At 61.7% G+C, this 111384-nt stretch carries 116 protein-coding genes (2 of these 116 only partly in view); 48 read left to right on the top strand and 68 right to left on the bottom strand.

Annotated features, from left to right (window positions below):
• The 3 genes in view from GKN89_RS08520 to prpB are tightly spaced (at most 50 nt apart) and all read right to left on the bottom strand, a layout consistent with a single transcriptional unit that may run on beyond the window.
• On the bottom strand, window positions 1–1271 hold the 5' portion of the coding sequence (locus GKN89_RS08520) for a bifunctional 2-methylcitrate dehydratase/aconitate hydratase (RefSeq protein ID WP_154747048.1). Its footprint begins 181 nt before the window's first position; 1271 of the gene's 1452 nt are visible here — the first part of the coding sequence; it begins with the start codon at window positions 1269–1271; its stop codon lies beyond the left edge, outside the window.
• Window positions 1272–1321: 50 nt separating this feature from the next.
• The gene (prpC, locus tag GKN89_RS08515; protein WP_019454634.1) at window positions 1322–2485 is read right to left on the bottom strand and encodes a 2-methylcitrate synthase; all 1164 of its coding nucleotides are present in this window, start codon (window positions 2483–2485) and stop codon (window positions 1322–1324) included.
• Between the two features lie 33 nt (window positions 2486–2518).
• The gene (gene prpB / locus GKN89_RS08510) at window positions 2519–3409 is read right to left on the bottom strand and encodes a methylisocitrate lyase (protein WP_063919012.1); all 891 of its coding nucleotides are present in this window, start codon (window positions 3407–3409) and stop codon (window positions 2519–2521) included.
• A 245-nt stretch (window positions 3410–3654) separates the two neighbouring features.
• On the opposite strand from prpB, the gene prpR reads away from it, so the two are divergent.
• On the top strand, window positions 3655–5253 hold the full coding sequence (prpR, locus tag GKN89_RS08505) for a propionate catabolism operon regulatory protein PrpR (RefSeq protein ID WP_154746777.1): 1599 nt from the start codon (window positions 3655–3657) through the stop codon (window positions 5251–5253).
• A gap of 3 nt (window positions 5254–5256) precedes the next feature.
• Here prpR and GKN89_RS08500 read toward each other — a convergent pair whose 3' ends face one another.
• Entirely contained in the window at window positions 5257–6165 is a 909-nt protein-coding gene (locus tag GKN89_RS08500) for a DMT family transporter (RefSeq protein ID WP_154746776.1), read from the bottom strand.
• Window positions 6166–6301: 136 nt separating this feature from the next.
• Here GKN89_RS08500 and GKN89_RS08495 point away from each other — a divergent pair, with 136 nt between their 5' ends.
• Window positions 6302–6736, top strand: a complete 435-nt coding sequence (locus GKN89_RS08495; protein ID WP_038880548.1) for an Lrp/AsnC family transcriptional regulator — start codon at window positions 6302–6304, stop codon at window positions 6734–6736.
• On the opposite strand, the gene dinG is transcribed toward GKN89_RS08495, so the two are convergent.
• The 4 genes from dinG to GKN89_RS08475 form a co-directional block, all read right to left on the bottom strand.
• Complete coding sequence (dinG, locus tag GKN89_RS08490) at window positions 6737–8935, bottom strand: ATP-dependent DNA helicase DinG (protein ID WP_154746775.1); 2199 nt, start codon at window positions 8933–8935, stop codon at window positions 6737–6739.
• Window positions 8936–9001: 66 nt separating this feature from the next.
• Window positions 9002–9394, bottom strand: a complete 393-nt coding sequence (locus GKN89_RS08485; protein ID WP_019454640.1) for a tautomerase family protein — start codon at window positions 9392–9394, stop codon at window positions 9002–9004.
• Window positions 9384–9716 (bottom strand): carboxymuconolactone decarboxylase family protein, encoded by a 333-nt coding sequence (locus GKN89_RS08480; RefSeq protein ID WP_019454641.1) that lies wholly within the window; start codon window positions 9714–9716, stop codon window positions 9384–9386. Before GKN89_RS08480 ends, GKN89_RS08485 begins: the two co-directional genes overlap by 11 nt.
• 124 nt (window positions 9717–9840) lie before the next feature.
• Complete coding sequence (locus tag GKN89_RS08475) at window positions 9841–10497, bottom strand: glutathione S-transferase family protein (RefSeq protein WP_154746774.1); 657 nt, start codon at window positions 10495–10497, stop codon at window positions 9841–9843.
• 241 nt (window positions 10498–10738) lie between these two features.
• Here GKN89_RS08475 and ompC point away from each other — a divergent pair, with 241 nt between their 5' ends.
• From ompC to GKN89_RS08460, 3 genes are all read left to right on the top strand, one after another.
• Window positions 10739–11836, top strand: coding sequence for a porin OmpC (ompC, locus tag GKN89_RS08470; protein WP_019454643.1), 1098 nt, complete (start codon window positions 10739–10741; stop codon window positions 11834–11836).
• A 179-nt stretch (window positions 11837–12015) separates the two neighbouring features.
• Complete coding sequence (locus GKN89_RS08465) at window positions 12016–12864, top strand: GNAT family N-acetyltransferase (RefSeq protein WP_154746773.1); 849 nt, start codon at window positions 12016–12018, stop codon at window positions 12862–12864.
• 16 nt (window positions 12865–12880) lie between these two features.
• The gene (locus tag GKN89_RS08460; protein ID WP_154746772.1) at window positions 12881–13711 is read left to right on the top strand and encodes a 5'-nucleotidase, lipoprotein e(P4) family; all 831 of its coding nucleotides are present in this window, start codon (window positions 12881–12883) and stop codon (window positions 13709–13711) included.
• A gap of 3 nt (window positions 13712–13714) precedes the next feature.
• On the opposite strand, the gene GKN89_RS08455 is transcribed toward GKN89_RS08460, so the two are convergent.
• The 6 genes from GKN89_RS08455 to GKN89_RS08430 all read right to left on the bottom strand — a co-directional run bounded on the left by GKN89_RS08455 (window position 13715) and on the right by GKN89_RS08430 (window position 18298).
• Complete coding sequence (locus GKN89_RS08455; protein ID WP_154746771.1) at window positions 13715–14233, bottom strand: GNAT family N-acetyltransferase; 519 nt, start codon at window positions 14231–14233, stop codon at window positions 13715–13717.
• A 2-nt stretch (window positions 14234–14235) separates the two neighbouring features.
• Entirely contained in the window at window positions 14236–14805 is a 570-nt protein-coding gene (locus tag GKN89_RS08450; protein ID WP_019454647.1) for a helix-turn-helix domain-containing protein, read from the bottom strand.
• A 69-nt stretch (window positions 14806–14874) separates the two neighbouring features.
• Window positions 14875–15186, bottom strand: coding sequence for an AzlD domain-containing protein (locus tag GKN89_RS08445; RefSeq protein WP_154746770.1), 312 nt, complete (start codon window positions 15184–15186; stop codon window positions 14875–14877).
• Entirely contained in the window at window positions 15183–15893 is a 711-nt protein-coding gene (locus tag GKN89_RS08440) for an AzlC family ABC transporter permease (protein ID WP_019454649.1), read from the bottom strand. Before GKN89_RS08440 ends, GKN89_RS08445 begins: the two co-directional genes overlap by 4 nt.
• Window positions 15894–15964: 71 nt before the next feature.
• Entirely contained in the window at window positions 15965–16813 is an 849-nt protein-coding gene (locus GKN89_RS08435; RefSeq protein WP_019454650.1) for an AraC family transcriptional regulator, read from the bottom strand.
• A 30-nt stretch (window positions 16814–16843) separates the two neighbouring features.
• Complete coding sequence (locus GKN89_RS08430; RefSeq protein ID WP_370520180.1) at window positions 16844–18298, bottom strand: MFS transporter; 1455 nt, start codon at window positions 18296–18298, stop codon at window positions 16844–16846.
• Window positions 18299–18401: 103 nt separating this feature from the next.
• Between GKN89_RS08430 and GKN89_RS08425 the strand changes: the two genes are divergently transcribed.
• The 4 genes from GKN89_RS08425 (at window position 18402) to GKN89_RS24295 (ending at window position 21041) form a co-directional block, all read left to right on the top strand.
• On the top strand, window positions 18402–19055 hold the full coding sequence (locus GKN89_RS08425; protein ID WP_025159993.1) for a metalloregulator ArsR/SmtB family transcription factor: 654 nt from the start codon (window positions 18402–18404) through the stop codon (window positions 19053–19055).
• Window positions 19056–19234: 179 nt separating this feature from the next.
• Window positions 19235–19729, top strand: coding sequence for a DUF2878 domain-containing protein (locus tag GKN89_RS08420; RefSeq protein WP_063919001.1), 495 nt, complete (start codon window positions 19235–19237; stop codon window positions 19727–19729).
• Between the two features lie 108 nt (window positions 19730–19837).
• Window positions 19838–20758, top strand: coding sequence for a drug/metabolite exporter YedA (gene yedA, locus GKN89_RS08415; RefSeq protein WP_154746769.1), 921 nt, complete (start codon window positions 19838–19840; stop codon window positions 20756–20758).
• Window positions 20759–20864: 106 nt separating this feature from the next.
• Window positions 20865–21041 (top strand): hypothetical protein, encoded by a 177-nt coding sequence (locus GKN89_RS24295; RefSeq protein WP_016928550.1) that lies wholly within the window; start codon window positions 20865–20867, stop codon window positions 21039–21041.
• Here GKN89_RS24295 and GKN89_RS08410 read toward each other — a convergent pair.
• Window positions 21029–21940: a LysR family transcriptional regulator gene (locus GKN89_RS08410; RefSeq protein ID WP_019454655.1), complete on the bottom strand. Its 912-nt coding sequence runs from the start codon at window positions 21938–21940 to the stop codon at window positions 21029–21031. The genes GKN89_RS24295 and GKN89_RS08410 overlap by 13 nt on opposite strands.
• A 98-nt stretch (window positions 21941–22038) precedes the next feature.
• Here GKN89_RS08410 and GKN89_RS08405 point away from each other — a divergent pair, with 98 nt between their 5' ends.
• From GKN89_RS08405 to GKN89_RS08395, 3 genes are all read left to right on the top strand, one after another.
• Window positions 22039–22404: a DUF6516 family protein gene (locus GKN89_RS08405; protein ID WP_019454656.1), complete on the top strand. Its 366-nt coding sequence runs from the start codon at window positions 22039–22041 to the stop codon at window positions 22402–22404.
• Between the two features lie 2 nt (window positions 22405–22406).
• Window positions 22407–22784 (top strand): MarR family transcriptional regulator, encoded by a 378-nt coding sequence (locus GKN89_RS08400; RefSeq protein WP_043128674.1) that lies wholly within the window; start codon window positions 22407–22409, stop codon window positions 22782–22784.
• Window positions 22785–22890: 106 nt separating this feature from the next.
• Window positions 22891–23610: an SDR family oxidoreductase gene (locus GKN89_RS08395; protein ID WP_154746768.1), complete on the top strand. Its 720-nt coding sequence runs from the start codon at window positions 22891–22893 to the stop codon at window positions 23608–23610.
• 6 nt (window positions 23611–23616) lie between these two features.
• On the opposite strand, the gene GKN89_RS08390 is transcribed toward GKN89_RS08395, so the two are convergent.
• The 9 genes from GKN89_RS08390 to GKN89_RS08350 all read right to left on the bottom strand — a co-directional run bounded on the left by GKN89_RS08390 (window position 23617) and on the right by GKN89_RS08350 (window position 31369).
• Window positions 23617–24378 (bottom strand): phosphate/phosphite/phosphonate ABC transporter substrate-binding protein, encoded by a 762-nt coding sequence (locus GKN89_RS08390; protein WP_019454659.1) that lies wholly within the window; start codon window positions 24376–24378, stop codon window positions 23617–23619.
• Window positions 24379–24406: 28 nt separating this feature from the next.
• Window positions 24407–25180 carry an ABC transporter permease gene (locus tag GKN89_RS08385; RefSeq protein WP_019454660.1) on the bottom strand — a complete coding sequence of 258 codons (774 nt, stop codon included), beginning with the start codon at window positions 25178–25180 and terminating at the stop codon, window positions 24407–24409.
• Window positions 25177–26112: an ABC transporter ATP-binding protein gene (locus tag GKN89_RS08380; RefSeq protein WP_154746767.1), complete on the bottom strand. Its 936-nt coding sequence runs from the start codon at window positions 26110–26112 to the stop codon at window positions 25177–25179. The genes GKN89_RS08385 and GKN89_RS08380 overlap by 4 nt, the downstream gene beginning before the upstream one ends.
• Window positions 26109–27269, bottom strand: a complete 1161-nt coding sequence (locus GKN89_RS08375; RefSeq protein ID WP_019454662.1) for an ABC transporter permease — start codon at window positions 27267–27269, stop codon at window positions 26109–26111. The genes GKN89_RS08380 and GKN89_RS08375 overlap by 4 nt, the downstream gene beginning before the upstream one ends.
• Window positions 27270–27330: 61 nt before the next feature.
• Window positions 27331–28260 carry an ABC transporter substrate-binding protein gene (locus GKN89_RS08370; protein ID WP_063918999.1) on the bottom strand — a complete coding sequence of 310 codons (930 nt, stop codon included), beginning with the start codon at window positions 28258–28260 and terminating at the stop codon, window positions 27331–27333.
• A gap of 13 nt (window positions 28261–28273) precedes the next feature.
• Window positions 28274–29332, bottom strand: a complete 1059-nt coding sequence (locus tag GKN89_RS08365) for a fatty acid desaturase (RefSeq protein WP_154746766.1) — start codon at window positions 29330–29332, stop codon at window positions 28274–28276.
• Between the two features lie 90 nt (window positions 29333–29422).
• Entirely contained in the window at window positions 29423–29899 is a 477-nt protein-coding gene (locus GKN89_RS08360) for an OsmC family protein (protein ID WP_019454665.1), read from the bottom strand.
• A gap of 140 nt (window positions 29900–30039) precedes the next feature.
• On the bottom strand, window positions 30040–30414 hold the full coding sequence (locus GKN89_RS08355; RefSeq protein WP_025159996.1) for a cell envelope integrity protein TolA: 375 nt from the start codon (window positions 30412–30414) through the stop codon (window positions 30040–30042).
• Between the two features lie 43 nt (window positions 30415–30457).
• Window positions 30458–31369, bottom strand: coding sequence for a LysR substrate-binding domain-containing protein (locus tag GKN89_RS08350; RefSeq protein WP_019454667.1), 912 nt, complete (start codon window positions 31367–31369; stop codon window positions 30458–30460).
• Window positions 31370–31509: 140 nt separating this feature from the next.
• On the opposite strand from GKN89_RS08350, the gene GKN89_RS08345 reads away from it, so the two are divergent.
• The 3 genes from GKN89_RS08345 to GKN89_RS08335 are packed head-to-tail and all read left to right on the top strand — an operon-like array spanning window position 31510 to window position 34642.
• Window positions 31510–32154 carry a hydrolase gene (locus GKN89_RS08345; protein ID WP_004939390.1) on the top strand — a complete coding sequence of 215 codons (645 nt, stop codon included), beginning with the start codon at window positions 31510–31512 and terminating at the stop codon, window positions 32152–32154.
• 49 nt (window positions 32155–32203) lie between these two features.
• Complete coding sequence (locus tag GKN89_RS08340; RefSeq protein WP_019454668.1) at window positions 32204–32749, top strand: antibiotic biosynthesis monooxygenase; 546 nt, start codon at window positions 32204–32206, stop codon at window positions 32747–32749.
• Window positions 32750–32770: 21 nt separating this feature from the next.
• Window positions 32771–34642, top strand: a complete 1872-nt coding sequence (locus GKN89_RS08335; RefSeq protein WP_154746765.1) for an amidohydrolase — start codon at window positions 32771–32773, stop codon at window positions 34640–34642.
• Window positions 34643–34744: 102 nt separating this feature from the next.
• Here the strand turns inward: GKN89_RS08335 and GKN89_RS08330 are convergent, their stop codons facing one another.
• The 3 genes from GKN89_RS08330 to GKN89_RS08320 form a co-directional block, all read right to left on the bottom strand.
• Complete coding sequence (locus GKN89_RS08330) at window positions 34745–35875, bottom strand: Gfo/Idh/MocA family protein (protein ID WP_154746764.1); 1131 nt, start codon at window positions 35873–35875, stop codon at window positions 34745–34747.
• A 229-nt stretch (window positions 35876–36104) separates the two neighbouring features.
• Complete coding sequence (locus GKN89_RS08325; RefSeq protein WP_154746763.1) at window positions 36105–36728, bottom strand: glutathione S-transferase family protein; 624 nt, start codon at window positions 36726–36728, stop codon at window positions 36105–36107.
• A gap of 9 nt (window positions 36729–36737) precedes the next feature.
• Window positions 36738–36926 carry a DUF1127 domain-containing protein gene (locus tag GKN89_RS08320; RefSeq protein ID WP_019454672.1) on the bottom strand — a complete coding sequence of 63 codons (189 nt, stop codon included), beginning with the start codon at window positions 36924–36926 and terminating at the stop codon, window positions 36738–36740.
• Window positions 36927–37102: 176 nt separating this feature from the next.
• On the opposite strand from GKN89_RS08320, the gene GKN89_RS08315 reads away from it, so the two are divergent.
• From GKN89_RS08315 to GKN89_RS08300, 4 genes are all read left to right on the top strand, one after another.
• Window positions 37103–38539, top strand: a complete 1437-nt coding sequence (locus GKN89_RS08315; protein WP_019454673.1) for a PLP-dependent aminotransferase family protein — start codon at window positions 37103–37105, stop codon at window positions 38537–38539.
• A gap of 81 nt (window positions 38540–38620) precedes the next feature.
• A complete protein-coding gene (locus tag GKN89_RS08310) occupies window positions 38621–39505 on the top strand; it encodes an oxidoreductase (protein WP_154746762.1) in 885 nt (294 codons plus the stop codon).
• Window positions 39506–39515: 10 nt separating this feature from the next.
• Window positions 39516–40541 carry an AraC family transcriptional regulator gene (locus GKN89_RS08305; RefSeq protein WP_019454675.1) on the top strand — a complete coding sequence of 342 codons (1026 nt, stop codon included), beginning with the start codon at window positions 39516–39518 and terminating at the stop codon, window positions 40539–40541.
• Window positions 40538–41203, top strand: a complete 666-nt coding sequence (locus GKN89_RS08300; protein WP_154746761.1) for an epimerase — start codon at window positions 40538–40540, stop codon at window positions 41201–41203. Before GKN89_RS08305 ends, GKN89_RS08300 begins: the two co-directional genes overlap by 4 nt.
• 10 nt (window positions 41204–41213) lie before the next feature.
• On the opposite strand, the gene GKN89_RS08295 is transcribed toward GKN89_RS08300, so the two are convergent.
• Window positions 41214–41636: an NUDIX hydrolase gene (locus GKN89_RS08295; protein WP_154746760.1), complete on the bottom strand. Its 423-nt coding sequence runs from the start codon at window positions 41634–41636 to the stop codon at window positions 41214–41216.
• A gap of 106 nt (window positions 41637–41742) precedes the next feature.
• Here GKN89_RS08295 and sseA point away from each other — a divergent pair, with 106 nt between their 5' ends.
• Window positions 41743–42588, top strand: a complete 846-nt coding sequence (sseA, locus tag GKN89_RS08290) for a 3-mercaptopyruvate sulfurtransferase (protein ID WP_074054759.1) — start codon at window positions 41743–41745, stop codon at window positions 42586–42588.
• On the opposite strand, the gene GKN89_RS08285 is transcribed toward sseA, so the two are convergent.
• On the bottom strand, window positions 42585–43454 hold the full coding sequence (locus GKN89_RS08285) for a LysR substrate-binding domain-containing protein (protein WP_154746759.1): 870 nt from the start codon (window positions 43452–43454) through the stop codon (window positions 42585–42587). The two genes, sseA and GKN89_RS08285, sit on opposite strands and share 4 nt — an antisense overlap.
• Window positions 43455–43559: 105 nt before the next feature.
• Between GKN89_RS08285 and GKN89_RS08280 the strand changes: the two genes are divergently transcribed.
• The 5 genes from GKN89_RS08280 to GKN89_RS08260 all read left to right on the top strand — a co-directional run bounded on the left by GKN89_RS08280 (window position 43560) and on the right by GKN89_RS08260 (window position 46614).
• Complete coding sequence (locus tag GKN89_RS08280; protein ID WP_154746758.1) at window positions 43560–44123, top strand: DUF4865 family protein; 564 nt, start codon at window positions 43560–43562, stop codon at window positions 44121–44123.
• Window positions 44124–44205: 82 nt separating this feature from the next.
• A complete protein-coding gene (locus GKN89_RS08275; protein ID WP_154746757.1) occupies window positions 44206–45441 on the top strand; it encodes an FAD-dependent oxidoreductase in 1236 nt (411 codons plus the stop codon).
• 68 nt (window positions 45442–45509) lie between these two features.
• Window positions 45510–45770, top strand: a complete 261-nt coding sequence (locus tag GKN89_RS08270) for a type II toxin-antitoxin system Phd/YefM family antitoxin (protein WP_074054762.1) — start codon at window positions 45510–45512, stop codon at window positions 45768–45770.
• A 1-nt stretch (window position 45771) separates the two neighbouring features.
• The gene (locus tag GKN89_RS08265) at window positions 45772–46077 is read left to right on the top strand and encodes a type II toxin-antitoxin system RelE/ParE family toxin (protein ID WP_072270879.1); all 306 of its coding nucleotides are present in this window, start codon (window positions 45772–45774) and stop codon (window positions 46075–46077) included.
• A 24-nt stretch (window positions 46078–46101) separates the two neighbouring features.
• Complete coding sequence (locus GKN89_RS08260) at window positions 46102–46614, top strand: GNAT family N-acetyltransferase (protein WP_019454682.1); 513 nt, start codon at window positions 46102–46104, stop codon at window positions 46612–46614.
• 22 nt (window positions 46615–46636) lie between these two features.
• Here the strand turns inward: GKN89_RS08260 and GKN89_RS08255 are convergent, their stop codons facing one another.
• From GKN89_RS08255 to trpS, 16 genes are all read right to left on the bottom strand, one after another.
• Complete coding sequence (locus GKN89_RS08255) at window positions 46637–47149, bottom strand: DUF2165 family protein (RefSeq protein ID WP_019454683.1); 513 nt, start codon at window positions 47147–47149, stop codon at window positions 46637–46639.
• A gap of 118 nt (window positions 47150–47267) precedes the next feature.
• On the bottom strand, window positions 47268–47966 hold the full coding sequence (gene urtE, locus GKN89_RS08250; RefSeq protein WP_063918990.1) for an urea ABC transporter ATP-binding subunit UrtE: 699 nt from the start codon (window positions 47964–47966) through the stop codon (window positions 47268–47270).
• Window positions 47967–47978: 12 nt separating this feature from the next.
• Window positions 47979–48785: an urea ABC transporter ATP-binding protein UrtD gene (urtD, locus tag GKN89_RS08245; RefSeq protein ID WP_019454685.1), complete on the bottom strand. Its 807-nt coding sequence runs from the start codon at window positions 48783–48785 to the stop codon at window positions 47979–47981.
• Window positions 48782–49858 (bottom strand): urea ABC transporter permease subunit UrtC, encoded by a 1077-nt coding sequence (gene urtC, locus GKN89_RS08240; protein WP_063918989.1) that lies wholly within the window; start codon window positions 49856–49858, stop codon window positions 48782–48784. Before urtC ends, urtD begins: the two co-directional genes overlap by 4 nt.
• Entirely contained in the window at window positions 49858–51438 is a 1581-nt protein-coding gene (gene urtB, locus GKN89_RS08235) for an urea ABC transporter permease subunit UrtB (protein ID WP_063918988.1), read from the bottom strand. Before urtB ends, urtC begins: the two co-directional genes overlap by 1 nt.
• Window positions 51439–51494: 56 nt before the next feature.
• The gene (gene urtA / locus GKN89_RS08230; RefSeq protein ID WP_019454688.1) at window positions 51495–52763 is read right to left on the bottom strand and encodes an urea ABC transporter substrate-binding protein; all 1269 of its coding nucleotides are present in this window, start codon (window positions 52761–52763) and stop codon (window positions 51495–51497) included.
• 35 nt (window positions 52764–52798) lie between these two features.
• The gene (locus GKN89_RS08225; protein ID WP_154746755.1) at window positions 52799–53509 is read right to left on the bottom strand and encodes a GntR family transcriptional regulator; all 711 of its coding nucleotides are present in this window, start codon (window positions 53507–53509) and stop codon (window positions 52799–52801) included.
• Window positions 53510–53523: 14 nt separating this feature from the next.
• Complete coding sequence (gene uca / locus GKN89_RS08220; RefSeq protein ID WP_154746754.1) at window positions 53524–57144, bottom strand: urea carboxylase; 3621 nt, start codon at window positions 57142–57144, stop codon at window positions 53524–53526.
• Between the two features lie 2 nt (window positions 57145–57146).
• A complete protein-coding gene (gene atzF / locus GKN89_RS08215; protein ID WP_154746753.1) occupies window positions 57147–58976 on the bottom strand; it encodes an allophanate hydrolase in 1830 nt (609 codons plus the stop codon).
• A gap of 224 nt (window positions 58977–59200) precedes the next feature.
• The gene (locus GKN89_RS08210; RefSeq protein WP_154746752.1) at window positions 59201–61765 is read right to left on the bottom strand and encodes a putative mucin/carbohydrate-binding domain-containing protein; all 2565 of its coding nucleotides are present in this window, start codon (window positions 61763–61765) and stop codon (window positions 59201–59203) included.
• Between the two features lie 176 nt (window positions 61766–61941).
• Entirely contained in the window at window positions 61942–62406 is a 465-nt protein-coding gene (locus GKN89_RS08205) for a DUF1456 family protein (protein ID WP_154746751.1), read from the bottom strand.
• A 109-nt stretch (window positions 62407–62515) separates the two neighbouring features.
• Entirely contained in the window at window positions 62516–63415 is a 900-nt protein-coding gene (phnE, locus tag GKN89_RS08200) for a phosphonate ABC transporter, permease protein PhnE (RefSeq protein ID WP_019454694.1), read from the bottom strand.
• The gene (phnE, locus tag GKN89_RS08195; protein WP_019454695.1) at window positions 63412–64275 is read right to left on the bottom strand and encodes a phosphonate ABC transporter, permease protein PhnE; all 864 of its coding nucleotides are present in this window, start codon (window positions 64273–64275) and stop codon (window positions 63412–63414) included. The genes phnE (GKN89_RS08200) and phnE (GKN89_RS08195) overlap by 4 nt, the downstream gene beginning before the upstream one ends.
• A gap of 78 nt (window positions 64276–64353) precedes the next feature.
• Entirely contained in the window at window positions 64354–65286 is a 933-nt protein-coding gene (gene phnD, locus GKN89_RS08190; RefSeq protein ID WP_019454696.1) for a phosphonate ABC transporter substrate-binding protein, read from the bottom strand.
• Window positions 65287–65327: 41 nt separating this feature from the next.
• A complete protein-coding gene (gene phnC, locus GKN89_RS08185; RefSeq protein ID WP_019454697.1) occupies window positions 65328–66161 on the bottom strand; it encodes a phosphonate ABC transporter ATP-binding protein in 834 nt (277 codons plus the stop codon).
• 117 nt (window positions 66162–66278) lie between these two features.
• The gene (gene trpS / locus GKN89_RS08180; RefSeq protein WP_019454698.1) at window positions 66279–67286 is read right to left on the bottom strand and encodes a tryptophan--tRNA ligase; all 1008 of its coding nucleotides are present in this window, start codon (window positions 67284–67286) and stop codon (window positions 66279–66281) included.
• A 290-nt stretch (window positions 67287–67576) separates the two neighbouring features.
• Here trpS and GKN89_RS08175 point away from each other — a divergent pair, with 290 nt between their 5' ends.
• The gene (locus GKN89_RS08175; protein ID WP_019454699.1) at window positions 67577–68452 is read left to right on the top strand and encodes an NAD(P)-dependent oxidoreductase; all 876 of its coding nucleotides are present in this window, start codon (window positions 67577–67579) and stop codon (window positions 68450–68452) included.
• 33 nt (window positions 68453–68485) lie between these two features.
• Here GKN89_RS08175 and GKN89_RS08170 read toward each other — a convergent pair whose 3' ends face one another.
• The 3 genes from GKN89_RS08170 to GKN89_RS08160 all read right to left on the bottom strand — a co-directional run bounded on the left by GKN89_RS08170 (window position 68486) and on the right by GKN89_RS08160 (window position 71178).
• A complete protein-coding gene (locus tag GKN89_RS08170; RefSeq protein WP_019454700.1) occupies window positions 68486–69013 on the bottom strand; it encodes a cysteine hydrolase family protein in 528 nt (175 codons plus the stop codon).
• Between the two features lie 25 nt (window positions 69014–69038).
• Window positions 69039–70142, bottom strand: coding sequence for a suppressor of fused domain protein (locus GKN89_RS08165; RefSeq protein WP_074054776.1), 1104 nt, complete (start codon window positions 70140–70142; stop codon window positions 69039–69041).
• A 163-nt stretch (window positions 70143–70305) separates the two neighbouring features.
• The gene (locus GKN89_RS08160) at window positions 70306–71178 is read right to left on the bottom strand and encodes an oxygenase MpaB family protein (protein WP_154747045.1); all 873 of its coding nucleotides are present in this window, start codon (window positions 71176–71178) and stop codon (window positions 70306–70308) included.
• A gap of 241 nt (window positions 71179–71419) precedes the next feature.
• On the opposite strand from GKN89_RS08160, the gene GKN89_RS08155 reads away from it, so the two are divergent.
• The 4 genes from GKN89_RS08155 to GKN89_RS08140 all read left to right on the top strand — a co-directional run bounded on the left by GKN89_RS08155 (window position 71420) and on the right by GKN89_RS08140 (window position 74655).
• Complete coding sequence (locus tag GKN89_RS08155) at window positions 71420–71863, top strand: acetyltransferase (RefSeq protein ID WP_004939500.1); 444 nt, start codon at window positions 71420–71422, stop codon at window positions 71861–71863.
• 267 nt (window positions 71864–72130) lie between these two features.
• On the top strand, window positions 72131–73156 hold the full coding sequence (locus GKN89_RS08150; RefSeq protein ID WP_019454704.1) for a methionine ABC transporter ATP-binding protein: 1026 nt from the start codon (window positions 72131–72133) through the stop codon (window positions 73154–73156).
• On the top strand, window positions 73149–73817 hold the full coding sequence (locus tag GKN89_RS08145) for a methionine ABC transporter permease (protein WP_019454705.1): 669 nt from the start codon (window positions 73149–73151) through the stop codon (window positions 73815–73817). The genes GKN89_RS08150 and GKN89_RS08145 overlap by 8 nt, the downstream gene beginning before the upstream one ends.
• A 19-nt stretch (window positions 73818–73836) precedes the next feature.
• Window positions 73837–74655, top strand: a complete 819-nt coding sequence (locus tag GKN89_RS08140; RefSeq protein WP_019454706.1) for a MetQ/NlpA family ABC transporter substrate-binding protein — start codon at window positions 73837–73839, stop codon at window positions 74653–74655.
• A gap of 35 nt (window positions 74656–74690) precedes the next feature.
• Here GKN89_RS08140 and GKN89_RS08135 read toward each other — a convergent pair whose 3' ends face one another.
• Window positions 74691–75335: a TetR/AcrR family transcriptional regulator gene (locus GKN89_RS08135; RefSeq protein ID WP_019454707.1), complete on the bottom strand. Its 645-nt coding sequence runs from the start codon at window positions 75333–75335 to the stop codon at window positions 74691–74693.
• Between the two features lie 176 nt (window positions 75336–75511).
• Between GKN89_RS08135 and GKN89_RS08130 the strand changes: the two genes are divergently transcribed.
• The 3 genes from GKN89_RS08130 to dapF all read left to right on the top strand — a co-directional run bounded on the left by GKN89_RS08130 (window position 75512) and on the right by dapF (window position 77209).
• On the top strand, window positions 75512–75769 hold the full coding sequence (locus tag GKN89_RS08130) for a DUF1471 domain-containing protein (protein ID WP_019454708.1): 258 nt from the start codon (window positions 75512–75514) through the stop codon (window positions 75767–75769).
• Window positions 75770–75962: 193 nt separating this feature from the next.
• Window positions 75963–76220 (top strand): YdgH/BhsA/McbA-like domain containing protein, encoded by a 258-nt coding sequence (locus GKN89_RS08125; RefSeq protein WP_004939517.1) that lies wholly within the window; start codon window positions 75963–75965, stop codon window positions 76218–76220.
• A gap of 113 nt (window positions 76221–76333) precedes the next feature.
• On the top strand, window positions 76334–77209 hold the full coding sequence (gene dapF, locus GKN89_RS08120) for a diaminopimelate epimerase (protein ID WP_063918980.1): 876 nt from the start codon (window positions 76334–76336) through the stop codon (window positions 77207–77209).
• On the opposite strand, the gene GKN89_RS08115 is transcribed toward dapF, so the two are convergent.
• Together GKN89_RS08115 and GKN89_RS08110 are read right to left on the bottom strand one after the other, a co-directional pair.
• On the bottom strand, window positions 77184–78482 hold the full coding sequence (locus GKN89_RS08115; RefSeq protein ID WP_063918979.1) for an SLC13 family permease: 1299 nt from the start codon (window positions 78480–78482) through the stop codon (window positions 77184–77186). The two genes, dapF and GKN89_RS08115, sit on opposite strands and share 26 nt — an antisense overlap.
• A gap of 85 nt (window positions 78483–78567) precedes the next feature.
• The gene (locus GKN89_RS08110) at window positions 78568–79473 is read right to left on the bottom strand and encodes a helix-turn-helix domain-containing GNAT family N-acetyltransferase (RefSeq protein WP_154747044.1); all 906 of its coding nucleotides are present in this window, start codon (window positions 79471–79473) and stop codon (window positions 78568–78570) included.
• 481 nt (window positions 79474–79954) lie between these two features.
• Here GKN89_RS08110 and GKN89_RS08105 point away from each other — a divergent pair, with 481 nt between their 5' ends.
• The 5 genes from GKN89_RS08105 to GKN89_RS08085 all read left to right on the top strand — a co-directional run bounded on the left by GKN89_RS08105 (window position 79955) and on the right by GKN89_RS08085 (window position 84226).
• The gene (locus GKN89_RS08105; RefSeq protein WP_004939528.1) at window positions 79955–80626 is read left to right on the top strand and encodes a CsgG/HfaB family protein; all 672 of its coding nucleotides are present in this window, start codon (window positions 79955–79957) and stop codon (window positions 80624–80626) included.
• Between the two features lie 18 nt (window positions 80627–80644).
• Window positions 80645–81001 carry a DUF4810 domain-containing protein gene (locus GKN89_RS08100; protein ID WP_060421091.1) on the top strand — a complete coding sequence of 119 codons (357 nt, stop codon included), beginning with the start codon at window positions 80645–80647 and terminating at the stop codon, window positions 80999–81001.
• Window positions 80998–81654: a DUF799 domain-containing protein gene (locus tag GKN89_RS08095; protein WP_060421088.1), complete on the top strand. Its 657-nt coding sequence runs from the start codon at window positions 80998–81000 to the stop codon at window positions 81652–81654. Before GKN89_RS08100 ends, GKN89_RS08095 begins: the two co-directional genes overlap by 4 nt.
• 112 nt (window positions 81655–81766) lie before the next feature.
• Window positions 81767–83257, top strand: a complete 1491-nt coding sequence (gene amyA, locus GKN89_RS08090) for an alpha-amylase (RefSeq protein WP_154746750.1) — start codon at window positions 81767–81769, stop codon at window positions 83255–83257.
• A gap of 120 nt (window positions 83258–83377) precedes the next feature.
• Complete coding sequence (locus tag GKN89_RS08085; protein ID WP_019453901.1) at window positions 83378–84226, top strand: PA4780 family RIO1-like protein kinase; 849 nt, start codon at window positions 83378–83380, stop codon at window positions 84224–84226.
• Between the two features lie 9 nt (window positions 84227–84235).
• Here GKN89_RS08085 and GKN89_RS08080 read toward each other — a convergent pair whose 3' ends face one another.
• Window positions 84236–84454, bottom strand: coding sequence for a hypothetical protein (locus GKN89_RS08080; RefSeq protein WP_019453902.1), 219 nt, complete (start codon window positions 84452–84454; stop codon window positions 84236–84238).
• A 69-nt stretch (window positions 84455–84523) separates the two neighbouring features.
• Here GKN89_RS08080 and GKN89_RS08075 point away from each other — a divergent pair, with 69 nt between their 5' ends.
• Entirely contained in the window at window positions 84524–85351 is an 828-nt protein-coding gene (locus tag GKN89_RS08075) for an AraC family transcriptional regulator (RefSeq protein ID WP_154746749.1), read from the top strand.
• Here the strand turns inward: GKN89_RS08075 and GKN89_RS08070 are convergent.
• The 3 genes from GKN89_RS08070 to lsrG all read right to left on the bottom strand — a co-directional run bounded on the left by GKN89_RS08070 (window position 85327) and on the right by lsrG (window position 87287).
• Window positions 85327–85917 carry a LysE family translocator gene (locus tag GKN89_RS08070; RefSeq protein ID WP_154746748.1) on the bottom strand — a complete coding sequence of 197 codons (591 nt, stop codon included), beginning with the start codon at window positions 85915–85917 and terminating at the stop codon, window positions 85327–85329. The two genes, GKN89_RS08075 and GKN89_RS08070, sit on opposite strands and share 25 nt — an antisense overlap.
• An 83-nt stretch (window positions 85918–86000) precedes the next feature.
• Window positions 86001–86906 (bottom strand): EamA family transporter, encoded by a 906-nt coding sequence (locus GKN89_RS08065; RefSeq protein WP_025160008.1) that lies wholly within the window; start codon window positions 86904–86906, stop codon window positions 86001–86003.
• A gap of 87 nt (window positions 86907–86993) precedes the next feature.
• Window positions 86994–87287 (bottom strand): (4S)-4-hydroxy-5-phosphonooxypentane-2,3-dione isomerase, encoded by a 294-nt coding sequence (gene lsrG / locus GKN89_RS08060; protein WP_063918973.1) that lies wholly within the window; start codon window positions 87285–87287, stop codon window positions 86994–86996.
• Window positions 87288–87480: 193 nt separating this feature from the next.
• Here lsrG and lsrK point away from each other — a divergent pair, with 193 nt between their 5' ends.
• Window positions 87481–89046, top strand: a complete 1566-nt coding sequence (gene lsrK, locus GKN89_RS08055) for an autoinducer-2 kinase (RefSeq protein ID WP_195934002.1) — start codon at window positions 87481–87483, stop codon at window positions 89044–89046.
• Window positions 89047–89092: 46 nt separating this feature from the next.
• On the opposite strand, the gene fabG is transcribed toward lsrK, so the two are convergent.
• The 4 genes from fabG to cqsA all read right to left on the bottom strand — a co-directional run bounded on the left by fabG (window position 89093) and on the right by cqsA (window position 93788).
• Entirely contained in the window at window positions 89093–89845 is a 753-nt protein-coding gene (gene fabG / locus GKN89_RS08050; RefSeq protein ID WP_019453908.1) for a 3-oxoacyl-ACP reductase FabG, read from the bottom strand.
• Between the two features lie 186 nt (window positions 89846–90031).
• Window positions 90032–91990: an acetate--CoA ligase gene (gene acs, locus GKN89_RS08045; RefSeq protein ID WP_154746747.1), complete on the bottom strand. Its 1959-nt coding sequence runs from the start codon at window positions 91988–91990 to the stop codon at window positions 90032–90034.
• Window positions 91987–92496 (bottom strand): pyridoxamine 5'-phosphate oxidase family protein, encoded by a 510-nt coding sequence (locus tag GKN89_RS08040; protein WP_230328959.1) that lies wholly within the window; start codon window positions 92494–92496, stop codon window positions 91987–91989. The genes acs and GKN89_RS08040 overlap by 4 nt, the downstream gene beginning before the upstream one ends.
• Window positions 92497–92627: 131 nt before the next feature.
• Window positions 92628–93788, bottom strand: a complete 1161-nt coding sequence (cqsA, locus tag GKN89_RS08035; RefSeq protein ID WP_074054790.1) for an alpha-hydroxyketone-type quorum-sensing autoinducer synthase — start codon at window positions 93786–93788, stop codon at window positions 92628–92630.
• Between the two features lie 329 nt (window positions 93789–94117).
• Here cqsA and GKN89_RS08030 point away from each other — a divergent pair, with 329 nt between their 5' ends.
• From GKN89_RS08030 to GKN89_RS08000, 7 genes are all read left to right on the top strand, one after another.
• Window positions 94118–97117, top strand: coding sequence for an amino acid adenylation domain-containing protein (locus GKN89_RS08030; protein ID WP_154746746.1), 3000 nt, complete (start codon window positions 94118–94120; stop codon window positions 97115–97117).
• A gap of 212 nt (window positions 97118–97329) precedes the next feature.
• Complete coding sequence (locus GKN89_RS08025) at window positions 97330–98514, top strand: MFS transporter (protein WP_154746745.1); 1185 nt, start codon at window positions 97330–97332, stop codon at window positions 98512–98514.
• A 59-nt stretch (window positions 98515–98573) separates the two neighbouring features.
• A complete protein-coding gene (locus tag GKN89_RS08020; protein ID WP_063918970.1) occupies window positions 98574–99467 on the top strand; it encodes a LysR family transcriptional regulator in 894 nt (297 codons plus the stop codon).
• Window positions 99468–99521: 54 nt separating this feature from the next.
• Window positions 99522–99986, top strand: coding sequence for a GNAT family N-acetyltransferase (locus GKN89_RS08015; RefSeq protein ID WP_154746744.1), 465 nt, complete (start codon window positions 99522–99524; stop codon window positions 99984–99986).
• A 54-nt stretch (window positions 99987–100040) separates the two neighbouring features.
• Window positions 100041–100382 carry an HNH nuclease YajD gene (gene yajD, locus GKN89_RS08010; RefSeq protein WP_154746743.1) on the top strand — a complete coding sequence of 114 codons (342 nt, stop codon included), beginning with the start codon at window positions 100041–100043 and terminating at the stop codon, window positions 100380–100382.
• A gap of 270 nt (window positions 100383–100652) precedes the next feature.
• On the top strand, window positions 100653–101288 hold the full coding sequence (locus GKN89_RS08005) for an AAA family ATPase (RefSeq protein WP_019453916.1): 636 nt from the start codon (window positions 100653–100655) through the stop codon (window positions 101286–101288).
• Complete coding sequence (locus tag GKN89_RS08000; RefSeq protein WP_063918969.1) at window positions 101285–101587, top strand: hypothetical protein; 303 nt, start codon at window positions 101285–101287, stop codon at window positions 101585–101587. The genes GKN89_RS08005 and GKN89_RS08000 overlap by 4 nt, the downstream gene beginning before the upstream one ends.
• A 38-nt stretch (window positions 101588–101625) precedes the next feature.
• Here the strand turns inward: GKN89_RS08000 and GKN89_RS07995 are convergent, their stop codons facing one another.
• From GKN89_RS07995 to GKN89_RS07975, 5 genes are all read right to left on the bottom strand, one after another.
• Entirely contained in the window at window positions 101626–103869 is a 2244-nt protein-coding gene (locus GKN89_RS07995) for a molybdopterin cofactor-binding domain-containing protein (RefSeq protein WP_154746741.1), read from the bottom strand.
• A 2-nt stretch (window positions 103870–103871) separates the two neighbouring features.
• Entirely contained in the window at window positions 103872–104324 is a 453-nt protein-coding gene (locus GKN89_RS07990) for a (2Fe-2S)-binding protein (protein ID WP_019453919.1), read from the bottom strand.
• 16 nt (window positions 104325–104340) lie between these two features.
• On the bottom strand, window positions 104341–105672 hold the full coding sequence (locus GKN89_RS07985) for a cytochrome c (RefSeq protein ID WP_154746740.1): 1332 nt from the start codon (window positions 105670–105672) through the stop codon (window positions 104341–104343).
• Complete coding sequence (locus GKN89_RS07980) at window positions 105669–106193, bottom strand: MarR family winged helix-turn-helix transcriptional regulator (protein ID WP_025160011.1); 525 nt, start codon at window positions 106191–106193, stop codon at window positions 105669–105671. Before GKN89_RS07980 ends, GKN89_RS07985 begins: the two co-directional genes overlap by 4 nt.
• 168 nt (window positions 106194–106361) lie before the next feature.
• Window positions 106362–107117 carry a CDP-diacylglycerol diphosphatase gene (locus GKN89_RS07975; RefSeq protein WP_025160012.1) on the bottom strand — a complete coding sequence of 252 codons (756 nt, stop codon included), beginning with the start codon at window positions 107115–107117 and terminating at the stop codon, window positions 106362–106364.
• A gap of 236 nt (window positions 107118–107353) precedes the next feature.
• On the opposite strand from GKN89_RS07975, the gene GKN89_RS07970 reads away from it, so the two are divergent.
• On the top strand, window positions 107354–108154 hold the full coding sequence (locus GKN89_RS07970) for an alpha/beta fold hydrolase (protein WP_019453923.1): 801 nt from the start codon (window positions 107354–107356) through the stop codon (window positions 108152–108154).
• Between the two features lie 28 nt (window positions 108155–108182).
• Here the strand turns inward: GKN89_RS07970 and GKN89_RS07965 are convergent, their stop codons facing one another.
• The 4 genes in view from GKN89_RS07965 to GKN89_RS07950 are tightly spaced (each overlapping or abutting the next) and all read right to left on the bottom strand, a layout consistent with a single transcriptional unit that may run on beyond the window.
• Entirely contained in the window at window positions 108183–108908 is a 726-nt protein-coding gene (locus GKN89_RS07965; protein ID WP_154746739.1) for a substrate-binding domain-containing protein, read from the bottom strand.
• Window positions 108901–109680: an ABC transporter ATP-binding protein gene (locus GKN89_RS07960; RefSeq protein ID WP_063918967.1), complete on the bottom strand. Its 780-nt coding sequence runs from the start codon at window positions 109678–109680 to the stop codon at window positions 108901–108903. Before GKN89_RS07960 ends, GKN89_RS07965 begins: the two co-directional genes overlap by 8 nt.
• Window positions 109673–110674, bottom strand: coding sequence for an iron ABC transporter permease (locus tag GKN89_RS07955; protein WP_019453927.1), 1002 nt, complete (start codon window positions 110672–110674; stop codon window positions 109673–109675). Before GKN89_RS07955 ends, GKN89_RS07960 begins: the two co-directional genes overlap by 8 nt.
• A protein-coding gene (locus GKN89_RS07950; protein ID WP_154746738.1) for an ABC transporter substrate-binding protein crosses the window boundary here: on the bottom strand, window positions 110671–111384 show its 3' portion. The gene runs 336 nt beyond the window's last position; the window shows 714 of its 1050 coding nt (coding positions 337–1050); its start codon lies beyond the right edge, outside the window; its stop codon occupies window positions 110671–110673. Before GKN89_RS07950 ends, GKN89_RS07955 begins: the two co-directional genes overlap by 4 nt.

The following is a 111384-nucleotide window of genomic DNA, read 5'->3' as shown; positions in this document are numbered from 1 at the left end:
TACTCCACCGCCACTTCATCCAGACGGCTGCCGTCGGTGAACTCTATCGTCAGCGCATTGGCGATCGAGCGTTTTTCCGGATCGTGATAATCGCGGGTGAAGGCGGGATCTTCATGACAGTGGATCTTGCCGCGCAACGCGTCGATGCGCGGATCCTCGGCCACCCGATCCTCGTAATCGGCCGCCGTCAGCCGCCCGAACAGCAGCGGGATCGCCACCATATACTGAATGCAGTGATCGCGATCCGCCGGATTATCCAGCGGCCCTTGCTTGTCGATAATGCGCAGGCAGGCCTCGTGGGTGCGGATGCTCACTCTGGCGATGTCGGCGGCGGTTTTGCCGGCGGCCTGCATCTGGCGATGCAGCGTCATCGCCGCCTCCACGGCGGTCTGGGCATGGAACTCCGCCGGGAACGAAATTTTAAACAGCACGTTCTCCATCACGTACGCGCCGTACGGCCGCTGGAAGCGGAAGGGTTTGCCGTTGAAAGAAACGTCGTAGAACCCCCAGGTCGGCGCCGTCAGCGCCGAGGGATAACCCATCTCGCCGGTGGCGGCCATCAGCGCCAACCGCACCGCGCGGGAGGTCGCATCCCCCGCCGCCCAGGATTTGCGGGTGCCGGCGTTCGGCGCGTGGCGATAGGTGCGCAGCGACTGTCCGTCCACCCACGCCAGCGACACCGCGTTCAGGATCTCCGCGCGGCTCAGGCCGAGCATCTGCGCCACCACCGCGGTGGACGCCACTTTCACCAGCAGCACGTGATCCAGCCCCACCCGGTTGAAGGCGTTTTCCAACGCCAGGCAGCCCTGGATCTCGTGCGCCTTGATCATGGCGATCAGTACCTGCCGCATGGTCAGCGGCGCTTTGCCCGCCGCCACCGCCTGGCGAGAGAGCCAGTCGGCCACCGCCAGGATCCCGCCCAGGTTATCCGACGGGTGGCCCCATTCCGCCGCCAGCCAGGTATCGTTGAAGTCGAGCCAGCGGATCATGGCGCCGATATTGAACGCCGCCTGCACCGGATCCAGCTGGAAGCGGGTGCCCGGCACCCGACTGCCGTTCAGCACCTCGGCGCCCGGCACCACCGGCCCCATCAGTTTCTTGCAGGCCGGGTAGCTCAGCGCCTCCAGCCCGCAGCCGAGGGTATCGAGCAGGCAATAGTGGGCGGTGCGATACGCCGCCGGGGTATCGACGGCCTCTTTCATCACATAATCGACGATATCGACCATTTCGCGATCGAACGACGGGCGGCGGGTATTGGCAGACTCAAGCATCATGATTCCCAAAGGCTCCATAGTGAAAATGACACGATAACGAACGGCGCTCAGCGCTGATCCAGCGGTACGAACGCCCGCGCTTCCGGCCCGGTATAGTTGGCGGATGGACGAATGATTTTGTTGTCCTGCCGTTGCTCGATGATGTGCGCCGACCAGCCGCTGACGCGCGCCATGACAAACAGCGGCGTGAACATTTCGGTGGGCACGCCCAGCTGGTAATAAGACACCGCCGAGAACCAGTCGAGGTTGGGGAACATCTTTTTGGTGTCGCGCATCACGCTCTCCAGCCGGTCGGCGATGTCATACAGCTTCATCGCGCCCGCTTCCTGCGACAGGCGCAGCGCGATCTCTTTGATCACCTGATGGCGCGGATCGGAGACGGTGTACACCGGATGCCCGAAACCGATCACCACCTCTTTGTTATCGATGCGACGGCGAATGTCGGTTTCCGCTTCGTCCGGCGTTTCATAGCGCTGCTGGATCTCCAGCGACACCTCGTTGGCGCCGCCGTGCTTCGGCCCGCGCAGCGCGCCAATGGCGCCGACGATCGCCGAATAGATATCGGATCCGGTGCCGGCGATCACCCGGCCGGCGAAGGTCGAGGCGTTGAACTCATGCTCGGCGTAGAGGATCAATGAGGCGTGCATCGCCTGCTCCCAGCTGGCGGAAGGCGCTTCGCCGTGCAGCAGGTGCAGGAAGTGGCCGCCGATGGAGTCATCGTCGGTCTCCGGCTGAATGCGTTCGCCGTTGTGGCTGTAGTGATACCAGTAGAGCAACATCGATCCCAGCGACGCCAGCAGCCGGTCGGCGATGTCGCGCGCGCCGGCCGCGCCGTGCTGCTCTTTTTCCGGCAGGGTGCAGCCAAGGGCCGAGACGCCGGTGCGCATCACGTCCATCGGGTGAGACGCCGCCGGCAGGGCCTCCAGCACCGTGCGCACGCTGGCCGGCAGGCCGCGCAGCGCTTTCAAGCGATGTTTATAGGCATGAAGTTCGTCGCGGTTGGGCAGCTTGCCGTGGATCAGCAGGTGAGCCACCTCTTCAAACTCGCAGTGGCGCGCGAGATCGAGAATGTCGTAACCGCGATAGTGCAGATCGTTGCCGCTGCGCCCTACGGAGCACAGCGCGGTATTCCCGGCGGGCACGCCGGATAACGCCACGGATTTTTTCGGCTTATCGCCAGTCGGGCTTTGCGGAGGGATCGCTTGGCTCATACTGTCCTCATTTGGCTATTGCGTGAATGGCGCTTATTCGTCGCGCTGGCGCGCGAACAGAGCGTCGAGTTTCTCTTCGAACAAATAGTAGTTGATGCTTTCATACAGCTCGTTGCGGGTCTGCATGGTGTCGATGACGTTTTTCTGCGTGCCCTCCTCGCGCAGGGCGCGGTACACCCGCTCCGCCGCCCGGTTCATCGCCCGGAAAGCCGACAGCGGATACAGCGCCATATCCACCTGCGCGCTGCGCAGCTCATCGGTGGTGAACAGCGGCGTCGCGCCGAACTCGGTGATGTTGGCGAGGATCGGCACCCCGGTCGCTTCGGCGAAACGGCGGTACATGCCCAGTTCGGTAATCGCCTCCGGGAACAACATGTCGGCCCCGGCCGCCACGTAGGCCTGAGCACGCTCGATGGCCGCCTCCAGCCCCTCTACCGCCAGCGCGTCGGTGCGCGCCATGATCACGAAGTCCGGATCGCTGCGCGCATCCACCGCCGCTTTGATGCGATCCACCATCTCTTCGGTGGAAACGATGGCCTTATTGGGCCGATGGCCGCAGCGTTTGGCGCCGACCTGATCTTCAATATGCAGCGCCGCCGCCCCGGCCTTGCTCACCGAGCGTACCGTGCGGGCGACGTTGAACGCCGAAGCGCCGAAGCCGCTGTCGACATCCACCAACAGCGGCAGCGGGCAGACGTCGGTGATGCGGCGAATGTCGGTCAGCACATCGTCCAGCGTCGAAATGCCCAGGTCCGGCAACCCCAACGAACCGGCCGCCACGCCGCCGCCGGAAAGGTAGATGGCCTGGAATCCGGCCCGCTGGGCCAGCAGGGCATGGTTGGCGTTGATCGCGCCGGCGATTTGCAGGGGTTTTTCGTTACTCAGGGCCTGACGAAAGGCGAGCCCGGGTGAGCGCAGCGTCATGACGTTCTCTCCGATTAGCTAGATGAAACAGACAGAGCAAGGGGCGGGCCAGGTTGCACTTCGGTGAGGGAAAAAATTAAAAACGATAAAAATAAGTAAGTTATAAAATCCGCGTCGCCATTGGGCAGGCCAAGCGATAAAAAACGTTTCAGTTAACGTTTCAATCGCTGTTTCACGCGGCATATTTGAAACATGACTGAAACAAGGCTACACCTACTGCAGCCACTTTCATTCGGTAACAGACTATGAGCGATCACATCACGCCACCCCGCACGCCGGACAAACCGGTGATCTGGACCGTTTCCATCACCCGTCTGTTCGACCTGTTCAGGGATATCAGCCTCGAGTTCGACCACCTGGCGACCATCACCCCGATCCGCCTCGGCTTTGAGGAGGCGGTGCAGCATATTCGCGCTCGCCTGGCGACCGAGCCTTGCGACGCCATCATCGCCGCCGGCTCCAACGGCGCCTACCTGAAAAGCCGCCTGTCGGTGCCGGTCATTTTGGTCAAACCCGGCGGCTTCGACCTGCTGCAGGCGCTGAGCAAGGCGCGCAGAACCGCCGATCGGATCGGCGTCATCACCTACAAAACGCCGCTGCCCGCGCTGATGGAGTTCCAGCAAACCTTCGATCTGCCGCTGGAGCAGCGCAGCTACGTGACCGAAGAGGATGCGCGCGGCCAGATCGCCGAGCTGAAAGCCGCCGGCATTCAGGCCGTGGTTGGCGCGGGCCTCATCAGCGATCTGGCGGAAGAGGCCGGGCTCACCGCCATTTTTCTCTATTCCGCCGCCACCCTGCGCGCCGCCTTCAGCGATGCGCTGGACGTGACGCGCCTGATGCTGGGCAACGCCAAACGCGGCGACTACGCCGCGCGCAATACCCTGCAGCCGCGCTATGGGCTGGGCGATTTGCAGGGCGACTCCCCGCAGATGGAGCAGGCGCGGCGCACCATCATGCTGTACGCCCGCTCGCCGGCGGCGGTGTTGATCGAAGGAGAAACCGGCACCGGCAAAGAGCTGGCGGCGCAGGCGATCCACCGGGAATATTTTTCCCGGCGCGGCGCGCCGTCCAGAGGTGCAACGCCGCCGTTCGTCGCCATCAACTGCGGCGCCATCGCCGAATCGCTGCTGGAGGCAGAACTGTTCGGCTATGAGGAAGGCGCCTTTACCGGCTCACGGCGCGGCGGCCGACGCGGGCTGCTGGAGACCGCCAACGGCGGCACCCTGTTTCTGGATGAGATCGGCGAAATGCCGTTGCATCTGCAGACCCGGCTGCTGCGCGCGTTGGAAGAGAAAACCGTCACCCGGGTCGGCGGGCAACAGCCGGTGGCGGTCGATTTTCGCGTCATCAGCGCCACTCACAACCGGCTGGAACAGGCGATTCAGCTGGGCGAATTTCGTGCCGACCTGTTCTACCGCCTGAGCGCCCTGCGGCTGCAGCTGCCGCCACTGCGGACGCGCGGCGACGATATCGCGATGCTGGCGGAACACTTTCTGAAACAGTCGCTGGCGGCGCTCGACGTGCCGCTGAGCGAGCCGCTGCGCACCGCCATGGCCGGCTGTTACGCCGCGCTCAGTCACTACGCCTGGCCCGGCAACCTGCGCGAGCTGCGCAACATGATGGAACGGTTGGCGCTGATGCTGAGCACCGGCGCCGCGCCAAGCGGTGAAACGCTGCAGTGGCTGCTGCCGGAACTGGCGGCGCCAACCTCGCCCGAGGCGCCAGAGCCGCCCCTTTCCGCCCAAGCAGCGCTGGCGCAATGCGGCGGCGACCACGCCGCCGCCGCCCGATTGCTCGGGATCAGCCGCACCACTTTATGGCGTCGGCTGAAAAAACCGAACTGAGCATCAGCCATCGCGCCGGCTGGCCGGCAGCGGCGTCAATCGCGGTCGCCGTTCGCCCAGCAGGTTCATGCCCGCCGCCGCCAGCAGGATAATCGCCGCGCCCAGCAGCTGCCACACCGCCAGCCGGTGGCCAAAGGCCAGCCGATCCACCAGCATGGCGGCGATCGGATAGATGAACGACAGCGAGCCGATCAGGTTGGTCGGCAGCTTCTGCAGAGCGCCGTACATCAACACGTACATCAGGCCGGTGTGCAGCACGCCGAGCGTCGCCAGCATTCCCCACTGCCCAGCGCTTACCGAGGTATGAAAATCCACCCACGGCAGCAGCATCACCGCTCCCACCGCCACCTGAATCAACGCAATAAGGTGCGGCGGCGTGCCTTTCAGCCGCTTGGCCGCCAGCGCCATCAGGGCGTAGAAAAATGCCGCGCCGAGCGCCAGCACAATGCCCGCCAGATAATGGCTCTGTCCCCCCGCCTGCCGTGGCTGCGCCAGCACCACCAGCATCATGCCGCCAAACGCCAGCCCCAGCCATAACAGCTTGCGGGCGGTCAGCCGTTCCCCCAGAAACAGCGCCCCCAGCCCCACCAGCATAAACGGCTGGGTGTTGTACACCGCGGTGGCGATGGAGATAGACGCATAGGCATAGGCGGCGAACAGCAGCAGCCAGTTGATCACCAGCGCGACGCCGCCGGCGATCGCCAGCAGCAGCGTGGCGCGCGTCAGCGCATCGCGTCGCAGCTGCCCCAATACGCCGCACACCGCCAGCAGCACCAGCGCCCCTACCGCGCAGCGCCAAAACACCACGTTGACCACCGGCTGGCCGGACATCAGCACAAACCAGCCGATGGAGCCGGAAATCAACATCGCCGCCGTCATCTCCAGCGATCCGCGTTTTATCTCTGCATTCATGGTGCGTTTCTCCAAACCGGTCCAGAGACATAGCTTGCGGCTTTGCGGGGCGGCTTTCCATGGCATAAAAAAGGCAGTTATGCTTAACTGCCTTTTTCTCGTAGCTATAATCAAGAAAATACCTAACGGAGGCGTTATGGATGATATCGATCGCCAGATCCTGACTCTTTTGGCGCAGGACGCGCGCGCGTCGTTGAAGACGCTGAGCGCGCAGGTGGGGCTGTCGTCGCCGAGCACTTCGGAAAGGCTGCGGCGGCTGGAGGAAAGCGGCGTGATCCAGGGCTATACCCTGAACGTCAATCTGCAGGCGGTGGGCTACGCCTTCGAGTCGCTGGTGCGCATCAAGCCGCTGCCGGGCATGCTGAAGAAGGTCGAACAGCTGATTCAGGCGATCCCGGAAGTGGTCGAATGCGACAAGGTAACCGGCGAAGACTGCTTTATCGTGCGGCTGGTGGCGCACTCGATGGAGCAGCTCGACCACACCCTCGACCGGCTGGCCGAGCATGCGCAGAGCAACACCTCAATCGTGAAAACCACGCCGGTTAAACGCCGCCTGCCGCCGCTGCTCTGATTAACGCCGACGCTTGCGGGCGAACGGGTTGCCGCGCTTCTTCTCTTTTTTGGCCGCGTCGGCGGCGGATTTCAGCGCCGCCAGATGCGCCTTGTCGGCCTCCGGTACCGCGCGCTGTTCGATCGGGAATACCGGCAGCGACGCCAGCAGCCGCGAACCGTAATTTTTGGTCAGCAGCCGGCGATCGTAGATTACGATCTCGCCGTGGCATTGGTTGCTGCGGATCAGACGGCCGACCTGTTGGATCAGGTTGAACGAGGCGCTCGGCAGGCTCTGTACCTCGAACGGATAACGCTTCAGCGATTTCAGCCACTCGCCCTCGGTGATGATCACCGGGCTGTCGATCGGCGGGAACGCGATTTTGTGAATATGCACCTGGGTCAGCAGCTCGCCTTTCAAATCCAGCCCTTCGGCGAACGATTGCAGCCCCACCAGCACGCTGGCGACGCCCTTCTCCACCCGCTTGCGGTGCTCTTCCACCAGCCGGTAGCGCGGCTGGTCGCCCTGCACCAGCAGCATCAGCCGCAGATCGGTCACGTAGCTGAGGAAGGTCTGCATCGCCCGGTGGCTACTGAACAGGATCAGCATGCCTTTGTGCTTGCCGCTCGCCTGCTCGGCGCGGAAGCAGCGCGCCATCTCCTCGAGGTGCTCCGCTTCGTTGGCGAGCGCCGGTTCATAACGCATCTGCGGAATGACAATCTTGCCCTGCTCGACGTGATTGAACGGCGAAGCGAGCGTTTCGAAGCGATCGCCGGCCTTCTCGCTCAGCCCGCTCATCTCCTGCAAACGCGCGAAGCTGTTCAGCGAACGCAGCGTGGCCGAGGTGACCACCACGTGCGGCACCTTGCGCCACAGCAGCTTCTCCAGCTGATCGCTGACGCGAATGCCGACGCAGTGCAGATACAGATGGGTGACGTTATCGCGCAGCTCGCGCGTGACCCATTTGGAGATCGGCGCGTTCGACGACTTGTCGAGCGCCGCCAGCCGCCACAGCTTGCTCATCGCCTCCAGATAGCCCAGCGTGCGGCTCATCTGCAGGATGGCGCGATGCAGGCGCATGATATCGTGCTTGCCGGTCTGCTCGGTGAGATCGTTAAGCACGAACTCCGCCAGCCCACGCAATGCATCGGTCAGTTTGAACAGCCGAGCGCAGCTCTCCACCATCTCCGCCGGCAGCTCGCCCATTTCAAAACGGTGCTCAGCGGCCACGCTGTCGCCGGGCAGGTAGGCGCTGACCTGATGCTCGAAGATCTGTACCAACTCGCGCAGCTCTTCGCAATGGTTTTTCAGCCGCTCGCTGTTGCTCAGCCCCGGCGGGTTCTTCGGCCGGTACTGCGTCATGCACTGCTCGACCTGGCGCACGATCATGTCCAGCTGCAGGTTGGTCGACAGCGCGGTGATTTCCCCGTCGATCTCCAGCGCGTCGCGCGCCACCTCCGGCAAATGATGGCCTTCGTCCAGCACCAGCAGCAGTTCTTTCGGGTTTGGCAGCACCGATTCCGTCTCCAGCGCCGCCATCACCAGGGCGTGGTTGGCCACCACCACGTCGGCGCTTTCGATCTCTTTGCGGGCGATATAGAACGGGCATTCGCGGATGTAGTGGCAGTTGCGCCCCAGACAGTTGGCCTTGTCGGTGCTCAGCTTGGCCCACAGCGGATCGTCGATGCTCTGCTGATAGTGATCGCGCAGCCCGTCCCACTCGAAGCGGGCCAACGCCTTGGTCAACTTCTGGCACAGCGCCTGCTCTTCACCGCTGGACGGCGCCAGCTCGTCGTCGAGAAATAGCGTCAGATCGCCCTGTTGGCTGACGTCGGTGCTCATCGCCGCCAGGTTGCGCGGGCACACGTAGCGCCCACGGCCAAAGGCGCCGGTAAATTTCAGATCGGGGATAATCTTCTTCAGCAGCGGCAAATCTTTGCTGTAGATCTGGTCCTGCAACGCCACGTTGGCGGTGCTCACCACCAGCGGCTTGCTCTCCGCCCGCCCGACGGCGATGCCCGGGATCAGGTAAGACAGCGTTTTGCCGACGCCGGTCGGCGCCTCGATCGCCAGATGGCGCGGGTAGTCGCCGGCCAGCGTCTTCGCCACCTCGGCGATCATCTGGCGCTGGGGCGCGCGGGAAATAAAATCCGGTATTTGCTGCTGCAGGGCTTTGTACCACTGGCCAATCTGATCTTTAACTGCGGAGGAGAGCGCCATTCAACTCTTATCTAAACGAAATGATGGCGCTATTGTCCCACAGACCGCCGGCGACGTCAGCCCGAGTTACGCCTGCGGATCGATCATCGAAGCGCGCCCGGCACCGAACGACCACTCGTCCCGCTGGGTGGTGGTGATCACCACCATCACATCCTCAGGATTCAGCCGCAGGTTTTCCGCCAGCAGCGCCGCCAGCCGCCCGTAGAAGCGCCGCTTGGTGTCGGTGTCGCGAGGCCGCCCGGCGGTGATGTAAAACAGTACGAAATCCGCGCTGCGCGGCCCACCGAGATAATCGCGATCGTAGATAAGTTCGCCAGGGCGGTATTGATCGATAACCTGAAACCTGTCCGCCGGCGGCACCTCGAAGGCCTCCACCAGCGCCTGATGCAGGCTGTCGGACAAGGTTTGCAGATAGTCGGCGGACTTGCCCTGATGCAGGGCGATGCGGCTAAACGGCATGGTTGTCCTCCTGTTCCAGCTCGCGCAGGCGCGCCACGGCCGACGCCGCCGCGGGCCAGCCGGCGTAGAACGCCAGATGGGTGATGAGCTCGGCCAGCTGCTGATGCGCCACGCCGTTGCGCTGCGCCAGCTGCAGGTGAAACGGCAGCTGTTCCACGCGGTTAAGCGCCACCAGCGCGGCGACGGTGATCAGGCTGCGTTCGCGCGGGCTCAGCGCCGGCCGCTGCCAAACATCGTCAAACAAGACGCTGTCGCTGAGCTGCGCCAGCTTGGGGGCGATATCGCCGAACGCCTGTTGCCCGGCCTGGGATTTTGATGGCATCACACTCTCCTGTCAGTTGCGGATAGCCTTACGCTACCCGCCGCCGCAGCGAGTGAAAATCGGGATTTTCGGCAGGCTCGGTTCAGAAAAACGGGAGGGTTCCCCGCCGGCGGCGGGGAGGATTTTACGATACCTGCGGGGCAACGCCGTCGAAATGGGCGCTCAACAGCGCGTTCAGCTCCGGCCGCTGCTCCACCCGCTCGGCGATGGCGTACAGCCGCGGGCAGTGTTGCCGGAACCACACACGGCCCGGCCGCCAGTTGCACATCACCGCCACGTACAGATCCAACGCGCTGAAGCTTTTGCCGAGAAACCACGGGCCCGCTGCGCCGGCGGCGGCGTTCAGCTGCTGCAATAAGCGCTCGCGATACGCCATTACCGCGTTTTTCAGCTGTTCCGCCCCCGCCGCCTGCGGCTGCCAGCGCTGCGGATGGTCGGCATAGGTGAAGGTGGGGTAAATCTCCGCGTTGATGAACAACAGCCAGCGCAGAAAACGCGGCAACAGCGGCGAACCGCCAGGGGGTGCCAGCTCGGCGTGCGGCGCGCGATCGTGCAACAGCAGAATAATCGCCGCGCTCTCCGTCATCACTTCGTCATTGGGCAACACTAAGGTGGGCACCTGGCCGAGCGGGTTCAGGGCGAACAGACGCTCCCGCTCCGGGCCGTCCTGCGTGTAGTCCACTTCCTCATAGCCCCACGGGAAAGCGGTCAACACCAACGCGGCGGCCACGATCGTCGAGCCACAGCCCTGCGTACCGAACAACGTATAAGTATCGTGCATGATTCCTCCTGCAGCGAAACAAGGTATCGGTAACTGTAGACCAGCCGCTGACCGTCGGCTGAAGAAAAAATTCACCCTTTGCGCGACTTTTTTAATCGTTCGACATGAAAATGAATTTTTTGTCATAAATAGATCACATTACTACGGTAAAAATTCTCCGCCGCCAACAGTCAGGCGGCACAGTAAAACAGTAATGCAACTGATGATAAGCGTCTTTTAATCGAATAAAGCAGGGTAACCCATGAAACGTAATCTTCTGGCCGTTATTATTCCGGCACTTTTACTTGCGCAAGCGGCACAGGCAGCAGAAATCTACAATAAAGACGGCAACAAACTCGATTTTTACGGTCGTGTGAAAGCCCTGCATTATTTCTCCGATGATGCCGGCAACGACGGTGATAAAACCTACGTTCGTATCGGCTTTAAAGGTGCCACCCAGATTAATGACATGCTGACCGGTTACGGCCAGTGGGAATATCAGATCGCCGCCAACCATTCTGAATCTGACGGCACCAAAGACACTAAAACGCGTCTGGGCTTCGCCGGTCTGAAATATAAAGACTTCGGGTCTTTCGACTACGGTCGCAACTACGGCATTATTTACGACGTCGGCGCCTGGACGGATATGCTGCCTGAATTCGGCGACGACGCTTACGTCAAAACCGACAACTTCATGAACGGCCGCACCAACGGCGTCGCCACCTACCGTAATAACAACTTCTTCGGCCTGGTCGACGGTCTGAAATTCGCCGTACAATACCAGGGCAAAAACGAAAACGACGGCCGCTCCGCCAGCAAGGCGAACGGCGACGGCTGGGGCCTTTCCTCCAGCTATGAAATCATCGACGGTCTGAGCGTGGGCGCCGCCTATGCCTCTTCCAACCGTACCGCCAGCCAGAAAGCGGGCACCTTCGGTAAAGGCGACAAGGCCGATATCTGGGCCGCCGGTCTGAAATACGACAATAACGATGTCTACCTGGCCGCGACCTACTCGGAAAGCCGCAACATCGCGCCTATTTCCGGCACCGCCACCATCAATAACCGTTCCACCTCCGTCAGCGGCTTCGCCAATAAAGCCGAAGGCCTGGAACTGGTTGCACAATATCAGTTCGATTTCGGTCTGCGTCCATCGCTGGGTTACGTTCAGCAGAAGGGTAAAGATATTGAAGGCATCGGCGATACCGACCTGGTGAAATATATCGACGTGGGCGCGTATTACTATTTCAACAAGAACATGTCGACCTATGTCGATTATAAAATCAACCAGCTCGACAGCAATAACAAGCTGGGTCTGAAAGACGACAACGTGATTGCCGTCGCCCTGACCTACCAGTTCTGATGTGATGAATGAATAACCACCACTGCAAACTTTAGCGTCACTTGATACCCAGAGTTTTATTTCGCCGGGCGGCTGCGTCCGGCTTTTTTGTTTTTATTTTCCCGCCAACGAATCCCCCGGCTTGCCTTGCCAAACAAACGGGTCTACATGTATAGCTTTCCCCCCGAGCGGAATCAGCCATGCATAACGACGGACGCTTCGATTACCACAACGCCTTGCGCTACAGCAGCGACGAACTGGCCAACATCCTCAACCACTGTTTTGAAAACTACATCGTGCGCTTCGTTGTCGACGGGCCGACCTTCGCCGCCCGCTTCGGCGCCGAAGACCTCAGCCTGAACGACAGCCTGATCGTCACCCATCGCCATGAACCGGTGGCGGTGGCGCTGATCGCCCGCCGCGGCCAGCACAGCCGGGTGGCGGCCTTTTCCGTGCGCCCGGAGATGCGCGGCCAGGGGTTGGGCAAGGCGCTGATGCGGCGGCTGGTGGCGGATGCCCGCCAGCGCGGCGATCGGCGGCTGTCGCTGGAGGTGATCGAAGGCAACGACGCCGCGCTGGCGCTGTATCATGGCGCCGGGCTGCGCATCGTGCGCACCCTGACCGGCCACCAGGCGCCGGCGGAAATGCCGCCAGGCACGGCGACTCTGCAGGCGGTCGATCCATTGACCGTCAGCCATCGCCTGACGGCGGAAGGCGCCACCGACCTGCCCTGGCTGATCGCCCCCGAATCGCTGTTCAAACTGCCGGGCAAACCGCGAGCCTATACGCTCAATCGTCAGGCTTACGCCGTGGTGATGCCCGGCGCCGAGCACTGCTGGCTGCGCCTGATCTACGTGCCGCCGCAGCACCGCGGCCAGGGGCATGCCCGCACCTTGCTGGCCGCGCTGCAGGCGCAGTTCGCCCCTTTGCCGCTGACCGCCAACGTCTTTGTGCCGGAGGTGGCCGCCCCCTTCTTTACGCATCTTGGCTGGCGGCAGGATCCTCTGCGTCAGTTCGAGATGGATATGCTGCTGGACAGTCCACAATAAAAAGCGAGAGATAACGATGGCAGGAAAACAGGTACGAAAACTCACCCTCGGCGCGGCGATTGGCGTCGCGCTGCTGACATTGGCCGGTTGCGCGCAGCCGCCGCGCACCGATGCGCAGGTCCAGCAGCGGCTGGCGGATCAATCGGTGCTGGCGGTGAACTGGTTCCAGCAGTCCGGCGAATACCAGGCGCTGGCGCATCAGGCGTTCAACAGCGCGCAGCGCGCCTTCGATCAGGCCAGGGCCGCACCGGGCCGCAAAAAGGCGGTGGTGGTCGATCTGGATGAAACCATGCTGGACAACAGCGCCTACTCCGGCTGGCAGGCGCAGCAGGGCCAGCCGTACGACGGCGCCACCTGGGCCCAATGGACGCGAGCCGAACAGGCCCGCGCGGTGCCGGGCGCGGTGTCGTTCGCCCGCTACGTCAACGGCCATCAGGGGACGATGTTCTACGTCTCGAACCGCAAACAGAGCGAATATGCCGCCACGGTGGCCAACATGCAGAAACTCGGTTTCACCGGCATGTCGGAAAAAACCGTGCTGCTCAGCACCGACACCTCCAATAAGCAGGCGCGCTTCGACGCCATCAAACAAGCCGGTTATGACATCGTGGTGTACGCGGGCGACAACCTGAACGACTTCGGCGCCGCGACTTACCACCAGGATAACGCGCAGCGCCGGGCGTTCGTCAGCGAGAACCAGAGTAAGTTCGGCACCGAATTCATCGTGCTGCCCAACCCGATGTACGGCGATTGGGAAAGCGGCCTGGCCCGCGACTACAACAAGCTGACGCCGCAGCAAAAATTGCAGGTGCGCCAGCAGGCGATCAACGCCTGGAGCGGGCGCTAACCCTCACAGCAGTTTGTACATATAGCAGGTGGCCTCCAACGCCCCGCCGTCGCTGGCGCGGGCGTATTGCGGAATGTCGCCCGCCGCCTCGAATCCCAATTGGCGGTATAACCCCTGCGCCGCGCTGCCGCTCAGGGTGTCCAGCACCAACAGGCTGCGTTGATGGCGCGCCGCCAGCGCCTGCACTTCCTGCATCAGCAGCCGCGCGACGCCCTGCCGCCGCGCCTGCGGGTGCACCATCAGCTTGACCACTTCCGCCCGGTGGCGGCCGTTGTCCGGCATCGCCAGCAGCAGCTGCACGGTGCCGACCGGCCGGCCGTGCGCGAGCGCCACCAGCATCGCGCGTTCTCCCCGCGCCAGGGCCGGCAGCAGCCCCTGCCAAAACGCCTGCGCCTGTTCTAGCGTAAAGGGCATGACGAAACCGATGCTGGCGCCGTGCGCTACGCTGGCGTGCAGCATCTCGGCCAAGTCGGCAATGGCGCTTTGCGCCGCGCCGGCGTCCCACTGTTGCAGTTCAATCATGATTAGGGCCTGCAGATAACGAGCGTGTAATGGGCCGGCTCAGCGCCGGGGACATGGAAACGGGAGGCGCCGAACAGGCGATAGCGCAGACAGTCGCCGGGCGACAGCCGGAAAACGCGCCCTTCCAGCGTCAGTTCCAGCTGCCCGGACAGCAGCCAGAGGTGATGCTCCAGCGCCGGAATCGACGGCAGGTCGTAATCGATCTGCGCGCCGGCATCGAGCCGGGCTTCGATAAACTCGGCCTTATACAGCGCGGCGGGAGGAGAAACGGCGCGGCGCTGAAAACCGCTGGCGCGATCGACCCACACCGGCTGTTGCTGCAGCCGCAGCAGCTCCGGCGGTTCGTCTTCGATTTCACTCAGCAGGCGCGACATGGTCAGCCCGTAGGCGGCGCACAGCCGGTTCAGCAACGACGCCGTCGGGCTGGTTTCTGCGCGCTCTACCCGCGAGAGGGTCGCCCGGCTAAGATCGGTGCGCTGCGCCAGCACCTCCAGCGACCACCCTCGTTGCTGACGCAAATCCGCCAGCCGTTGCGCCAACCTCAGGTCGGCATGATCCAGACCGTTATCCACCGTTCATACTCCGCGTCAAAATCCCATATAAGAGAAATAATCTCAAATTAGAGATATGGCAAGCGGATTTTAAAAAACGCCGCGCAGCGCGATGAAAATCAGCATGCTCAGCAACACCACCGCCAGCATGTTGCGCAGGAAAAATGCCAGTATTACCGCAAACACCGCGCCCCACAGGTAAGAATTGTCCGGCGCGGCTCGCAGCTGGTCGCCGCTGAAGGCGACAATCGGCCCGCAAATCGCCGTCAGCACCGCCGGTACGGAAAAACTCAACAGGGTCTTAACGCGCGGCGACAGGCGCAGCGGCAACCCCGGAGCCAGAAAACAGTAGCGGTTGAAGAACACCACCAGCCCCATCAAGGCGATCGTCAGCCAGATCATCCGCGCCCCCCGCTGCACAGCAGCCCGACCAGCATCGCCGCCACGGTGGCGATCACCAATGCGCCCGGCGTCTGAAAATGGTGCAGCACGATGGAAAGCAGCAGCGCGGTCAGCACGCAGGCCAACACCGGCAGGCTGCGCACCAGCGGCACCACGATGGCGATAAAGGTGGCGGCGATGGAAAAGTCCAGCCCGTAACCGTCCAGATCCCCGGCGCTGCCGGCGGCCACAATGCCGAGCAGCGTGGAGAGGAACCAGCACAAATAGAAGGTCAGCCCGGCACCCAGCGCATACCAGCGGTTAAAACGCGCCGGCGTCTGTTCGCCGGTCAGCGCGAACAGCTCATCGGTGAGCAAGAACCCCAGCGCCAGCCGCCAGCGCAGCGGCAGCGGCGCGATGCGCTCGCGCAACCGCAGCGCGTAAAGAAAATGCTGGGCGGTGACGAAAAAGGTCGATAACAAGATCGCCAGCAGCCCGGCGCCGCCCTTGATCATGCCCATCGCCACCAGCTGCGACGCGCCGGCGAACACGATGGCCGACATGCCCAGCCCCTGCGCCGGCGTCAGGCCGCTTTGCATCGCCATCGATCCGGCCAGTACGCCCCACGGCACCACCGCCAGGCACAGCGGCAAGATCGCCGCCCCGCCCTGCAGCGCAGGGCGCAGGCGGGCGGACGGCGGTGTGATGAGGGGGATTGAATCAGTCATGCGCTTCTCCTTGGGTTGAAGAAGCCAGCTTACGGCGCGCGTGCACACGGGTATTGCACCCGATTGCCCGGCTATTTCAGCGATTTGACGTAGTCGCCCGGCGTAACGCCCATCGATTTGCGGAAATGGCGGTGGAAATGGCTTTGATCGTGAAAACCGCAGCTCAGTGCGCTGTCCAGCACGCTGCTGCCGGCCTTCAGCATGCCGCGCGCCTTGCGCAACCGCGCCTGAATTTGATAGGCATGCGGCGGCAGACCGGTGGCCTGCTGAAACTGTCGCAGCAGGTAATAAGGGCTGAGCGCCACGCGCTCCGCCAGCTCCAGCAGCGAAATGTCCGCCTCGGGAAAATCGTCGAGAAAGGCTTTCACCCGCGCCACCTGGCTTTGCGCCCGGCTCTGCGGCGCAGGGTCGATGCGGCTTTTGCCGTGCCGCAACATCAGCCAGGTCAGCGCCGAGAATACCATGGTCTCCTTCATCAGCCGGTTCTCATCGCTGCGCAGCAGGCTGAACGCCATCCGCAGCTGACCGGCCAGGCCGATGTCATGCACCACCGGGTTGGGGAAATAAGGCGTCGCGCCGGCGCCGGTTTTCAGATCGCGCGACAAAAAGGCCAGCAGCTCCGGCGTCGGATACATCGCCTGATATGACCAGCCCTCTTCGGTGGCGGAACTGCCGGTGTGGATGTCGTCGGCGTTGACCAGAATAATGCTGCCCAGTGGCGCCACGTGTTCACCGCCGGTGCGGTAGAAGCGCTGGGCGCCGTCGTCGATGACGCCCACGCAAAAGCCTTCATGGCTATGGCGCGAGAAGCTCTGGCGGCGGTAGGTGGCCTGCAGCACTTCCAGCCCGCCGAGATCGTCGACGTGCATGAAATGGGCCTGTTCCCGGGATGCTTTGCGTGCTGCGCCTTCCGCCTTCATCTTGCCTACCTCCGCTGAATGAGAGGCATTCTAGCACTCGCGCGAGGGCGGGTTTTGTACAAAATTGCCCGTCTCGGCGCCCGGTGGTGCAATCGCCGCGCAGCGCCAGGCGCTGAATACCGCCAGCAGTGGCGCCAGCGCGAATGCCAGGAACAGCCAACGCGCCGCCGACGCCGCACCCGCCGCGCCCCCCGGATCGTTCAACCCCGCCAGGTTGGCTATCATCCCGGCCAGCGCCGCACCGAACGCGGTAGCGAACAGCTGCACCGTGGTTATCGAAGCGCCGGCGATATCTTTGTCCGCTTCGGGCGCCACCTGCAAAATGCGCGTCAGCAGGTGCGGCCAGCCAAAACCGATACCGAACCCCACCAGCGACAGTGCAATGACGATCGGCGTCAGCACCTGCCAGTGGCCGCCGGACGGTACCGGCATCAGGATCGCCAGCGCCAGTAGCCCCACCAGCACGAACAGCGGCCCGCTGACGATCGCCCGGCGAATGCCCGCCCCGCGCCAGCCGGAGCTGAGGATCTCGGACAGCGTCCAGCCGGCGGCCATGGTGGCGGCGATATAACCGGAGATCAGCGGCGACTGGCCGTGCAGCAGCTGCAGGAAATACGGCACGAAGATTTCGCTGGTCATGCCGATCGTCAACAACGTGATCGTGATGTAGAGCGCCGCCAGCGATGAACCGCGCTGCAGCGCGCCGTGCGGCAACAGGCGGGCGCGCGAGTGCGCTTCGCGTTTCAGCAGCCAGGCCATCAGCGCTAACGAGAGCGCGATGCCCGCCAGGTTGATCCAGGCGCTGTGCGCCAGGCTGCCGGCGGACACCACCAGCACCGCCACGGTCAGCAACAGCAGCTGTGCGGTCGGCAATGGCGCGGCCGCCTGCTGCGCCTTGCCCTTGGGCAGGATCACAAAGGTAAACGCGGCGTACAGCGCCATGATCGGCAGCAGAATGCCGAAGGCCCAGCGCCAGGCGTGCAGTTCGGCGAAAATGCCGCCCACCGCCGGCCCCACCAGGGTGGCGATGCCCCACATCGCCGAGATGAGCGCCATGGCGCGCGGCCACAGCCGCTGCTCGAACACCAGGTTGATCATCGCGTAAGAGAGCGCAAAGATCAGCCCGCCGCCGAAACCCTGTACCGTGCGGCCGATCAGCATCACCGGCATGCTCGGCGCCAGCGCACACAGGGCCGCCCCGGCGAGGAAGAACAGCGAAGCCACCAGATAGGCGCTGCGTGCGCCGTAACCGCTGAGCAAGCGGGCAGACAACGCGGAGCCGAGGATCGACGCCACCACGAACAGCGTAGTGTTCCAGGCATAGAGATCCAGCCCGCCGATATCCTGCACCACCGAGGGCAGAATGGTGGTGGCGACCAGAATATTGATGGCATGCAGCGCTACGCCGAGCGAAAGTGCGATCGCACTGGCCGCATTTTTGCCGGAGAAAAGGTCGCTCCAGCGGCTATCGTCATGGGTTATCACGGTTGTCGTCCTGTTTTCAGAGGAATGGCATTGAGTTGGTCATGAGATTGCGTTAAATTTAACAAGAGTTATCTTGGAATAAGTTAGGGCGAGGCGGAGAAATATGTCAAGAATAAACTTGGAAAATGGCGGAGGCACCGCACAATCGGTCAGTGACCGATTGCTGACGCTATTGAAAACCCGCGGCCCGCAGCAAGCTTCTGATGCAGGAAAGGTGCTCGGCACCACCGGTGAAGCGGCCCGCCAGCAGTTCGTCAAGCTGGCGAAAGAGGGACTGGTCGAAGCGGTAGCCGAAACGCGCGGCGTGGGCCGCCCGGTGCAGTTGTGGCATTTGACCTCGGCCGGCAACGCGCGCTTTCCCGATACCCATGCGGACCTGACGGTGCAGCTGCTGCGCACCGTGCGCGACAAGCTGGGCGAACAGGCGATCGACGTGCTGATCGAGACCCGCGAGCAGGAAAACCGCATCAACTACAAGCAGGCGATGATCGGCGCCGCTGACCTGGAAGAGCGCGTGGCGCGCCTGACCGAAATCCGCTGCCGCGAAGGCTATATGGCCGAATGGGGCCGCGAAGAGGACGGTTCCTACTTGCTGGTGGAGAACCACTGCCCGATCTGCGCCGCCGCCACCGTCTGCCAGGGCTTCTGCCGGGCGGAACTGAGCATCTTCACCGAAGTGCTGCAGGCCCAGGTGGAACGCGCCGAGCACATTCTGGCCGGCTCGCGCCGCTGCGCCTACCGGATTTCTCTCCTGTAACGCCGATTTTTGCCCCGGTTTTCAACCGGTACAGATTATTCTGCTTGTGCACCCTGCACCTTCCCTTCTAAGGTTTAATTAACGAACATTCAGGCAAACGGCGGGCCTCGCGCCCGCTCTGGCAAATCCGTCGGCGCGTTTAGCGCGCAGCGGCAGAGTAACCCCACGGGAGTTGAACGATGAAGAAGCCGCATGCCGGATTCTGGCTGGCGACGCTGGGACTGGGCGTCTGCTGGCTGCTGGCGCTGCTGACTCGCGATCGGCTCAACGGCATACTGCTCGCCGGCGCGGCGCTGGCATTGATCTTTACCCCCGCAGCCCGCCGCAAAGGCGCGGCCCTGACCGCCTTGGGCGGTATCGGCATGGATGGGCTGTGGAGCTACAGCGGCGTGCTGCACTACAGCGGGCAACACGGCCTGCCGCTCTGGACCATCGCGCTGTGGATCGGCTTCGGCTGCTGGTGGTATTGGCTGCTGGACGTGGTCAGAGCGGCGCCCTGGCCGCTGGCGGTGTTGGGCGCCGCCGTCGGCCCCTTCGCCTACGCCGTGTCCTGGAAGCTGGACGCCTTGCTGCCCGGCGTGCCGCCGGAGTTCATGCTGCTGCTGTTGGCCATCGGCTGGTCGATTTACCTGCCGGCAGTCAGCTGGCTGCGGTGGAAACAGCAGGACCATTGAACGGCTTTCGGCAGCCGGAAAAATAATGCCGAAGGCCATTGCTTATCGGTTGCCCGATCGGGTTTACTGAGCGTTCTAATAATAATCATCCCTGCAAAATACAATCCTATGCTTAGCCAACAAAGCCGTAGCGTCCTGCCGTTGATCGGGGCGTTGTTCACGTTATATATCGTTTGGGGTTCCACCTATTTCGTCATTCGTCTCGGCGTCGCGCAGTGGCCGCCGCTGATGATGGCCGGCATTCGCTTTCTGACAGCCGGCATCGTGCTGTTCGGTTTCCTGGCCTGGCGCGGTCACGCGCTGCCGACGCCGAAGCAGTGGCTGGCCGCCGGCGTCATCGGCATTCTGCTGCTGGCGGTGGGCAACGGCCTGGTGACGGTGGCGGAACACCAACACGTGCCCTCCGGCATCGCGGCGGTGATGGTGGCGACGGTACCGCTGTTCACCCTCTGCTTCAGCCTGCTGTGGGGCATGCGCAACACCAAACTGGAATGGGCCGGCATCGCGCTCGGGCTAGTGGGCATCGTGCTGCTTAACACCGGCAACAACCTGGTGGGCAACCCGACCGGCGCGCTGCTGATCTTGCTGGCGTCGGCCAGTTGGGCCTTTGGGTCGGTATTGGGATCGCGCATCTCGCTGCCGGCCGGGCCGATGGCCGGTGCGGCGGAGATGCTGGTGGCCGGCGTAGTGTTATTGGTCGCCAGCCAACTGAGCGGCGAGCACCTGACTCAGATGCCGAGCGCCAGCGGCTTTCTGGCGCTGGGGTATCTGATCGTCTTCGGCTCGATGCTGGCGATCAGCGCCTATATGTTCTTGTTGAAGAACGTGCGCCCGGCGGTCGCCACCAGCTATGCCTACGTCAACCCGGTGGTGGCGGTGCTGCTCGGCATCGGTTTTGCCGGCGAATCGCTGGCGCCGCGCGAGTGGCTGGCGCTGGTGATCATCGTGGCGGCGGTGGTGCTGGTGACGCTGGGAAAATACCTGTTCGCCCGCCCGGCCCGCGTGCAGGCCATCGACAGCGAGCGGTAGCGATCACAAAGGGCGGTCTGCGGGCCGCCGTTAAAAACGATTCTTGTTTCACCCGGCGAAGGGGCTATAATTCCCGCTGTTCCAAGCAACCTGCGAAATTATTCCTATGCTGAAAAAAGCGTTCGTCATCGTCATCGCCCTGTGCGCCTTCGGTTCTCTGGGCGGCGTGTTCCTCGCCGGGCTGAACATCTACACCCGTTCCACCACCCCGCACGAAGAAAGCGCGCCTGCCGGGGACGCCGCCGCCACGCCGGCGCAAACCGAAACCCTTCAGGCCAAGTGATCGTCCATCCAACGCTGGCAGCGCTGCTGTAAGAAGCGCTGCAGCTGCCTGACGCGCTCCGAGATCTGCGAGCGATGCGGGCAGACCAGATTGATCGGCACCGCGTCGCTGCGCCATTCCGGCAACAGTTGCACCAGCCGCCCGGCGCGAATGTCGGCCGCCACGTCGATCGCCGACTTGCGCACCACGCCGTGCCCGGCCAGTGCCCAGCGCCGCGCCACCTCGCCGTCATCGGTAAAATAGCTGCCGTTCAGCGGCACTTCGACCAGCTCCTCACCGCGCCACAGCCGCCATTCCACCTGCCGTTTGCCGCTGGGTTGATACACCAGAATGCTGTGCCTGGCCAAATCGGCCGGCGTTTGCGGCTCGCCGTGCCGCCGTAGGTAATCCGGGCTGGCGCAGATCAACCGCCGATGCTGTGGCAAGATCGGCAGCGCCACCAGCGAAGAGTCGGCCAGCGATCCGAAACGCAACGCCACGTCCACTGGCTCGCGAAACAGGTCGGCCTGCCGATCGTTGATCAGGAGCTGCAGTTGAATATGCGGGTGCTGAAGCCGAAACTCATCCAGCCAGCCGAGCAGCAGATTGCGACCGAAATCCGACGGCGCGGAAATCTGCAGCACCCCGGACAGCCCCTGATGCTTCTCGCGGATCGCCTGCTCTCCTTCGGCCAACGCCCCCAACGCCAGGCGCGCGCTGTCGAGATAGCGCGCCCCCTCCTCCGTCAGCCTCAGGCTGCGCGTTGAACGCACCAACAGCCGCGCGCCCAGCTGCTGCTCCAGCCTTTTCACCGCAATGCTGGCCGCCGCCGGCGTCATATCCAGCGCGCGCGCGGCAGCGGAAAAACTGCCGCCATCCACCGTGCGGACAAACACCTCGAGATCGACAAATGAGGTCATGCATTTCCCTTCTTAGAAAGCCGACTTCGCGGCATGGCGGGTTGACGATAAAACGCCCAATGATTATGATTAGATCATAACAGATGGAGTTTTGAGCAATGGATGAACGCAATGGACTGGACTACATCCTTAGCCTGCATGGCACGCGGGTTAATCGTGAGGATGGCTATTGGTGGAAAATAGAGGCCTGGACGGTGACCCAAACGGCCTTTATCCCTCATGGCATCCGTTACAATTTGACCCTGCATGATAACCACAATACCCGGATTTTTGGCATAGATAACGCGCATGCCATTAAAACGCCCCGCAAAGGAAAGTTTTCTGGCCGCGTCGTTTACGATCACCAACACGACTCCCCAACGGACGAAGGCTCACCCTACGAGTTTTATTCCGCTTATCAGTTGGTGGAGGATTTTTTTACCCGGATAGATGAAGTCATACGCAAGAGAGAAAATCGAGGTTGATGATGAAAGCACTGATTGGCGTGATGCCTGAAGAACTGATTCGCAAACGCATACTGGCGATCGCAAAAGGGGAATATCAGCCGCAGGAGCGTGAGCCCAACGTGTGGTTCACGTCGATGATTGCGCTGGCCCAGGTGCTCAGCAACGAGAATATCGCCCTGCTGCGTCTGATCGACACAGCCCGCCCAGAGACCATCAGTCAGTTGGCCGAACTGTCGGGCCGCCAGGTCAGCAACCTGTCAACCACGCTGAAAACGCTGAGCGGGCACGGCCTGGTGGCGCTGGAAAAACAGGGGCGTTCGGTGAAACCCCGCGCGCTGTTTACCGATTTCGAGATTATCGTGGATCAGAAGTTAAACGCCCGCTTTAGCGCGGCATGATCTTTAAAATTCATTAACAAGTGTTTGTCAGTAAGGCCGATTGTTAGGTGATTTTCAATCAGGAAAGATAGATCACGTTGAAACTTACCCTAAAAGAGGCCTTAACATGACGATTCCCGATTCCCCCCTGAAACGACAAAAGCTGGTGATCCTGGGCGGTACCAGCGGCATTGGCGCCGCGGTGGCCTACGCGGCGGCGGCGCGCGGTGCTGAAGTGGTATTGGCTTCGCGCCGCCTTCCTCAGGCCGAGGAGAAAAACGGTGCGCTGCGCCTGATGCAGGCCGATCTGGCCGATGAAACGTCGCTGCAGGCGCTGTTTGCCGCCGTCGGCGCTTTCGACCATCTGGTGATCACCGCCGGGCCGCTGGTGCAGGCGAAACCGCTGGCGGAGACCGCCCTTGAACAGGCGCAGGCCGACTTCAACGTCAAATTCTGGGGCAGTTTGCGCGCGGTGCAGGCCGCGCTGCCGACGCTGGCGCCGCAGGGTTCCATCACCCTGACCTCCGGTCAGCTGTCGCGTAAATACCTCGGCGGCCAGCTGGTCAAAACCGCCATCAATGCCGCGCTGGAAGCGGCCGGCAAACAGCTGGCGAAGGAGCTGGCGCCGCGGCGGGTGAACGTGGTCAGCCCCGGCATCACCGCCACCGAAGCCTATGACGGCATGAGCGCCGCACAGCGTCAGGCACTGTTCGAACGGGTTGGCGGCAGTCTGCCAGTCGGTCGCATCGGCCAGCCGGCCGACGTCGCGGCGGGTTACCTGCTGGCGATGGAGAATGGCTTCGTCACTGGCAGCGTGATCGACATCGACGGCGGCGGCCTGTTGTAACGGCGGCTAGAGCGCCGTCACGCCCTGCGCGGCAGCCTGCTGTTCCAGCACGGTGATAATCTGGTAGGCCGAACGCGGCACCAGGCTGAAATCGCCGATCAGCAGGCGGTCGCTGACCGCCTCATCCAGCATCGCTCGGGCGCCGGCGCGCAGAATTTCCAGCTGCTCCGGCGGCGTGCCCGCGGCGGTGATCAGCGGCAAACCCGGCACCGCCGCCGTGCGGCCGATGATTTTCAGCCCTTCCAACGCTTGCGGCTGTGCGCGGCGCAGCAGTTCCATGCTGATGGAATCGATGGCGGCGATATCGGCCTGCCCGCTGCGGATCAGCTTCAGCGACTGATAATGCGCGCCGGAGGCGATAGCCGCGCCGAAGAATTTCCCGTCCTGCGCCAGCGGCGCGATCAACGCGCGCAGGCCGTTGTAGCCGGACTGGGAATCGGTGCTGTTATAGGCCGCCGTCCGGCCGCGAAAATCCGCCAGCCGCTCGCCGGGATCGTCGGCGCGCACCACCAGCCAGCTGCGATAATTCGGCCCGTCGCACCCTTCAACCCGGTAATGGTAAGTGCCGATCAGCTGCACCTGCGGCAGGCTGCTGACCAACGGATAACCGCAGGTCTGGCTGAGCAGCAGATCCTCGCGCCGCCAGTGCTGCGCCAGATCGTCCGGCCAACTGAGCTGCTCCGGCGCGGCCGGCAACCCCAGCCGCAGCAGTTTGTCGCGCAGAACCTGCCAGAAGGATTCGGCCTGCTCCCGGCCAACGCCGTACATCGGTAGAGACACCTGCATCATTTCCCCCTTACCCCGCCGGAGTGGTCGCCAGCGTCTGCTGACGCCAGGCGGTGAGATAACGCACCCAACGTTCAAACAGCATATCGGTGATAATAGCCAACAGCGCCACTACCGCCGCGCCCTGGATCACATAGGCGGTGTTAAACCCGCTCAGGCCGATGATGATCGGCGAACCGAGCGTCTTGGTGCCGACGGTGGAAGCGATGGCCGCCGTGCCGATATTGATGATCACCGAGGTGCGGATCCCGGCGACAATCACCGGCGCCGCCAGCGGCAGTTCCACCCGCCACAGAATTTGCCAGGCGCTCATCCCTACGCCGCGGGCGATCTCGCGCGTGGCGGGCGGCACCGATTCGATGCCCGCCAGCGTGCCCTGCAGGATCGGCAGCAGGCCGTACAGCACCAGCGCGATGATCGCCGGCTGTTCGCTGAAGCCCATCACCGGCACCGCTACCGCCAGCACCGCCACCGGCGGAAAGGTCTGCCCCACCGCCACCACCGTTTCCACCAGCGAACGAAACTCCCGGCCGCTGCGCCGGGTCACGGCGACACCGGCCGCCACGCCGATCGCCACCGCGATCAGGCTGGAGATCGCCACCAGCAGCAGGTGCGCTGCCACCAACGCGATGAAGCTGTCTTGCTGGTAAATTGGCCGATCCAGGTCGGGGAACCAGGCGGCGAACAGACCGCGTAAATGATCCATGCCAAATACCAGCGCCAACAGCAGCGCCAGCGTCCAGAGCAGCGGATCGCGCAGCAGGCGCCCGATGCGCCCGCTCATGACAGCGCCTGCCCGGCGATCAGATCGTTGAAATGCAAGACCCCCAACGCTTCGCCCCGTTCATCCACCACCGGCAAGCAGTCGCTGCCGCGCGCCACAAAGACCGACAGCGCCTCGCGCAGGCTCAGGGCGGCGGCGATAGGTTCGCCCACGGCGACGCCGGGCCGCACCCGCTCCGCCACCGTCCCCAGCGACAGCAGTTTGATGCCGCGATCGCTGCGCCCGAAAAAGTCACGCACGAAGTTGTTGGCCGGCGCGGTCAGCAATTCCAGCGGCGTGCCCTGTTGTACCACCCGCCCCTGGTCGAGCAGCACCAGACGATCCGCCAGGCCCAGCGCTTCGTCGATGTCGTGCGTCACCAGTACGATGGTGCGGCCGGAGAGCTGATGAATGCGGGCGATCTCCGCCTGCAGCGCCGCACGGGTGACCGGATCCAGCGCGCCGAACGGTTCATCCATCAGCAGCACCTCGGGATCGGCCGCCAGCGCACGCGCCACACCCACCCGCTGCTGCTGCCCGCCGGAAAGCTGATGCGGATAGCGGCGGCGAAACAGATCCGGCTCCAGATGCAACAGCTCCAGCAGTTCGCTAACCCGATCGCGAATGCGCGCGCGCGGCCATTTCAGCAACTGCGGCACGGTGGCAATGTTCTCCTCCACCGTCCAGTGCGGAAACAGGCCGATCGATTGGATCGCGTAGCCCATGCGCCGCCGCAGATCCTGCGGCTTAAACGACTGGATCTCTTCGCCGGCAAAGAAAATCTTGCCCCGATCGTGTTCGATCAGGCGGTTGATCATTTTTAACGTGGTGGACTTGCCGGAGCCCGAGGTGCCGATCAACACGGTGAATTCGCCCTCGTCGATGTGCAGCGTGAGATCGTCCACCGCCGGCTTGCCCTGAAAAATTTTGCTGACTTGCTCAAAGTGAATCATCGGCGCGATACGTCCAGGATTGAAACCCAAAATTTAAACAGCGAATCGACGATGACCGCCATCATGACCACCGGGATCACCCCCAGCAGAACCAGATCCAGCGCGCTGCTGAGCAGCCCCTGAAATACGATGGCGCCAAAGCCGCCGGCGCCGATCAGCGCCGCCACCACCGCCATGCCGACGGTCTGCACCGCCAGAATACGCACGCCGGTCAGGAACAGCGGCAGCGCCAACGGCAGCTGCACGCGCAGGAAGATCTGCCCGCGCGTCAACCCCATGCCGGTAGCGGACTCAATCACGCCGGCCGGTACGCTTTGCAGCCCCGCCACCACGCTGCGCACCAGCGGCAACAGCGCGTACAGCACCAGCGCCACGATCGCCGGCGCCATGCCGATACCGCTGACGCCGTGTTCCGCCAGCCAGGGCACCGCCACCGCCAGCCCCGCCAGCGGTGCGATCAGCAGGCCGAACAGCGCGATCGACGGCACGGTCTGGATAATGTTCAACACGGAGAAGATCGGCCGCTGCCAGCGCTCGGAACGAAAGCACAGCACCCCGAGCGGCACACCGATCGCCAGCGCAGGCGCCATCGTCGCCAGCAGAATGGTCAGGTGCTGCAACAGCGCGGCGTCAAACACCTCCTGCCGATTATGGTACTCCTTCAGCAGCGACAGCTGATCGAGCTGATGGCCGAACAGCAGCAGCGCCGGCGGCACCAGCACCAGCGCATTGCCGAGCATCCGCCGCAGGTGCGATGCCGTGAGACGCGCCATGGCGTCGGCGGCGATCAGCAGGCTCAGCGCCATCGTCAACCAGCAGCCGCTGCCCCAGGAGGTGCGAGCCAGCCGCGATCCCTCCTGCGCCAGACGTCCGGCGGCCTGGCCGCTGATCCAGAACGCCAGCGTCAGTACACCACAGGCGGCCAACGCCGCCAGCAGCGCACGCCCCCGCGTCGGCGGCAGCAGGCTGAGGATCGCCAATGTCGCCAGCGGCAACAGCAGCCACAGCGCCGGGCCGTGCAGCAGGGAGTACAAGGAAAGGCTTTTACCCGACAACAGACGATTGGGGGCGTAACTGAGGAACGGCAGGCCGAAGGCGGCCAGCAGCAACAGCATGAACAGCGTCAACAAGACGCGATGTTTTACGGCGATAATCAAAGAAACTCTCCGGCTCCATCGGTTCACCCCCTCTCCCGGCGACAGAGGGGGCACCTCGGCGTTATCCCTTAACAAACCCTTTCTCTTTCAGGTAAGCGGCCGCCACCTGTTTGGCGTCCTGCCCTTCCACGGCGATCTGTGCATTGAGCTTTTGCAGCGTCGGCCCGTCCAGCGAGGCGAACACCGGTTTCAGCAACTCGGGCAGGTTGGCGTGTTCTTTCAACGCCGCCTCGCGCACGATCGGCGCCGGCGCGTAGATAGGCTGTACGCCTTTCGGGTCCGCCAGCGTCTGCAGCCCCAACGCCGCTACCGGGCCATCGGTGCCGTAGGCCATCGCCGCGTTGACGCCGGAGGTCTGCTCGGCCGCCGCCTTGATGGTCACCGCCGTGTCGCCGCCGGCCAATGACAGCAGCTGATCCTGATTCAGCTTGAAGCCGTAGGCGCTTTGGAATGCCGGCAGCGCATCCGGCCGCTCGATAAACTCCGCCGAGGCCGCCAGCTTGAACTTGCCGCCGCCGTTGATCCACTTGCCGAGATCCGCCAGCGTTTTGAGATGGTTGGCGTCCGCCACGTCCTGCCGAATGGCGATGGTCCAGGTGTTGTTGGCCGGCGCCGCATCGAGCCAGACGATTTTGTTTTTGTCGTAGTCGAGCTGTTTCACCTTCTCGAAACCGGCCTGGGCGTTCTTCCACGCCGGATCTTTCTCATCAGAGAAGAAAAACGCGCCGTTGCCGGTGTATTCAGGGTAGATGTCGATCTCGCCGGAGGTGATGGCGCCACGCAGCACCTTGGTGGTGCCGAGCTGCAGCTTGTTGGTGGTTTTGATGCCATTGGCTTCCAGCACCTGCACGATGATGTTGCCGAGCAGCGAACCTTCGGTATCGATCTTGGAGCCGACGCGCACCGAGTCGGCCGCCTGCGCCAGACCGCTGGTGGCCAGCAGCGTCAGTGCGACAGCAAAGGAACGTCCGCGTGATAAGGTGATTGCCATACTTTTCCTCTGGTTATACGTTTTCCGGCTCATGGGCCAGTTCGGTTGGAAAATCCTGAGAAACGCGCTTCCAGCGCGCAATAAATTTTTTCTTCGGCAGGGCATCGCGTTCCTCACGCCGTTCACCGGCGCTCAGCGGATGCACGCCGACGTCGATCGGCGTCAGCGCGTAATCGCGCAGCCACTCACCATAACCCTGCGCGACGAATCCCTGGCTGCGGCGCTGATACGCCTCGCGTTCCGCCAGATAGACTTCGCGCAGGCCATACCAGGGCAAACCGGGCAGATCGTGATGCACTAAATGGTAGTTCAGATTGAGAAACAGCAGCCGCCACGGCCAGCCCGCCTCATTAATAATAGAACGTGCCTGCGGTGCGTCCACGGCACGATGCTCAAAAAACGATCTCACCTTGGTCAGCGCCAGCGCCGGGTAGCTGATGGCCAACAGATAAAACGCCGCGCCGATGCCCTGCGTCTGCAGCCAGCTCAGCAGCATCGCCAACAGCGACAGATGCGTCAGCCACATCGCCCAGGCGTGCAGATCGCCCGCCGCAAGCGTCTTCACGGCGCCGAACAGCGTGGCGACGATATCCAGCGCCGGGCCGAACAACACTCGGCCAATCAGCGTATTGCGCACGGCGGCCAGCCGCGGCAACAGGCGAGGATAGCGCCGCCACTGCGCGGCGCTGAAATAGTAGCTCTCGGGATCTTCGTGCGGGTCGGTCAGGTGATCGTTGCGGTGATGGCGCAGATGCGAATCGCGATACAGCCCATAGGGATACCACACCGCCAGCGGCAACAGGCCGAACAGCTGATTGACGCGCGGCCAGCGCGTCGGATGGCCGTGGATCAGCTCATGCTGCAACGACAGGTACCAGGTGGTCAGCAGGACAAGCGCCGGTGCGCCGAGCCACGGGCCCAACGCCTGCCAATAGTGCGCCACGCCGAACCAGCCGCCATACACTGCCGCCATCATTCCCCAGGTGGGCAGCTCCAGCCGCCAATACCAGCGCCGATGAAGCCGCCGGATGCGTTCGCGCTGTTCGGGATGCAAATAGTGGGCGTAGGACATGCTGCGGCTCGCGGTTGAGGATTTTCCCCCCAGTATCCGTGAGCCGTAACGGCGTTCAAAATAACGAAAATGGCAAAGCTAAGTGAAAATTCAGCGGGTTGCGTACTCGGCCTGCGGCTCGCACGCCACCGGGAAATTCACCGAGTTGGCGATAAAGCACAGGTGATGCGCCTTCTCGTGCAGCTGTTGCGCCAGCCGCAGATCGTCGCCGTCGCGCACCGTGACCTGCGGCCGCAGCGTCACCGAGGTGAAAAAGCCGCCGCGCGCCGCATCTTCACGCATCACCCCAACGGCGTTGTCCTGATAGGCCAGTACGGAAATGCCCGAGGTAGCGCACAGATGCAGATACCATAATTTGTGACAGGCGCTGAGCGAAGCCACCAGCAAATCCTCCGGATTCCAGCGCGTCGCGTCACCGCGAAAGGCCGGATCGGCTGAACCGGCGATATCTGCCTTGCCCACGGCGCCGATCAGGTGATCGCGCCCATAGGCGCGGTAATCTTCGGTGCCTGCGCCCAAATTCCCCTGCCAGGTGACCGCCACCTGATAATGATGCTCGCCTTTCATGCCTTTTTCTCCCGTTGACCGGCCAATGAAAAATCGCCTTGCTGCATGTCCGGAGAACACTATTGGCGGAAAAGCGCGAAGATGCAAACGGCGAAACGAGAAAAAACGGGCCGCGCAAGCGGCCCGTCGGTCATAGGTTTTCAGGGAACAAAATCGAGCACCACGGCGTTGAACAGCGCGTATTCGGTCGCGCTGGCCATCGGCGGAAACTGCGCCTGCTGCACCGCCGCGCTGGCCGCCGCGCACAGGGGCGCATCGCCTCTTACGATCTTGCTGCTCGCCAGCTTGCCGTTCGGCAGCAGACGAATGCCGATGGTGCATCGTTGCCCGCGCGCGTGCTCCGGCAAACGCAGTTCGCGACTCACCGCATTATGCACCCGCACCGGATAGCTGAGCGGCGTCGTGGCCAACGCTTCAGCCTGCGGCGCCGGTAACGGTATGCCGGCCTGACGCCCGGCGCTCGTACCGCAACCGCTCAACAGCAGCAGCGCCAACAGACTTAGTCTCTTTTTCATTCCCTATGTCCTTATCGGGTTGTTGATCCTTATATGACGGCGCTTACTGCCCCGAAGGGTAGGCCTCGCCGTCATCCGCGTAGCGCTGCAGCCGTTCGCGCCACCATTTGGCCGCCAGGCCGCTGGCGCTTTCCCGCCAACCGAAATAGGCGACGTCGCTGCAGCGTTCAGACTCGACGCGTTTCGCCACCAGTTCGCCGCTGTTCAGGTAAGGTTCCGCCAAGGAACGCGGCAGATAGCCGCAGCCCAGCCCGGCCAGCTGCGCCTGCAGCTTGGCGTCGAAGCCGAACACCGTCAGCGTATCCTGCTCTTCCAGCAGATTCAGGCTCTGCGGCGCGTTGACCCGCGAAGTGTCGCGCACCACCACCGCCCGGTGCTGACGGATTTCGTCCTTCGGCAAGGGTTCCGGCAATGCCGCCAGCGGATGCTGCGGCGCGACGGCGAACACGTAATCCAGCTGCCCCAGCCTGCTGAACGCATAGCCCACCCGCGACGGCGGCTCGCAGATGGCGCCGATGATAATGTCGGCGCAACCGTAGACCAGCGACTCCCAGGAGCCGGCCAGCACCTCGTGGCTGAAGCGCAGCCGGGTATGGTGATGCTGTTGGTAGAACTCGTCGATCAGCGGCAACAGGCGGGCAAACGGGAAAGAGGCGTCAATCCCGAGCGTGATCTCGCTTTCCCAGCCGTTTTCGACATAGCGCGCCTGTTGTTCCAGATCCTGCGCCGCCCGCAGCAGCACCCGCCCCTTTTCCAGCATCAGCTTGCCGGTATCGGTGAACTTCGCCCGATGCCCGGAGCGATCGAGCAGGGTGATGTCGAGATCGTTCTCCAGCTTTTGCACCATATAGCTCAGTGCTGAAGGGGTTTTAAACAGTGCGGCGGCCGCGGCGGCGAAAGATCCGTGCCGGTCCAGCGCGTCCAAAATCAGCAGCGCTTCCAGGTTTAATCTCATGCTTTCTCCCGTGTATAAAAAAACTCAACAAGTCGGCAAAAATTCTGCGGTATCTTTGAAATCGCCCTCTGCCTACCATGGGTTTTATCGGCGTTACACTCATCAGATGTTCAACCGAAATATCACTGGGAAGGTAAATTATGTCCAAGTTTCAACTGCTTGATAAAGACAATTCCGCACTGATTTTTATCGACCATCAACCACAAATGGCCTTCGGCGTGGCTAATATTGATCGTCAGCAACTGAAAAACAACGTTGTTGGTTTGGCGAAGGCAGGCAAGATTTTCAACGTCCCCACCCTTTTCACCTCGGTCGAAACCGAAAGCTTCAGCGGCTACATCTGGCCGGAACTGCTGGCGGTACACCCTGAAATCACCCCGATTGAACGCACCTCGATGAACTCCTGGGAAGACGCGGCCTTCGTCAAAGCCGTGGAAGCCACCGGCCGCAAAAAGCTGGTGATCTCCGCGCTGTGGACCGAAGTGTGCCTGACCTTCCCGGCGCTGATGGCGTTGGAAGCCGGCTATGAAGTGTATGTGGTGACCGACACCTCCGGCGGCACGTCCGTCGATGCGCACGAACGTTCGATTGACCGCATGGTGCAGGCCGGCGCCGTACCGGTCACCTGGCAGCAGGTGCTGCTGGAATACCAACGCGACTGGGCGCGCAAAGACACCTACGACGCGGTGATGGCGCTGGTGCGCGAACACAGCGGCGCGTACGGCATGGGTGTCGACTACGCTTACACCATGGTGCACCACGCACCGGCGCGCACGGTGAAATAATCCCCCCTTGCCCCGGCCCTGTGCCGGGGTATTTTCAGGAGTTGGTTTTATGGCCCATCCGCAGCATGTCACGCTGGTGATCACCCACCGTTTGGCGCCGGGGAACGAGCAAGCCTATGAGGCCTGGCTGAACCGCATCATGCCGGATGCCGCAAGCTTCACCGGCCATCTGGGCGTCAACGTTATCCGCCCTTCCGGCGATGAACAGGCCTATACGGTGTTGGTGCGCTTCGACAATCTCGACAACCTGTACCGCTGGATCCACTCGCCGCTGCGCAAGCAATACATCGAAGAGGTCGCCCCGCTGCTGCTGGAGAACGACCATATCGAGATCCGCCCCGGCGCGGAGTTCTGGTTTACCCCGCCCAACCCCAGCGTGCGCCAGCCGCCCCAGTGGAAGCAATTCATCATCACCCTGCTGGTGATCTTTCCATCCACCAATCTGGTGCCCTGGTTTTGGGGGCTGGTGCTGCCGCAGCTGGACGGCACGCTGCTCGGCCATTTTCTCAATGACGCCACCGTGGTCGCCCTGGTGGTGTACCTGTGGATGCCTATCGTGACTCGCGTTTTTCATCAATGGCTGACCCGCCGCTAGGCGGTTCGCCGGGAGAATGTTATGAACCACCACGCTTCATTGATCATCACCAACGGCAAGTTTCACACCGTCGATCGCAAAAATCCTACCGCACAGGCGGTCGCCATCCGCGACGGCAAGTTTCTGGCGGTCGGCAGCGAAGGCGAAGTCATGCAACACGCCGGGCCGGAAACCCAGGTGATCGACCTGCACGGCCACACCGCCATTCCAGGCCTGAACGACTCGCACCTGCACCTGATCCGCGGCGGCCTGAACTACAACCTTGAGCTGCGCTGGGAAGGCGTGCCTTCGCTGGCCGACGCCCTGCGCATGTTGAAAGAGCAGGCGCTGCGCACGCCAAGCCCGCAGTGGGTGCGGGTGGTCGGCGGCTGGACCGAATTCCAGTTCGCCGAACGCCGCATGCCGACGCTGGACGAGATCAACCAGGCGGCGCCGGACACGCCGGTGTTCATTCTGCACCTCTACGATCGCGCGCTGCTCAACCGCGCGGCGCTGAAGGTGGTCGGCTACACCAAAGACACGCCGAACCCGCCGGGCGGCGAGATCCAACGCGACGCCAACGGCAACCCGACCGGCATGCTGATCGCCAAACCCAACGCCATGATCCTGTACGCTACGCTGGCAAAAGGGCCGAAGCTGCCGCTGGAGCAGCAGGTCAACTCCACCCGCCAGTTTATGCGCGAGCTGAACCGTCTCGGCCTCACCAGCGCCATCGACGCCGGCGGCGGCTTCCAGAACTACCCGGAGGACTATCAGGTGATCGCCGAGCTGCACGAGAAAAAGCAGCTGACCATCCGCATCGCCTATAACCTGTTCACCCAGCGGCCGAAGCAGGAGCTGGAAGACTTCGAGCTGTGGACCGATATGCTCAAGCCGGGTCAGGGCACCGACTTTTACCGCCATAACGGCGCCGGCGAGATGCTGGTGTTTTCCGCCGCCGACTTCGAAGACTTCCTGCAGCCGCGCCCGGATCTGCCGCCGGGCACCGAAGACGAGCTGGAGCGGGTGGTGCGCCATCTGGTCGAGCACCGCTGGCCGTTCCGCCTGCACGCCACCTATGACGAATCCATCAGCCGCATGCTGGACGTGTTCGAGAAGGTGAACCGCGACATTCCGTTCAACGGACTGCACTGGCTGTTCGATCACGCCGAGACCATTACCGAACGCAACATCGAGCGGGTCAAGGCGCTGGGCGGCGGCATTGCGGTGCAGCACCGCATGGCGTTCCAGGGTGAGTATTTCGCCGACCGCTACGGCATCGAAGCCACCAAACATACGCCGCCGGTGGCGAAAATGCTGGCGGCCGAGCTGCCGGTCGGGCTGGGCACCGACGCCACCCGCGTCGCCAGCTACAACCCGTGGACGGCGCTGTACTGGCTGGTTTCCGGCCGCACCGTCGGCGGCATGGCGATGTACGACGACAACGCCCGGCTGGATCGCGAAACGGCGCTGATGCTGTGGACGCAGGGCAGCGCCTGGTTCTCCACCGAACAGGGCAAGAAAGGCCAGATCAAGGTCGGTCAGTTGGCGGATTTGGCGGTGCTGTCGCAGGACTACTTCAGCGTGCCGGAAGAGCAGATCAAAGGCATCGAGTCGGTCATGACGGTGGTGGACGGCAAAGTGGTCTATGCCGCCGGCAGCTTCTCGCCACTGGCGCCGCCACCGCTGCCGGTGTTGCCGGACTGGTCGCCGGTCACCCAGGTGCCGGGCCATTACCGCTCCGCACCGCCGTCGGCGGCGGCCCGCGTCGGGGTATTGAGCCAGGCGCATCAATGCTGCGGCCCGTGCGGCGTGCACGCACACCAGCATGACATCGCGCGCCGCTCCAGCATCCCGGTGTCGGATGAGAATGCCTTCTGGGGCGCGTTCGGCTGTTCGTGTTTCTCGTTCTAAGCTATCAAGCCAATAACTTATTATAAAATTAACTTAATAAGGTATTAAGCTAACAGCATAATAAATTAATGGCGCTGTCCACGGGAGAGCGCCATTTCATTTTCAATCGCGGTTGATCTCCAGCCAGCGCCGCTGTTCGGCGGAGGCAGCTATCGCATCCAGCACGCAGGACACCTTCCACCCCTCTTCAAAGTCGGGCCACATGCGGTCGCCTGCGGCGATGCCGTTGACCAGATCGCGGATCTCCACCGTCTTCTGATCGTTAAAACCGATGCCGTGCCCGGCGCTGATGCAAAACGCCGCGTAGTCCGGGTGCTTTGGCCCCACCAGCAGCGTCTTGAACCCCTGCCGCTCCGCCGGTTCATCGTGCCGATACAGCTTCAGCTCCGCCATCCGCTCCTGGGTATAGCTCAGCGTGCCTTTGGTGCCGGTGACCACATAGGTCAACCCCATCTTGCGCCCGCAGGCGATGCGCGAAGTTTCGATAGTGCCCATCGCACCGCCGGCGAAACGCAGCAGCGCACTGGCCTGGTCTTCGTTTTCCACCGGGTGCAGACGCGTCGGGTCTTGCGGATCCGGGCGCTGTTTGATCACGGTCTGCATATCGCCGGAAACCGCCACGATATCGCCCACCAGGTAGTGCGCCATATTGACGATGTGCGCCGCCAGATCCCCGAGCGCGCCCAGCCCAGCGCTGGCGCGGCGGCAGTGCCAGTCGATCGGCGTGCGTGGGTCGGCCAGGTAATCCTCATTGTGGGTGCCGTAAAAATGCACCACCTCACCGATTTCGCCGTTGGCGATAATTTCGCGCGCCAGTTGGCTGGTGGGGTTTTTCATGTAGTTAAAACCGACCAGCGTTTTCACACCTTTGGCGCGAGCGGCCTGCACCATCTCCGCCGCGTCGGCGGCGTCCAGCGCCAGCGGCTTTTCCGAATACACGTGCTTGCCGTGACATATCGCCTCCAGCGCCATCTCTTTGTGCAAGAAATTGGGCGCGCAGATGTCCACCACGTCGATCGCCGGATCGGCCACCAGCTGCCGCCAGTCGCCGGTCGAGCGCGCAAAACCGAATTCGGCGGCGCGCTGCGCCGCCAGCTCGGGCGTCACCTCCGCCAGCATCTCCAGCACCAGTTCCCCCTTGAGGGGGAATACCGTGGCGGCCTGCGCATAGGCGATAGCGTGACAACGCCCGATATAGCCGGTGCCGATTAACCCAACGCGTACCTGTTTCATCATTCTCTCCCGTGACAGAAATCCTGCGTAGAACCAGGCGCCGCTCAATGAAACGCGCCGGTTGATAACGGGTTTATATGGAATATAAATTTCAATAACAAGCACACGGGAAAATAAAGTTCATATTCGTGATGACGTTCATGAAACCTTGACGGGATGATGCAACGGAGAAAGTCCGGACACGGCAGTGTCGTATCCGGACGAGATAAAATGAACCATTTATTTCATATCACGGTAAACCGTTGGCGCCGTGCCGCACGTAGCCGGGACGTTGCAGCAGGCGCTGCTGATAGTCCGCCAGCGCCGCATAATGCGGCCGCTCGAACGGCGTCATCAACCAACGGTTCAGCGACAACCCCAGCACCACGTCCGCCAACGTAAAAACGGCGCCGGCGGCGTAAGGGCCGCGCTGCGCCAGATGTGCGTCCAACAAGCCCATCAGCCGGTTCCATTCGCACTCGGCGGCGGCCAGGCTGGCGGCATCCTGATAATCCGCATGCCCGCGCACCCGCGACATGAACACATAGCGCCAGGCACCGTTTAGATCGGTGGCCTGCCAATCCATCCACATCTCTACCGCCGCCCGCGCGCCGGGTGCCTGCGGCAGCAGATCTTGCCGTACTTCCCGCCCCGCCAGATAGCGGCAAATGGTGTTCGACTCCCACAGCACTCGGGCGCCGTCGATCAGCACCGGCACCAGGCCGTTGGGATTGAGCGCCAAAAACTCGGGTTCCTGCGTGGAGCGAAAGCCGCTGCCCCACTCCTCCCGTTCCAGCGGCAGCGCCAGCTCATGGCAGGTCCACAACACCTTGCGCACGTTGATCGATGAAGCCTTACCCAATAATTTCAGCATCCGCTTTCCTCACCCTCTCCAGAAAGGCTTATCCCCTTCGCGGCGCGCATCCGCTCGCGTCAGGCCGATATCCGCCAGTTGCCTGTCGTTCAGCAGCAGCAACTCTCTTCGCGTCCGCTGGCGCAGTTGATACAAACGCCAGCGGGATAGCCATGTTCGCCGCGGCATGGCGGCTTTTACGATAGACAAGACGGTCATCATGTTCTCCTGGGCAACTGACTCTGCCGTCATGATGCTGTGCGAGAAAAAAACAATACAGATTCACGTCAGCGTTATTTTTTTCATACAGCCATACCCAAAAACAGGCTGAATGCTTTACTTTGAAAGCATCTGTACCGGTTTTTACGGCATTCAACTCAACGAGAGGCATCTGTATGACACGCTATGCCGCCCTGGCCGCCATTCTTAGCCAGCGCATCCAGCAAGGACTGTATCCGGCCGGCGACCGCCTGCCTTCGGTGCGCACGCTGAGCCAGGAGCACGGCGTCAGCATCAGTACGGTGCAACAAGCCTATCGGCTGCTGGAGGAACAGCGCCTGGTGGAAGCGCGGCCGAAGTCGGGTTACTTCGTGCACGCGCGCCGCGCGCAGGCCGAGCTGCCCGCCATGACGGCGCCGGTGCAGAGGCCGGTGGATATTTCACAATGGGAACAGGTGCTGGAGCTGGTGCGCAGCCGGCCGCGCGAAGGCCTGATTCAGCTGGGCCGCGGCATGCCGGATATCGCCGAACCGACGATGAAACCGCTGATCGTCGCCCTGCGCAACGCCGCCCGCCACGGCGATTTGCGCAGCCTGTATTACGACAGCATTCAGGGCGTGGCCGCGCTGCGCGAACAGGTCGCTCGCCTGCTGCTGGATTCGGGCTGCCAAATCGGCCCCGATCAGCTGCTGATCACCACCGGCTGCCAGGAAGCGATCTCCGCCGGGCTGCGCGCCGTTTGCCAACCCGGCGACATCGTGGCGGTCGACTCGCCCTGTTTCCACGGCACCATGCAGACACTCAAAGGCCTGGGCATCAAGGCGCTGGAAATCCCCACCGATCCGCTCAGCGGCGTCAGCCTGGCAGCGCTGGAAATGGCGCTGGAGCAGTGGCCGGTCAAGGCTATCCTGCTGACGCCCAACTGCAACAACCCGCTGGGCTACATCATGCCCGACGCCCACAAACAGCGGTTGCTGACGCTGGCGCAGCGCCACGACGCGGCGATCATCGAGGATGACGTTTACGGCGACATCGCCTATCACTACCCACGGCCGCGCACCATCAAGTCGTTCGACGAAGATGGCCGCGTGCTGCTGTGCAGCTCGTTTTCCAAAACGCTGGCGCCGGGGCTGCGCGTGGGCTGGATCGCGCCCGGCCGCTACCTGGAGCGGGTGCTGCATATGAAATTCATCGGCTCCGGCGCCACCGCCACCCAGCCGCAGCTGGCGATCGCCGAGTTTATTCGCGGCGGGCACTATCTGCAGCACCTGCGGCGCATGCGCGCCCGTTACCGGCAGAACCGCGATCGGATGACCGATCTGATCCTGAAATACTTCCCGGCAGGCACCCGCGTCAGCCGCCCGCGCGGCGGCTTTATGCTGTGGATCGAGCTGGATGAGGCGTTCGACACCCTGCGCCTCAACCGTCATCTCGAGCAGCAGGGCGTGCAGATCGCCGTCGGCAGCATCTTTTCCGCCGCCGGCAAATACCGCAACTGCCTGCGCATCAACTATGCGCCGGCGCTGACGCCGGAGATAGAGCAAGCGGTGCAGAAGGTCGGCGCCACCATCCAGGCGCTGATGCCGGCCGACAGTTTGGCGCAATCGGATTAAATCTTGACGCGATCGGATTATCGCTGTGCGGCCCGGCGCTCTAAAGTGGCATCACACCCACTCGCAATCAGGAAGGTCATGATGTCTCAGTCACAGGTATGGTTAATCACCGGCAGCTCCCGCGGCCTGGGCCAACAGCTGGCGCAGGCGGTGCTGGCCGCCGGACACCGTCTGATCGCCACCGCCCGTCAGGCGCAACAGCTGCAGCCGCTGGTGGAACGCTACGGCGATCGGGTCGCTACGGTCGCGCTCGACGTCACCGACGCCAGGGCCGCCGAACGCGCGGTGCGCACGGCGATCGAACGCTTCGGCCGGCTGGACGTGCTGGTCAACAACGCCGGTTACGGCAATATCGCGCCGATAGAAGAAGCCGATGAGGCGGACTTCCGCGCGCAGCTCGAGACCAACTTTTTCGGCGTGTTCAACGTCACCCGCGCGGCGTTGCCGATATTGCGCCGGCAGGGCAGCGGCCATATCATCCAGATCGCCACCATCGGCGCTCGCCTCGGCATTGCCGGTCTCAGCGCCTACCATACCGCCAAGTGGGCGGTCGAAGGTTTCTCCGAATCGCTGGCCAAAGAGATCGCGCCGTTCGGCGTTAAGGTGACGATAGTCGAGCCCGGCGGCTTCCGCACCGATTGGGCCGGTTCTTCAATGACCATTGCGCCGATCGGCGAAGCCTATCAGCCGACGCTGGGTCCGATGCTGGCCTTCCTGCAGCAGCATAACGGCAGCCAAACCGGCGATCCGGCCAAGGCGGCGCAGGCGATCCTGCAGTTGGCGGCGCTGGAAGCCCCTCCGCTGCGCCTGCTGCTCGGCAGCGACGCGGTGCATATGGCAGCGCAGATCCTGGCCGAACGTCAGGCGGAAGACACGGCATTCCGCGCTCTCAGCCTGAGCACCGACCACGACGACAGCTCACCGGATCACGCCGCGATGGCGGCGGTGGTGACGGGAAAACCCTAAGGAGCCCGCATTGAGCAGCGATCAAATTCCGGTCTCCAGCGCACTGGCGGTACGCCTGGCGGCGCTGGGCGTCGATATCGAGCAGCTCGGCCGATTGGCCGGGTTGCCCGCCGGGCTGTTCGGCGAACGGCGCGACAAGGTGAAACTCACCACGCAGCAATTTTTCTCCGTCTGGCGCACCCTGCCGCAGCTGAGCGACGACCCGGGTTTCGGTCTGCGCCTCGGCGGCGATGTGGCGCCGGAACACTATGACATCGCTTCGGTCGCCGCGCTGCATTCCGCGACGCTGGGCGAAGCGCTGCAAAAGATCGCGCGCTACAAACGGCTGGTCTGCCCGGAGGAGCTGATGCTGGTGGAAGACGGCGACAGCATGCGCCTGCACACTCGCTGGACCATGAGCGAAGGCCATGCGCCGGCGATGCTGATCGACGCCATGTTCGCCGCCATCACCACCCTGTGTCGACGCGGCACCGGCTTGCCCCTGCAGCCGCTGGCGATCGAATTGACCCGGCGAGCGGATGCCGCCTCCCCGCTGGCGCGCTATTTCGGTTGCCCGGTGGCATTCAACGCCCCGCTGGACGTGCTGGTGTTCGATCGCGCGTTGATGCGTCAACCCTTCGTCACCTATAACCAGGACATGCTGGCGGTGCTGCTGCCGGGGCTGGAGGCGGAGCTGGCCCGCTCTTTGGCGGAACACGATCTGCCGACGCAGGTGATGGCGATCCTCGGGCGCAGCATGCGCGGCCAACGCCCCAGCGTCAACAGCGTGGCCGCTGAGCTCTATCTCAGCCCGCGCACGCTGCAGCGCCGCCTGCAACAGCACGGCTACAGCTACCAGCAGCTGTTGGACAAAACCCGCCACCGCACCGCCTGTCGGCTGTTGGCGGACACCGATCTCGAGCCGGGAGAAATCGCCTTTGTACTGGGATTTGAAGAACTGAATTCGTTCAGCCGCGCGTTCATGCAGTGGGAGGCGCTGACGCCCAGCCGCTGGCGCACGCAGCGCGCCGTCGGCCAACGGGAGAACAGAACATGAAAGTGATTATTTTCGGCGCCAGCGGCATGGTGGGCCAGGGCGCACTGCGGGAATGCCTGCGCGATCCGCAGGTCAGCGAAGTACTCAGCATCGGCCGAAGCCCGTTGGCCCAGAGCCACGCCAAACTGCGTCAGCTCACCCTGCCCGACCTGCGCAACCTGTCTTCGCTGGAGCCGCAGCTCGCCGGCTACGACGCCTGTTTCTTCTGCCTGGGAACGTCGTCCGCCGGCCTGAGCGAGGCCGAGTATCGCGCGGTGACTTACGATCTGACGCTGGCCGCCGCCCGCCCGTTGGCGATGCTGAACCCGACGATGGTCTTTATTTACGTCTCCGGCCTCGGCACCGACAGCAGCGAACGCGGCCGCAGCATGTGGGCCAGGGTCAAGGGCGCTACCGAAAACGCCTTGCTGACGCTGCCGTTCCACGCGGTGATGTTCCGCCCTGGCGCCATTGTGCCGCTGCACGGCATTCGCTCCAAAACCCGCCTCTACGATCTGGCCTATCGGCTGTTCAAACCGCTGTGGCTCGGCGCTTTGCGGCTGCTTCCCGCTCAGGTGACCACCACCGAGCGGGTTGGGCTGGCGATGCTGGCGGTGGCGCGCCGGGAAACCGACTTACGCATCCTGGAGCCGGCGCAGATCAACCGAGTGGCGGCGTCCTGAAACAACGGGGTTAACCGCCCTGCCGCCAATACTCCGCCACCCGGCGGCGCAGATGTTCGATACCCTGCGGATGGTGAATAAACTGCTCCACCGGCATCATCCGCCAACGCTGCCCCTCGTCGCCAAAGCGAATCGCGGCGATCTGCGCCGGAGTGATCATCCCGGCCATAAACCAGGTCGGCAAACCGCCGGGCGAAATGCCGTCGTAGCGCCGCCGCCAGACGATCTGCCGTTCGGCGATCGATACGCCGAACTCTTCCCGCGTCTCCCGCTGCACGCACTGCAGCGACGTTTCGCCGTTTTCCCGCCCGCCGCCGGGCAGATCCCACAGGCCGGGCCACGGAATACCCGGCTTATCGTCCCGTTGGTAAACCAGCAGAAAACCGTCGCACAGCAGCGCGATCTTGGCTCCGCCAAACGCCCGTTCCGTCATGTTTTCTCCTCACCCCGTCCATCCCCTGTCACTGAACATCATACTTCATCCCCGCGCGGCCTGGTGTATAGTGAAAACCCGTTTTCACAACAGGCGAACAATGACGATGAACTCTCCGTTTCTGGTGACTCCCCAATGGCTTGCGCAACATATCAACGATGAAAATCTGGTCGTTCTCGACGTGCGAATGTCGCCGGTCGGGCTGACGCCGAAAAAAGACATGCTTGCCGAGTTCGAACGCGGCCATATCCCCGGCGCGGTCTACTTCGATATCGACGAGGTGGCGGACAAGAACACCACGCTGCCGCACATGTTGCCAACGGCGGCGGAATTCGGCGCAGCGGCGGGCAAGCTGGGCATCAGCGAGCGCGACACCCTGGTGATTTACGACGAAGGCAACCAGTTTTCCGCGCCGCGTGGCTGGTGGACTTTCCGCAATTTCGGCGCCCAGCGCGTTTACGTGCTGGACGAAGGGCTTAACGGCTGGACCGCGCTGGGGCAAGCGCTGGAAACCGGCCCGGCGCAGCCTGAGCCGCAGACCTTCAACGCCCGCTTCAACGCCGAAGCGGTGGTGGATATGCGGCAAGTGGAGCAGGCGTTAGGCACGCCGGTGCAAATTCTCGACGCGCGCGCCGCGCCGCGCTTTTATGCCGAAGCGCCAGAGCCGCGCCCCGGCCTGCATCGCGGCCACATTCCCGGCAGCATCAACATTCCGTACGGCGAGCTGCTGGAGAACGGCCGTTTCAAATCGCTGGCAGCGCTGCGCCAAACCTTCAGCGACAAAGGCGTGGACATCAACGGCCCGATCATCACCAGTTGCGGCTCCGGCGTAACGGCGGCGGTGCTGGCGTTCGGCCTGCTGTCGCTCGGCGCCCCGCAGGTCAAACTGTATGACGGCGCCTGGAGCGAATGGGGCCAACTGAGCGGCAAGCAGCCGATCGCCAAAGATTAAGATTCGATCCGCTCTACCACGATCTGCGCCAGCCGCTGCACGGCGGCAGAAGGCTGATCCTCGGCGCGGTGCAGCACCACGCCGAGCTGGCCCAGAGCGGGCAGCAAATCGGGCGCCAGCGGCGTCAGGCCGGGCGGCAAACCGGCAGCCGCCCGCACCGTGACGCCCAACCCGGCGTTCACCGCCGCCCACACGCCGTTCAGGCTGCGGCTGGTAAAGGCGATGCGCCAGGGGATGCCGGCGCGATCCAGCGCCTGCGTCGCCGCGCTGCGCATCAGGCAGGGCGCGTCGAACATCACCAGCGGCAGCGGCTCATCCCCTTCTCGCCAGGGCGCCAGCGCGAAGCCGGGCGAGGCGATCCAGTGCAGTTGCCGCCGGCCCAGCGCCTGATGAAACGGCGTGCTCAAACCGCCATCCCACGCCAGCGACAGATCCAGTTGGCCTTTCAGCACCCAGTCGATCAACTCGGCATTGCGGGCGATGCGCGCCTCGATACGCACCTTCGGATTGGCGCGCGCGAAGCTGCCCAACACTTGCGGCAGAAACGTCTCGCCGAAATCCTCCTGCAGCCCCAGCCGCACCGTGCCCTGCAGATCCAATCCTCGCACCGCGGCGGCGGCCTCATCATTCAGCTCCAGCAGACGGCGCGCGTAACCGAGCAGGGTCTCCCCCGCCTCAGTCATCACCATGCCGCGTCCGGCCTTGCGCAGGATCGGCGCGCCGACCTGCTGCTCCAGCTTTTTCAGGTGGGCGCTGACCGCCGACGTCGAACGCCCCAGCCGTTCCGCCGCCTTGGCGAAGCTGCCCAGCTCGACGCCGGTGACGAAGCTGCGTAAATCCTCGAGATCGAAGGTAATTCGTCCCATGCTGACCGTCCTGATTTTCTGAACCATCAATCAAAATAATACCGATTTTACTGATAAAGATGGCGTGTCACGCTCTCCGGGTCAATGTCTTTCAGGAGAATCCTTATGCTCGCGATGCAATACCGTTTCACCCTGCCCGCCGACTACGATATGGCGATCGTTCGCCGCCGCATTGCCGATTTCGGCCACCTGCTCGACGCCTGCCCGCAGCTGATCGTCAAAGCCTATCTGTACGCGCAGCGCAGCGAAGGCAGCGCCGAGAATCTCTACGCTCCTTTTTATCTGTGGAACAGCAGCGCCGGCATGAGCGACTTCCTGGCCGGCGAAGGCTTCAGGGGCCTCAGCCAGGCGTTCGGCTGGCCGCGCGTCAGCCACTGGCTGCCGTGGCTGACGCATTTCGATCGCCTTCATCTGGCCGAGGCCGCTTGGGCGACCCGTCAGGAACAGGCCATCGCCCCCTACAGCGATCTGCCTGCATTGCGTCGCCAACAGCAGGCGGCCTCCGGCGCGCTGGCCTCCATCGTGGCGTTCGATCCCGCCGAGTGGCGGTTAGTACGGCTGGATATCTGGCGTGAAGCGCCGCAGGCGCGGCCGCAAAACAGCCAGCTGTTCCGCGTCGGCCATCTGTCCGCTCCCTTTGACCACACTGCGCCGCGGGTTGACAGTTAAATCTGATATTGATAATCATTATCAATACTAAACACTCATTTGCGGTTCGCGGGATGCGGGCCGCTCTCCGGGGTCAACCGTCATGTCGTCATCACCGATCACACCTTACGCCACCGCCTGCTGCATCGTGGGAGGCGGCCCCGCCGGGCTGATGCTCGGCTATCTGCTGGCGCGGGCGGGGATCGACGTGACGGTGCTGGAGAAGCACGCCGACTTCCTGCGCGATTTTCGCGGTGACACCATTCATCCCTCGACGCTGGAAGTCATGCATCAGCTGGGCCTGCTCGATGAACTGCTGACGCTGCCGCACCAGCGCGCGGAATCCCTGCACGCCGAAGTCGCCGGGCGCGACATCAAGCTGGCGGATTTCACCCGCCTGCCGACGCGCTGCAAATTTATCGCCTTTATGCCGCAGTGGGAGTTCCTCAATTTTTTGGCACAGCAGGCCGCCGCTTTTCCCAATTTCAGATTGTTGACCTCAACGCAGGTTCATGAGCTGCTGTATGACCGCGGCCAGGTATGCGGCGTACTGGCCGACACGCCGGAAGGCCCGATCCGCGTGCGCAGCCAGTTGGTGATCGGCACCGACGGCCGCAACTCGGTGGTGCGTGAGCAGGCGGCGCTCAGCAGCCGATCCTTCGGTGCCCCGCGCGACGTCTTGTGGATGAAGCTCAGCAAGCAGCCGGGCGATCCGGCCTGGTCAATGGGCCACACCGGGCCAAAGCAGAACTTCATCATGATCGATCGCGGTGACTACTGGCAGTGCGGCTACTCGATCGACAAAGGCAGCTTCGACGCGATCCGCCGCAACGGGCTGGAGAAATTTTTGCTGCACCTCGCCGAGGTGGCGCCATTCCAGGACGATCGCCTGCAGGAGATCGTCGAGTGGGATCAGCTGAAACTGCTGAGCATCCGCATCGATCGTCTGGATCGCTGGGCCAAACCGGGCGTGCTGTGCATCGGCGACGCCGCGCACGCCATGTCACCGATCGGTGGCGTGGGCGTCAATCTGGCGATTCAGGACGCGGTAGCCGCCGCCAACGCCCTGATACCGCCGCTGCGCCAACATCGGCTGCAGCTGAAACATTTGCTGAGCGTGCAGCGCCGGCGTGAGTTCCCCACCCGGGCGATCCAGTTTTTGCAGATCAAAATGAGCCAGCGCAAGCCGGGTCAGCGTCGCGCCGCCGGCGGTTCGCGCCTGATCGCTCGCGTCGGCAACAGCCGTTGGCTGCCACGCCTGTTCGGTCGCATCATCGGCCTGGGCTTTCGCCGCGAAACGCCGCGGCATCTGTCCAACGAAACCAACCCGCCGGAATAACATTGGTGATTTTTTCATCGCGCCGTATAATGGTTAAATCGAACGATTTAATTAACTGGAGCGATTAAATGTACGCACTCAGCGCGAACGAGGCGAAAACCCAATTCGGCGATTTGCTGCTCAAGGCGCAGCGTGAACCGGTGCAAATCAATCGCAACGGCAAACCGGTCGCCGTCGTCATGTCGGTAGAAGACTACCAGGCGCTGGAAGATCTCAAATTACGCGTACTGCAGCAAAAAATCGCGCAGGCTACCGCCGAGGAAGACGCCGGTAAGGCGGTAGACGGCGATGCCTTCTTCAACCGTCTGCTCACCGATGAAACCGACTGATATGCCCGCGTTTCGCCTCACCCCGCAGGCGCAACAAGATCTGCTGGCTATTCGCCATTTCACCATCGAGCATTGGGGCCAAGCGCAATCTCGCCGCTATCTTGAGCAGTTGAGGGAGGTCATGCATCATCTGGCGGATATGCCGGAAGCGGGTAAGGCCCACTTTCACGATCTGGGCGAAGAGATACGCAGTTTTCCTTACGCCAGCCATAGGATCTACTACCGCAGCCGCCCTGCCGGCATCACCGTTCTTGCCATTCTGCATCAGGCGATGGTGCCCCACCGGCATCTGGAACAACGGCTGTAATTCTTCTTACTCAAAGGGGCACAGATGTTCACCGTCCGTCAGGCATTGGTAGAAGATTTAACCCAGGTGCGCGATATCGGCATCAGCACCTATCGTTCGCACTTCGGTGAGCTGTGGCACTACCCGCACGAGCTGGAGGCCTTTCTGGCCGAGGATTTTTCCGTCTCCGCGCTGGAACGGACGCTGCGCGATCCCGACGTGTGCTGGCTGTTGGCCTATGAGAATGATGCCCTCGTCGGCTATGCGCGGGTGAACTTCGACAGCCTGCTGGCACCAACCGAACAAATCGGCGCAGAGCTGCAGAAAATCTATTTCCTGCCGGGCCACGCCGGCAACGGCTATGGCCAGCGCCTGTTCGAACAGGTGCAGCGGCGGGCCATCGAGCGCCGGCAAAAAACGCTGTGGCTGGAGGTGCTGCAACGCAACACCGGCGCCCAACGTTTTTATCAGCGTCAGGGATTGAGCATTTGTGGCGAGACCTGCTACACCAGCGCCCAAGGCTCGATAGGCATCTGGTATATGAGCAAGGCGCTGTAACCGCGCCCCGCTCCGCCGCCGTTTAGCGCGGCTCCCGCTGCAGCATCAGGAACAGCAAGGCAAACGCATTGGGCGCCAGGTAGATCAGCGCCCCCAGTTGCACCGCCAGCGGGTTCTCTTTGGCCTGCCAGGCCATAAACCAGTCGCCAGCGACCACCATAAAGCCGACGCCCCACACCGCGATCGCGCAAAGCGCCCCCAGCATCGCCCAGGCTTTACCCTTGGCGAAAGCGGCGTAAGGGTCTTTCAATCGCCCGACCATCAGCACCACGCCGGCCGTCGCCAGCAACCCGGCCAGCGTTTCCAGCGCGGTGATGACCGCCAACCCCAACATGCAGGCCCAGTCGGCGGTGACGGCGCGCCACATCAGCCCCGGCGTCTGATAGGTATCTTGCATGGCGAGCAGCGGCCCCACCGCATTGCGCGCGGTGCCGGCGAAGTCCGCCGTATTGTTCAACAGGCTGAACAGCCCCCACAGGGCCGGAAACAGGGACAGGACGATGCAAGCGAGGCGTGACACAGTGATTTCGTTCATGATGATGTTAGCTATCCATGGCAAGGGATTAATAAAAAACGCCTTTTAGATTAGTCCATAACATCCGCAAGGAGAAACAGCTGCACGACTTTCAGACATGCGGCTCCCTTTGCCTCGTTCAAATCGCCACCAGCCCACGTACGCCGTCCTGTTCCATATTGCTGCCGGCGCCGCGCTGCACGATGCTGCCGCGCGACATCACCAGATAGCTGTCCGCCAGATCGGCGGCAAAGTCATAGAACTGTTCCACCAGCAGGATCGCCATATCGCCGCGCGCCGCCAGCTGCTTGATCACCGCACCGATCTCCTTGATCACCGACGGTTGGATCCCTTCCGTCGGCTCGTCGAGGATCAACAGCTGCGGCCGGCAGGCCAGCGCCCGGCCGATCGCCAGCTGCTGTTGCTGCCCGCCGGAGAGATCGCCGCCGCGCCGATCCTTCATCTGCCTCAGTACCGGAAACAGATCATAGATCGGATCCGGCACCGTGCGCGCGGCGCCGCCGGAGAAGCGCGCCAGCCCCATCAGCAGATTTTCTTCCACCGTCAGACGCGGGAAGATTTCCCGCCCCTGCGGCACATAGGCGATGCCCGCCTGCACCCGCTGGTGCGGCTTTTTACCGGTGATGGTTTCGCCCTGCCAACGGACGCTGCCGCTGCGCGCCGGGATCAGCCCCATCAGGCATTTCAGCAGCGTGGTCTTGCCCACGCCGTTGCGCCCCAGCAGGCAGGTCACTTCGCCGATGCGCGCCTCAAACGACAGGCCGCGCAGAATGTGGCTGCCGCCGTAATACTGATTCAATTCCTCTACCTGCAGCATGATTACGCCTCCTCAGCGCCCCAGATATACCTCAATCACCCGTTCATCGGCCTGCACCTGCGCCAGCGATCCTTCCGCCAGCACCTGTCCCTGATGCAGCACCGTCACGCGATCGGCGATGGTCTCCACAAACCCCATGTCGTGCTCCACCACCATCAGCGAATGCTTGCCCGCCAGCTCGCGGAACAGTTCGGCGGTGTAGTCGGTTTCGGCGTCGGTCATGCCGGCCGCCGGTTCGTCGAGCAGCAGCAGGTGCGGCTCCTGTACCAGCAGCATGCCGATCTCGAGAAACTGTTTCTGCCCGTGGGACAGCAACCCGGCGGGCCGGTGGCGCTCATGCCCCAGCCGCAGGGTTTTCAGCATCTCGTCGATGCGGTCGCGCTGCTCGCTGCTCAGGCGGGCGCGCAGGCAGGCCCACACCGACTTACGGGTTTTCTGCGCGATCTCCAGGTTTTCGAACACCGTCAGCGCCTCGAACACCGTCGGCTTTTGAAACTTGCGGCCAATGCCGGCGTGGGCGATCTGCATCGGTGCCAGCCGGGTCAGATCGACGGTCTGGTCGTAAAACACCCTGCCGCTGTCCGGCCGGGTCTTGCCGGTGATCACATCCATCAGCGTAGTCTTGCCGGCCCCGTTGGGGCCGATCACGCAGCGCAGTTCGCCGACGCCAATGCGCAGCGACAGATCGGTCAGCGCGCGAAAACCGTCGAAGCTGACGTTGATGTTGTCGAGCTGCAGCACCGGATCGGTTTGCTGCCGATATTTATCCGCCGGTAGCGGATGGGTAAATAGCTCGTCGGTCACTTGCATCGCCTTCATGAGCTTTTCCTCCGCCGCAGCAGGCCGATCACCCCTTTGGGCAGAAACAGCGTAACGACGATAAACATCAGGCCGAGGAACAGCTGCCAGTATTCGGGAATGGCCATGGTGAACCAGCTCTTGGCGCCGTTGACGATGCCGGCGCCGAGCAGCGGCCCCACCAGCGTGCCGCGCCCGCCAAGCGCCACCCAGATGGCGGCCTCGATCGAGTTGGTCGGCGACATTTCGCCAGGGTTGATGATGCCGACCTGCGGCACATAGAGCGCGCCGGCCAGCCCGCACAGCACCGCCGACAGCGTCCAGACGAACAGCTTGAAGCCCTTCGGATCGTAGCCGCAGAAAGTCAGGCGGTTTTCCGCATCGCGCACCGCAGTCAGCACCCGGCCGAACTTGCTGCGCGCCAGCGCAAAGCCGATGGCCAGGCTGGCGACCAGCAGCAGCACCGTCGCCAGAAACAGCGCCACCCGCGTGCCGGCGGCGGTGATGGGAAAGCCGAGCAGCGTGGTGAAACCGGTAAAGCCGTTATTGCCGCCGAAACCGGTCTCATTGCGAAAGAACAGCAGCATGCCGGCATAGGTCAGCGCCTGGGTCATGATCGAGAAATACACCCCTTTGATTTTCGAGCGGAAGGCGAAGTAGCCGAACAGAAAGGCCAGCAGGCCCGGCACCAGCACGATCAGACACAGCGCCCAGGCGAAATGCTGGGTGCCGCTCCAGAACCACGGCAGCTCAGTCCAGGAGAGGAACGCCATAAACGCCGGCAGCCCGTCGCCCGCCGCCTGCCGCATCAGGTACATGCCCATGGCGTAGCCGCCGAGCGCGAAGAACAGCCCGTGGCCGAGCGACAACAGCCCGGCATAGCCCCACACCAGATCGAGCGCCACCGCCACCACCGCGTAGCACAGGATCTTGCCCGTCAGCGTCAGGGTATAGGTGGACACTGCCAGCGGATGATCCGCCGGCAACAGCGTCATGAACGGCATGACCAGCAGCGCCAGCAACGCCAGCGCGCCGATGCTCAACGCCAGCCGGGGCGCTTTCTGCACGCCGGTTACGGTCAATGGTTGGCTCATCAGTCAATCACCCTGCCCTTAAGGGCGAATAGCCCCTGCGGACGCTTTTGAATAAACAGAACGATCAGCACCAGGATCAGGATCTTGCCCAGCACGGCGCCGATCTGCGGCTCGAGGATCTTGTTGACGATGCCGAGGCCAAAGGCCGCCGCTACCGTCCCCGCCAGCTGGCCGACGCCGCCGAGCACCACCACCAGGAACGAATCGATGATGTAGCCTTGCCCCAGCTCCGGCCCGACGTTGCCCAGCTGCGACAGCGCCACCCCGCCGAGCCCGGCGATGCCGGATCCCAACCCGAAAGCCAGCATGTCCACCCGCCCGGTGGGCACACCGCAGCAGGCGGCCATCGCGCGGTTTTGCGTCACCGCGCGCACGTTCATGCCGAGGCGGGTCTTGTTCAAGAGCAGCCAGGTCAACGCCAGCACCAAGAGCACGAACGCGATCACCGCGATGCGGTTCCACGGCAGCACCAGGTTCGGCAACAGCTGCACGCCGCCCGACAGCCACGCCGGGTTGGCGACCTCGACGTTCTGCGCGCCGAACAGCACCCGCACCAGCTGGATCAGCACCAGGCTGATGCCCCAGGTAGCCAGCAGGGTTTCCAGCGGCCGGCCGTACAGGTGGCGGATCACCGTGCGCTCCAGCAGCATGCCGATCCCGGCGGTGATGGCGAACGCCACCGGCAGCGCCGCCAGCGGATAAAGCGCCAGCCACTGCGGCACCCACTGCTGAAACAGCCCCTGCACCAGGTAAGCGGAATAGGCGCCGAGCATCAGCATTTCACCGTGCGCCATATTGATGACGCCGAGCAGGCCGTAGGTGATCGCCAGGCCGAGCGCCGCCAGCAGCAGGATCGAACCGAGCGACAGGCCGCTGAACGCCTGGCCGAGCAGATCGCCGATCATCAGACGGTGCTGCACGCGCTGCAGGCTGCGTTGCGCCTCGGCGCGCACCGCGGCGTCCGGTTCGTGGGCAGCATCGGTCAACGCTTGCAGCCGCGCGCGGGTTTCCGGCTCGCCCGATTCGCCCAGCAGCCGCACCGCATTGAAACGCACCTGCGGGCTGGCGTCGGTCAATTGCAGGTTGGCCAGCGCAATGCTCAGCGCGTCGTGCACCTGCGGGTCTTTCTCCTGCGCCAGCCGCCGGGTCAACAGCGGCAACTGCTCGCCCTGCGCCTCACGCTGCAGCGCGGTCGCCGCCTGCAGCCGCACCGCCGCATCCGCGCTGACCAATCGCTGCGCCGACAACGCGTTGGCGATCAGAATGCGCAGCCGGTTGTTCAGCCATACCTTCTTCGGTTCGCCAACCGGAGCCGCCGCACCTTCGAGCGGCAGATAGCGGTCGCCCTGGCGGATAAAGGCGCGCTTCGCCCCGTCGATCGCCACGGTTTCCTGCTGCAGCCCCTGCAGCAACGGCAGGCGCGCGGCGTCCGGCTCGGCCGCCCACGCCTGCAGCAGTTTGGCCTGCTGTGCACGGTTGGCCGCCGCGAACTCATCGGCCGGCCCGGCCTGCGCCAGCAGGGGCCAGGCGCACAGCAGCCACAGCCCGGCGCGCAGAGAGGATAAAAACGGAGATTGCATCAGCTGCCTCTTCTGTTGGGCCGGCGGGCGTTGGGCCGCGCCGGCGCTGAGTGACGTTACTTGCCGCCTTTCACCGGGTAATCCGGTTTTTTGTCGTTGCCGGCGATATACGGGCTCCACGGCTGCGCGCGCACCGGTGCCTCGGTCTGCCACACCACGTTGAACTGGCCGTTGCCCTCGATCTCGCCGATCATCACCGGCTTGTGCAGGTGATGGTTGGTTTTGTCCATGGTCAGCGTGAATCCCGACGGCGCGGCGAAGGTTTGCCCAGCCATCGCCGCGCGCACCTTATCGACGTCGGTGGTGCCGGCCTTTTGCACCGCCTGCGCCCACATATGCAGGCCGACGTAAGTGGCCTCCATCGGGTCGTTGGTCACCGCAGTGGCGTAATTCGGCAGGTTGTGCGCCTTGGCGTAGGCTTTCCACTGGCTGACAAACTGTTTATTGGTCGGGTTATCCAGCGATTCGAAGTAGTTCCAGGCCGCCAGGTTGCCCACCAGCGGTTTGGTGTCGATACCACGAAGCTCTTCCTCGCCGACCGAGAAGGCGATCACCGGCACGTCGGTGGCCTTGACGCCCTGGTTGGCCAGCTCTTTGTAGAACGGCACGTTGGAATCGCCGTTGATGGTGGAGATCACCGCGGTGTTGCCGCCGGCGGCGAATTTCTTGATGTTGGCGACGATGGTCTGATAATCGCTGTAGCCGAACGGCGTGTAGACCTCTTCGATATCCTTGTCCTGCACCCCCTTGCTGTGCAGGAAAGCGCGCAGGATCTTGTTGGTGGTGCGCGGATAGACGTAATCAGTGCCCAACAGGAAGAAGCGTTTGGCGCCGCCGCCGTCCTCGCTCAGCAGGTATTCCACCGCCGGGATCGCCTGCTGATTCGGCGCCGCGCCGGTGTAGAACACGTTCGGCGACATCTCTTCACCTTCGTACTGCACCGGGTAGAACAGCAGCCCGTTCAGCTCCTCAAACACCGGCAGCACCGACTTGCGCGACACCGAAGTCCAGCAGCCGAACACCGCCGCCACCTTGTCCTGGCTCAGCAGCTGGCGCGCCTTTTCGGCGAACAGCGGCCAGTTGGAAGCCGGATCCACCACCACCGGCTCCAGCTTTTTGCCGAGCACCCCGCCTTTGGCGTTGATCTCGTCGATGGTCATCAGCGCCACATCCTTCAGCGGCGTCTCGGAAATCGCCATGGTGCCGGAGAGCGAACTCAGAATGCCGACCTTGATGGTGTCGGCGGCCTGTGCGCTCCAGGCCAGGCCCAGGCCGATCGCGGCGGCGGACAGCGCAAAAGCTTTGATAAAACGACGACGTTGCATAGTTCAAACTCCTGATGTGTGTGAAATCAAAATCGTTACGCCGAGCGCGCAGGCTGCTGAGCCCGCGCCTGGTGCAACATGTGCAGCGTTATTTTTCGTACCTCTGCCTTGCTGACGGCGATATGCTCGCCGAGCAGCGTTTGCGCCTCCCTGCTTCGCCGCTGCAGGATCGCCTGCAAAATGGCGGCGTGTTCGCGGTAGGTGGCGTCCACCCGCGCCTGCTGGGTGAAATCCAGCCGGCGAATGATGCGGATCTTTTCGGTAAGTTCGCGGTGAATGCGCGCCATTTCGCCGTTGCCCGCCGCGGCCACCAACGCCTGATGAAACTGCTCATCGTGCTGCGACACCACCTTGCCGTCCGCCAGTCGCGGCGCTTCGGCCCAAAAATGGCTCAGCGCCGCCAGCGCGCCCTGCGTTTCCCCGGCCGGGCGTTCGCACAGCCGTTTCACCGCCTCTTGTTCCAGCACGATGCGCAGATCGTACAGCTCTTCGAAGTAGGCGAAGTCGAACGGCCGCACCTGCCAGCCGCTGCGAAACAGCACCTCGACATAGCCTTCACGCTCCAGCCGAAACAGCGCCTGGCGCACCGGCGTGCGGCTGGCCGCCATGCGCTGCGCCACCTCGCTTTCGCTGAAGCGATCGCCCGGCAGCAGACGAAACTCGAAGATGTCGGCCTTGAGCTGCAGATAAATGCGCTCCGCCAGCCCCTCCGGGCGCGCCTTGTGCTCTCCGTTGGTGATTTGCATCATCTCTCCTCCGTTCAAACCGCCTTTTCCAGCCACAGCAGGGCGTCGCCCGGCCCGACCGGCCGCCCCTGCCGGCAGCTGATGCGCTTAACGATCCCGGCGCGCGGCGCGGTGACCGCCAGCTCCATCTTCATCGCCTCGACCACGATCAGCGGCTGCCCGGCCGCCACCGCCTGCCCCGGCTCCACCAGGATCTTCCACACGCTGCCGTTCAGATCGGCGCTGACCAGATCGCCGTCGATGGCGTCTTCTTCCACCGGCGGCAACAGCTGCGCCTCGGCCTCATCGTCATCGCTGCGCCAGCGCGCCACTTCGGCGCTGAACGCCTGTTGCTGACGATGCTGGAAATCGGCGATCGCCCCGGCGTTGTCGGCCAGGAAATGGGTGTATGCGGCGAAGTCGAACTCGCTCTCTTCGATGCGCACCTGCATGCGCCCTTCGCGGAACGCTTCGCGCTGCTCGTCCAACTCTTGCTCGCTGACCGGGTAGAAGCGCACCTGATCGAAGAAGCGCAGCAGCCAGGGTTCACCGGCGGTGAACTGCGAGTTTTTGAGGAATTTGTTCCAGATCGGCAGCGTGCGCCCGACCAACTGGTAACCGCCCGGCGAATCCATGCCGTAGATGCACATGTACATGCCGCCGATTCCGACCGTCCCTTCGGCGGTGTGGGTGCGCGCCGGGTTGTATTTGGAACTCAGCAGGCGATGGCGCGGATCGAGCGGCACCGCGCATGGCGCACCGAGGTACACATCCCCCAGCCCGAGGATCAGGTAGCTGGCGTCGAACAGAATGTCGCGTACCTGCTCGCGTCGGCTCAGGCCGTTGATGCGCTGAATGAAATCGACGTTGTTCGGCAGCCAGGGCGCCGAGGCGCGCACCGTCTGCTGATAGCGATCCACCGCCCCCAGCGTGGCCGAATCCTCGAACGCCATCGGCAGCCAGACGGTGCGCGTCGGCACCTTCAGCCGGCTGACGTCCCCCAGCGCCCGTTCGCGCGCCAGCAGGCGCTGCAACAGGTCGGCCTGGCTTATCTGCCGGCTGTCGTAGCGGATCTGCAGCGAACGCACGCCCGGCGCCAGCTCCGCCACGCCCGGGATCGCCTCCTGGCGCAGCGACTGCATCAGCAGATGAATGCGCAGGCGCAGCGCCAGATCGAGCACGTTGTCGCCGTACTCCATCAGGATGTAGCCGTCCCCCGCCTGACGATACGCCACCGCCGGGCGCCCCTCCGCCGCCGGCAGCGCCGCCAGCACCGCGGCGGAAACGGTATCCGCCGGGGCCAGATCCGGCGGTGGCAGGGTGATGGCCTTCACCGCCGCCAGCGCTTCGATGCTGCCAAGCTGCGCCTGCTCCAGCGACTGCGCCTGCCGGAAGCCGATCGGATGGAAACGGATGCGGTCGCCCGGCTTCACCTGCCCCACTTTCCACAGTTCGGCCTTGGCGATGGTCACCGGGCAAACGAAGCCACCGAGGCTGGGCCCGTCGCGGGTCAGGATCACCGGGAAGTCGCCGGTGAAGTTGATCGCGCCGATGGCGTACTCGCAGTCGTGCACGTTGGAAGGATGCAAACCGGCTTCGCCGCCGTCCTCCCGCGCCCACTCGGGCTTCGGCCCCGCCAGGCGCACGCCGAGGCGGTTGGAGTTGTAATGCACCTGCCAGTCGGTGGCGAAGAAGGCCTCTATCGATTCGGCGGTGAAAAAGTCCGGCGCGCCGTGCGGCCCATACAGCACGCCGATGTGCCATTGATCGCCGTAGTGCGGGATCAGGCTGTCGTCCATCGCCTGCGGCGCGGCGATCGGCGCCGGGGTGGTGCTGGCCGCCAGCGCCGGTTGAGCGATCGCCAGCATGTCCGCCACGCGCAAGGTGCGCCCGGCGTGGCCGCCGAACTGCCCGAGCGCGAAGGTAGAGCGGCTGCCGAGATATACCGGCACGTCGAAGCCGTTACGCACTGCCAGATAGGTGCGGCAGCCGTGCGTAGCGCGCCCCAGCGTCAGCACCTGCCCGGCCCGCACCGTAATCGGCCGCCAGTAAGCGACCGCTTCGCCGTCGAGATCGGCCGGGCAGCTGGCGCCCGTCAGCGCGATGGTGGCGTCGCAGTGAAAACGCAGCGTCGGCCCCTGCAGGGTAAATTCCAGCCCGGCGGCCGCCGGATGGTTGCCGACGATGCGGTTGGCCAGCCGAAACGCGAAGTCGTCCATCGGGCCGGACGGCGGCACGCCGATATCCCAATAGCCGAGGCGGCCGGGATAGTCCTGCACGCTGCTGTAGGTGCCGGGTTGCAGCACTTCGAGGCAGTGCGGCTGGAAACGCACATCGTCCAGCAGGCGCGTCCAGACGTCGCCGCGCTGAAATTGCGGCATGGCGATTACCTGCCGCAGATAGTCGAGGTTGGTGGCGATGCCGTGCAGACGGGTCGCCGCCAGCGCCACGCGCAGTTTTTCCAGCGCGTGCGACCGATCGGCGCCGTGGACGATCAGCTTGGCGATCATCGGGTCGTAAAACGCAGAGACTTCGCTGCCGGTCGCCACCCAGCCGTCGAGGCGCACGTCGGTCGGGAAATGCACCTCGGTCAACACGCCGGGGCTGGGCTGGAAGTTTTTCAGCGGATCTTCGGCATAGAGGCGCACTTCGATCGCCGCGCCCTGCGGCGCGCGGTGCAATGCCGCCCAATCCAGCGCGTCGCCCGCCGCCACCTGCAACATGCATTCGATCAGATCCAGACCGGTGACCATCTCGGTAACCGGGTGCTCTACCTGTAAGCGGGTGTTCACTTCCAGGAAATAAAACTCGTCGCGTGCGGCGTCGTAAATGAATTCCACCGTGCCGGCGCTGCGGTAATTCACCGACTCGCCCAGCGCCACCGCCGCCCGATGCAGCGCCTGGCGGGTCGCCGCCGGCAGGTGCGGCGCCGGGGTTTCTTCCACCACCTTTTGGTTGCGGCGCTGCAGCGAGCAGTCGCGCTCGCCGAGCGCCACCACCCGCCCCTGGCCGTCGCCGAAAATCTGCACCTCGACGTGGCGCGCCCGATCGACGAAGCGTTCGATAAAGGCGCCGGCGTCGCGGAAGAACTGCTCCCCCAGCCGTTTGACGCTATCGTACGCGTCGCGCAGCGCCGCCTCGTCGTCACAGCGCGTCAGGCCGATGCCGCCACCGCCGGCGGTGCTTTTCAGCATCACCGGATAGCCGATGCGCGCAGCGGCGGCAACCGCCTGCTCAACGTGCTCCAGCAAGCCGGTGCCCGGCGTCATCGGCACTCCGGCCAACGCCGCCAGCTCACGCGCCCGGTGCTTGAGGCCGAACTCGCGGATCTGCGCCGCCGTCGGGCCGATAAAGGCGATGCCCGCCGCCTCGCAGGCTTCGGCAAACTCGGCGCTCTCGGACAAAAAGCCGTAGCCGGGATAGATCGCCTGCGCGCCGGTGGCGGTGGCCGCCGCAAGGATCTTGTCGATGCGCAGGTAGCTGTCGGCGGCCTTGTCGCCGCCGAGCGCCACCGCCCTGTCGGCTTCGGTGACATGCGGCGCATTGCGGTCGGCGTCTGAATAGACCGCCACGCTGGTTATGCCCAGGCGTTTCAGGGTGCGAATGGCGCGGCAGGCGATTTCGCCGCGGTTAGCGATCAGTACGGTAGTAAACATGTTCATGCCCCCTTAACGCTGGCGAGATAGTTACGCCAGCCGCCAAACTCAGTGATATCCGTGGCGCCTTCCAACGCCCAGGCTTCGCAGATAAACCCCTTCACCCGCCGGCCGTCCGCCAGCAGCAGCGTGCCGATGCCCAATGGCGCCGGGATTTCCGCTACAAACTCGCCGAAACGGGCCAGCGGGATGTCCCACAGCTCAAGGTGGATCGCCGCCCCCTGTGCCGTGCGCGCCAGCCCCGGCTTTGGCGGCTCGGTATCGGCCAGCGCGTAGAGGCGGTAACAGGGAGCGGTAACGGTTTGCTCTACCCGCACCGCGTCGCGCTGCGTCAGCTGGACGTTGAGCGGCATGCCGCTGAGGTGAGCGCCTACTACCGCCAGACGCACGTGCCCTGTGGACGGTGCCGGCGCAGGCTGCGGCGGCAATACCCGGCCGATAGCCCCGAGCGGCAAGGCGCTTTGCCGTTGCCAGCGCAGGCCAAACGCCGCCAGCGCCCGGTCATGCCAGGCGGGCGCAATCAGGGTGATGCCCGCCGGCAGCCCGTCTTCGCGCAGCGGCCCCGGCAGCGCCAGCGCGCTCAGATCGGCCAGGTTGGTGAAATTGGTGTAAGTACCGAATTGCGAGTTGAACAGCACCGGCTCTTGCGCCATCTCCGCCAGGGTGCGGATAGTGGGCGCGGTCGGCACCACCAGCGCGTCGAACGGCGCCAGCCGCTGGGCGATTTGCCGCGCCAATTCGGCGCGCAGGTATTCCGCCTTGTAGGCGTCGCAGGCGCTGTAGCTCAGGCCGTTGCCGACGATGCCGCGCACCACCGGATCGATGGCCTGCGGGTTCGCTTCCAGCACCTGCTCAATGGCCACAGTGCGCTCCGCTACCCAGGGGCCGTAATACAGCTGTTCCGCCAGGATGCGAAACGGCGCGAAATCGAGGGGCTCCAGCGTGGCGCCGCCCGCCTGCAGCTGCGCCAGCGCACGATGAAACGCCCGCTCGGCCTGCACGTCGCCGAAAAACTCCAGCTGGGCGGGAACGGCGAAACGCGGCGCGGCGGGAATATCCGCCGGCGCGGTATGCGGATCGGCGCGGGAATAAGGATCTGCCGCGTCAAAGCCGCTCGCCAGCTCCGCCACCTGCGCCGCATCGGCCACCGTCAGCGCGAAGATCGAAACGGTGTCGTGCAACCGGCAGGCCGGCACCACGCCGCGGTTGGACAACCGCCCCTTGGTCGGCTTCAGCCCGACGATGTTGTTGAACCCGGCGGGTACGCGCCCCGAACCGGCGGTATCAGTGCCCAGCGCGAACGGCACCAGGCCGCGCGCCACCACCGAAGCGGAGCCGGAGCTGGAACCGCCGCTGACGTAGCGGTTGTCGAAGCTGTTGACCACCGCGCCATAAGGTGAGCGGGTGCCCACCAACCCGGTAGCAAACTGGTCGAGGTTGGTTTTACCGAGGGCGATCGCCCCGGCGGCGCGCAGCCTGGCGACCACGGTGGCGTCCGCCGCGGCCTGATAGGTGAACGACGGGCAAGCGGCGCTGGTCGGCCAGCCGCCGACGTCGATATTGTCTTTGATGGCAAAGGGTACGCCGAACAGCGGCAAGCAACTGAGATCGCCGGCGACCGCCTCTAGCCTCTGCGCCAGCTGCCGATACTGCTGCTCGCGCTGCGCCGGCGTGGCAAGATACAGCCAGGCGTTATCGTCCGGCTTCAGGCCGGCGATCAGCCTTTCGATCGTCGCACTGACGCAGGCGAGGCGCTCGCCCGCCGGACGGGTTTGATAATGGTGCTGCCATTCACTGAGGGTAAAACCGCACGCTTCAACAGGTTCGCTCATCGGCTGAATTCCATCTGGTACACAAGATGGGATTCAACAGAGCAACCGGCGTGCCAATTTTTAATCTCATGATTTCAATAAATTATAATTAAAACTTATGACAGCCCCGGCGAACGGGCTGCACCAGCGGCGCGCAACGGGAGAACAAAAAGAGTGCAGTAAGGGAATGATTCAGAGGAAAACCGGAGCGGCGAAACTCACCGCCCCGGAAGGACTATGTGGAATCAGTCGTTGATGCGTTTCAAACCGACCGGCGTAATGCAGTAGGTCTGTTGCTTGCCCTTCTCCGCCAGACGCACGTGCTGCATCTCGTTGACGATCGTCAGACGGTTGTCCGGCTCTTCATGCCGCAGATGGATCACCTCGCCGCCGTAGCCCGACAGCGGCAGCACCCAGGTTTTGGCCGGTTGATTCTGGCTGCCGATGATGTCGTAGCTAAGCAAGGTACTACCGTCCGCATCCGTCACGCTGAGGAAGGCGTAGCTGTCGGCAAAGTAGTGGTGAGCAATCCCCGCCGCCAACGTTACGGTCACGGTTTTCTTCACCAGATCGACGGCACAGGTCAGAAACTGGCGATCGCCGATCCCTTTGGCAGCCACGGTAAACGCATTGCCGACGTTGGCGCCCGGCGGCGTATTGCCGGCAGGCAGGCAATCCCGATAGGTCGCCAACAGTGACTCGCGCTGCGGCTCGGCGAAGGCGCCGATCGCCAGATAAATATCGTCCTTGAACGACGACGGCGCATAATAGGCCGGCAACAGGCGGCGCAAACGCTGCGCAGCCTGTTCCAGACGCGTCAGCAGCGCTTGTTCAGGATCGCCGGACAGCGCCGGGTTTTTCAGCCCGCTTTTTTCGATACGCAGCACGTTGGTTTTGTTTTTGTTATCGATAACTCCGGTCGCCGCCGGATTCAGGCGCACCCGGCTCGGCTCCACATGGTAAATTTCGATATCATCACCCTCGGCAAACGGCAGCTCGTCATGACTTAAGGTAGCCTGAGTGCCCTGAATCTCCTTGCTGAAGCGCACCGCGCCCTGTCGATCGCGCAGCGTCACCCGGGCATAGGTTTCACCCGGGAAGTAGGAGTGCGGCGTGGTGCTGGTCACGTCAACCACCACCGCCCCTTTGGCGCGATCGACGACCACGTTGGCGAAGACCGCATCGCTCAGGCCCAACAGATTGATCTCCTGTGAAACGATCGGCGAAGCAGCTTTACGCACGAAGCGAAGCGTCACCGCGTTTTTCCCCTGCTTCACCGTCAGGTAACCCGCCGTTGGCCGGTATTTGCGATCTTTGCCGGTCGGCAACCGCAGGGTGTACACGCCGATCGGCAACGCAGCCAGGGTCAGGGTCGGCGCGTCGATACGGACCTTGTGGGCATAGCGCGCCCCTTCCATCAGGATCAAATCCTCACCGTAGATCTGCGCAAAATCATCGATATCCAGACTCAGGGTGACATCGCCTTTCAGGCCGCTCGCCTTGAGCTGATAAGAATCGACCAGGCGCAGGGAGGAATCCAGCTTCAGCTGCGCTTGCACCGCCGGCAAACTCTGCGCATCCACCAGTTGATACAGCGGATATACCGCCTTGGCGTGGCTGAACGCGTTGAGATCGCGCTGCGTTTGCGTGATCACGCCGCCGGTCAACTCGACGAACGGCGTCACGTCGATCTGCTCGCCGGCCGCGGCGAAGCTTGCCGACAGCAGATCCAGCAAGGCATGTTCTGACGGCACGAAGCCCGGCGTATTGCAGCTTTGGCGATACTGCTGATTAAAGTGCGTGAAGGCGTTCTTGCCAGCCTTGTCGACCATCAGCATCGCGAAGAACAGCTTGGAGCGCAGATCCCACTGGTTGAGCGGCGTGCCTTGAGCGATCAGATCGACGATTTTCTTCTCGACGCCGGCCGCGTTGCCGTAGTTATACAGCCACCCCTCCCGGTACTTGCGTTCCCCCAGCATCACGTCCTGATAGCAAGCGGCATAAATATTGTTCCACATCTCACCGGTGGAGAAATATTTATCGCCCATAAAGTGCCCCTGATAGCCGTGCGCGATCTCATGCAGGCTGCCCCAGTTGCTGTCTTGTGGCGTCAGCCAGAAGCTGCTGACCGAGTCGCTGGTTTCCGCCGTCCAACGGCCGCCGTAATACGCGGCGCCGGCGCCGTGTTTATCGGCCTTCATAAAATAGCGGTTGTGAATATTGCGATCGGATTCATGTTCAGCCTCGAACGAGACGCCGGTCAGCGCATTGTAGAAAGTGAAAATGCGGTCGTAGTAAGCGATCAGCCCGTCGATGTTTTTCGCTTCGCCCAGCGACTTCAGCGCCGGTTTACTGATTTTCGGCACCAGCAATACGGCGTATTCCGCATCGATCAGGGCAAACTCGGCGTCCCGATCGTCCCAACGGGCAAAGAATGCGGCTTCGTTTTCGCCACGGCGATAAACCGGCAGCGCTTTCGCCGTGTCCGGATAGTCGAACTCCAGTACCGGTTCGCCCTGCCCGTACGGCGTATCGATAAAGGGTACCGAGACAGCATTGACCTGAGCCTCGACCCAGCTCGCGCCGACGCTGAATTCAGCCTCCGTTTTGCTGTCGTCATTCAGCAAGCGCAGCGTTAACTTGCCGGTAAACGCCGCGTTGGTCTGCCGCACGCGCAGCACCTGCCCGGCGGCGAGAATGATGCCCAGGTGCTGGCGATCGTGGTCGATGCCCTTGCTCATGCCTGCCGCATCCAGCCAGACCGGCCGGGTCAATGTGTAGAGTGATTGGGTTTTCGTGATGGTTGGCATCCTGCTTTCCTCATGGTTGGGGGATTGAATTGACCATGAAAAAGTAACCGGATAGGCGGCGCGCCCTCCATCGATGACGGATGGCTGAGGGCCTGTACAACAACGGCAGGCGGGAGAGAGATAATAAAAAAGGCGCAACCTTGCGATTGCGCCTGATGCTCGGTGAACGCTGCGCGTTACTCGCCGCGAACGCGCTGCGCCAGCCCTTTGAGGAAGTAGCGCAGCATCTGATCGCCGCATGGGCGGTAGTTCTTGGTGCCCTCTTTGCGGAACAGCGCGCTCAGTTCCGGCTTGGAGATGCGGAAGTCCACCGCGGTGAAGATCTGGTGCATGTCGGTGTCTTTCAGCTCGAACGCCACGCGCAGCTTTTTCAGCACCAGGTTATTGGTGATCGGCAGTTCAACCGCCGGCGCCGGGAACTGGTCGTCCTTGCCGCGTTTGAAGAACACCAGGCCGTTGAGGAAGTGCGCCATCACTTCGTCCGGGCACTTCTCGTAGCCCGGCTCGCCTTCTTTGATCACGTAAGCGTCCATCGCCGACACCGCCACCTCGAAATCGTCCAGTTTGATAATCTCGACCATTTTGGCGTTGTTAATGCTCAGCATATAGCGCACGCTGCGCAGCACGTCGTTGTTCATCATGGGATTGCATTGCCTTTACTTGTCTAACGGGGACGTGCGCACATTGCGAAACGAAATGACTGCCACACACCTTGAATGTGCGGCAGTATAGGGATCGGCAAGGGGTTTCTCAATCGATTTGGCTTTTTTGCTGATACAGCGGGATATCTTCGCCGATGATGTACTTGTTGCGCAGCAGCGAAGAGACCTTATCCATGATCATCACCACCACCACCAGGATCAGGGTGATGAACATCACCACGTCCCAGTTCCACAGCCGCATGTTCTCCGCATACACCAGGCCGATGCCGCCGGCACCGACGAAGCCCAGCACCGCCGCAGAGCGGGTGTTGGATTCGATCTGGTACAGGCTGAGCGCCAGGAAGGTGGGGAACGATTGGGTGAAGATGCCGTAGCGGTGCTTCTGCAACCCGTTGGCGCCCACCGCCGTCAGGCCGCGGCTGGGGGACTTGTCCACCGCCTCGTGCCCTTCCGCGTACAGTTTGCCCAGCAGCCCGACGTCCTGCATCACGATAGCCAACACCCCGGCCAGCGGCCCCATGCCGACGGCGCGCACGAAGATCAGCCCCCAGATAGCCATGTCGATGCCGCGCAGCACGTCGAGCAAGCGGCGCACCAGCACCGAAATCGGCCGCAGCAGCGGCGTCGACATCACGTTGCGCGCGGCGAAGAACGACAGCGGCAGCGCGATCAGCGACGCGGTGATCGTCCCGGCGAACACGATGGCGATGGTGATGCCAATCTGCTGGAAGTAGTACATGAACGGCCAGTTGACGAAGTCATGCCAGACGAACATGCGCAGGAAATAGCGCCCCAGTTGCTGGCAGCCGTTGATAAATTGCGGCCAGCTAATGCCGAAGACCAGGAAGAAGAACACGTAGTACAGCACGATCGCCAGCGCGATCAGGCCGACGGTGCGCAGGTAACGCCCCTGCTGCGCGAAGATCGCCGGATGCTGCTGTTTTAGCTGGCGCAGCGTTTCCGCCGACGCCGGAGTGCCCGCTGTCATTTTGCCCCCTCCACCACGCGCTTGCGCAGTTCGCCCGACACATAGTCGAGCACGGAAACCACCACGATGATCAGCAGCAGCGTCATGCTGACCTGATCGTAGCGGTCGAGTTTAATGTTGGTCATCAGCTCCTGGCCGATGCCACCCGCCCCCACCAGTCCCAAAATGGTCGACTGGCGGAAGTTGATCTCCAGCCGCATGAAGCTGTAGGAGAGAAACACCGGTTTCACCTGCGGCCACAGGCCGAAGCGCATGCGCTGCAGCGGCGTCGCGCCGCAGGCCGCCAGCCCGCGCACCGGCTTGTTGGAGGCGGTTTCGATCGATTCGTAGAACAGTTTGGTCAGGCTGCCGATGGTGTGCAGCGCCAGCGCCAGGAAGCCGGGAATGGCGCCGATGCCGAACGCCATCACGAACATCACCGCCCACGCCAGCTCCGGCATGGTGCGCAGAAACGCCACCAGCGTGCGGATCGCCAGCCGCACCGAGGCCGGAGTATAGGTGTTGCCGGCCGCCAGGAACGCCAGTACGGTCGCCACCAGCACCGAGAAAATGGTCGCCGCCAGTGCCAGTTGCAGGGTCTCCCAGATCAGCGGCAGCTGAATGTTCAGGCGGTAACCCCAATAGGCCAGCGAGCCTTCGGTGCGCCCGTCGGCGAACAGCAGGTGCCAGTGCAGCGTCGGAATGGTTTCGGCCAGGTAGTCGAAGAAGTGCGGAATAGACACCCAGACGGTGTGCAGGTTGAACTCGGCGAGGTTGCCGGCGCCCAGGTACAACACCACCAGCCCGAGCGACCACAACAGCGCTTCGCGCTTTTGCTTGCTGCGGATCCGTTGGTAATAGTGTGCGAAATCGGTATTCAAAACAGGTCTTCCATCTTTATGGAACAAGGGGTTCAGCACGCTGAACCCCTTCATTCGGACGGCCGAGGCAGCCGGGAATTAACGGTCGCCTTTGGTCAGCTCGCGCTTCATATCGATGATGTTCTGGTATTCCGCCAGGGTGGTGTCGCCGATGTGCTGCTTGCCGCCCATCGCTTTGATAAAGCACTGGTGATCGTCTTTATCCAGCTTCTTGATGGCGGTGACCACTTTGGCCTTGAAGTCGGCCGGCAGCGAGTTGCTCACCAGGATCGGGCCGTTCGGGATCAGCGGCGACTGCCAGATGATGCGGATCTGTTTCATCAGGTCTGGGTGATCCATGCGGATCATGCGGGTGAACGCGCCGCTGGTGTAGCCGGTGTTGTAATCGCCGATCATCGACGCCCAGGTTACCGCACCTTCGAACTGGCCGTTCAGCACGCCGAGGATGTCCTGCTCGTGGCCGCCGGAGAAGGTGACGCTGGAGAAGGTGTTGTTATATTTGTTGTCGACCGTGCCGCCGAACAGCTTTTTAAACGCCTGGTTCGGGATCAGGAAGCCGGAGGTGGAGTCCGGATCGGCGAAGCCGATGGCCTTGCCCTTCAGGTCTTCCAGCTTCTGGTACGGGCTACCGGCCTTCACCACCACGACCGAGTGGTAGCCACGCGACTGGTCGACGTCGTCGACCGCGATGCCGACGATGTCCACCGCTTTCGGATCCTTGATATAGACCGAAGCGAACGAGGACGGCGACATGCTCAGCACCAGATCAATCTTGCCGCCCAGCAGGCCCTGGATCACGCCGGAATAGTCGGACGAGTTGCGCAGCTTGGTATCGACGTTCAGCTCTTTATCCAGGAATTGCTTCACGCACTGGTTATCGCCGATCTGCTGGGTGGCGTTCTGGCCGCCGAGAATGCCCAGGTTCAGCTCTTTCGGCGCATCCGCTGCGGCAGCATTAAAGACCATCATCGCGCCGGCCATCAGGGTGGTCAGACTCAATACTTTTTTCATTAGGTGTGCCTTGTGTGTAAAGGGTAAAGGTCAAAAGTGCTTCAATGGATCTGATTGGCTTCTTCGCCATACAGCTGGTGCAGGATCCGTTCGTTCAGTTGCGAAGGATGCCCGTCAAACACGATCTTCCCGTGGGCGATGCCGATCACCCGCGAGCAATACTCTTTCACCAGTTCGACCGAGTGCAGGTTCACCATCACCGCGATGCCGTCTTCGCTGATTTTCTGCAGCGCGTCCATGATGCGGCGGGTGTTTTTCGGATCGAGCGACGCCACCGGCTCATCGGCCAGCAGGATTTGCGGGTTTTGCATCAGCGCACGGCAGATGGCGACGCGCTGCATCTGGCCGCCGGAGAGGTGCTCGGCGCGCTGCAGCGCATGCGGCAGCATGTTGAGCCACTGCAACAGCTCGATGGCGCGAGCGCGGTCGGCGTCATCGAACAGTTTGAAGAAGGATTTCAGGGTAGACGTGTGGCTCAGACGCCCCAGCAGCACGTTGGTCATCACGTCCAGCCGCGGCACCAGGCAGAAGTCCTGGAAGATCATGCCGCAGCGCGCGCGCCACTGGCGCATCTGGCGGCCGGCAAGCTGGGCGATATCCTGCGCCACGCCATCGTCTTCGAAGTGCAGCATCTCGCCGCAGCTGGAAGGGATGGTGCCGTTCAGGGTGTGCAGCAGCGTGGACTTGCCCGCGCCGGAACGGCCGATCACCGCCACGAACTCGCCGGCGTGCAGATCGAAGTTGATGTCATCCAGCACGCGCTGCTGCGCTTTGTAGGCCTTGCCGAGTCCCTTTACCGATAACACTTTGCGGGATGCGGCGGCGTGCTGCCCTGGGAAGTCGTGCTGTGCCAATTTTAACAGTGCCTGAGCCATATGATTTCTCTGGTTTCAGTGGCTAATCATTATGGGCACCTATTAACGAATAAGTTTATGACAGTGGGATGATGGTTTTATGGCCGGGGCGTGACGCGTGACGCCCCGGCGTGCGCATCATTCCAGGCTAAAGAAGTCCAGCCCCAGCGCCGCCTTGACCTGCTGCAGCGTCTGCTGGCTGACCTGATGCGCGCGGCGGGTGCCGTGCTGCAGGATGCGCGTCAGCTCGCCTTTATCGGCGATGAATTCGGCGCGGCGGGTGCGGATCGGCTCGAGCAGGCTCTGCAGGCAATCCTCCAGCAGCCGTTTGATTTTCACGTCCCCCAACCCGCCGCGGCGGTAATGCGCCTTCAGATCCGCCACCAGCGCGGCGTCGTCGCAGAAGGCGTCCAGGTAGGTGAACACCATGTTGCCCTCCACCCGGCCGGGATCGCTGACGTTGAGATGACCGGGATCGGTGAACATGCTCATCACCGCCTTGTGCACCTCGTCGGCGCTGGCGCCAAGCTGGATGGCGTTGCCGCGCGATTTCGACATCTTGCCCTGCCCGTCCAGCCCCGGCAGACGCCCGACGTTGCTCAGCAGCGGCTGGCACTCCGTCAGTACCGGTTGGCCGACGATATGGTTGAAACGCCGCACGATCTCGTTGGTTTGCTCCAGCATCGGCAGCTGATCCTCGCCGACCGGCACGTGGGTGGCGCCAAAGGCGGTGATGTCCGCCGCCTGGCTGACCGGATAGATCAAAAAGCCGGCCGGCAGGCTGCGGGCGAAATCCTTCTCGGCGATTTCATTTTTCACCGTCGGGTTGCGTTCCAGCCGCGCCACGCTGACCAGGTTGAGATAGTACATCGTCAGCTCGGCCAACGCCGGCAGCGCCGACTGCAGGCAGATCGTGGTCTTGTGCGGATCGATGCCCACCGCCAGATAGTCGGCCACTACGTTGAGCACGTTGGCGCTGATTTTTTGCGGGTTGTTGCCGTTGTCGGTCAGGCCCTGCAGATCCGCCACCATCACCGTTTGGTTATGCTGGTGCTGCAGTTCGACGCGCTGGCGCAGCGAGCCGACGAAGTGGCCTAAATGCAGTGGGCCGGTGGCGCGATCGCCGGTAAGAATGGTGTAACTCATGGCAGTGCTCCTGAAGGTCAGTACACCGCCGGATCAACGCCACAAAAAATAATGCCGCCAAACCGGCGGCATTAAAAAGAGATGTGAATACTCGTGCCGCCTCAGAAAAGGCGCCACCATGACTGATTGTGGGTGGAAGGCATCGATATATTCATGCCATCAAGGTATACCCGCAGCGGCAGCACGTCAATAGCCCGCCGCCGGTGCGTAAGACGGCGTTACACTCCGGCATTTGCGTTCCTGGCCCGGCGCGCTAGGGTAAAACCTTCAACCTGAAAAAGGAGCGCATGATGAAGATCGGATTTGCCGGACTGGGTGGGATGGGCAGCGCCATGGCGGCCAACCTGTTGCAGGCGGGCCTCGCATTAACGGTATGGAACCGCTCGCCGCAGGCGGCGCAGCCGCTGGTCAGCGCCGGCGCGCGGCAGGCCGAGCGGCCGGAACAGTTGGCCGATGCCGATGTGCTGATCACCATGCTGGCCGACGACGCCGCCACGCAGCAGGTGGTGGTGGGCAGCGGGTTGCTGCAACGAATGAAACCGGGCGCGTTGCATATCAATATGGCGACCATCTCGGTCGAACTCGCCAAACGCCTGACGGCGCTGCATGCGGAACACGGCATCGGCTATCTCGCCGCGCCGGTGCTGGGCCGGGTCGACGTGGCCGCCGCCGGCAAGCTGAATATTCTGGCGGCCGGCGAGAGCGAGCTGCTGAAGAAAGCGCAGCCGCTGTTCGATGCCCTCGGCCAGAAAACCTGGCACTTCGGCGCCGATCCGGCGCAGGCCAACGTGGTCAAGATCGCCACCAACTTTACCTTGGCCAGCGCCATTGAAGCGATGGCGGAAGGCAGTGCGCTGGTGCGCAACTATGGCGTGTCCGGCGCCGACTATCTGCAGATGCTGAGCAGCACCGTCTTCGCCGCCCCGGCCTATCAGGGCTATGGCGCGCTGATCGCCGCCGAGAAGTATTCCCCGGCTGGATTCCGGCTGGCGCTGGGGCTGAAGGACGTCGGGTTGGCGCTGGCCGCCGGCGCCGACAGCCATACGCCGATGCCGTTCGCCGGGGTGCTGAAAGACAACTTCCTCGACGCGATGGCGCAGGGGGATGCGGATCTGGATTGGGCGGCGCTGGCCAAGGTGGCGGCGCGGCGGGCAGGACTGAAATAACGAACGGGGGCCGAGGCCCCCGTTTTTCCGTAATCAGAACACGATGTCCACCGCAGGCACGGCGCGGATCGGCACGCCGAAGCTGTCGATATTCGACAGCGTCTCGTTATGGTGGGTGCGGATCAGCAGGCCGTCGGCATAGGATTTGTCGTGGCAGGTATGAGCATCCGCCGCCAGCGTCACCGGATAACCGCGCGCCGCCGCGCTACGCACCGTGGTATCGATGCAAAACGGCGTGGAGTAGCCGCACACCACCAGCTGCGAAACGCCGTTGGCGATCAGCAATGCGCCCAGCGAGGTGCGCAGGAAGGAGTCCGGCGTGGTTTTCTCCACCCGGTGGTCGCCCGGCGCCACCGTCAACGCCGCAAGCACTTGCCAGGCGGCGCTGCCGTGCGGCAGTTCGTCGTCCGGCGTGTGGTGCTGAATCACGACAACCGGCGCGCCGGCCCGACGGGCGCGCTCGCTCAGCAGATTGATGCGCGCAACGGTGCCCGTGGCATCCGCCGGCGGCGGCGTAAACAACCCTTCCTGCACATCGATAATCAACAGCGCGGCGGTCATGGCAGCTCCTGAAGAGTCAATCGCATCAGCACACCGGCTGGCGCGGGCGGAAAATATGGTCGACGCCCTGCTCGCGCAGCCGGTTCACCAGATCGTGCCCGCCGTTCGGCGTGGCGTGCGCCAGTTGGCGTTCGGCGGTAAACACCGGGCTGGCCCAGAACAGGTTCACCGGGTCGCCGTACTGCTGCGGCAAAGCCAGGTGCGCGTTATGTGGGTAGAAGGACGACGATAAAATATAGCCCTCGTAGCCCAGCGGCGCCACGTCCGACTCCAGCGTATGCCCTTCGCCGATCCAGGTTAGCCGCGCCCACGGCGCGTGCGCGAAACCGGCCAGCGCGCTGGCCATCTGCACCGCGTTGTCTTCGGTCATGTATTGACTGTCGATGGCGATCGCCATCTCCATGCGGCGATAGCGCGAAGCCTCGTCGTTGAACAGGATCTCCACCCACGGCATCGGCCGGATGCTGACCCCCATGGTGAGAAAGTAATAAATGCCGTCGCGCTCGTGCTGGGTGATGGCCATCGGCGGCCACTTGCCCTGATCGATGGCGTAGTATTTTACCGAGGGGCCGAAATGCTGCTCATAGCGCGCCTGAAAATCGCGCTGCATCTTCGGCCACGGATTGCCCTCTTCACGCTGCCAGCTGCGCCAGAATTGGCGGGTGCTCTCCGCCTGCGCATATTGCGTGTTGGTCGAGGCCGAGCCGAGCGGATAGGCCAACGGGCTCTCCTTGATGCAGCTGGCGGAATAGCACACCGAATGGTCGATATACAGGCTCCAGCCGGGGATCACCGCCAGCAGTTGGCCGTAATACCACAGGGCTGCGCCGTCGTCGCTTTCGCTCCACACCACCATCAACCCTTCCGGGTTCAGCGGCGCTTCCCCTTCCAGGTTGCGGCAAAACTCCGCCGCCAACATCGGCGGCTGCCCTTGCTCCAGCGCGGCGCGATCTTCCTGCAGCGGCGCGGCGGCCAGATTGCGCAGCCAGCAGGCACGCACCTGATAGCGATCGCTGTAGGCTTCGGCGGGATAGATGTAAAAATAGGCTGCCCGGTGATCTTGCTGAACCACCGCGACCAGCGTCTGGTTCTCATTGCTGACTTCAGCAAGTACGTATGATTCGTTCATATCACCTCAATAGGGTCAGGGCGCGGCAGAATCGGCTGCGCGCCAAAAATGGAATGTGCCTTTGCCCCCAAGTGTAAAACGCATTACTGGCCGGATCACCCGTAAAAGTCTCAAAAGCGGCCGTAAACGAAGATAAACAAAGACTAATTATAGCGGCTGTGGCTTATGACGGCTGAGTAATGCGCCGCACCGCGCGCTGATAGGAGCCGTTGCGCATCGACGCGCCCAGCACCTTGCCGAGGCCTGCGGCGCCCGTTCGCACCAGCCGCCGCCGCAGCGCGCCCGGCTGAAAACCGAACTGCCGCTGCGCCCAATCGGGCAACAGATCGATGCCCGCCTGCATCACCACCCTGCCGAGCGGGCGCGCCAATGCGCTCGGCGCCGGCGCCTTCAGCAGAATGCGTGCCACCTCTTGAGTCCGTTCGTCGCACACCAACTGCGGCCGCATCGTCTGCAGGTACTCTTCGACCTCCGCGCAGGACTGGGGGATGGCGGTCGCCCCCAACGCAGCGGCTATCCGCGCCGCTTCGCGATAGTATTGATCCTGTAAATCGCGGGAAAGATGGGGATTGCGGTAGCGCAGGTGGCTGGCCAGAAAACGGCTGCTCTCCGCCACGTGAACCCAGGTGAGCAGCGCTGGATCGCTGGCGGCATAAGGCGTGCCGTCGCTGCCGACGCCGGTCACCCGCAGATGGATGGCTTTGACTTTGGCGATCAGCCGCTCCGCCTCGGCGGTCGGGCCAAAGGTGGTGACCGACACGAACTGGCTGGTGCGGCGCAGGCGGCCAATTATATCTTCACGGAAGTTGGAGTGATCCCACACCCCGGCCAGCGCCAGCGGGTGCAGCATTTGCAGCAGCAAGGCGCTGACGCCGCCACACAGCATCGGGGTGAAATCGCGGTGTACCTGCCAGATGACCGACTGCGGGCCGAACAACCCCGGATCGCCCGGCGGGTTCTCGAAGTCGACGCCGCCGAGCGCCAGCCCGGTCAGGCTGAGCACCTGTTTTTCTATCGCTGCGCGTACCGCTTCCATCCTGCCGCCCTCTTGCTGGTTCAGCGGCCAGTGTATCATGCGGCGAACGCCTCATTGCGCCATGGGCGGTTGAAAGCATTAACTTGCTGAATTACAGTTGTTATACCGCTTGCAAGAAGGCGGGCTTATTCGATCCACTGCAGAGGCGCTTTGCAGGGCGTTAACCCACGTTAATTCGGCACTAACCCCACAAAACCTCTATCTAGTTTCTTTTCCTTCAACTTAGATAGCAGAGAGTTCGATGATTACCATCAGAGCACGCGCGGCGGAAGACAACGCGCAATTGGCAGATATCTGGCTGCGTTCGGTGCGCGCCACCCACCATTTTTTAACCGAAGACAACATCGCGCAGCTGTTCCCGCTGGTGTTGAATGACTACCTGCCCGCGGTCAACGTCTGGGTGGCCGAAGACCGACCGGGGCATCCCTGCGGCTTTATCGGCCTGAACGGCAACAAGGTGGAGATGCTGTTTATCGATGCCGATCAGCGCGGCCAAGGCGTGGGCAAAGCGCTGTTGACCCACGCGGAAACGCTGCACGATGAGCTGCAGCTGGACGTGAACGAGCAAAATCCGCAGGCCAGCGGCTTTTACCGCCACTATGGGTTTGTCATCACCGGCCGCTCGCCGCTCGACGGCCAGGGCAACCCGTTCCCGCTGCTGCACATGAAGCTGGACAAACGCTAGCCCGCCATCGCCGGCCGCCCTGCGGCCGGTTTTTCCCCTCCACGTTTCGCCCGCCGTTATATATATCAAACAAGAATAAGTAATAGATTTTACATTCTTCCTGTCACTATAAACCCTCGGTAGGATTGCCCGGTATTCACCCGCAACAGCGGTTCCGTCCGCCACTTCCCGCCGGGCTGTGCCCCGCCGATAAGCCGAACGATCCCTGTCCGGCGCAACGCGTTCCGGACGGAATGCTGTGATGTATCGATAAGGATTCGCTTCGCTATGATCGTTCTTTCGAACGTTTGCAAAACTTTTGACAGCACTCAGGGCCCCGTCGTGGCGGTAGACGACGTCAGTCTGGCGGTAGACGCCGGGCAAATTTACGGCATCATCGGCTACAGCGGCGCCGGTAAAAGCACGCTGATCCGCCTGCTCAACGGCTTGGAAACACCGACCCGCGGCCGCATTGAGGTGGGCGGTTTCGACATCGCCCGCGCCAAAGGCAGCCATCTGCGCCAGGCGCGGCTGAAAATCAGCATGGTGTTTCAGCACTTCAACCTGCTGTGGTCGCGTACCGTCAGCCAGAACATCGCGTTTTCCATGCAGATCGCCGGCGTGCCCAAGGCGCGGATTGCGCCGCGCGTGGCGGAGTTGATCGCGCTGGTCGGCCTGCAGGGGCGCGAAGACGCCTACCCGTCGCAGCTCAGCGGCGGCCAAAAACAGCGCGTCGGCATCGCCCGCGCGCTGGCCAATAACCCGAGCGTGCTGCTGTGCGACGAGGCCACCTCGGCCCTCGATCCGCAGACCACCGACGCCATTCTCGATCTGCTTCTGGACATCAATCGCCAGCTGAAACTGACCATCGTGCTGATCACCCACGAGATGCACGTGGTGCGCAAGATCTGTCACCGCGTGGCGGTGATGGAGAACGGCCGCATCGTCGAAGAAGGCCCGGTGCTCGACGTCTTCACCCGACCGCAGCAGCCGATCACCCGGCAGTTCGTCAAACAGGTGTCGCAATATGCGGACGCCGAAGAGAGCTTCAACCCACGGCTCACCGCCCACCTGCCGGGCGCGATCTTCAAGCTGACCTTCGTCGGCGTGCAAACCCATCAGGCGGTGATTTCCGAGGTGATCCGACGCTACGCCCTGACCGTCAACATTCTGCACGGCAAGATCAGCCACACCCTCAACGGTTCGTACGGCGAACTGTACATCCACGCCGAAGGCAACGAACAACAGGTCGCCGACATGCTCAAGTTGCTGAACGAAAGAAACATCGCCGTCGAGGTTATCCAACATGATTGAATCCCTGTTCCCCCACCTGCGTCTGGATCAACTGTGGGACGCCACCTGGGAAACGCTGTACATGACCGGTCTCGCCGGTTTGGCCACGCTGGTGCTGGGTATGGTGCTCGGCGTGCTGCTGTTTTTAACCTCGAAAGGGCAGCTGTTGCAGAACCGAGCGGTCTACTCGCTGATCTCCGTGCTGGTCAACGTCTTCCGTTCCATTCCGTTCATCATTCTGATCGTACTGCTGATTCCGTTCACCAAGTCGCTGATCGGCACCATTCTCGGCGCCGACGCCGCCCTGCCGGCGCTGATCGTCGGTGCGGCGCCGTTCTACGCCCGGCTGGTGGAGATTGCGCTGCGCGAGGTCGACAAAGGGGTGATCGAGGCGGCGCGCTCGATGGGTGCCAAAAACCGCACCCTGATTTTCCGCGTCTTGCTGCCGGAGAGCTCGCCGGCGCTGGTTTCCGGCATCACCGTCACTCTGATCGCGCTGGTGAGCTACACCGCGATGGCCGGGGTGATCGGTGCCGGCGGCCTGGGCAACCTGGCCTATCTGGAAGGGTTCCAACGCAACCACAGTGACGTGACGCTGGTGGCGACGCTGACGATTCTGCTGATCGTTTTCGTCATTCAGTTCATTGGCGACACCCTGACAAGAACGCTCGACAAACGTTAATTAACCAAGGAAAACGATGATGAAAAAGCACCTACTGATGTTGGCTTTCGCCTCCGTCGCCACCCTCGCCTCCTATGGCGCCGCCGCGGCGACCAAGCTGGTGGTCGGCGCCTCCAACGTGCCGCACGCCGAAATCCTCGAACAGGCCAAACCGATACTGGCGAAGGAAGGCATCGATCTGCAGATCAAGCGCTTTCAGGATTACATTCTGCCGAACACCGCCCTGGCCAGCCACGACATCGACGCCAACTACTTCCAGCACGTGCCTTACCTGAACTCGGTGCTGAAAGACCATGCCGATGACAAGAGCTACGACTTCGTCAGTGCCGGCGCGATCCATATCGAGCCTATCGGCATCTACTCGAAGAAGTACAAAAGCCTGAAAGATCTGCCGGACAACGGCAAAATCATCATGCGCGACGCAGTGGCGGAAGAAGGCCGTATCCTGTCAATCTTTGAACAGCAAGGCGTGATCAAGCTGAAACCGGGGGTGAGCAAGGTGGATGCGCGCATCGCCGACGTGGTGGAAAACCCGAAACACCTGAAGTTCCAGGCCAACGTTGAGGGCGCGCTGCTGCCGCAGATGTACAACAACGACGAAGGCGACGCGGTGGTGATCAACGCCAACTACGCCATCGACGCCGGGTTGAATCCCACCAAAGACCCGATCGCGGTCGAAAGCGGCGAAAACAACCCGTACGCCAACATCATCACCGTGCATAAAGCCGACGTGAACAAACCGGAGATCGTGGCACTGGTGAAGGTGCTGCACTCCAAGCCGATTCAGGACTTTATTCGCGAGAAGTACCAGGGCGCGGTGATCCCGGTCAATCAGTAATGCTTTACGGTGCCCGGTGAAAACCGGGCCCGTTATTACACCTTATTGCCTATCTGGCTGAGCCGCGGCCACACCAGCATCAGCGCCTCGAGCAACCGCAACAGATCGCCCCGGTTTGCCCCTTCGCGCGCCTGCACCGACATGCCTTCAATGGTGCAAATCACGTATTTCGCCAGCAGCGCGGTGTCGGTTTTCGCCAGCAGTTCGCCTTGTTGCACCTTGCGATCGAAGCAGGCTTTCAGCGCCGCTTCCTGCGCATGATGTTTCTTGCGCAGCATCTGGGCGACGTCGTCGGAAGCGGACGATAGCGCGGCGGAGGCACACACCATAAAGCAGCCTGACGGCGTATCGGGGTCGGTAAACACTTCGACGGAAGAACGCACGTAGGCCTCGACGATCTCGGCCACCGGCAACGCCTGTTCCAACAGTTGGTTGGTGCAGGCGGTATATTTTTGCAGATAGCGCTCCACCGCCGCGCGGAACATCCCTTCCTTGTTGCCGAACTCCGCATACAGCGTCGGTGCTTTGGCGCCGGTCACTTCCACCAGATCGGCCAGCGAAGTGGCTTCATAACCGTGCCGCCAGAACAGATCGAGCGCGCTTTCCAGCGCCCGGTCGCGATCAAATTGTTTCGGTCTGCCACGGCTTTTCTTGCCGCAGACCGTTTCATTGATGCTCATCGCTCCTCTCCTATCCCGCTCCACGGCAGGGTTAGCACAAATAACTTAACGATCATTATAAAAAAATATTGCGCCCGCGTCGAGAACCGATTAGCATTTAGTTATCGATCGTTAAGAAAAATTAGCGAACCGGATTAACACCCTCTATTCACCGTTATCGGAAAGGAATTAACATCATGAAAAATTTAAAATTAACTCTAGCAGCCCTCGCACTGGCCAGCGTTTCCTTCGGCAGTTTCGCCGCTGATTTAGTCAGCAGCCAACCGGCCGACCAGCAGAAAGTGGGCGTCATCACCGTCAGCGGCGCATCCGATCTGACCTCACTGGAAAGCAGCCTGGCTGCGAAAGCCGATCAGGCCGGTGCAAAATCCTTCCGCATCATCGGCGCCGGTGGTAACAACCAGCTGCACGGCACTGCTGAAATCTATCAATAACAAAGCATTACACTCACGGACTGCACGACTTTCTGCTCACCACGCCAGGGCGTAAGAAAAAATTAATTAACGAGCGTTAAAAAAACACTTGCAATCCGTCAAACCGGCATCTAACATTAAATTATCGATCGTTAATTAATTTAACGACCTTACCAAACAAACATTGTAAAGAACACAGATAGGAAATAAGACCATGAAAAACCTGAAAATGACCATCGCCGCCATCGCACTGGCCTCCGTCTCCTTCGGCAGCTTCGCCGCCGAACTGGTCAACGCTCAACCGGCCGATCTGCAAAAAGCCGGCGTCGTCACCGTCAGCGGGGCATCCGACCTGAGCAGCCTGGAGAACAAACTGGCGGCCAAAGCCGACGCGGCGGGCGCAAAATCCTTCCAGATCATCGCGACCACCGGTGACAACAAGCTGCACGGCACCGCGATCATCTACAATTAATTGCCAGACCGGCAATAGTGCAAAAGGGCGGCTTAGGCCGCCTTTTGTTTGTTTTGACGCCAACATTCTGTTGTAAGCTGTAGCCACCTTTTCTTGCTGAGCCGAGCAACGCCATGACTCCCCTGCTGTTCCACAAATATCACGGGCTGGGCAACGACTACCTGGTGTGTCACCGTGCGGTCGCCGACCGCTTGAATCAGGAGCAAATTCGTCTGCTGTGCCATCCGCATTACGGCGTCGGTTCCGACGGCCTGCTGATCGACAGCGGCGACGCCGTCAATCCCACCCTGCGCATCATCAACCCGGACGGATCCGAAGCGGAGAAAAGCGGCAACGGTCTGCGCATCTACGCGCGCTATTTGTTCGACAGCGGCCGCATAGGGCATCAACCGTTTCTGGTGCACACCGCCGGCGGCGACGTGCGCTGCCAGGTAGCGGAAGACCCGCATCAGATCACCGTGGAGATGGGGCGCGCCAATTTCAGCCCGGCGGCCCTGCCGGCGTTGATCGATCTGCCGGAGGCGCTGAACTACCCGTTGCCGCTGGAGGAAGAGACCTTGAGGGTGTCGCTGGTGTCGATGGGCAACCCGCACTGCGTGGTGCCGGTTGAAAAACTGGATCTGGCACAGGTGCGCCGGCTGGGGCCGCAGATTGAACGCCATCCGCTGTTCCCGAAACGCACCAATGTACAACTGGTGGAAGTGGTCGATCGCCAGACGCTGCGCATCGGCATCTGGGAGCGCGGCGCCGGTTTCACCCTGGCCTCCGGCAGCAGCAGCTGCGCCGCCGCCAGCGTGATGCGCAAGCTGGGACGAGTCGACGATCGGGTCAGCGTACGGATGCCGGGCGGCGAGCTGCAGATCGCCTTCAGCGGCGACTTTCAGGTCAGCATGCGCGGGCCGGTGCATAAAATCGCTACCCTGACGCTGGACGAAGATTGTTTTGCCGGCGGCGCGGGGTTGTTTACGGGATCCACCCCAGCAGCCTGAACCACAAATAGTCCAACGGCACCAGCAGCGCGAAGCTGAGCAGCGCCAGCAACAGGCACAGCTTCAGCCCCTCGCGCGCCGGCACTTTGCCCATCCCCATCGCCACCACGATCGGCGCAGCCTGATACGGCAGCAGCGGAGTGGCGTAACCGATCACCTGGGTCATCAGCACCGTCAGCAGCGGTAAACCGCTGCCCGCCGACAGCGCCTCCGCCAGCGGGGTAAACAGCGCCGGCACGCCATTGGCGGTCACCACGAAATTGAGCAATGCGGTGATCCCCACCAACGCGCCGAACGCGGTGAACGGCTTGCCGTGCAGATCCGGTATCGCCGTCAACAGCACGCCGCCCAGCCGATCGCCAAGACCCGAATGGCTGACCAGCGCGGTCAGGCCCAAGATCCCCGCGACATAGATGCAGGTGCGCACGTTGACCCCGACGGCGAACTGCTCGCCGTTGAGAAAACCGATGCGCGGCAGCAGGCAGCAACACGCCGCCGCCAACCCCACCCAGGCGGGAGCGATGCCGTGCCAGCTGTCGGTCATCCACAGCAGCACCGTGACGCCCAACAGCGCGATCAGCCGCCATTCGGCGGCGCTGAGCGGAGGTTGCGCCGCCATGGCCGCCACCGGCTGCGGCCGGGCGCGAAACAGGCCGCAAATGCACAGCGTCAGCAGCGCGCCTTTGGCTACCCCGAGAACCGGGGCGTGCAGCAGCAGATAAGTGAGATAAGCGAAGTGGCTGCCGTAGGCATTTTCCGCCGCGCCGCTCATCACCAGGTTGGGCACGTTGGCCGGCAGAATGCTGGCGGAGAGCTGGAAGGTGCCGAACCCCACCGCCAGCGCCAAACCGATACGGCCGCGTGACCCTTCCGCCAGCCCGGCGCGCTCGGCCAACGCCATGACGATCGGCATCAGCAGCGTGATGCGCCCCATATTGGAAGGCATGACAAACGCCAACGCATAGCTTATCGCCACTACGCCGCCCACCAGGCGGAGCCAGGAACCGGACAGATGCGGCAAGAGTCGGTTGGCCAGGCGATCCGCCAGCCCGGTGCTGCGGATGGCGGTGCCCAGTACGAAGCCACTGAGCACCAGCCAGAATGCGGAAGACGCAAAACCGGAAAAGGTCACCGCGGCGGGCGCCAGCTGCAACACCATCACCGCCGCGAAGAACAGCAGCGCGACCACATACTCCGGTAAACGGGCGCTGGCCCAGAGCACAATGACCACCAGCGTAACCAGCGCAGACAGCGCCATCGGATCCCCCAACATCCTTCTCCTCCCTGATAAAACGTTATGATTGTTATCAAACGGTTAACAGGGTGACACAAGGCGCGGGCGCTAACCTTGAAACCGCTCACATATCGTCGTTCTGCAGATTTTTCAGCATGCACACGTTGCAGCCGTGGTGGCCGGTATTGCCGCGCCGCTCCGTCAGCAGCGTGAAACCGAGCGCGTAGTACAACCCGATCGCCTCTTTCAACTGCTCGGTGGTTTCCAGGTAACAGTAGCGATAACCCGCCGCCCGCGCCGCCTTCAGCGCCTGCACCACCATATGGCGCGCCATGCCCAATCCGCGCGCGCCGGGTTTGAAGAACAGTTTCTGCAGTTCGCAATAGCCGGGCTCTTCGCCGGCCAGCGGCGCCATGCCGACGCCGCCCACCACCTGCCCGTCCCGCTCCAGCACCCAATAGCGGCCGCCGTTGTCGCGATACAGGCCGGTCAACCGATCGAGATCCGGATCGTGCAGGCTGACCCCCTCCATCTTGTCCATGCCGTACTCGCGAAACACGCCGCGAATGATCGCCGCCATCGCCGCATCGTCGCGCGCGGCGATCGGCCGTACCCGCAGGTTGGCGTCGCGCTGTTTGCGCGCGCTGCGCAGCGCCGCGGTCATCTTTTTCATCGCCGCAGTGGTGCTCGCCAGCTCATCGTCGTCCAACTGCGCCAGCGCCGCCTGCATAAAACCGTCGGCGTCGTTCTCGATGCTGGCCAGCGTCTTGCCGCCCGGTTTACTCAACCGATGGAGGCTGTGCCGCTTGTCATCCGGATGATCCACCGTCTCTATCACGCCGGCGGCGACAAGGCTGCGCAACGCCCGGCTGGCGCTGGCCTTGTCAATGCACAATCGGGCCGCCAACTCCGTGACGCCGAGCGGCTGCTCGCTGACTTCGATCATCAGATGGATCTGCAGCGGCGAAAAGCGCGAGCCGTTGCTCTGCTTGTTCAACATGCCGAATTCTCTGACCAAACTGCGCGCCAATGCTCTGAAATCCCTGATGTTCACAATTGATATCCCCGATTCTCTACCGATGAAAAATAACACTTAGTTGATAGTGTTACCTAATTTTTACTACCTTACCGGATCATCAAGCCGCCATGAACCCCGGAATAACACAGGAGCTGATGCAAAACGTAACATTAATCAATACAACAAACTGGTTAGTTAAAATATTTCAGGATTAATAGCCATATATTTACGATTAAAAAGACAATAACCCAGACAAAAAATACACAATCGTGAAAAACGCTGTAATGAAGAGAGAAAATCGATACTAATCCATTGCATTCCAACAGGTTACAACAATGTTAATAGCGGCATTAATGCCGATATCTTGTTGTAATTTGTTACATATTCATGGCAGGATCGCGGCGTTTCTATAACGACGACAACACTCGTTATATCAACGTCGGGCGCGGGTTGCTCCCGCGCTGTTTTATGCTCATGGAGAGATTGCATGCCAATGAAAAAATCACTCGCCGTCTGTTCCGTCGCCCTTTCCGTCACTTTGCTGGCGGGCTGTGCGACCGAATCCTCTCGCACTTTGGAAGTGCCAAAAGTAGCTTCCTACAACACCACTTATCAGGGCCCACGCAGCCCTATCGCCGTCGGTAAATTCGACAACCGCTCCAGCTACATGAACGGCATCTTCTCCGATGGCGTCGATCGACTGGGCAATCAGTCCAAGACTATCCTGATCACGCATTTGCAGCAGACTGGCCGTTTCAACGTGCTGGATCGCGCCAACATGGAAGAGCTGAAAACTGAAGCCGGCATTAAAGGGAAGGCACAAACGCTGAAAGGCGCCAATTATGTGATTACCGGCGATGTCACCGAATTCGGCCGTAAAGAAGTCGGCGATCATCAGCTGTGGGGGATTTTGGGCCGTGGTAAATCACAAGTCGCTTACGCCAAAGTCAATCTGAACGTCGTAAACGTACAGACCTCAGAAGTCGTCTTTTCCTCTCAGGGCGCCGGTGAATACGAACTGTCCAATCGCGAAATCATCGGTTTCGGGGGCACCGCCAGCTACGACTCCACCCTTAACGGCAAGGTGCTGGACCTGGCCGTCCGTGAAGCCGTCAATAACCTGGTCACCGGTATCGAAAACGGCGCATGGCGCCCTGCTAACTAACGGAATAGAAGCAGAAAGATGATAACTAAAAAAATGGGCGGGGCGCTGTTTGCAGCGACCCTGCTGGCCGGCTGCGCCGCGCCGAAAACGCTTTATAATTGGGATGGCTACCAAACTTCTCTCTATCAATACTACCAGCAGGAAGGGCAAAGCCCTGAGCAGCAGATCGCCACGCTGAAAGAGATCGTCGAGAAATCCCGCGCCAAGGATAAAGCCGTACCACCAGGTCTGCATGCGCAACTGGGGCTGCTGTACAGCAAAACCGGCAACGACGGACAAGCAATGAGTGAATTCAACACGGAAAAAACGCTGTTCCCGGAATCGGCGCCGTTTATGAATTTTCTGATGGCCAGGGATAAGGGGAGTTTTAAATGAAGCGTGTACTCACTTTACTCGGCGTTGCCGCCACCCTGCTGCTAAGCGGTTGTGCCAAGCAGACGCCTTATGATTATGCGGCGTTTCATGAGAGCAAACCGAAGTCGATCCTGGTCTTGCCGCCGGTTAACCAGTCGCCGGATATCAAAGCCAGCCACAGCGTACTCGCCAGCGCCACCCTGCCGTTAGCCGAGGCCGGTTACTATGTGCTGCCGGTCGCCGTGGTGGAAGAAACCTTCCTGCAAAACGGTCTAACCAACGCCAACGACATTCGCGCCGTCAGTCCGAAAAAACTGCACCAGATTTTCGGCGCCGACACCGTGCTGTACCTGGATGTCACGCAATACGGCACCAGCTACATGGTGATCAGCAGCGAAACCCGCGTTACCGTCGCCGCTCGTCTGGTCGATTTGCGCAACGGTAAACAGTTATGGGCCGGCACCGCCACCGCATCCAGCAACGAAGGCAACAACAACTCCGGCGGCCTACTGGGCATGGTGATCAGCGCCGCGATTTCACAAATCGCCGATACCATCAGCGACAAAGGATTTGATGTTGGCGCCATCGCCAACACCCGTCTGTTATCGGCGACAGGTCAGAACGGCGCCATTCTTTATGGCCCACGTTCACCTCATTACGCCAGCCAGCGTTAAGCAGTCTCTCGGGCGGCCTTCTCGGGCCGCCTATGCCAAACTTGTCCCTTTTGCCAAAAGTAGCCCATGCTTTAACTGCTCCTCTCCTTCTGGCTAACCGGGACGCTGGCTCATGACGCAAAAAACCACCCTGCTGCAATTTTTCCACTGGTATTACCCCGACGGCGGCAAACTGTGGCGGGAGGCCGCCGAACGCGCCCCGCACCTCGCCGAACTGGGCATCACCGCCCTGTGGCTGCCGCCCGCCTATAAGGGCGCTGCCGGCGGCTACTCCGTCGGCTACGATACTTACGATCTGTTCGACCTGGGCGAATTTGACCAGAAAGGCAGCGTGGCCACCAAATACGGCGACAGGGCGGCGCTCGAACATGCCGCCACTACGCTGCGCGAACACGGCGTGGGGGTGATCTACGACGTGGTGTTCAACCACAAGCTCGGCGCGGACGAAAAAGAACGGGTACACGTGTTCAAAGTGGATGCCAACAACCGCAATGACATCGACGACCAGGGCTTCGACGCGCTGGCCTATACCCGCTTCACCTTCCCCGGCCGCCAGGGCATGCACTCCGAATTTATCTGGGATTACAAATGCTTCGGCGGCGTCGACTACGTTGAGCAACCGGACGACAAAGGGGTATTCAAAATCGCCAACGACTATGGCGACGACGGTTGGAACGATCAGGTCGACGACGAGAAAGGCAACTACGACTATCTGATGGGCGCCGACGTCGAGTTCCGCAACGCCGCCGTGACGGAGGAGCTCAAATACTGGGCGCGCTGGCTGCTGGACAGCCTGCCGTGCGACGGCTTCCGCCTCGACGCCGCCAAACACATTCCCGCCTGGTTTTTCAAAGAGTGGGCGGATCACGTGCGCGGCAGTGCGCAACGCGACCTGTTTATCGTTGCCGAATACTGGTCGCACGATCTCAGCGCGCTGCAACAATACATCGAGTTGGTGGACGGTAAGGTGATGCTGTTCGACGTGGCGCTGCACCTGAAGTTTCATCAGGCGTCGAAACAGGGCGACGGCTTCGACATGGCACAGATCTTCACCGATACCCTGACCGCCGCCGATCCGGCCCATGCGGTGACGCTGGTCGCCAACCATGACACCCAGCCGCTGCAGTCGCTGGAAGCGCCGGTGGAACCCTGGTTCAAACCGCTGGCCTACGCGCTGATCCTGTTGCGCGAACAGGGCGTGCCCTGCGTGTTTTACCCAGACCTGTATGGCGCCAGCTACCGCGACAAAGGGCGCGACGGCGGCGAATACCAAATAGACATGCCGGCGATCCCGGAGCTGGAGAAACTGATCGCCGCTCGCCAGCGCTTCGCCAACGGCCCACAAACCGACTACTTCGACGACAGCCACTGCGTGGCCTTCAGCCGCGCCGGCACCGCCGAGGCCCCCGGCTGCGTGGTGGTGCTGACCAACGGCGGCGAGAGCGGCAAGACGGTCGCGCTCGGCGCCGATCTGGCGCACACCGCCTGGCGCGATTTCCTCGGCAACCGCCAGGAAGAAATCACTACCGACGATCAGGGCAGCGCCCATTTCCCGGTCAATGCCGGCAGCGTCAGCGTTTGGGTGCCGGCCGCCAGCCTGTGAGCGCCCGCCGCCGCGTAATGATGACGCGGCGGCAAAACTAATGTTTGCCTTTCGGGTCTAACTTACGCTATCAACTGCGCAAGCCATTCACACCGGAGCCTAAATAGGGTACAAGGCTGCATGAAAATTCCAAAACGACTCCAGCCGCTGGTTGATGACGGGTTAATCGACGAAGTCATCCGCCGGTTGAAAAGCGGCAAAGAAGCCGACGTGTTTATCGTGCGCTGCGGCGATGAGATCCGCTGCGCCAAAGTGTACAAAGAGGCCGAGAAGCGCAACTTCAAGCAGGCCGTTCACTATCAGGAAGGGCGCAAGGTGCGCAACAGCCGCGACGCGCGCGCCATGAGCAAAGGCTCCAAATTCGGCCGCCAGCAGCAAGAGGAAGCCTGGCAAAACACCGAAGTGGACGCGCTGTATCTGCTGGCCAAGGCCGGAGTGCGGGTGCCGCAGCCGGATATCTGCCTGGACGGCGTGCTGCTGATGGAGCTGATCACCGACGAAGAAGGCCTGGTGGCACCGCGCCTGAGCGATGTTACCCTGACGCCGGAACAGGCGCGCGCCGATCACGCCCTGATGATGAACTACGCGGTGCGCATGCTGTGCGCCGGGCTGGTGCACGGCGACCTGTCGGAATTCAACGTGCTGATGGATAAAGACGGGCCGGTGATCATCGATCTGCCGCAGGTGGTGGACGCCGCCGCCAACAACCACGCCAAAAGCATGTTCGAGCGCGATATCGGCAATCTGGCGGAGTATTACGGCCAGTTCGCACCGGAGCTGCGCGACAGCCAATACGCCAAAGAGATCTGGGCGCTGTATCAGGAAGGCAACCTGACGCCGGACAGCGTGCTCAGCGGCCGGTTCAGCGAAATCCAGAAGCGCGCCGACGTCGGCTCGGTGCTGGAAGAGATCCAGGCCGCCAGCGAGGAGCACCAACGCCGGATGATGGCGCGCAATACGGAAGAGTAACGCGCCGCGCTATTCGACGCGAAACACGTCAGGCCGCTGCGGCGTCGCCGCCTCGTGATAGATATCCCCCAGATAGCCGGCGATCTCCTCTTCGCGCAGTTCGGCCGGCAGCACGATATCGTAGTTGGGGGAATACTTGCGCTCCGGCAGCGTCACGCGGAACAGCCGCCATTCGTCCCCGATGCGCTTCACGCCCACCAGGCGGCCGAACACGTTAAAAATCATCATCCGCCATTCCCCCTCTCGTCGCTTTCAGGCTATAACACTGTGATGCCGCCGCAGTGAAAAGGAAAGCGTATGAGTGAAAAAACGCCGCAGTTCTGGCGCGATCCACAGTTGCCGTTTGTCGAAGCACGCGCCATCGAGGATGGCCGCCAGGTGTGCTACAGCCTGCACAGCCACGAATTCTTTTCCATCGGCGCCATCACCGGCGGCATCAGCACCTATGTCAACGGCGAGCGGCGCATGCAGGTCGGCGCCGGCGATCTGGTGATCATCAACCCGCAGCAGGCGCATGCCTGCAACCCGATAGCCGACCGCCGTTGGTCGTACATCATGTTCTATCTCGATCTCGCCTGGATCGGCGCGCTGCAGCAGGAACTGCTCGGCGGCGACGGCGACCGTTTTGTCCCCTTTAGCCAACCGCTTAGCCGCGATCCAGAGCTGTTCAGCGGCCTGAAGCGGCTGTACGCGCTACTGACGGCTCCGCAGTGCGGCGCGCTGGAAAAGCAGATCGCCATGGTGGAGTATTTCAGCGCCCTGCTGCGCGCGCTGGGCGACATCCGCCATCCCGAAACAACGCCGCATCCCCGGCTGGAAGCGGCGGCGGCGTTCATCGACGCGCACTGCACCCAGGCACTGACGCTGGAAGACATTTGCCGCGCCGCCGCCCTGTCGCCCTCTTACCTGATCCGCGCCTTCCGCCAGCGTTACGGCATGACGCCGCACGCCTATCTGGTCAATCGCCGCGTGCAGCACGGCCACCGCCTGTTGAAAAGCGGCCTGCCGATCGCCGCCGCCGCCAGCGAAAGCGGTTTTGCCGATCAGGCGCACTTTCAGCGCACCTTCAAACAGCTGTTGGCCGCCACGCCGGGCCAGTATCAAAAACCCTCAGCCAGCAGATAGCAGGCGCTGGCCGCCAACAGCAGCGCCATCGCGCGGTTGAAACGCTGCACGTTGCGCGCCTGCCTGAGCAGGCCGCGCAGCATCGCGCCGACATAGGCCCAGCAGGCCACCGAGGCATAGCAAATCACAAAGTAGAGCCCGGCGAACTGCCACAGCAGCAGCCAATCGCCGTCGCCGACAAAGGCGCCGAGGCTGGCCACCGACGCCAGCCACGCCTTGGGGTTCAGCCATTGCATCAGCGCACCGTAGCGCCAGGAAGGCGGCCGTACCGCGCCGCGGCCCAAATTGCCATCATCAAACGCCAGGCGATAAGCCATAAACAGCAGGAAGGCCACGCCGGCCCACTGGATCAAGCGGGTCAACACCGGCCACAGGATCAGCAGCTGGTGCATGCCCAATCCCAGCAGCACCAACAACAGGGTAAACCCCAGCGTGGCGCCGAACACGTGACGCTGGGTCGCGCCAAAGCCGAATTGCGCCCCGGCGCTCAATGCGACGATGTTGACCGGGCCGGGGGTGATGGAGGCCGCCAGCGCAAACGCGGCCATAGAGAGGTAAATGTTCATGATAGGCACCTGAGAAAATATTCACAGGCACCAGAGTGCCGGGCCGCGCCGACCCGGTATTGAACAGAATTGCCCTGTTCGGTTTAACGCGCGATCGCCGCCCGGCGGCGCGGTAGCCCGAAGGTATTGACCGCCATGCCAGCCAGCACCAGCAATGCGCCGCCGAACTGAGCCGGCGACAGCGCTTCGTCCAGCAGCAACCAGGCGGCGAACAGCCCGACCAGCGGCACCAGCAGCGTCAGCGGTGCAACGCGCCAGGTCTCGTAGCGCCCCAGCAGGCTGCCCCACACCGAATAACCGAACAGCGTGGCGGCGAACGCCAGGTAGGCAACCGCCAGCCAGGTGCCGAGCTGCACATGGCTCAGGCTGCTCAGCACCGCCTGCGGGCCGTCGAACAGCCAACTGCAGGCCAGGAACGGCACCACCGGGATCGGCGCGCTCCACACCACCAGCGATAAGATATTACGCTGCGGGAAACCGGCCAGGATCTTCTTGTTGGTCAGGTTGCCCAGCGCCCAGGAAAACGCCGCCGCCAGGGTCAGCAACAGGCCCGCCAGAGGCACCGCGCCGCTGCCCGGCTTATGCAGGCTGGCCTGCGCCAGCACCAGCATGCCGCCGCTGGCGATAGCGATGCCGACGAAATGATTGACGCGCAGCTTGTCGCCCATCAGCACGACCCCCAGCAACAGGGTGAAGAACACCTGCGCCTGCAGCACCAGCGAAGCCAATCCCGCCGGCATGCCCACCTTGATGGCGACGAACAGAAAAGCGAACTGCGCGAAGCTCATGGTCATGCCGTACAGCAACAGCCATTTCCACGGAATGGTCGGGCGCGGGATAAAGAAGATCGCCGGCAACGCCACCAGCAAAAAACGCATTCCGGCCAGCAGAAACGGCGGCATGCCCTGTAAACCGAACTTGATCACGACGAAATTCACGCCCCAGATCACCACCACCAACAGCGCCAACAGCCGATCGCGCAATGTCATCCTCGCCCCGCTTATCCCATTGAAAATTCGCTTTAGCTTGCAGGTTATAGCCAAACCGGGCGTATGGACACCGGCAAAATCCGTCGATTATTCCGGCATCAGGCCGATAAAGGTTGTTTTCTTGCGCGGACCGGTCATCAGCGCTTCCAGCTTCTCCACGCACTGCAGATAGTGCGGAGTCTGCTTGTGCGCCGCCACCGCCTGCTCGTCGCGATAGGCTTCGTAGATGTAAAACCGCGTTGGAATATGCTCATCCTGCAGCACGTCGAAGCGCAGATTGCCCGGCTCTTCGATCGCCCCCAGGTGATTGGCGCGGAAAACCTCGACAAATTCGTCGATCTTGTCCTGTTTAACGTTGATCTCAACCAATGTGACGTGCATGACAGCTCCTTGTTTAAACGGCGCGCCGTAACATGGCGCTTTCCAACCATAGGTTCATTCCCGTCGATTGCCCTGCCGCAACGGCAATTTTGCCGCCTGGCTCACAAATCGCACCGGCGGTGCCCATACCTTCCCCGGCGGGGCAAGGCGGCGGCATCTATAGTTAACACTCCTCCCCCTGAGAGCATAGGCTATGGATAACTACTTGATGGCGCTGGACGCAGGAACAGGCAGTATTCGCGCGGTGATCTTCGATTTGGCGGGCAATCAGATCGCGCACGGCCAGGCGGAGTGGCAGCATCTGGCGGTGCCGGGCGTGCCCGGCTCGATGGAGTTCGACCTCAGCCGCAACTGGCAGCTGGCCTGTCAGTGCATCCGCCAGGCGATGCAACGCGCGGGATTGAGCGCTCAGGCGATCCGCGCGGTGGCCTGCTGCTCGATGCGTGAAGGCATCGTTCTGTACGATCGCAACGGCGTGCCGATCTGGGCCTGCGCCAACGTCGATGCGCGCGCCAGCCACGAAGTCAGCGAGCTGAAAGAGCTGCACAACCACGGTTTCGAACGCGAGGTGTATCACTATTCCGGCCAGACGCTGGCGTTGAGCGCCATGCCACGCCTGCTGTGGCTGGCGCACCATCGGCCGGATATCTACCGCCAGGCGGCGACGCTGACCATGATCAGCGACTGGTTGGCCAACATGCTCAGCGGCGAGCTGGCGGTCGATCCTTCCAACGCCGGCACCACCGGCATGCTGGATCTGGCCAGCCGCGACTGGCGGCCGGCGCTGCTCGATATGGCCGGCCTGCGCGCCGACATGCTGTCGCCGGTGAAAGAGACCGGCAGCGTGCTGGGGCGCGTCACCGAACAGGCGGCGCAGGAGAGCGGGCTGCTGCGCGGCACCCCGGTGGTGATGGGCGGCGGCGACGTGCAACTCGGCAGCTTGGGGCTCGGCATCGTGCGCGCCGGGCAAACGGCGGTGCTCGGCGGCACCTTCTGGCAGCAAATCGTTAACCTGCCGGAGCCGGCCATCGATCCGGAGATGAATATCCGCATCAATCCTCACGTCATTCCCGGCATGGCGCAGGCGGAATCCATCAGCTTCTTTACCGGCCTGACCATGCGCTGGTTCCGCGACGCGTTCTGCGCCGAAGAGAAGCTGCTGGCGGAGCGGTTGGGCGTCGACGCCTACAGCCTGCTGGAAGAGATGGCGGCCAGAGTGCCGCCGGGCGCCTACGGCGTGATGCCAATCTTTTCCGACGCTATGCATTTCAAAACCTGGTATCACGCCGCGCCGTCGTTCATCAACCTGTCGATCGATCCGGAACGCTGCAACAAACAGACGCTGTTTCGCGCGCTGGAAGAGAACGCCGCCATCGTCTCCGCCTGTAATCTGGAGCAGATCGCCGCCTTCTCGGGCGTGCAGGCCCGCTCGCTGGTGTTCGCCGGCGGCGGTGCGAAGGGCAAACTGTGGAGTCAGATCCTCAGCGACGTCACCGGGCTGACGGTACGGGTACCGGTGGTGAAAGAGGCCACCGCGCTGGGCTGCGCCATCGCCGCCGGCGTCGGCGCCGGGCTGTACGAATCGCTGGCCGAAACCGGCGAGCGCCTGGTGCGCTGGGAGCGCGAACATCAGCCGGACATGATCAACCACGCCTTGTATCAGGAGCAGAAGGAAAACTGGCGGCAGGTTTACGCCGATCAGCTGACGCTGGTGGATAACGGCCTGACCACCTCCATGTGGAAAGCGCCGGGGCTTTAAAACGCAAACGGGCGCCGCCAGGCGCCCGTTTGCCCGAGAGTCCGGCTTAAGCCAGCGTTTCCGGCAACACCAACCCGCCGTCAACGACGATCGTCTGCCCGGTAATGTAACCGGCGTCTTCAGACGCCAGGAAACAGACCGCCGCCGCAATATCATCCACGGAGCCCAGCCGTTTCAGTGGAATGGTTCTTTCTATATCCGCGATATACTCCTCCCCCATTTCACTCAGTCCTTCCGTCAGGACGTTGCCCGGCAATACGGCGTTGACGGTGATCTGGTCAGCGGCAAACTCAAGCGCCGCAGAGCGCATAAAGCCCAGCTGCGCCGCTTTACTTGACGCATAATGCGCCCAGCCGGGATAGCCCGTTAAAGGGCCGGTGATCGACGAAGTCAGCACAATCCGCCCGCAGGCGGATTGTTTCAGCCAAGGATACGCCGCCTGCACGCTGAAGAAGGTGCCTTTACTGTTAATAGCGTGAACGTCGTCCCATTGCTGCTCCGTCATCTGATTGAGCGGTACGGAAGGAAAAACACCGGCATTGCAGCACAACACATCCAGGCCGCCATTATGTGCCGCGAAGCGCTCTACGGTCGCGTTGAGTTTGTTGGCGTCGCGGACATCGCAGGCGTACCCTTGCAGCGTCAGTCCCATGCCCTGCGCCTTGTCTTGCGCAGCGGCGATTCTCTCTTCACCGCGCCCCACAATCCCCACCTGAGCGCCTTTTTTGGCGAAATAAAGCGCAATGCCCAACCCGATGCCGCCGCTCCCGCCGGTCACCAACACCTTTCTGCCTGCCATGTTTCCCTCCATTAAAAACAACCTCATTCATCGTTGATAAAATGAAAAAGCAATTAACCCTAGAGTCGAATAGCCGAGAAGTCAAAAATGCAGCAAAAAAATAAGTAATAATTACAATTATTTATATTACTCGGCAAATTATTGACATCGATTGAATGCCAATGAAAGGAGAGCGCCATGCCCGCTTTATAAAGACAGGTTCATTGACCGCTTTTCTTCCAGCAACTTGTCGATCACATCCGGTTCCGCCAGCGTAGAGGTATCGCCATGATTATCGGTATCGCCAATGGCGATATTACGCAGGATGCGACGCATGATTTTGCCGGAACGCGTCTTGGGTAACGCATCCGTCCAGTGCAGCACGTCAGGCACGGCGATAGCGCCGATCTCCTGGCGCACCCAGTTGCGTACCTCGGCATACAGCTCAGGCGTCGGCGCCTCGCCGCGGTTCAACATGACATAGGCGTAAATCGACTGCCCCTTGATGTGATGAGGAATGCCGACCACCGCCGCTTCGGCGATCTTCGGGTGCGACACCAGCGCGGACTCGATTTCGGCGGTCCCCATGCGATGGCCGGAAACGTTCAGCACATCGTCGACGCGGCCGGTTATCCAGTAATCGCCGTCCTCATCGCGACGAGCGCCGTCGCCGCTGAAGTACATGCCTTTAAACGTCGAGAAATAGGCCTGTTCGAAACGTTCATGCTCGCCAATCAACGTACGCGCCTGGCCCGGCCAGGAGTCGAGGATCACCAGGTTGCCCTCACATTCCCCCTCCAATAGCCTGCCGCTGCCATCGACCAGCGCTGGCCGCACGCCGAAAAATGGCCGCGTGGCGGAGCCGGCCTTCAGCTCCGTCACGCCCGGTAGCGGCGTCAGCATGGCGCCGCCGGTTTCAGTTTGCCACCAGGTATCGACAATCGGGCATTTGCCATTGCCGATAGCGCGGTGATACCAGGCCCAGGCTTCCGGGTTGATAGGCTCGCCGGCCGTGCCCATGATGCGCAGCGAATCGCGGCGGGTGCCCTCGGTCGCCCTGTCGCCTTCAGCCATCAGCGCGCGAATGGCGGTCGGCGCGGTGTACAAAATGTTGACCCGGTGCTTATCGATCACCTGCGCCAGGCGATTGGCGCCCGGATAGCCGGGCACGCCCTCAAACATCACCGTGATGGCGCCGCAGGCCAACGGGCCATACAGCAAATAGCTGTGGGTGATCGCCCACCCCATATCGGCGGTGCACCAGAAAACATCGCCATCATGATAGTCGAACACATATTTAAAGCTCAGGGCGGCGTACACCAGATAGCCGCCGGTCGTGTGCAACACCCCTTTGGGTTTGCCGGTCGAGCCGGAGGTATACATGATAAACAGTGGATCTTCGGCGTTCATCTCTTCCGGCGCGCACTCGGCGGCGGCGTCTTGCATCAGCTCATGCCACCAGCAGTCGCGGCCTTCCTGCCAGCCGATCAACGCGCCGATGCGTTGCAGCACCACCACCTTGCTCACGCTGCTCACCCCCGGTTTTTTCAACGCCTCATCGACGTTTTGCTTCAGCGGCACGCGGCGACCGGCGCGCACCCCTTCCTCGGCGGTGATCACCAGTTTCGCGCTGGAACCGATAATGCGCCCGGCTACCGCCTCCGGCGAGAAGCCGCCGAAGATCACCGAAGGCACGGCGCCGATGCGCGCGCAGGCCAGCATCGCAATTGCCGTTTCCGGCACCGTCGGCATGTAGATGGCCACCACGTCGCCTTTGTTAACCCCGAGTGTTTTCAGCACGTTGGCGAAGCGGCAAACGTCGTGATGCAACTGCCGGTAAGTGAATGTCCGGGATTGCGCCGGATCGTCGCCCTCCCAGATGAGAGCGGGCCGATCGCCGCGCTTCGCCAGATGGCGATCCAGGCAGTTGGCTGACACATTCAGCGTGCCGTCCTCAAACCAACGGATGCTGACGCGCCCAGGTTCAAACGAGGTGTTTTTTACCTGAGTATAGGGCCTGATCCAATCCAGAATTTTGCCATGCTCCCTCCAGAAGGCCTCCGGCTCCTGGATTGAACGCCGGTAGTATTGTTCGTATTGTGCCCGATTGATCAGCGCGTTTTGTGCAACGGTGGCGGGAACTGCGCGTTTATGCGGCCGCTTCATAGGCCGTTACTCAGATCGACGGCGATTCTTTTATCTTTTTTGCTTTCCAACCAGCGATCGGTATCCAGCAGCCAAAGTTCGGTAATATCCAGCTCATAAAAACGCCGCGATCCCTGCCGGGCGAACTCAGACAAAGGCGGCATCCATTGCGTTCGAATAGACTCGTCCGGGAATTTTTGACATGAAAAATAACGATAAACCTCGTCCGTTTGATTTTCAGGTACTTCCCTCGACACGCCAATAAACTGCGCGCCATCGATCCCTAATGGAGACTCTACGGGCAAGTCAGCGAGATAAAGAGCGCCGCTGACTCTGTTATCATGGCGCAGGTTTTCAGAATGCCTGGCATGTCGCTCCGAACACCAGATTATTTTCAGCGGTATGCGGTTTACCACATAGCTGAGCGTCGCAGCCCAAACAGAACCATCTAAAGAACGGCTGGCAAGCGTGAAAAATTGAGCGTGCTTTAATAAGAAAAGACTTCTCTCTTTAATTGACATCGACATAATGCCTCCAAATAAAACCCAATAACAAATTTGTAAGAGGTGAGATTTTATATAGCACTGACAATGAAATGTAAAAATCAACGTTGCGAATCATAGAAAATCAAAGCACGCCATTTAATCTGACGGAAGTATTATGCTGATTGGCAAGTCATTTTCTTGTATTCTCTAAATGCATCCACAATTCGTTCGAGAGCATGATTGCTGAGATTGGCATTTGCCGTCAATCTTACTTTCCCTTTATTTTTCGTTGTCGCCGGATAGCAAAAGATTGTCGCCAATATTCCGTTGCTCTCCAGATGGTTTTTCAGCGACATCACTTCTTTCTCTGAACCGATCTCCAATGAAATGATTTGCTCGCTGCCGCCGGAGACGTCATATCCCAAATCGTCCAATGTGGAGCGAAGATATTTCGAATGGGCATGCAACTTCTCTCTTTTCTTGTCCGCCGCTTTAATATATTCAATGGCATCCATAAACCATTTCAAATCATAGTTCATGACGGAGGAACTGAACAATGACGGGTGCGATTCAAGCTGGAAATAGTCTTTGAAAATGGTCGGGCATGTGATTAATCCGCCCCGGCCGGCAAAGGTTTTAGCCAGACTGGCCGTGATAAAATCGACTTTATCCGTCAACCCTTGCTCATAAACGACACCGCGTCCTTGCGGGCCGTGCGTGCCCGCAGAGTGAGATTCATCGACGACCAGCACACAGCCGGTTTCCTCCGCCAATGCGACAAAATCCGCGATGGGGCACATGCTCCCATTGGAGCTGTATACCGTATCCACGACAACGATGCCGGGGCCATGGCGAGCGATTTTTTTTCTGGCGCTTTCGGCGCTGTTATGAGCGAAAGGATGGGATGTCGCGCCGGCCAGGCGCACGCCGTCATGCAGTGACATATGCGCCAGAATATCGATATAGACCGGCGTATCCTCGTTGGCGATAGCCTGGATCAGCCCGGTGTTGGCGGCATAGCCGGATTGGCACATGATGCTGTCCTCCGTGCCGAAAAACTCGGTGAACGCCCGTTCAACTTCCGCCTGATAGCTGGTTTCATTGAGCAACACGGACGACATGATTTTCTCCCCCGTCCTGTCTCTTTTGTTGCTGAGGTGAAGCTTTTCTTCGTCACAAAGCCCCAGATAATCATTGGAGCAAAGTATCACATCATTATCATCTTTCGGATTAACTTTAAATAAATTAACCCCACCCCATTCGGTATTGAATCTATGTTGAAAACGCTCATGAATTCTTTTACTTAAGAAATTAGGAACCTCTTTTCTCTTCATATTGCATTTCTCCAGGTAGGTTGGTCGAGAACTGCGTACATTTTATATACGCAAGGAACTTTACCTCGTCAAGTTTGCGACAAGCCTCAACACAATTAACATTAACCACAAAATAATTTAAAGTTTAATCATTTTCATACCATTCCTTTAACGGCACTTTATAAAAATAAAATACATTTTTAGCAAACCTCCGACATAATCCGTATGTTCCCATCAACGCAAACCACCTGTTAATAACAATGGGACTCTTAACGTTTACTTTTTACAGATGTTTTCCGGCCTAAGTCCAATCATTGATTACTCACATGATATAAAAACTGGAGTGCAAAATGTCTAAAACGTTTAACAATGTCATAGAACAGTTTATTAATCAGTCCATTAAATCTCCAAATAATATCGCGATAGCTTATGGCGACATGCAAATGACCTATCAGCAATTGAACCGAGAAAGCGATCGATTATGCAGCCGACTGAAGCAGGCGGAAATAGGGCCAGGCCATTGTATTCCTTTAATTGTCCAACGCACGCCGGAGTTTATTATCGGCATGCTGGGCATAGCTAAAGCGGGAGCCGCTTATATCCCCATCGATGTTCACAACCCGGAAAAGCGCATTGCGCAAATTGTTGGGCAAAGCCATTCGCCGGCGGTACTGATAGGAAGCAGCGCATTTTCTTATCTTGCTGAAACAACGGGGCTGCAGGTGATTGCCATTGATAAGCCAAGTCAAGAGCCTATCTCCGCACCGCCCCCCTCTTCCCTGCCTGAGCCAAGCAACATTGCCTATGTGATCTTTACCTCCGGCACGACGGGCATGCCGAAAGGCGTCATGATCACTCACGCTGCGTTGCACAACCTGGTGAACTGGCACAACGCGAATTTCGCCGTGGATCAACACTGCCGCAGCACGCTGATCGCCGGCATAGGATTCGATGTCGCCCAGTGGGAAGTGTGGTCTCCACTGATCTGCGGCGCCACGCTGGTGCTGCCGGATAGCGAAGAAACACGCCTGAGCCCCACAGCGCTGCTCGATTTTTTTGCTCGCCGCCGCCTGACTCATGCTTTTGTTCCGACGGTACTCGTGCCGGAGATTGTCAGCGCCCCGCAGCCGCCCGAACTCTCGCTGCGTTATCTGTTTACTGCCGGCGAAAAGCTGAACCCCGTCAGCCTGTCGCAGATCGATTACCCGCTGGTAGATTATTACGGCCCTACCGAGGCGACCATTTTCACCACCTGCAACCCAGTCGCCTGCGCCAGCACCAACCCTGTGGCCAGCATCGGCATGCCGATCGCGGGTGCAGAAGCGTTTATTTTGGATGACAACCTGCAGCCGCTCAAGGATGGCGAACCCGGTGAGCTGTTTATCGGCGGTCCCGGTTTGGCCGTCGGCTATTTAGGCGATGCTGAAATGACGAACCAACGCTTCATCCCTTCACCGTTTACGCCGGGTACACGCCTTTACCGCAGCGGCGATCGCGCCTGTCGACTGCCGGACGGGCGGATTCAATATCTGGGCCGACTCGACGACCAGGTTAAAATTCGCGGCAACCGCATAGAGCTGGGGGAAATTGAAAGCGTCCTGCTGCGACACCCGCAGGTGAAAAGCGCCGTTGCGCTGGTGCAAGACGAGCCCGATCTAGAAAAACGCATACTGGCGTTTGTCAGTTCGCACGCCGCTGATTCTTATGAGTTCCAGGAATCGCTGCGGCGACATCTCGGCGACGCACTGCCGGCTTACTTCATGCCTTCGGCGATGATCGTGTTGCCGCGTCTGCCGCTGACGATAAACAATAAGGTGGATAAGCATGCCCTGCTGGCCCACCACCAGCGACAATGCACCGAATCCGCCTTGCATAAATCGTCCTTTACCCCTCGTGAAGCGCCTCTGGCCGAAATCTGGCAGGCACTTCTGGGCGTTTTACCTGGGCCGAACGACAACTTCGTTCATTCAGGCGGCCACTCTCTGACGGCGGCAAAAATGGCGGTCGCGATTTCAGAGAGAACAGGTGTTCGCACCTATGTGCACGATATCTACGATCACCCGACCATTCGCCTATTAGCCGAAGCGCTTGAGCAGCGCAGCCAGACTATTTCGTCGAGCAGCGCGGCCGAACCGCTGCGCATTCTGCAAGACGATATTTTCCTGCCGGACGATCTTCACATCGATCCCCGTTTCGACGAACGCCAAATTACCGCGCCACGTTGCATTCTGCTGACGGGTACCACCGGTTTTGTCGGTAGCCACCTTATGGCCGACCTGCTACGCAGCACCGAAGCGAAGATTTATTGCTTGATCCGCGGCCCAGATGCGCATACTGCGCGGCAGCGGCTGCTGCAGGCACTCGCGCACTACCGCATTGCGCTGACAGAGGATCAGCTCGCGCGAACCTTGCCGCTCTGCGGCGATATTGCGCAACCGCAGTTAGGCCTCACGACGGCGGAATATCAACGGTTAAGTCAGGAGACCGACATCGTTTATCACTCTGCCGGTGCGGTAAACTTTATCCAGCCTTACTCTTACCTGAAGCATATTAACGTGCAGGGGGTGCGGGAGATTATTCGCTTTGCGGCGCAGGGGCGCACCAAACCGCTGATGCTGCTCTCCTCCATTGCCGTCTACAGCTGGAAGCCGCCGCATTCCGAACGGTGGATCATGCATGAAGATGACGATATCGATTTGAATCTGCCGGAGGTGCTGACCGATATTGGCTACGTGCGCAGCAAATGGGTCATGGAGAAAGTCGCCAATCTGGCGGCCGCCCGCGGCCTGCCGATGATGACTTTCCGGCTGGGCTATGCGACCAACCACAGCGGAACGGGCGTCAGCGCAGACTATCAGTGGTGGGGAAACCTGGTTAAGACCTGCCTGGATTGCGGCATCGTCCCCACGCTGCACGAGTTTCGCGAAGGATTGACCACCGTCGATTACATCACCAGCGTGATTGCCCATATCAGCCGGAATCCTCAGGCGTTAGGGCATAAATTCCATCTGACCCCCGAGCCCGAAGACAGCCTGACGATGGATGCGTTTTTCGGCCTGCTGGAGCAGCATTTTGGCTTCAGCTTCCAACGCCAACCACTGGCCGAGTGGTTTGAACATTGGGAAGCTGACCCCGAATCACCGCTTTATCCTTTGTTGAGCCTGATGAAGGACAATGCCACCGGGGGGCAATCGACGGCGGAGCTGTATCAAAACACCTACCAGTGGGACAAACGCAACGTGAAGAAATTTTTGCAAGGCAGTGCGATTCAGGAAGCGCAATTTACCCGTGAAGTGCTGGCGCGCTATTTGCGACAGTCGATCGGTTATCGAGGAAGCAATGTGAACTGACCGGCGATAAAACCGGTGCGGGCGGGATCCGCCATTGTTGTCCCGTCCGCTCATCTCGATGACGGCCTGAGCCGAACACGATTATTCCCCCTCAGAAACAGTGTAACCACCGTGAATGGATTTATCCGCCGCTCTCGCCTGCCGTAAATTGTGATTTCGGTCACGCTGCGCCCCTCGCGCGGCTTGCGCATTCACCTGAGAAGAGCGGCATTATGCTGAATCATAAAGATAACCCTGCATCATCCCCGTGGTTGGCGATCTTCTCGCTGACGGTTGCCTGTTTTGTCATGGTCACCACCGAGTTTCTGCCGATCGGTCTGCTGACCAACATCGCCCCCTCGCTCGGCGTCAGTACCGGCAGCGCCGGGTTGATGGTCACCATGCCCGGCATCGTGGCGGCGGTGGCCGCCCCCGCATTGAGCCTGATGTCCGGCCGCCTGGATCGGCGTTTATTGATGCTGGGGCTGTCGTTGCTGCTGGTGGTATCCAATCTGGTGGCGGCGCTGGCCGTCAACTTTCCGATGATGTTGCTCGGCCGCGTGCTGCTGGGCGTCTGCGTCGGCGGCTTCTGGTCGTTCGCCGCCAACTATGGCCGCCATCTGGTGCCGGAAGCCAGCCAGGGGCGAGCCACCGCGCTGATCCTCAGCGGCGTTTCGGTCGGCGCGGTGTGCGGCGTGCCGATCGGCGCACTGGTCGGCGATCTGTTCGGCTGGCGCGCCGCCTTCTTCGGCGGCGCGGCGCTGGCGGTCGGCGTACTGTTGGCGCAACTGCGCTTACTGACGTCGGTGCCGCCGTCCCGGCCGGTCACGCCGCGCGATCTGGTGCTGCCGCTGCGCCTGCCGATGGCGCGCATCGGCCTTATCGCCATCGTGCTGCTGTTCATCGGCCACTTCGCCGCCTATACCTATCTGCGCCCCCTGCTGCAGCAGGTGTTCGTGCTCAGCCCGTCGGCCATCTCGCTGCAGCTGTTGGCCTATGGCGCCGTCGGCCTGCTGGGCACGTTCCTCGGCGAACGCCTGGGGGAATACAGCCTGCGCGCCACCTTTATCCTGATCGCCGCCATGTTGGCGGGCATCCTGATCGTCTCACCGCTGCTCAGCGGCCTCGGCGGCGCCACGCTGATGGTGATGGTCTGGGGACTGGCCTTTGGCGCCGTACCGGTGTGCGCCACCAACTGGATGTTCGCCGCGGTGCCGCAGGCGCCGGAGACCGGCCAGGCGCTGCTGGTGTGCGTCGTCCAAATCGCGCTGGCCTCCGGCGCATTGCTGGGCGGCGAGGTGGTGGACTGGCAGGGCGTCAGCAGCGCCATGCTGTTCGGCGGCGCGCTGATCCTCTCCGCCGCGCTGGTGTTCGGTCTCAGCTTGCGCGCCGGCGTGATTGGCGCTAAACAGTGTTAATCATTATTTACCCGCATAAACACGCGCCGGCGGCAGCCGGCGCACTACGCTGAGAGCCTATGGACCATCATTTACTCGCCATACGGGTGTTCAACCGCGTGGTGGAAACCGGCGGCTTTACCCGCGCCGCCGAGTCGCTGGGCATGCCGAAAGCCACGGTCACCAAGCTGATCCAGAGCCTGGAAGATCACCTGCAGACCAAGCTGTTCCAGCGCACCACCCGCAGCGTTTCGGTCACCCGTGAGGGCGAATGCTATTACCAGCGCACGGTGAAATGGCTGGCGGATCTGGAGCAGATGGAAGGCTGCCTGACCGAATCGCAAAGTTCTCCACAGGGCGTGCTGCGCATCGATACCGGTGGCGGCACCGCCCGCCGGCTGCTGCTGCCCGCCCTTCCCGACTTTCTGGCGCGCTACCCGCAGATACAGATCGATCTGAGCGTCGGCGATCGCGTTATCGATCTTATCAGCGACAGCGCCGACTGCGTGATCCGCAGCGGTCCGCTGGCCGACTCCAGCCTGATCGCGCGGCGCCTGTTCGATCTGGACTGGGTCAGCTGCGCCACCCCAGACTACCTGGCGCGCCACGGCACGCCCCGCCACCCGTGCGATCTGGAACAGGGTTTTCCGATGGTGCACTATCGCCACCCGCTCAACGACCGCATCCATCCGCAGCGCTACGTCGAACGCGGCAAAGAGATCGCCATCCAACAACGCTACCCGGTCAGCATCAATGAAGGCAACGCGCTGCTGGCGGCGAGCCTGGCCGGCCTGGGCATCATCCAGACCTATCGTTTTATGGCGCAGCCGCACCTCGATGCCGGCGAGCTGGTCAGCCTGCTGCACGACTGGCAGCCGCCGCCGGAACAGATGTATGTCGTCTATCCGTCCAATCGCCACCTCAGCGGCAAGCTGCGGGCGTTTATCGACTGGGCGATGGAGACGTTTCATTAACCGATCGCCCCGGCTATAGTGGCTTCTCTTACGGACAATAAAAACGGGCAAACCATGCATATCGAACCGCTGCTCGCACATCGTCAGCGCATTGACGAACTGGCCGAATTACTGCATCAGGAATGGGGCGCCTTTGCACAGTGGAGCAACCGCGACGCCATCAGCCGGCGTCTGGCTGAGCGCAGCGAGCCCGGACATCATCGGGGCATCGTGCTGCTGGCGCTGTCGCCGCAACGGCAGATCCTCGGCACCGCCAGTTTGACGTTTTATGAGCTGGCGGATAAACCGGAGCGCCAATACTGGCTGAGCGAAGTCTTCACCCACCCGCAGCACCGCGGTCAAGGCATCGCCCGCAGTCTGATCGCGCGCTGCATTGAGCACGGCCGAAGCCAAGGCATCGACGAGCTCTATCTGTACACGCCCGACCAGCAGGCGCTGTATCAAAAGCTCGGCTGGCGCCCTCTGGAGCAGCGCCGGGTCGCCGGTGAAACCGTCACGGTGATGAGCCGCACGTTGTAGCCGCATGCAGTGTGGTATTATTTACCGCATATTGATTCCCGACGGACAACCACCATGGCCTACATCCCCAAAAACTATGCGAAGCTGGAAACCGGCTACCGCGAAAAAGCGCTGAAACTGTTCCCCTGGGTGTGCGGGCGCTGCTCGCGCGAGTTCGTGTATTCCAACCTGCGCGAACTGACGGTGCACCATATCGATCACGATCACAGCAACAACCCGGAAGACGGCAGCAACTGGGAGATGCTGTGCCTGTATTGTCACGACCATGAACACTCGAAATACACCGAGGCCGATCAATACGGTTCCAGGGTAGTGGCGGGTGAAGACGCTCAGAAAGATATCGGCGTCGCCACCCACAATCCGTTCGCCAATCTGAAGGCGATGATGAAGAAGTAATGCCGAAAACAGCTTAACAAGAAAATAACTTATTAAGCTGTTAAATTAATATCCTCTTATCCGCTCCGCGACTTCCCAGAGAATTCCTACTTACCCACCCGGGCAATTCACCGCAAAATAAGCTGCGCAGTTAACGACATACTGGCTTGGCAAGCCGCCGCAGTTGGTGCATATTGTTCGCGAGTTGTTCTTGTTAACCTGTTTGATTATCAACCTAATAAGCGCATTAACTTAATAAGTTATCAGCTTAATAACTTGAGAGATGGCAGCATGATTGTTCTGATTGGCTCGCAAAAAGGCGGCGTCGGCAAGTCGACGAAAGCGGTGAATATCGCCGGGTATCTGATTCTTAAGCAAGGCAAGACGGCGATCATCGTCGATGCCGACGACCAGAAATCGATCATGACCTGGTACAACGACCGTCAGAACGTCGAAGGATTGCCGCATATTCCGGTGGTGGCCGCATCGGGCAAAATCAAGGAAACGCTGCTGGAGCTCGATCGCCATTACGACTACGTGATCGTCGACACCGCCGGCCGCGACAGCGCCGAACTGCGCTCCGGCCTGCTGGCCGCCGACCTGTTCCTCTCGCCGCTGCGCCCTTCGCAGATGGATCTCGACACCATCGGCTATCTGTCGGAGATGTTCTCCACCGCGCAGGAATATAACGAGAAAGTTAAAGGTTATATCGTGCTGAACATGTGCCCGACCAATATCTTCATTAATGAAGCCAACGAAGCGGCGCAGGTACTGAGCGAATACCCGGAATTCACCCTGGTGGGCAACCGCCTGTGCGACCGCAAAATTTATCGCGACGCCTGGGGCGAAGCCATCACTGTGCATGAGGCGAACAACGAAAAGGCGCAGGCCGAGATCGAATGCCTGGTGAAAGAGGTGATCCTGTGAAGAAGCGCACCCCCACCCACCGCATGTCGGAAGACGAATTCATCAACAGCGCCACCTCGCACACGTTGCCGGTCGCGGCGCCCGCGCCGGAAACCAAGCCGGCCGGCCGCAAACGCACCTACAAAGCGATTTCCGTCAGCCTGACGGACAACCACATCGAAGCCATCGATGAGGTGATCGTGCAGGCGGCGCGCAGCGGCATCGTGCGCATCACCCGCTCAGACATCATCAAGCTGGCGATCGACGGGTTGGCAGAAAAAAGCGAAGCGCAACTGCTGGCATTGCTGAAAAAGCTCTGACCGCACGGCAGCCGCCGGCTGACCACGCCGGCGGGCCGTTAAACGGATGAAAACCGGCGCGGGAACGGCATAGTACGATAGGTTTTGCCTGTAGCCTTATGCAGCGCGCTGGCCATCGCCGGGGCGACCACCGCAGTCGACACTTCCCCGCATCCCTGCGGCGCACGCGCGCTGTCGAGCACGACCACTTCCACCCTCGGCATTTCAGCGAGCGCAAGCAGCGGATAACGATCGAAATTCCCTTCCACCACGCCCCCCCGTTCGAAATGCAGTTCGCTGTGCAGACAGGTGGTCAACGCGAAACCGATGCCCCCCTCTACGTTGGCGCGCACCAGATTCGGGTTTATCACTTTGCCGCAGTCAATCGCACATATCGCACGGAGCACCCGCAGTCGCCCTTCCTGAATGGCGATTTCAATCACCAAACCGACGTAGGTGGTGAAAGCGTTATTGCGGCCGACCCAAATATTGCACGACATACCGCGATAAACGCCCGGCGGCGGTTCGTGCTGCCAACCTGCCGCCGCCGCGGTAGCGTCCAGTACACGCAACGCTTCCGGGTTGTCCTGCAACAGATGCCGCCGATATTGGTACTCATCCCGGTTGGCCTTATGGCTGAGTTCGCTGATGAAGCTTTCCAAAAAAAACAGGCTGGCGACGCTGCCGACGCCGCGCAGATAGCTCAGGGAGATCGGCTGTTCGACGATGCCGGCCTCTACCTTCAGGTGAGGGATGCGATATGGCGTGCTGTAAACGCACTCCACCATACTTTCATCCCATCCACCGGCCTCGTTTACCGTTTCGCGCCGCATTTGCCAGAAGAGCGACTGCCCGGCATAGCGCGCCCACAATGCCTGCGGGTAGCCGTTTTCATCCAACAGCGCCCGATAATGGCTGATGCAGGCCGGACGATAGTATTCATGCCGCATGTCGATCTCGCGCGGATAGATCACTTTGACCGGTTTTCCTACCGCCCGTGAGGCGGCGGTAGCATGCATCACGGCATCCGGCAGATATTTGCGCCCAAAGCTGCCACCCAGGTAGGTCGTATTCACCACCACATCCGAGGGCGTCAGCCCAAACATTTTCGCCAGAACGTTGCGCACCATATCCTGTCCCTGGAAAGGGCCCCAGGTTTCGATACGGCCCTCGCCGTAATGACTGGTGGCGTTGCAAGGCTCCATAGTGGCATGCGCCACATAAGGCGCGCTGTAACGAGCCTCATGCAGGCACGCCCCCCGCTCAGCGTCGTGGATCAACGCCAACGCCTCACCGCGATCGACCGCCGACACCAAGGTATCGCCGTCCAGCATCGCCAGATTTTCCGCCGCAATCACATTGTCGGTCAGCGCTTGTCCTGCCCCCGGCAACCAGTCGACCTCCAGCAAATCCGCCGCCTTTTTGGCCTGCCAGTAGCTCGCCGCCACCACGATCACCGTATTGAGCGACATATCGTGATCCAAACCGACCATATTGTTCATCGACCACTGCCGGGTCAGCACCAGATCCACCACGCCCGGCATGGCCCGAACCTGTCGTTCATTGCGCACGGCAACCAGCTTTCCGCTGAGGTCGGGCACCATCCAGGGAACGCCGATCAGCATCTCAGGCAGGTCGATATCAATACCGTAAATCGCGCTGCCGTCCACTTTTTCCGGCGTATCGACCCGCAATAGCGGCTGACCAATAAAGCCATCCCGCTCTTGCGCCTCGCTCTTCAATCCCGGCTGCGGATCCAACGGCAGCTCGGCGGCATAGCCCACCAGATCGCCATAGGCGACCTTGCGTTGCCCGCCCTCTTCAATCACCCAGCCTTTCTCCGTGCGGCACTGCTGCGGTGAGAGCGCAAAATGTTTTGCGCCGGCACGCAGAAAGAAATCTCTCGCCTGCGCGCCGGCCAACCGGGCGCGCTGATAAAATTTGGTCATTGAGGTTGAGGCGGCGACAAACTGTGCAAAAGCCTCGCCCCCGGCAACCTGACGGTAGGCGTCACGACCGGTGACGAATTTCACCGTCACCTGCGCCCAATCGGCATCCATCTCCGCCGCCACCACCTCGGCCAGGCCGGTATAGATCCCCTGCCCGACCTCGCATTGCGACACGCCGATGACGATGCGCCCTTCACGATCGATCCAGATCCAATCGTTCAATTCATACTGGTTGTCCGGAGGCGCCGCGTCCTGCGAAACCACGGCCGCCACGCTGCGCGTCGATATCGGCAACAGCATGGCGGCCACCGCCAACGCGCTGCCTTTAATCAAGGTTCTGCGGGTGATCGCCATGCTTAGGGTTCTCCCTTGTCGGCGGCGCGATGCACCGCCGCGCGGATACGGTGGTAGGTGGCGCAGCGGCACAGATTGGTCAGGCCCGTATCTATCAGCCGGTCGTCCGGCCTCGGGTGCTCCGCCAGCAGCGCGCTGACCGCCATGATCATGCCCGATTGGCAGTAGCCGCACTGCGGCACATCCTCCGCAATCCAGGCCTGCTGCACCGGATGACTGCGATCGGTGGACAACCCTTCGATGGTGGTCACCTGCCGATCGCGCACCAATTGCAGCGGATAGCAACATGAACGCACTGCCTTACCGTCGACATGTACCGTACAGGCACCACAGGCGCCGATACCGCAGCCGAACTTGGTGCCGGTTAACTTAAAATGTTCCCGAATCACCCACAGCAGCGGCGTATCCGGCTCGCCGTTAAATTCGACCGCCTGGCCGTTCAGATTGAACTTCATGCCATCCTCTCCCCAATCAATGCTTCATCCGACGCTTCACCCACGTCCCGATGCCGATCAATACCAGCAACACACCGCCCCAGAACAAATAAGGCAATGACGCGATCAACCACGGTTTTTCACCGCCCGCCCGCTGCCGAGCCACTTGCTCCGGCGTTATCCTGACCGCCGGATTGCCGAATTGCTGCAATACGTAATTACCCACCTCGGCCAGTTGCCGGTCATCCAGGCTATCGGCGAATCCCGGCATCCAGGTTTTCAGCGTCTCCCCCTGACGCTGCACGCCATGCAGCATCACCATGATCAGGTTATTGGCCTGTTCGTTGCCTACGGTGGAGTTGTGAGTCAAAGAAGGAAAATGGCCGTCGTAGGCGCCTTCGCCGCCCAGGCGATGGCAGCTGGCGCAGGCAGCGGCATACAGCGCCTGCCCGGCTGCGCGGCCTTCACCGCCTCCCTGATAGTCATAGGCCGCTTTCGTTCCTTGCACGGTGACGATCGGCGGCGTCTGTTTAAGCCAGTCGGCGATGGCGTCGAGATCGTCGTCACTCAGGAAACGCAGACTATGCTCCACCGCTTCCGCCATGCCGCCGGCCGCCTGGGCTTTGTCATTGCGCCCGGTGCGCAGATACTGCACCAATTCTTTCTGGCTCCAGCCGCCGATGCCGCTGACGGGATCCGAGGTGATATTCGGCGCGATCCAACCGCCGGCCTCCCCTCCAGCCAGATAGCGATCGCGGCGTTCCGCCATCAGCCCGTTACGCGGGCTGTGACACGCCGAGCAATGCCCCAAAACATCTACCAGATAGCGACCACGCGCCTTCTTCTGCTCTTCATCGATGGGCGTTTTTTCCAGAAACAGCCAGTTCCAGCCGTGAATCGCATAACGCCAGGAAAAAGGGAACGCCAGTTGGGTCTCAGGCACCGCACGATCGACCGGGGCAACCCCGGCCATAAAATAGCGATACAGCGCGTGCAGATCGTCATCGCTCAATCCCCGATAAGCGGTATAGGGCATGGCGGGATACAAGGGTTGGCCGTCCCGCCGGATACCCTGCGTCAACGCGCGGCGAAACTCTTGCTCACTGTAGTCGCCAATGCCGGTCCCCTTGGCGGGCGTGATATTGCTGGCGATGATATCGCCCATCGGCGAAGCGATGGCATAACCGCCGACATAGGGGGCGTCCTGTTGGGCGCTGCCGCGGTGACAAGCCGCGCAATCTGCGGCGATCGCCAGATATTTTCCGCGTGCGATGAGCTGTTGGTCATTGTGGCTGGCGAAGACCGGGCAGGAAAAGATCCCCAACACGATAACGCACAGCTGTCGTGCTCTCCGCCAGCGGCCGTTCACGCTTCACCCTCCGGTTTCATCGCATCCGCTCGTTCCTCCGCAAGCAGCGCAAACTCGTCCGGCAACAGATTTTCCTGTTCGAGCATCGCGACCGCGTTATGCTTGATGCCAAACAATACGCGATAAAAAGCCTCCAGATCGCCAGCCGAAATGCCGTTAAGCAATTTTTGGCGCGCTTGTTGGCTGGAATGATCCAACTGCGCCAGCATCTCCTGCCCGGCCTCGGTCATTCTCACGCCTTTAGCGCGTTTGTCTTCGGACAGGGCATCGCGAGCGATAAGCCGGTTTTTTTCCAGAAACAGCAGCGCGCGCGACATCGTCGAGACTTCGGCGTTCAAATGCTGCGAAACGTCTTTCAACGTGCAGCCATCACCCAGATCGGCAATCGCACTCAGCGCCAGCCAATGCGGGCGCGTCAGATTGGTCATTTTCACCGACTGGTCCATCGCCGTGCGCCATAGACGGTTGGTGACATCCAGATGGATGCCCAGTGCAGCAGGAAGTTTACGTGGTTGAGACATATCGGATGGCTCTCGATTATTTATTTGCTTGTGCAAACAAATAGTAGATCGAACGTTCTGATGGGATCAAGCAGATGTCGCAGAATAAAATAAAATGTAATTAATACAGATCGATATAACGTATTTTAACGGATTCACTCCCCGACAACGGGGAGCGATAAGAAAAACTCAGTTCCCCGCCACCGCGCAGTGGTAGTCCTGAATTTCACCGGCCGAGCCCAGATTAAGGTCGGTCAGCTTCAAACGGTTCGCCAACAGCAGCATCTCGCCCTGTGGGCTGACCGCCAGCGCCAGGCCATAGTTACCGATGCTGTCACCCTGTTCGACCACATAGTTGTTCAGCAAACGGAAAGGATCTTCCTGGGTTAAATCGGTGCCCGCCAATTTTCTGGCCAGGTATTGATGGCCGACCAATTTCACCGCCAGCGGCCGCCACTGTTGATCTAATTGCTGCGCCTGCTCACCCAACGCGTTATAGACATCCTGGCGCAAACAGGCAACGTGAATATGCAGCTGATCCTGAGAGCGACCATATTTCGAATTGACCGCCAGAGACATCCACGCATCTTTTAACGGTTTACCCAGCTCGCCGGATATATGTTCACGGTTATTCCAGGCCTGAGCGAAATAAGGCGGCGCGTGCTCCGTCTGCAATGCCGGGCTCTCGATACCGCTGACCTTTTCAGTCGGCATCACCAGATCGTGGTAAGGGCCTTTGCTATCCTTGAACAGCACATAACCCTCGGTTAAATCAACCTTTAAGCAGGGCGCCGGATCGTTGTTTTGCTGCTGATTAGGCACGCACTGTTGGCTGACGATTTGCCACAGCGCATTCGGATTGCCGCGCCCGAAGAACCACCACAGCACTGCCGCCAGCAGCAAAATGGCAAGCAAAATAATTAATAGTCTGAAAAGTCTTTTCATCGCGACGTCCTGTTTATCTATTCCATACCGAAAGGAGCGCCAGCATAAACCAAGGCGCTTATCGTCACCAGAATATTATCCTTAGCGTCACCTTTCATTGACGTCTTGTTATCAAGAGAAATTAAAAATAAGGGTTTACCTAAGTAATTTAAGGTAAATTAATACCGCAGGTTGAATATGAGTGTGATATAAGCAGCCGAACTCTCTTTATATAAGGAACCGACAAGATGCCAACGATGGGCAAATCCCTGCATTATCTCGACGTGGGCTCAGGCTTTCCGTTGCTGCTGGGCCACAGCTATCTGTTCGATCTGAACATGTGGGCACCGCAGTTCGAGGCACTGGCCAAACGTTACCGCCTGATCGTGCCTGATCTGTGGGGCCACGGCGACTCCCCGGCGCTGCCGCCTGGGCGAAACAGCCTGTCGGATATCGCCGCCGATCATTTGGCGCTGATGGATCATTTGGATATCGCAGAGTTCGGCATCGTCGGCCTGTCCGTCGGCGGCATGTGGGGCGCGGAACTGGCGGCGCTGGCACCGGAGCGGGTGAAAGTGTTGGCGCTGCTGGACAGCTACCTGGGCGACGAAACGCCGGAGGCACGGCAGCGCTATATGGGCATGCTGGCCGCCGTGGAACAGGCCGGTGCCATCACGTCGCCTCTGCTGGAATATATCGCCGCGCAGTTCTATTCCGACGAGGTGCCCGATGCGCTGTCACAGCCATTGCTGGCCCATCTGCAGAACCTGCCCGCCGATCGGCTGCGCGACAGTATCGTGCCGCTGGGCCGGATGATCTTCGGTCGCCCCGACAAGCTGGCGCTGCTGGAAAACATCACCGCCGCCAGTATCGTCATCACCGGCGCGCAGGATAAACCGCGTCCACCGACGGAAGGCCAGCGCATGGCGGATCTTCTCGGCTGTCGGCATGTGCTGATCCCCAACGCCGGCCATATCAGCAACAAAGAAAACCCGACGGCGGTCAACGAAACGCTGCTGGCGTTTTTAGCTGAAAACACCACTCCGCTGTTTTGGTGAGATTCTCCGGGCCGTCAGGCCCGGCGAGTCATGCCTGGCGCCGCATAAACCCGTGCCGGCTCAATATTTCCTGCCCCTGTTCGCTCAAGATAAATGCGGCCAACCGCTGCGCTTCTTCATCCAGCAGGCATAGGCCGTAATCCGCCTCGATGTCCAGCGGCGGCGGCAACGTTCGCACCACCAACGTCGGGTAGGCCGCCAACGCCGGGGCATAGCTGGCGTAGCCGAGAAAAATGTCCGCCTGCCCGCTGGCTATCAGATACTCCGCCGCCAGTCGGCCCGCCGGTACCGGTGCGGAATCTATCCCGCCAACCAGCGGCAACGCCCGCCGGCGCAGCGCTTCCCCTTGCCCCGGCCAGGATTGTTCACAGCGTTCGAAAAGCCGCTGCGCATAATCGCCGGAGGGATCGGCTCCCGGCGTCGAGGTGGCAAGCCGCCAGCGCGGATCGCACAACACCTCAGGTAGCGGACGCTCGGTTAATGTCGGCACGTTGCGCACCGTGGCGCATAGCCGATTGTGCGCAAAAATCTGCACCGCGCCCGCGATACCGAGATCCGCCAACCTTTGCGGATGCGCCACGTTGGCCGAGGCGAACAGCTGCGGCCGCTCACCGTTCTCTATCCGTTGGCGCAATAGCCCCGCCGGGCCGAATTCCGCCGAGACCTTTTGCCCGGTGTCGCGCTGAAACGCCGACAGCAGCGGCGCAAACGCCAGCCGCAGGCTGCCGGCGGCAAACAGCAGGATATCACTCATCATGTCGCTCCAATTGGCTGCGATACAACGGCACCAGCGTCGCGTAACGGCGGCCCGCCACCGTCAACGGCACCCGTTCGATCGCCAGTTCAAACAAGGGCGACAGGGATTGCGCCGTTAACACCTCGCGGCAGGCACCGAGCTGGCTACGCCCTTCCTTGCCCAGCAGCAAAGCCCGATCGGCCACCGCATGAGCATGGTTGGGCTGATGGGTGGAGAACGCCACCGCCAACTGCTGCTCCCGCGCCAGGCGCGCCATCAGGCTCAACACCCGATCCTGGTAATGCAGATCCAGCGCCGAAGTCGGTTCATCCAAAATCAACACCTCGCAGCGCATCGCCAACGCGCGGGCGATCATCACTAATTGACGTTGACCGCCAGATAGGCTGCCGAATTCTCGCGCCGCCAGCTCTTGTAAACCCAACGTTTGCAACGCTTCTCTCGCCAGTCGATGATCTTTGGCTGACGGTGAACGGAACAGGCCGACATGGCGCGCCCGCCCCATCAATACGATATCCAGCACCCGATAGGCAAACGGCGGCGAAAAGTGCTGCGGGACAAAGCCAATCTCACCGTAGCGCTCAATCTCGCCGGATTGCGGCGTCAGGCTGCCTAACAACAGCTGCAGCAGCGTGCTCTTGCCGCGCCCATTGGGGCCCAATACCGCCAGCACTTCGCCGCGCCGCAGCTGAATGTCCAGGTGTTGGAACAGCGGTGCCTCACCCGGCCAGGCGAAGCTCACCCCCCTGGCGGCCAATAAGGTGTCAGTCATGCCAGCCTCTCACTTGCGCGCGGCGCAGCAGCAGCGCGAACAGCGGCGCGCCAATCAGCGCGGTCAGAATGCCCAGCGGGATTTCACCGCTGCTCAGCGTGCGCGCCAAATCGTCGATCAACAGCATGTACAGGGCACCCAGGCAAAGCGAAGCCGGCAGCAGACGCCGGTGATCCGGCCCCACCAGCCGCCTCGCCACGTGCGGTATCACCAGACCGACCCAACCGATGCTGCCGCTGACCGCCACTTGGGCGGCCACAATGGCGGCGCACAGCGTCAAAATCAGCCAGCGGGTACGCTCAACGTTGATGCCCAATGCACCGGCATCCTCATCGCCCAACGACAGCAGATTGATGCGCCAACGCAGCGCCAGCAGCAAACCGCCGGCCAACAGCAAAGGCACAAACAGCATCAGCAGCTTTTGCCGATCGGCGGTGGCAAAGCTGCCGAGCAGCCAGAACACGATGCTCGGCAGCTTTTCTTCGGTATCCGCCAGATATTGCATCAGGCTGACGCAGGCGGAGAAAAAGCCGCTGAGGATCACCCCCGCCAGTACCAAAGAGAGAATATTGCGCCGCGCAATGGCGCTGGTGAGAGTGAAAATCAGCAGCAGCGCCGCCATGCCGAAAACAAAAGCCGACAACAGCAGCGCCGCCAACGGCAGGCTGAGCAGGATAGCCAGCGTGCCGCCAAAGGCGGCGCCGGACGACACGCCGATAATATGCGGATCGACCAGCGGGTTGCGAAAGACGCCCTGCAAAGCCGCGCCGCACAGGGCCAGCGCCGCGCCGGCGCCCATCGCCAACAGCACCCGCGGCACGCGCACCCCGAGGATCACCTGGCGCTGAATGGCGTCGATGCCTGCATAATGCTGCCCAGTGAACGGCTCCAGCAGGATCATCAGGCTGTGCGTCATCGGCACCTGAAAGCGGCCGACGCCAAGCGAAAACAGCGCGCAGCACAGCGTTAGCAGCGCTAGCCACCCCAGCCTCATTGCCCGCTCTGGCAGCAGGTGGCGCGATAATAGCGTTGATAATAAGCGTCGACCCGTTGCTGCAGATTGATATCGGCAAAACGCTGTGGGTAAAGCTTTTTCGCCATCCACAATTCACCCAGCGCCATCGCCTCCGGCATCGGATATCCCCAGGCCTTGGCGTACTCCGGCATCAGGTAGACCCGCTTATTCTTCACCGCGTCGATCGGCTGCCACTGCGGCGCCGTCAGGATCTGTTTCACCACGTCCGGGTAACGCTCCTGCACGAAGATCACCGCCGGATCCCAGCGCAATACATCTTCGATAGAGACCTGCTTAAACCCCTGAATATCTTTCGCCGCCACATTGAGCGCACCGGCGTGCCGCATCATCAGCCCGGTATATTTACCGGCGCCGTAGGTGGTGAGATCGGGGTTGGCCATATACACCCGCACCCGCTGGTCTTCCGGCAGATCGCGCAGCCGTTCGGCGACCAACGCGCGCTGTTGAATGACGTCCTTGATCAGCGCTTCAGCCTGAGGCTGCCGCTCCATCACCTCGCCAATCAGGCGAATTCCGTCCTGCAGGCCCAACGTATAGGCCCGATCCTCATCGCTCAGCTGTGGATTCATTTTGCCCGCCTGATCGGCCGCTTCGCGACGCAGCGAGATCGCCACCACCGGAATCCCCGCCCGTTCGATCTGCGCAATCATTTCCGGCGGCGCATAGTT

This window comes from Serratia sp. YC16, assembly GCF_009707615.1.
Lineage (GTDB): Bacteria > Pseudomonadota > Gammaproteobacteria > Enterobacterales > Enterobacteriaceae > Serratia > Serratia surfactantfaciens.
This window is presented reverse-complemented; position numbering and strand designations above follow the sequence as displayed.

Excerpts from the sequence above, each read along its gene's own strand:
- prpC (WP_019454634.1), bottom strand. The coding sequence starts at position 2,485 with ATGAGCCAAGCGATCCCTCCGCAAAGCCCGACTGGCGATAAGCCGAAA.
- prpB (WP_063919012.1), bottom strand. The coding sequence starts at position 3,409 with ATGACGCTGCGCTCACCCGGGCTCGCCTTTCGTCAGGCCCTGAGTAAC.
- prpR (WP_154746777.1), top strand. The coding sequence starts at position 3,655 with ATGAGCGATCACATCACGCCACCCCGCACGCCGGACAAACCGGTGATC.
- GKN89_RS08500 (WP_154746776.1), bottom strand. The coding sequence starts at position 6,165 with ATGAATGCAGAGATAAAACGCGGATCGCTGGAGATGACGGCGGCGATG.
- GKN89_RS08495 (WP_038880548.1), top strand. The coding sequence starts at position 6,302 with ATGGATGATATCGATCGCCAGATCCTGACTCTTTTGGCGCAGGACGCG.
- dinG (WP_154746775.1), bottom strand. The coding sequence starts at position 8,935 with ATGGCGCTCTCCTCCGCAGTTAAAGATCAGATTGGCCAGTGGTACAAA.
- GKN89_RS08485 (WP_019454640.1), bottom strand. The coding sequence starts at position 9,394 with ATGCCGTTTAGCCGCATCGCCCTGCATCAGGGCAAGTCCGCCGACTAT.
- GKN89_RS08480 (WP_019454641.1), bottom strand. The coding sequence starts at position 9,716 with ATGCCATCAAAATCCCAGGCCGGGCAACAGGCGTTCGGCGATATCGCC.
- GKN89_RS08475 (WP_154746774.1), bottom strand. The coding sequence starts at position 10,497 with ATGCACGATACTTATACGTTGTTCGGTACGCAGGGCTGTGGCTCGACG.
- ompC (WP_019454643.1), top strand. The coding sequence starts at position 10,739 with ATGAAACGTAATCTTCTGGCCGTTATTATTCCGGCACTTTTACTTGCG.
- GKN89_RS08465 (WP_154746773.1), top strand. The coding sequence starts at position 12,016 with ATGCATAACGACGGACGCTTCGATTACCACAACGCCTTGCGCTACAGC.
- GKN89_RS08460 (WP_154746772.1), top strand. The coding sequence starts at position 12,881 with ATGGCAGGAAAACAGGTACGAAAACTCACCCTCGGCGCGGCGATTGGC.
- GKN89_RS08455 (WP_154746771.1), bottom strand. The coding sequence starts at position 14,233 with ATGATTGAACTGCAACAGTGGGACGCCGGCGCGGCGCAAAGCGCCATT.
- GKN89_RS08445 (WP_154746770.1), bottom strand. The coding sequence starts at position 15,186 with ATGATCTGGCTGACGATCGCCTTGATGGGGCTGGTGGTGTTCTTCAAC.
- GKN89_RS08440 (WP_019454649.1), bottom strand. The coding sequence starts at position 15,893 with ATGACTGATTCAATCCCCCTCATCACACCGCCGTCCGCCCGCCTGCGC.
- GKN89_RS08435 (WP_019454650.1), bottom strand. The coding sequence starts at position 16,813 with ATGAAGGCGGAAGGCGCAGCACGCAAAGCATCCCGGGAACAGGCCCAT.
- GKN89_RS08425 (WP_025159993.1), top strand. The coding sequence starts at position 18,402 with ATGTCAAGAATAAACTTGGAAAATGGCGGAGGCACCGCACAATCGGTC.
- GKN89_RS08420 (WP_063919001.1), top strand. The coding sequence starts at position 19,235 with ATGAAGAAGCCGCATGCCGGATTCTGGCTGGCGACGCTGGGACTGGGC.
- yedA (WP_154746769.1), top strand. The coding sequence starts at position 19,838 with ATGCTTAGCCAACAAAGCCGTAGCGTCCTGCCGTTGATCGGGGCGTTG.
- GKN89_RS24295 (WP_016928550.1), top strand. The coding sequence starts at position 20,865 with ATGCTGAAAAAAGCGTTCGTCATCGTCATCGCCCTGTGCGCCTTCGGT.
- GKN89_RS08410 (WP_019454655.1), bottom strand. The coding sequence starts at position 21,940 with ATGACCTCATTTGTCGATCTCGAGGTGTTTGTCCGCACGGTGGATGGC.
- GKN89_RS08405 (WP_019454656.1), top strand. The coding sequence starts at position 22,039 with ATGGATGAACGCAATGGACTGGACTACATCCTTAGCCTGCATGGCACG.
- GKN89_RS08400 (WP_043128674.1), top strand. The coding sequence starts at position 22,407 with ATGAAAGCACTGATTGGCGTGATGCCTGAAGAACTGATTCGCAAACGC.
- GKN89_RS08395 (WP_154746768.1), top strand. The coding sequence starts at position 22,891 with ATGACGATTCCCGATTCCCCCCTGAAACGACAAAAGCTGGTGATCCTG.
- GKN89_RS08390 (WP_019454659.1), bottom strand. The coding sequence starts at position 24,378 with ATGTACGGCGTTGGCCGGGAGCAGGCCGAATCCTTCTGGCAGGTTCTG.
- GKN89_RS08385 (WP_019454660.1), bottom strand. The coding sequence starts at position 25,180 with ATGAGCGGGCGCATCGGGCGCCTGCTGCGCGATCCGCTGCTCTGGACG.
- GKN89_RS08380 (WP_154746767.1), bottom strand. The coding sequence starts at position 26,112 with ATGATTCACTTTGAGCAAGTCAGCAAAATTTTTCAGGGCAAGCCGGCG.
- GKN89_RS08370 (WP_063918999.1), bottom strand. The coding sequence starts at position 28,260 with ATGGCAATCACCTTATCACGCGGACGTTCCTTTGCTGTCGCACTGACG.
- GKN89_RS08365 (WP_154746766.1), bottom strand. The coding sequence starts at position 29,332 with ATGTCCTACGCCCACTATTTGCATCCCGAACAGCGCGAACGCATCCGG.
- GKN89_RS08360 (WP_019454665.1), bottom strand. The coding sequence starts at position 29,899 with ATGAAAGGCGAGCATCATTATCAGGTGGCGGTCACCTGGCAGGGGAAT.
- GKN89_RS08355 (WP_025159996.1), bottom strand. The coding sequence starts at position 30,414 with ATGAAAAAGAGACTAAGTCTGTTGGCGCTGCTGCTGTTGAGCGGTTGC.
- GKN89_RS08350 (WP_019454667.1), bottom strand. The coding sequence starts at position 31,369 with ATGAGATTAAACCTGGAAGCGCTGCTGATTTTGGACGCGCTGGACCGG.
- GKN89_RS08345 (WP_004939390.1), top strand. The coding sequence starts at position 31,510 with ATGTCCAAGTTTCAACTGCTTGATAAAGACAATTCCGCACTGATTTTT.
- GKN89_RS08340 (WP_019454668.1), top strand. The coding sequence starts at position 32,204 with ATGGCCCATCCGCAGCATGTCACGCTGGTGATCACCCACCGTTTGGCG.
- GKN89_RS08335 (WP_154746765.1), top strand. The coding sequence starts at position 32,771 with ATGAACCACCACGCTTCATTGATCATCACCAACGGCAAGTTTCACACC.
- GKN89_RS08330 (WP_154746764.1), bottom strand. The coding sequence starts at position 35,875 with ATGAAACAGGTACGCGTTGGGTTAATCGGCACCGGCTATATCGGGCGT.
- GKN89_RS08325 (WP_154746763.1), bottom strand. The coding sequence starts at position 36,728 with ATGCTGAAATTATTGGGTAAGGCTTCATCGATCAACGTGCGCAAGGTG.
- GKN89_RS08320 (WP_019454672.1), bottom strand. The coding sequence starts at position 36,926 with ATGACCGTCTTGTCTATCGTAAAAGCCGCCATGCCGCGGCGAACATGG.
- GKN89_RS08315 (WP_019454673.1), top strand. The coding sequence starts at position 37,103 with ATGACACGCTATGCCGCCCTGGCCGCCATTCTTAGCCAGCGCATCCAG.
- GKN89_RS08310 (WP_154746762.1), top strand. The coding sequence starts at position 38,621 with ATGTCTCAGTCACAGGTATGGTTAATCACCGGCAGCTCCCGCGGCCTG.
- GKN89_RS08300 (WP_154746761.1), top strand. The coding sequence starts at position 40,538 with ATGAAAGTGATTATTTTCGGCGCCAGCGGCATGGTGGGCCAGGGCGCA.
- GKN89_RS08295 (WP_154746760.1), bottom strand. The coding sequence starts at position 41,636 with ATGACGGAACGGGCGTTTGGCGGAGCCAAGATCGCGCTGCTGTGCGAC.
- sseA (WP_074054759.1), top strand. The coding sequence starts at position 41,743 with ATGAACTCTCCGTTTCTGGTGACTCCCCAATGGCTTGCGCAACATATC.
- GKN89_RS08285 (WP_154746759.1), bottom strand. The coding sequence starts at position 43,454 with ATGGGACGAATTACCTTCGATCTCGAGGATTTACGCAGCTTCGTCACC.
- GKN89_RS08280 (WP_154746758.1), top strand. The coding sequence starts at position 43,560 with ATGCTCGCGATGCAATACCGTTTCACCCTGCCCGCCGACTACGATATG.
- GKN89_RS08275 (WP_154746757.1), top strand. The coding sequence starts at position 44,206 with ATGTCGTCATCACCGATCACACCTTACGCCACCGCCTGCTGCATCGTG.
- GKN89_RS08270 (WP_074054762.1), top strand. The coding sequence starts at position 45,510 with ATGTACGCACTCAGCGCGAACGAGGCGAAAACCCAATTCGGCGATTTG.
- GKN89_RS08265 (WP_072270879.1), top strand. The coding sequence starts at position 45,772 with ATGCCCGCGTTTCGCCTCACCCCGCAGGCGCAACAAGATCTGCTGGCT.
- GKN89_RS08260 (WP_019454682.1), top strand. The coding sequence starts at position 46,102 with ATGTTCACCGTCCGTCAGGCATTGGTAGAAGATTTAACCCAGGTGCGC.
- GKN89_RS08255 (WP_019454683.1), bottom strand. The coding sequence starts at position 47,149 with ATGAACGAAATCACTGTGTCACGCCTCGCTTGCATCGTCCTGTCCCTG.
- urtE (WP_063918990.1), bottom strand. The coding sequence starts at position 47,966 with ATGCTGCAGGTAGAGGAATTGAATCAGTATTACGGCGGCAGCCACATT.
- urtD (WP_019454685.1), bottom strand. The coding sequence starts at position 48,785 with ATGAAGGCGATGCAAGTGACCGACGAGCTATTTACCCATCCGCTACCG.
- urtC (WP_063918989.1), bottom strand. The coding sequence starts at position 49,858 with ATGAGCCAACCATTGACCGTAACCGGCGTGCAGAAAGCGCCCCGGCTG.
- urtB (WP_063918988.1), bottom strand. The coding sequence starts at position 51,438 with ATGCAATCTCCGTTTTTATCCTCTCTGCGCGCCGGGCTGTGGCTGCTG.
- urtA (WP_019454688.1), bottom strand. The coding sequence starts at position 52,763 with ATGCAACGTCGTCGTTTTATCAAAGCTTTTGCGCTGTCCGCCGCCGCG.
- GKN89_RS08225 (WP_154746755.1), bottom strand. The coding sequence starts at position 53,509 with ATGCAAATCACCAACGGAGAGCACAAGGCGCGCCCGGAGGGGCTGGCG.
- uca (WP_154746754.1), bottom strand. The coding sequence starts at position 57,144 with ATGTTTACTACCGTACTGATCGCTAACCGCGGCGAAATCGCCTGCCGC.
- atzF (WP_154746753.1), bottom strand. The coding sequence starts at position 58,976 with ATGAGCGAACCTGTTGAAGCGTGCGGTTTTACCCTCAGTGAATGGCAG.
- GKN89_RS08210 (WP_154746752.1), bottom strand. The coding sequence starts at position 61,765 with ATGCCAACCATCACGAAAACCCAATCACTCTACACATTGACCCGGCCG.
- GKN89_RS08205 (WP_154746751.1), bottom strand. The coding sequence starts at position 62,406 with ATGATGAACAACGACGTGCTGCGCAGCGTGCGCTATATGCTGAGCATT.
- phnE (WP_019454694.1), bottom strand. The coding sequence starts at position 63,415 with ATGACAGCGGGCACTCCGGCGTCGGCGGAAACGCTGCGCCAGCTAAAA.
- phnD (WP_019454696.1), bottom strand. The coding sequence starts at position 65,286 with ATGAAAAAAGTATTGAGTCTGACCACCCTGATGGCCGGCGCGATGATG.
- phnC (WP_019454697.1), bottom strand. The coding sequence starts at position 66,161 with ATGGCTCAGGCACTGTTAAAATTGGCACAGCACGACTTCCCAGGGCAG.
- trpS (WP_019454698.1), bottom strand. The coding sequence starts at position 67,286 with ATGAGTTACACCATTCTTACCGGCGATCGCGCCACCGGCCCACTGCAT.
- GKN89_RS08175 (WP_019454699.1), top strand. The coding sequence starts at position 67,577 with ATGAAGATCGGATTTGCCGGACTGGGTGGGATGGGCAGCGCCATGGCG.
- GKN89_RS08170 (WP_019454700.1), bottom strand. The coding sequence starts at position 69,013 with ATGACCGCCGCGCTGTTGATTATCGATGTGCAGGAAGGGTTGTTTACG.
- GKN89_RS08165 (WP_074054776.1), bottom strand. The coding sequence starts at position 70,142 with ATGAACGAATCATACGTACTTGCTGAAGTCAGCAATGAGAACCAGACG.
- GKN89_RS08160 (WP_154747045.1), bottom strand. The coding sequence starts at position 71,178 with ATGGAAGCGGTACGCGCAGCGATAGAAAAACAGGTGCTCAGCCTGACC.
- GKN89_RS08155 (WP_004939500.1), top strand. The coding sequence starts at position 71,420 with ATGATTACCATCAGAGCACGCGCGGCGGAAGACAACGCGCAATTGGCA.
- GKN89_RS08150 (WP_019454704.1), top strand. The coding sequence starts at position 72,131 with ATGATCGTTCTTTCGAACGTTTGCAAAACTTTTGACAGCACTCAGGGC.
- GKN89_RS08145 (WP_019454705.1), top strand. The coding sequence starts at position 73,149 with ATGATTGAATCCCTGTTCCCCCACCTGCGTCTGGATCAACTGTGGGAC.
- GKN89_RS08140 (WP_019454706.1), top strand. The coding sequence starts at position 73,837 with ATGAAAAAGCACCTACTGATGTTGGCTTTCGCCTCCGTCGCCACCCTC.
- GKN89_RS08135 (WP_019454707.1), bottom strand. The coding sequence starts at position 75,335 with ATGAGCATCAATGAAACGGTCTGCGGCAAGAAAAGCCGTGGCAGACCG.
- GKN89_RS08130 (WP_019454708.1), top strand. The coding sequence starts at position 75,512 with ATGAAAAATTTAAAATTAACTCTAGCAGCCCTCGCACTGGCCAGCGTT.
- GKN89_RS08125 (WP_004939517.1), top strand. The coding sequence starts at position 75,963 with ATGAAAAACCTGAAAATGACCATCGCCGCCATCGCACTGGCCTCCGTC.
- dapF (WP_063918980.1), top strand. The coding sequence starts at position 76,334 with ATGACTCCCCTGCTGTTCCACAAATATCACGGGCTGGGCAACGACTAC.
- GKN89_RS08115 (WP_063918979.1), bottom strand. The coding sequence starts at position 78,482 with ATGTTGGGGGATCCGATGGCGCTGTCTGCGCTGGTTACGCTGGTGGTC.
- GKN89_RS08105 (WP_004939528.1), top strand. The coding sequence starts at position 79,955 with ATGAAAAAATCACTCGCCGTCTGTTCCGTCGCCCTTTCCGTCACTTTG.
- GKN89_RS08100 (WP_060421091.1), top strand. The coding sequence starts at position 80,645 with ATGATAACTAAAAAAATGGGCGGGGCGCTGTTTGCAGCGACCCTGCTG.
- GKN89_RS08095 (WP_060421088.1), top strand. The coding sequence starts at position 80,998 with ATGAAGCGTGTACTCACTTTACTCGGCGTTGCCGCCACCCTGCTGCTA.
- amyA (WP_154746750.1), top strand. The coding sequence starts at position 81,767 with ATGACGCAAAAAACCACCCTGCTGCAATTTTTCCACTGGTATTACCCC.
- GKN89_RS08085 (WP_019453901.1), top strand. The coding sequence starts at position 83,378 with ATGAAAATTCCAAAACGACTCCAGCCGCTGGTTGATGACGGGTTAATC.
- GKN89_RS08080 (WP_019453902.1), bottom strand. The coding sequence starts at position 84,454 with ATGATGATTTTTAACGTGTTCGGCCGCCTGGTGGGCGTGAAGCGCATC.
- GKN89_RS08075 (WP_154746749.1), top strand. The coding sequence starts at position 84,524 with ATGAGTGAAAAAACGCCGCAGTTCTGGCGCGATCCACAGTTGCCGTTT.
- GKN89_RS08070 (WP_154746748.1), bottom strand. The coding sequence starts at position 85,917 with ATGAACATTTACCTCTCTATGGCCGCGTTTGCGCTGGCGGCCTCCATC.
- GKN89_RS08065 (WP_025160008.1), bottom strand. The coding sequence starts at position 86,906 with ATGACATTGCGCGATCGGCTGTTGGCGCTGTTGGTGGTGGTGATCTGG.
- lsrG (WP_063918973.1), bottom strand. The coding sequence starts at position 87,287 with ATGCACGTCACATTGGTTGAGATCAACGTTAAACAGGACAAGATCGAC.
- lsrK (WP_195934002.1), top strand. The coding sequence starts at position 87,481 with ATGGATAACTACTTGATGGCGCTGGACGCAGGAACAGGCAGTATTCGC.
- fabG (WP_019453908.1), bottom strand. The coding sequence starts at position 89,845 with ATGGCAGGCAGAAAGGTGTTGGTGACCGGCGGGAGCGGCGGCATCGGG.
- acs (WP_154746747.1), bottom strand. The coding sequence starts at position 91,990 with ATGAAGCGGCCGCATAAACGCGCAGTTCCCGCCACCGTTGCACAAAAC.
- GKN89_RS08040 (WP_230328959.1), bottom strand. The coding sequence starts at position 92,496 with ATGTCGATGTCAATTAAAGAGAGAAGTCTTTTCTTATTAAAGCACGCT.
- cqsA (WP_074054790.1), bottom strand. The coding sequence starts at position 93,788 with ATGAAGAGAAAAGAGGTTCCTAATTTCTTAAGTAAAAGAATTCATGAG.
- GKN89_RS08030 (WP_154746746.1), top strand. The coding sequence starts at position 94,118 with ATGTCTAAAACGTTTAACAATGTCATAGAACAGTTTATTAATCAGTCC.
- GKN89_RS08025 (WP_154746745.1), top strand. The coding sequence starts at position 97,330 with ATGCTGAATCATAAAGATAACCCTGCATCATCCCCGTGGTTGGCGATC.
- GKN89_RS08020 (WP_063918970.1), top strand. The coding sequence starts at position 98,574 with ATGGACCATCATTTACTCGCCATACGGGTGTTCAACCGCGTGGTGGAA.
- GKN89_RS08015 (WP_154746744.1), top strand. The coding sequence starts at position 99,522 with ATGCATATCGAACCGCTGCTCGCACATCGTCAGCGCATTGACGAACTG.
- yajD (WP_154746743.1), top strand. The coding sequence starts at position 100,041 with ATGGCCTACATCCCCAAAAACTATGCGAAGCTGGAAACCGGCTACCGC.
- GKN89_RS08005 (WP_019453916.1), top strand. The coding sequence starts at position 100,653 with ATGATTGTTCTGATTGGCTCGCAAAAAGGCGGCGTCGGCAAGTCGACG.
- GKN89_RS07995 (WP_154746741.1), bottom strand. The coding sequence starts at position 103,869 with ATGGCGATCACCCGCAGAACCTTGATTAAAGGCAGCGCGTTGGCGGTG.
- GKN89_RS07990 (WP_019453919.1), bottom strand. The coding sequence starts at position 104,324 with ATGAAGTTCAATCTGAACGGCCAGGCGGTCGAATTTAACGGCGAGCCG.
- GKN89_RS07980 (WP_025160011.1), bottom strand. The coding sequence starts at position 106,193 with ATGTCTCAACCACGTAAACTTCCTGCTGCACTGGGCATCCATCTGGAT.
- GKN89_RS07975 (WP_025160012.1), bottom strand. The coding sequence starts at position 107,117 with ATGAAAAGACTTTTCAGACTATTAATTATTTTGCTTGCCATTTTGCTG.
- GKN89_RS07970 (WP_019453923.1), top strand. The coding sequence starts at position 107,354 with ATGGGCAAATCCCTGCATTATCTCGACGTGGGCTCAGGCTTTCCGTTG.
- GKN89_RS07965 (WP_154746739.1), bottom strand. The coding sequence starts at position 108,908 with ATGAGTGATATCCTGCTGTTTGCCGCCGGCAGCCTGCGGCTGGCGTTT.
- GKN89_RS07960 (WP_063918967.1), bottom strand. The coding sequence starts at position 109,680 with ATGACTGACACCTTATTGGCCGCCAGGGGGGTGAGCTTCGCCTGGCCG.
- GKN89_RS07955 (WP_019453927.1), bottom strand. The coding sequence starts at position 110,674 with ATGAGGCTGGGGTGGCTAGCGCTGCTAACGCTGTGCTGCGCGCTGTTT.